Source organism: Acidovorax sp. Root219, from assembly GCF_001428665.1.
Taxonomy (GTDB): domain Bacteria; phylum Pseudomonadota; class Gammaproteobacteria; order Burkholderiales; family Burkholderiaceae_C; genus Acidovorax.
In genome coordinates this window covers 91,244-197,444 of the sequence record NZ_LMIJ01000014.1, presented here as the reverse complement: position 1 = coordinate 197,444, position 106,201 = coordinate 91,244, and the positions used below count along the sequence as shown (strand labels likewise).

Below are 106,201 nucleotides of genomic sequence, written 5' to 3'. Positions count from 1 at the left end.
GCGCCAGGGCAAGGCGCAAACCGCAGCGATAGCCGTAGCTATCGCGAGGATTTGCAACGCGGCCCTGGCGTGAAAGACGCGGTTTTATTGGCATTTACTTGCGGGACAGGACGCTAGAGACAACCAACACACAACAGGAGACAAACCCCATGCCATCCATTCCATCCCGTGCACGGATCATGCCCCGCACCGCATGGCCCGCTGTCGTGCTGCTGCCCGTCGCGCTGGCCGCCTGCGGCGGCAGCGACGGGCCCATGTGGCCCCCGGCCAATGGCGCCTACTCGGCCGCCTGTACCGGCCTGGTGGCCAGTGCCAAGCTGGCGGGCACCACGCTGGCCACCAGCTATGTGGCGCCCGACAGCAAACGCCCCGGCGGAGCCGCCACCGGCGCCTTTCTGCCCGGCCATTGCGTGGTCACGGGCAGCATCAATCCGCGCGTCGGCGTGGATGGCAAGAACTACGCCATCGGCTTCCAACTGAGCCTGCCGGACAACTGGAATGGCCGTTTCCTGTTCGTGGGGGGCGGCGGCAACGATGGCGTTCTGCGCGATACCTCGCTGAGCTCCAGCATCTCGGGCGGCACGCCGTCGCCACTGGGGCAGGGCTTCGCGGTGGTGTCCACCGACGGCGGCCACATCGGCACCACCGCCAGCTTCGGCGCCGACCCGCAGGCGCGCATCGACCATGCGTACAACTCCTACGACAAGACGGCTGTATCGGCCAAGTCGCTGATCGCCACGCACTATGGCCGCAAGCCGGATCGCTCGTATTTTTCGGGCTGCTCTGGCGGCGGGCGCCAGGGCATGGTGTTCTCGCAGCGCTTTCCGGATTACTTCGACGCCATCACGGCCGGCGCGCCGGCCATGCGCGTATCCAGCGGCGCCACGGTGGCGGCGATGTGGAACACCATTGCCTTCAACGCCATAGCCTCGCAGGACGCTTCGGGCAACCGCATCCTGTCACAGGCCTTCAGCAACGCCGACCTGAACCTGGTAGCCAATGCGGTCAAATCGTCTTGCGACGCCGCCGACGGTGTGGCCGACGGCATGGTGAACAACACCAAGGCCTGCCAGTTCAAACCGGCCGTGCTGCAGTGCAGCGGTGCCAAGGGGGCGGATTGCCTCTCGGCGGGGCAGGTGGATGCGCTCGCCAAGGTCTTCACCGGGCCGCGCAACTCGGCCGGCCAGGCGCTGTACGCCGGCCAGCCCTGGGATCCGGGCCTGGCGGCCCCCGGCTGGCGCGCCTGGACGCTGGGCAGCTCCACCACCGCCACGCCGGACGCGCGCTACATCACGCTGATGGTGGACGCGCTGATCAACGAGTTTTTCACCCCGCCGGACCTCAGCTTCAACCCGCTGGCCTTCAACTTCGACACCGACCCGGCGCGCATGGCCGCCTACTCGGCGATCTATGACACCTATGCCGACGACAAGCTCACGGCCTTCCGCCAGCGCGGCGGCAAGCTGCTGCTGATCCACGGCATGTCCGACCCCATCTTCTCGGCCAAGGACACGGTGGACTATTACGAGCGGCTGGCGGCCAACAACGGCGGCATGGCCAGCACCCAGGGCTTTGCGCGGACCTTCCTGGTGCCGGGCATGAACCACTGCTCGGGCGGCCCGGCCACGGACAGCTTCGACTCGATACAGACCATGGTGGACTGGGTGGAGAAGGGCGTGGCGCCCGACACGATCGCGGCCCGGGCGCTGCCTACGCAGGCCGACTACCCGAACCGCACGCGGCCACTGTGCCCCTATCCCCAATTCGCCAAGTACAAAGGGACGGGCAGTGTGGAGGATGCCGGCAGTTTCGTCTGCTCCGTTCAATAGTGAACTGGTGGCGACTGCCCGCGCCTATTTCCTGGGGGCGGGCAGTTGCAGTTGTGCTTCCTTGGCCACACGCACGCAGTCCTGCATGTGCTGCTCGCCCAGGTAGCGCAGCGTGGCGTAGCCGATGGCCGCTGACACCGCCTGACCGGCCAGGGGGACGTATTTGGCCAACTGCTTGGTGGTCAGGCGCAGCCCCACGGTCTGCGTGGCGCGTATCACCAGTTCACGGGTGATGAGCTTGCCGATCAGCACCGAGCCGACCAGGCCCACGGCCTTTTGCACTTTTTCGCGCTTTTCGGGGTCGAGCTGGTCGAGTTGTTGGGCCGACAGGCCGAACTCCGAACTGATCTGCGGCAGCAGGCGCGAGAGCAGGGCGGCGTCCACCGCCCAGTCCAGGCCCGGCACGGGCACGGTGCTGGCAGCGGCCGCCACCAGCGCGCGCCGGTGTAGCAGGCGCCGGCTGCGCTGCACGGCAGCGGCCAGGGCGGGGTCGTCAGCGGCCATGGTCTGGGCAGTGGGCATCGGTCAGGTCCTGAAAAAGTGCTGGCTCTGATCTGGGGCCGCCGCGGCCCAGGGCAAGAGGCCAGCGCTCAGCTCTTGCCCTTGATCAGGCTGTAGATGAACAGCAGCACCATGGCGCCTACGATGGACGCGATCCATCCGGCTGCGTCGCCTTGCTGGTACCAGCCCATGGCCACGCCCACATAGCTGGCCAGGAAGGAGCCCGCCACGCCCAGCAGGGCCGTCATGATCCAGCCCATGGAGTCGTTTCCGGGTTTGATGGCGCGCGCGATGAAGCCCACGACAAGTCCAATCAACAGCGTTCCTATCAGTGAGAACATGGTTTGTCGCTTTGTATGCAGGTGAAAGAATGGCCCGACTGTAGCTGCACCACGGATGCCCGTCTGTCGGACGGGATGCCTTGGCCCGAGTTGGTGCCACATTGTTCACAATGCCGGGGCGCCATGTAGGACTTTTCTCACAGGCTGGCGCGCGTAGCGCTGATGACGGCCGGGACAGCAAGTGCCTAAAGTCATGGACATGCCCAGCACCGCCAGAAAGAGGCCCGCCATGCGTCCATTGATCCCTCCCATTTCTCCCACTTCCCTCATGGTTGCCATCGCGCTCGTGGTCGGGGTGTTTTGTGCCTCCACAACCACTGCGCACGCCCAGGGCGATGAGGCATCGCTGCAGCGTGGTGCCGTGGCGGACATGACGCCGCAGCAGCGATACAACACGGCCATCAGCGAGGCGGGTGGCGGAATGAAGGTCGCGCTGGAGGAGTGCCGAACCCTGGCCGCTGCCGAGCGGCGCCCGTGCGAGGCGCAGGCCCGGGCACGCTACCAAGCGGACATGGCGGCTGCCAAGGAGTTCCTGCGCAACCCGAATGCACGGCCGGTGAACGTGATGGGCGGCCCCATTCGCAGCACGGAATCCACCTATGTGGTCAAGCCATGACCCAACGCAAAAGCGCGCCGAGGCGCGCTTTTTTCGTAGCCACTGACGCGGTTTACTTTGCGGCAGGTGCGCTGGTTTCGACCGCGCTGGCTTCGGGAGTGACGCGGCGCGCCCCATCGAAGCGACGCTGCCAATACGAAATACGCATGTCTTCGACCCGGATTTCCGATCCACTGCGAGGAGAGTGAATGAATTTGCCATCACCCACGTAAATGCCTACATGGCTGAACGCACGGCGCATGGTGTTGAAGAACACCAGATCGCCGGGCTGCAGTTCCTTTTTGTCGATCACTGTGGTGGTGGCGGCCTGCTGGTCTGCGCGGCGGGGAAGCAAAAGGCCCACCGTCTGCTCGTACATGGCGCGCACGAAACCGCTGCAATCAAAGCCAGTCTCGGCACTGTTGCCGCCACGCTTGTAGCGGACGCCCAGGAAGCCCATGGCATTGCCCACCAGATCGGACGCCTTGTCCGCCACCGTGTGGGCCTTGTCGGCCACGGTGTGCTGCATGTCCTTGAGCTGGGACAGGAGCCCCTTGTCCATCAGTATTCGCTCCATGTCATCCGCTTGACCGGTGGATGGTGCAGCCTGTGCGCTGACAGCGCAAGCCATGAGGAGGGTGCAAAACCATTTGGACATGGGGGCGAAGGGTACCACGCTAAATTGCCCGTTTTGTGAGGGAAGTCACGTATGCCTGCATGTGTGTGCTGGACTTGCCCCCTCCATTCCCTTATACCCATGGGTTGCATGGAACCCAGGTCCACCAAGGTTGACATGTATCTGACATCGAAATGCCGCATTTCTGCGCGCGCCGTGGAGTTTCTTGCTCTTTTTTCCGTAGCATCCGCAAGCGTGGGGAGCGTCCATGCCCAGGCGACCTCAGCGCCCGCCAAGGCTGTCACCTTGGCGTCAGTCGCCACCGGTCTGGTGAACCCGTGGGCCGTGGCGTTTCTGCCTGAAGGCCGCTTTCTGGTCACTGAACGGCCTGGCCGTATGCGGGTGGTGGAGGCCAATGGCCAGCTCGGCCCGGCGCTGGCGGGCCTGCCGAGCATTGCCGCAGGAGGGCAGGGCGGCCTGCTCGACGTGGTGACCGACACCGACTTTGCGAAGAACCGCCGCATCTTCTTTTGCTATTCGGAGCCCGGCGCCGCAGGCAACTCGGACAACAGCACGGCGCTGGCGCGTGCCACCCTGGCCCCGGACAACCGCTCGCTGCAGGACGTGAAGGTCATCTTCAGCCAGAAGCCCAAGGTGGCGAGCAACCTGCACTTTGGCTGCCGCATCGTGCAGGCGGGTGACGGCAACCTGTTTTTGGCCCTGGGCGAGCGTTACCACCGCAAGGACGATGCGCAAAAGCTCGACAATCACCACGGCAAGATCGTGCGCATCACGGCCGATGGCGCCGCGCCGACCGACAACCCGTTTCGCGAGCGCGCAGGCGCCTTGCCCGAGATCTGGAGCTACGGCCACCGCAATGCCCAGGGGGCCACACTGGCGCCTGATGGCAAGCTCTGGATGCACGAGCATGGCCCCCAGGGCGGCGACGAGATCAACCTGCCCCAGCCGGGCCGCAACTATGGATGGCCGGTGATCACCTATGGCGAGAACTACGGCGGCGGCAAGGTGGGCGAGGGCACGGCCAAGGCCGGCATGGAGCAGCCGCTGCACTACTGGGTCCCCTCCATCGCGCCGTCGGGCATGGCCTTCCTGACCAGCGACCGCTATGGCGCCGCCTGGCGCGGCAGCCTGTTCGTGGGCTCGCTCAAGTTCGGCACGCTGCACCGGCTCGACGTGGCAGGCGGCAAGGTGCAGCGCGAGGAGAAGCTGCTGCAGGGCAACAACGAGCGCATCCGTGATGTGCGCCAGGGGCCCGATGGCTGGCTCTACCTGCTGACCGACAGCCCGCAGGGGCGCCTGCTGCGGCTGGCACCGGCACCCTGAAGGCGCTTGGAGAGCGCCGGGGCTGCGACAATGGGGGATTCCTACTGAAATCCCCGGTACACGCCATGCTGCTCGACGCCTCCGAATCCCAACTCGTCCTGGTGGATTACCAGGAACGCCTGATGCCCGCCATTGCCGAAGGCGCCGCCGTGCTGGCCAATGCCCGCCGCCTTGCGCAGATCGCGCAGCTGCTGGAGGTGCCGGTCTGGGGTACCGAGCAGAACCCCTCGCGCCTGGGACCCAATGACCCGGCGCTGCGCGCGCTGTGCGCCAAGACCCTGGCCAAGATGCACTTCAGCGCCGCCGAAGAAGGCCTGGGCGAATGGCTGCGCCCCCCCGCCAAGGCCCAGCAGGGCGGCAATGCACGCAGCCTGCCCAAGCACCTGCAAAAGCCTGCCCAGCAGGCACCCGAGCGCGGCACCATCGTCATCGCCGGCTGCGAGGCCCATGTCTGCCTGCTGCAGACCGCGTTGGACCTGATCGAGGACGAGTTCGAGGTCTGGGTCGTGACCGACGCCTGCGGCTCGCGCACCGACCGCAACCGCGACGCCGCCTTCGACCGCCTGGCCGGCGCGGGCGCCGAACTGGTGACCACCGAGATGGTGGCTTTCGAATGGCTGGGAACTTGCGAGCACCCTGACTTCAAGGACGTGCTGGCGCTGATCAAGTAAGCGAGGCGCTGGCAGGCACATGTTCACCTTTGGCCGCGCCCATGAGGTCCAGCATGCGGTGCGTTTCGTCGGGTCCCCTGAAAAAGCAGTCCTGCTGGTGGCGGTGATCGAAGCTGTCCATGACCTGCTGGAAGGGCATGACTCCGAGGTGGTGGTGCTGGGTTGCCTGCGCACCGCCTTGGTCGAGGGCCAGTCGGGGACCTGGGAGTCTGCCGGCGGCTGGTTGCGCAAGCTGGGCACCGACTATCCCGCCACACAGGCCTTGTGGACCGAGCTTGCCGCGCATCGCAGCGCGACGGTACGCTTTCGCGTGGCTTGCCATGTGGAGGATCTTGCGGAGCCTCAGCGGTCCGAAATCTCGCGCCTGCTGCTCCAGGACCCCAGCAAGCGGGTGCGCGAGCGCTTGGAAGGGAAGACGCCCTGAAGATCGGCGGGTCTGTGCGTCAGCTTGCAGCAAGCCCATCATGAATAATTATGAATTCAGAAATGCGCTCCCAGCCGAGGAGTGCAGACGAGATGCAGGAGACACCGCATGACGCGCTACGCAGATTTCTACCGCCACTCCCTCGAGCAGCCTGATGCCTTCTGGGCCGAGCAGGCCACCCTCATCGACTGGCAGACCCCGCCCCAGCAGATCTGCGACTACAGCAACCCGCCTTTTGCGCGGTGGTATGTGGGCGGCACCACCAACCTGTGCCACAACGCGGTGGACCGGCACCTGGCCGCGCGGGCCGACCAACCGGCGCTGGTGGCCATCTCCACCGAGACGGACAGCGAGCGCAGCTACAGCTTTGCCGAGTTGCATGCCGAGGTGCAGCGCATGGCGGCCGTGCTGCGGGCCCTGGGCGTGAAGAAGGGCGACCGCGTGCTGATCTACATGCCCATGATCGCCGAGGCGGCGTTTGCCATGCTGGCCTGTGCGCGCATCGGGGCGCTGCATTCGGTGGTGTTTGGCGGCTTCGCATCGGGCTCGCTGGCTTCGCGCATCGAGGACGCCGAGCCCGTGGCCGTGGTCAGCGCCGATGCTGGTTCACGCGGCGGCAAGGTCGTGCCCTACAAGCCGCTGCTCGATGAGGCCATCGTCCAGTCGCGCCACAAGCCGGCCGCGGTGCTCATGGTCAACCGGGGCCTGGCACCCATGCAGCTGCACCCCGGCCGCGACCATGACTGGGCCGCTCTGCGGGCGCAGCACCTGAACGCCGTAGTGCCCTGCGAGTGGGTGGAATCCATCCACCCGAGCTACACCCTGTACACCAGCGGCACCACCGGCAAGCCCAAGGGCGTGCAGCGTGACACGGGTGGCTATGCGGTGGCCCTGGCTGCCAGCATGAAGCACATCTTCGACGCCAAGCCCGGCGACACCTACTTCGCCACCAGCGACATCGGCTGGGTGGTGGGCCACAGCTACATTGTCTACGGGCCGCTGATCGCGGGCATGACCACCATCATGTACGAAGGCCTGCCGACCCGGCCCGACGCGGGGGTGTGGTGGAGCATCGTCGAGAAGTACCAGGTCACCCACATGTTCTCGGCCCCCACGGCCGTGCGCGTGCTCAAGAAGCAGGACGCGAGCTGGCTGCGCAAGTACGACGTATCGAGCCTCAAGGCCCTGTGGCTGGCCGGCGAGCCGCTGGACGAGCCCACCGCCCAGTGGATCAGCGATGCGCTGCGCGTGCCCATCATCGACAACTACTGGCAGACCGAGACCGGCTGGCCCATCCTCACGCTGGCCAATGGCATCGAGCAGCAGACCACGCGCTTCGGCAGCCCGGGCAAGGCCATGTACGGCTATGCCGTGAAGCTGATCGACGAATCCACGGGGGAGGAACTGACTGGTGCCAACCAGAAGGGCGTGGTCGCCATCGAGGGGCCTCTGCCGCCCGGCTGCATGCAGACGGTGTGGCGCGACGACGAGCGCTTCGTCAACACCTACTGGAAGAGCATCCCCGGCAAGCTGATCTACAGCACCTTCGACTGGGGCATCCGCGATGCCGATGGCTACCACTTCATCCTGGGCCGCACCGACGACGTCATCAACGTCGCCGGCCACCGCCTGGGCACGCGCGAGATCGAGGAGAGCATCGCCTCACACCCCAACATCGCCGAGGTGGCGGTGGTGGGCGTGGCCGATGCGCTCAAGGGCCAGGTGGCCATGGCCTTCGCGGTGGCGCGCGATGCCAGCGGGCTTGACGACTCGGCGGCGCGCCTGAAGCTCGAGGGCGAGGTCATGCAGCGCGTGGACCAGCAATTGGGCGCCGTGGCCCGGCCCTCGCGCGTGCACTTCGTGACCGTGCTGCCCAAGACGCGCAGCGGCAAGCTGCTGCGCCGCGCCCTGCAGGCCGTGGCCGAGCGGCGCGACCCGGGCGACCTGACCACCATGGAAGACCCGGCAGCGCTGCAGCAGGTGCGGGAACTGGTGGGATAGCGCGGAGCGCTTTCTTCAGAGCCGGTGGACCTTGCCACCGGTGCCGCGCACGCTGGCCCCGATGAGGGCCTGCATCTCGGGCGACAGGTCGGCCACCGGCAGGGTACTGAACTGGGCCGGAGAGAAGAGCAGCAGCCAGACGCGCTCGAACTGCCAGACCTCCTTCACGCTGGACCAGGGCAAGGTGGCCAGGCCCGCAGCCGAGGCGAGCGTGAAGCTGTGCTCGTCCGCCCGCAGCGTGGCCTCTGGCGTGCCGCCCATGTCGCGCAGCTTGCCCATGGCATTGCGGTAGTGCACCACATAGACGGTGGCGCACATCAGCAGGCTGATGGCCACCGCCGCCCCGGTCACGCCGATCTGCCACGACCGGTCGCCGCGCGCCACCAACACCCCGAACCAGATAGCCAGCGCCGCGCTGACCAGCAGCGTGCGCCGGCCCGTCGAGCGGCGCCAGAAGCAGATGACGGCGTGGCGCACCAGGTCGGGGTGGTAGTGCAGGGTGGTTTCCAGGGGCATGGCAATCAAGGCATGGCGAAATGGCTGCAGTGTGCCATCTGCTGCAGGCCGTGCTTAGCCGCCCTAGTGCCGCTGCCGCTGCCATCCCGCCGGCGTCTGCCACTGGGCGGCCCAGTCCACGAACTGCTCCATGGCCATGGGCCGCGCGATGCAGTAGCCCTGGGCCTGGGCGCAGCCCAGTTGCTGCAGCATCTGGCCCTGCTCGATGGTTTCCACCCCCTCGGCGATCACGCGGTAGCCGAAGGAGCGGGCCAGGCCGATCACGCCCTGCACGATGGCCAGGTCGCCGGGGTCGCCCATCATGCCGTGCACGAAGCTCTGGTCGATCTTGAGCGTGTCCATGGGCAGGCGGCGCAGGTAGGTCAGCGACGAATAGCCGGTGCCGAAGTCGTCGAGCGACACGGTGACGCCCAGCTCGCGCAGTTGCGTCAGCGTGGCGGCCACGGCGCTGATGTCGTAGAGCGCGGCACTCTCGGTGATCTCGATCTCCACCTGGCGCGGGTCGATGTCCGAATGCTCGGCCAGCATGTGCGCCATCCAGCCGGCAAAGCCGGGGTGCTGCAGGTGCAGGGCCGAGATGTTGATGCTCAGGGGCAGGGCCAGGCCATGGCCGTTCAAACGCCGCAGAAGGTCCAGGGCTGCCCCGACCACCCATTGGCCAAAGCCGATCTCGAGCTCGGTGCCTTCCAGCAACGGCAGAAAGGCACCGGGCGGCAGCAGGCCGCGTTCGGGGTGCTGCCAGCGGGCCAGGGCCTCGGCGCCCACGATGGCGCCGCTGCGCATGTCCACCTTGGGCTGCAGGTGCAGGATGAACTGTGCCCCCGCGATGGCGTCCTGCAGGTGCTTGCCCTGCTCGCGCTGCGCCACCAGGGCCCGCTCCTGCGCCGCATCGAACTGGTGGAAGCGGTTGCGCCCGGCCTGCTTGGCCGCATACATGGCCTGGTCGGCATGGCGCAGCAGGGTGTCGGCGTCGGCCTCGTCCAGCGGGTACACGGTGTAGCCGATGCTGGCGGTGACGACCACCCGCTCGGTATCGAGCGCGTAGGGAGCGGAGATGTTCTCCATCACCCGGCCCAGCATGCGCTCGCACTCGGCGGTGTCGGCCAGGTCGGGCAACAGCATCACGAATTCGTCGCCGCCCAGGCGGGCCACGCTGTCACCGGGGCGCAGGGCGCGCGAGAGCCGGCCCGCCACCATCACCAGCAGGCGGTCGCCCGCGCCATGGCCCAGGCGGTCGTTCACGGGCTTGAAACCGTCGAGGTCCAGGTAGCCCACCCCGAGCTGGGTGCCATGTTCGCGCGCCTGGTCCAGGCACTCCTGCAGCCTGCGCGCCAGCAGCACGCGGTTGGGCAGACCGGTGAGGGCGTCGAAGTGCGCCAGCTTGTGAAGAAGCACCTCCTGCTCGCGCTGGGGGGTCACGTCGAGCGCCACGCCCAGCATGCGCAGGGGCTGACCGTCGGCGTCGAAGCTCACGATCTTGCCCAGGTTGCGCATCCAGCGCGTGCCCTCGTGGGGGGCGGGTACTTTCCAGGTGGCATCGAAGGGCGTGGCCGGCCGTGCCGCGTGGCGCGCCACTTCGGCCGTGATGCGGTCGATGTCGTCCGCCGCCACCGCGCTGGTCCAGCGTACCGAAGTCTGCGCGATGGGGCCCGGCGTTCTGCCCTGCATGGTGGCCCAGCGGCTGTCACCGGTGATGGTGCCGCGCGCCATGTCCCAGTCCCACAGGCCCAGGGAAGCTGCGGAGATGGTGAGCGACAGCAGCTCCTCGCGCTCGCGGATCTGCTCTTCGTACCGCTTGCGGTCGGTGATGTCATGCACCGAGAACAGCCAGCAGGGTTCGCCGTCGAAATCGATGGCGCGCATGGACTGCAGCACGGTCAGCCGGGTGTTGGGCCGGCCATGCAGGGTCACCTCATGGCTGGCCTGTGGGCCCTTCTGTTCGAAGGCCTGCATCAGCTGTCGCCGGTCCTCTGCCGTGAAGATGCCCAGTTGTACGGCAGTCTGGCCCACGGCCTCCTCGCGTGGTATGCCCAGCAGGGCCTCCCAGGCCGGGTTCACGTCCAGGTACTGCCCATCGCTGCGGCGCGACAGGCCCATGGGAAAGGGCATGAGCTGAAAGATGCGCGAGAACCGCTCCTCGGACTGGCGCAGGCGCTCGTTGGCGCGCTTGGCTTCGTCGATGTCCTGCATCACCCCGCGCACGCGGGTGACACGGCCGTTTTCGACGACAGGCTCGCCGCGGGCGCGCACCCAGACCAACCGGCCATCGGTATGGTGCACTTCCAGCTCCATGCTCCACTCGGCGCGCTCGAGGATGCTGGCGCGAAAGTGGTTGCGCAGCGTCTCGCGGTAGGCGGGTGCCACCATGCGGTCGATGTAGTCGCTCGGCAGGGGCGAGCCGGGGGGCATGCCGTGGATGTCGAAGCACACGTCCGACCAATAGACCAGGCCCCGGCCGCGCACGTCCTCCCAGGCGCCCAGGCGTGCCAGCCGGCCGGCCTGCTGCAGGAGCCCGTTGAGTGCGCGCAACTCGTCGCTGGTGCGTTGGGCTTCGGTCATGTCGTGGAAAACGAAGACAAAACAGTCTTCCCCATCCACAAGCACGGACCGTGCCGACATCAGCCCCGGAATGCGCACTCCGCCCCGCTGCGCCACCAGGGGCAGCCGGTCCACCTGGCCGTGGCGCTGGAAGGCGTCCAGCAGGCGCTTGCGCTCCTCGTCGGTAGCCCAGATCCTGAGCTCGGTCGAGGTGCGGCCCAGCACCTGGTCATGCGGGACGCCCAGCAGCTCGCAGAACGCGGGATTCACGTCGATATAGCGGCCATCCGAGACACGGCTGATGCCCGCCGCATCGGGCAGCGTCTGGTAGAAGGAGGTGTATTTGGCCTCCGAGTCACGCAGCGCCTGCTGCGCTTCGCGGTTCGCGGAGATGTCCACGTCCATGCCGATCATGCGCAGTGGCCTGCCTTTGGCATCGCGCAGCGCCACCATGCCGCGCGACATCAGCCAGCGCCAGCGTCCGGCGGTATCGCGCACGCGGAACTCGGCTTCGTAGGACTCCTCCAGCCCATCCATGGCACGGGCCAGCCGGGCGGCGTTGCGCTCCCTGTCCACCGGGTGGCGCAGGTCGTACCAGCGTTGCCACAGGTCTGGCGCCGCGCGAACGTCGTCGGTGATGCCGAAGAGGTCGTAGAAACCCTCTTCGCAGCGGAACTGGCGCGTGTCCACGTCCCACTCCCAGCGGCCACCATTGAGGGATTCAAGGGCCATGCGCAACTGCTGCTCGCGCTGGCCGAGGGCGTGCAGGGCCGACTGCGTGGTCACCAGCGACTGGGCCTTGCTGATCAGCAGCAGCCGGCAGGCGCCCAGTACCACGATGCCGACGCCATGGTTCCAGGGCAGATTGGTCCACCAGTCCACCGTGGCAGGGCCGGGAGAGGGAATGCCCGCCAGCGCCAGCATGAACCCGCTGACCACGGGCAGTGTCAGTGCGAGGCCCAGCAGTTCGCGCCAGCTGCTGCGCCCGCTGCGCAGCGCCAGTTGCCGCCACAAGGCCCCAGTGGCCCAGGCGCCGGCCAGCACCCAGGCGCCGATGAGCGAAGGCGAGCCCTGTATCCAGGTCCCTGCCAGCAGCGCCAGGCCTGCGGTGAGTGCGGTTGCCCGGGCGCCAAAGCACAGGGCCACGAAGGCCGTGGCCGTCGGGTAGACCACCATGCCCGGGCCCAGCGCCTGAAAATTGAGCATGCCCAGCATGGCCGCCGAGACGAGGCCGCCGGCCACGCCCGCCAGCCATTCGGTGCGCCGCGAAGGGGCCAGCACCTCCATGGGCGGCAGCAGGGCCAGCGCCAGAACGGCCAGCAGCAGGAGCAGGCTGCCCGCCAGCAGGGTGTTATGCGCCATGGTGCCCGCGGCCCGGTGTGTTTGCACGCAGGCTTGCGCCCGCCGCCTTGTGGGTGGCGTCAGGCTTGCACGGCAATCCCGTGGCATGTGAAAGCGTGCCGAAAACCGACGCAACAAAGACCATGCATCGAGTTTAGGGCCGTTCCGGGGCCTCCAAGGCGGGGCCGCGCGTCCTGACAAGCCCGGTTGACAACAGCGTGCCGGTGACGATCACGAGTGCGCAGCCCACCGTCCACACGGTGATGCGCTCCTCAAGGAACAGGGCACCGTAGAGCAGGGCGAACACCGGGGTCAGGAATGTCACCGCCAGAGCCCGGCTCGGACCGGCATGGGCGATCAGCCGAAAATACAGGATGTAGGCAATGCCTGTGCACAGCACGGCGATGGCGACGATGGCGCCCCAGGCGCGGGGTCCCGGCATCTGCGCAGGCCAGAACCAGACGGTGGGCAGAGCCAGCCCGAGGGCTGCGCCCAACTGGCTTCCCGTGGCGGTGGCCAATGGGGGAATGCCGACCAGGCGCGTGCGCGCAAAGCTGGCCGCCAGCCCATAGAACGCCGACGCCAGCAGGCAGGCGCCGATAGCCCACAGCGCCTGGTCGGTCTTGAAGCCTGTGCCCGCAGGGGCCTTCCAGGCCAGCAGGGCGACCCCGAGAAATCCCAGTGCCAGCCCGACCCAGCGCAGGCGGCCGATGCGGTCGCCCAGCCACAGCCAGGCGATCAGCGCACCAAACAGGGGCACGGTGGCATTCAGGATGGAACTGAGCCCGGTGGCGATGTGCAGCACCGCCCAGGAGAACAGCGCGAAGGGAATGGCCGAGTTGATGATGCCGGCCACCACGATGGGCCGCCAGTGGCGGCGCAAGGCGGGCCAATGGCCTTGGCGCAGCATGATGGGCCACAGGAAGACGGTGGCCAGGGTCACGCGCAGCCCGGCCGTGGGCAGAGGCCCGAATTCCGAGGCGCCCATGCGCATGAACAGAAAGGACGCGCCCCAGAGCGAGGCCAGCAGCACGAACTCGCCGATCCAGGCGGAGACGGGTTTGGATCCGCAATCGCTCATGCCGCCAGCGGGCGCGCGCCCTCGATGGCCAGCAGGGCGCCCTTGCGGTCCAGGCCGCCGGCATAGCCGGTCAGGCTGCCGTCGGCGCCCAGCACCCGGTGGCAGGGCACGATGACGCTCACGGGATTGCGCCCGACGGCGGCGCCCACGGCCCGCACCGCGCGCGGGCGGCCCAGGTCCTGGCTCAGGGTGCCATAGGTGGTGGTGGCGCCGAAGCCGATGGCCAACAGGGCGCGCCATACCTCCTGCTGGAACGGTGTGCCGCCCGACAGGTCCAGCGGCAGGTCGAAGCCCCCGCGCTTGCCGTGCAGAAACTGCTGCAGCTGCGAGGCGGCTTCCTGCATCAGGGCATGGCCCGGCGCTTCGGGCCAGGCGCCTGGCCCGTCCAGCAAGGCGGTGGGCTGGTGCCGCTGGCCGTCGAACCACAGGCCGACCAGGCCCTGGGGAGAGGCCGCCAGGCGCACCAGGCCGAGCGGAGAAGGGGTGCTCGATTGCACCGTGGCAGGATGGAATTGCATGGGAGGGGCTGATTCAGAGGGGTTTTTGCGCGGCAGCGCCGGGCAGGGGTAGCTCCGCCCAGGCGCGCAGCACGGCATAGCTGCGCCACGGGCGCCAGGCGTTGGACGCCTCGGTGGCGGCGCGGGCCGGATTCTTCTGGCCCTGCACGCCCAGGGCCTTGTGCAGTGCCACGTCGCCCGCCGGAAAGGCATCGGGCCAGCGCAGCACGCGCATGGCGATGTACTGCGCGGTCCAGTCGCCGATGCCGGGCAGGGCGCACAGCGCCGCTGTCGTGGCGGCCACATCGGCACCGGCATGCACGGCCAGGGCCCCGCTGTCCACCGCCTGCGCCAACGCCACGATGGCCGCTTGGCGCTGGCGCACGATGCCCATCTGGCCGAGCACGTCGCCCTCGGCCCGCGCCAGCACGGAGGGTGGAGGAAACAGCCGGCCCAGCTCGGGCCAGGGCGTGGCAATCGGCTCGCCCAGCCGCTCCACCAGCCGCTGGCCCAGCGTGCGGGCGGCGGCCACGGTGATCTGCTGGCCGAGCACGGCGCGCACGGCCAGCTCGAAGCCATCGAAGGCCCCGGGCACACGCAGGCCGTCGCCGTCGGGGAAGCGCCCGTGCAGCACCGCGTTGATGGCGCTGGGCTCGGCATCCAGGTCCAGCATGGCACGCACCCGGGCGATCACCACCGGCAGCACCGGGTACAGGCTGTCGCTGGTCTGCAGCAGCACCTGGTGGCGGGTGGTGTCGAAGCGGGCGCTGAGCCAGCCGGTGGCTTCCAGCCCGCCGGTCACGGCGGGGGACAGGCGCACCGTGCGGCGCAGGGCCGGGGCGCCTTCGCCCTCCTGCTGCACCCATTCAACCCCCAGAAAGCGACGGCGCTCGAAGAAAGCCAGCAACGCCGCCACATCGAGCGGCGGGCGGTAGGCCAGGCGCAGCGTGCCGGTGCTGCCCGCACCTTCCACGCTGCCGCTCTTGCGCAACTGGGTGGGGTTGAGCCCGTAGTGCTCTGCAAACGCGGTGTTGAAGCGGCGCACGCTGCCAAAGCCGCTGGACAGCGCCACCTGGGTGATGGGCAGGGGGGTATCGGTCAGCAACTGCTTGGCCGTGAGCAGGCGCCGCGTCTGCAGGTACTGTAACGGGGAGACGCTCAGGGCCGCCTCGAAGATGCGGCGCAGGTGTCGGTCGCTCACGCCCAGGCGCTCGGCCAGCCGGGCGACGGTGGCCCCCTGGGTGTTGTCCCGTGCCCAGCCCTCGGGAGCGTCGAGCAGGCGCACGGCCTGCTGCACCAGAATGCCCGAGGCGTCCTGCACCGACCAGGCCAGGGACTGCGGCGCCATCTCGGGCCGGCAGCGCAGGCAGGGTCGAAAACCCGCGCTTTCGGCCTGGGCTGCCATGGCAAAGAAGCGGCAGTTCTCGCGCCGGGGCGTGCGCACCGAGCAGACCGGGCGGCAGTAGATGCCGGTGGACGTCACGCCTGTGAAAAAGCGCCCGTCGAAGCGGGCATCGCGGGTCTGCAGAGCCAGGTAGCGGCCCTCGTCCTCCACCGCTGGAGCGGCAGCGGTGGGCGACGGGCCGAGGGGGTTGAGAGGGGTGGGCATGGCTGGAATGATAGGCCCCGCCTACAAGCAGTCTGGCCGTTTTCGGACATGTGCCTCCAAGCGCTCTGGTCTACCGTTGAGGGGCATCCCCGGCGCAGCATGGGGTGCCCCCTACAATCCAGCGCACCGTTCCAACGCTCACAGCAAAGGCCCCCCACGTGCAACCCACGCCTGCCATTTTCAAAGCCTATGACATCCGCGGCATCGTGCCGTCGACCCTGAACGAAGAAGTCGCTCTGGGCCTGGGCCGCGCCTTTGGCACGGCAGCCCGCGCCGAAGGCCAGACGGCTGTGGCCGTGGGCCGCGACGGCCGCCTGTCCGGCCCGGCCATGTCGGCTGCGCTGATCCAGGGGCTGGTGGAGGCGGGCATTGAAGTGATCGACGTGGGCATGGTCACCACGCCCCTCTTGTATTTCGCGGCCAGCACACTGTGCGCCAGCGGCATCCAGGTAACCGGCAGCCACAACCCGCGCGACTACAACGGCTTCAAGATGGTGCTCAACGGCCGCGCCATCTATGGCGAGGAGATCCAGTCCCTGCGCCGCACCATGGAAGAAGAGAGTTGGCAGCTTGCGCCCGGTGGCAGCGTGCGCCATGTGGACGTGCTGCCCGCCTACCGCGAGCGCATCATCGGCGATGTGAAGCTGGCCCGCCCCCTGAAGATCGTGGTCGACTGCGGCAACGGCATTGCTGGCGCCACCGCCCCGGGCATCTTCCGCGCCCTGGGCTGCGAGGTGATCGAGCTGTTTTCCGAGGTGGACGGCAATTTCCCCAACCACCACCCCGACCCGAGCAAGCCCGAGAACCTTCGCGACCTGATCGCCGCGCTGCAGGGCAGCGATGCCGAGCTGGGCCTGGCCTTCGACGGCGACGGCGACCGCCTGGGCATCGTCACACGCGACGGCGTCAACATCTTCCCCGACCGGCAGATGATGCTGTTTGCCCAGGACGTGCTCTCGCGCGTGCCCGGTGGCAACATCCTGTTCGACGTGAAATGCACCCAGCGCCTGGCGCCGGCGATTGCCGCCGCGGGCGGCGTGCCGGTGATGTTCAAGACCGGCCACTCCCTGATCAAGGCGCGCATGAAGGAGCTCGACTCGCCCCTGGGCGGCGAGATGAGCGGCCACATCTTCTTCAAGGAGCGCTGGTACGGCTTTGACGACGGCACCTACGCCGGCTGCCGCCTGCTCGAGATACTGAGCCGCCATGCCGACCCGAGCGCCGTGCTCAATGCACTGCCCACGAGCTTCTCGACCCCTGAGCTCAACGTGGCCTGCGCCGAGGGCGAGCCGCACCGCCTGACGGCCGAGCTGCAGGCCCTGGCGGCCGGCAGCTTCAGTGAACCTGCCAAGGTCAACACCATCGACGGCCTGCGCGTGGACTGGCCGGACGGCTTTGGCCTGATCCGCGCCAGCAACACCACGCCGGTGCTGGTGCTGCGCTTCGAGGGCCATACCGAGGAGGCGCTGGCGCGCATCGAGGCGGCCATGCTGGCGCTGCTCCACCGGGTCAAGCCCGACGCGAAGCTGGGCGCGGCTGCCCACTGATTTCCAGGCCCGATCCCATTTTTGCGAACGCGTTCTCCTTGACCACCCCCATGCCTTCCTTGCTGTGCATCGCCGCAGCGCAGTCGATTTCCGCTCCCGGTGAAGTACGGGCCAATGTGCAGGGGCACCTGTCCATGGTGCACGAAGCAGCCCGCCATGGCGTGCAGCTGCTGGTGTTTCCCGAGCTGTCGCTCACCGGCTATGAGCCTGCGCTGGTGGCCGGCTTGGTGCTGTATGCGGACGATGCCTTGCTCGCACCCCTGCGCGACGCCGCCCGCGCCGCCGGCATGGCGCTGGTGGTGGGCGCGCCCGTGGCCCCGGTGGTGGCGGGGGACAAGCCGGCCATCGGCGCCTGGGTGTTCGGGGCCGATGGCAGCGCTGCCCTGTACCGCAAGCGCTACCTGCACCCTGGCGAAGAGCAGTTTGCCAGTGCGGGCAGCGAAGATGTCCACCTGCGCACGCTCGCGGGCCAGCCCACGGCGCTGGCCGTGTGTGCCGACACCACGCACCCTGAACATGCCCTGGCGGCACGCCATGGCGGGGCGGCCCTGTATGCCTGCGGCTCGGTGATCTCCGAGGGCGGGTACGCCAGGGATTCCAGCCAGTTGCAGGGCTACGCGGCCGACCTGGGCCTGGCCGTGCTCATGGCCAACCATGGCGCGCCCACCGGGGGCTACACCTGCGCTGGCCGCAGCGCCTTCTGGGCGCCGGGGGGCGAGGCCGTCGTGGCCGCACCGGGGGCAGGGGCCTGCCTGGTCATCGCCTCCCGCCAGGGCCTGGCATGGCAAGGCCGCGTGGTCGACGTCGTCGCGCAATGAGACCCCGCATGACCACCGCACGCGCCCTGTATTCCATGGTCACCTGGGCGGCCCAGCCGTTGCTGCGCCGCAAGCTGCGCCGCCGCGCCGCTGCCGAGCCCGGCTATGCCGTGGCCGTGGGCGAGCGCTTTGGCCGCTACCCGCAGCCCATCGACAGCCTGGTGCTGCACAGCAGCACCGACCCGCTGGGCCAGTTCGTCTGGATCCATGCCGTGTCGCTGGGCGAGACGCGCGCAGCGGCCATTTTGCTGACCGAGTTGCGTGCCCAACTGCCCGGCATGCGCCTGCTGCTCACCCACGGCACGGCCACCGGCCGTGCCGAGGGGGAAAAGCTGCTGCAGGCGGGCGACGTGCAGGTGTGGCAGCCTTGGGACACTCAGGGGGCCGTGCTGCGCTTTTTGCGCCAGTTCCGCCCGGCCATCGGCATCCTGATGGAGACCGAGGTCTGGCCCAACCTCGTGGCCGCCTGCCGGCAGCGCGGTGTGCCGCTGGTGCTGGCCAATGCCCGCTTCAACGAACACTCGCTGCGCAAGGCCCGGCGCGTGTCCCCGCTGGCGCGCCCGGCCTATGCGGCGCTGACCGCCGTGTACGCCCAGACCGAGGACGACGCCGAGCGCCTGCACGCCATCGGCGCGCAGGTGCATGGGGTGTTCGGCAACCTCAAGTTCGACGTGGTGCCCGATGCGGCGCAGTTGGAGCTGGGCCGCGCCTGGCGCGTGCAGGCCCTGCGCCCGGTGGCCATGCTGGCCAGCAGCCGCGAAGGCGAAGAGGCGCTGTGGCTGGACGCGGTGCGCGCCTGGATCACCTCGCGCGCAGATGCGGCGCAACCCGTGCAATGGCTGGTCGTGCCCCGGCATCCGCAGCGCTTCGATGAAGTGCAGCAGTTGCTCCAGGGCGCCGGCCTCACGGTGTCGCGGCGCAGCACCTGGAGCCTGCAACCCGAACCGGCGGACGTGTGGCTGGGCGACTCGCTGGGCGAGATGTCCCTGTACTACGGCATGGCCGACGTGGCGTTGCTGGGCGGCAGCTTCGCCCCCCTGGGCGGACAGAACCTGATCGAGGCCGCCGCCTGCGGCTGCCCCGTGGTGCTTGGCCCGCACACCTTCAATTTTGCGGAGGCCGCCGAACTGGCCTGCGCCGCCGGGGCGGCGCAGCGCGTGCCCGACCTCCAGGCCGGGGTGGCGCAGGCCATGCAACTGGCGCGCGACCCCGCGCAACAGGCCGCTGCCAGCGAGCGCGCGGCCCGCTTTGCGCGCCAGCACCGGGGCGCCGCCCGCGCCACGGTGCGGGAGTTGCTGCAACTGGTGCGCCAGCGCACGGTGGGACGGCACGAAGAAGACGTCGATGCCTGAGCCGCAGCCGTCTCCGCCGCACATCCGCACGGCGGTGGCGGCCGACGCGCCGGCCATCGCTGGCTTGATGGGGCAATTGGGCTACGAGGCCAATGAGGCGCTGATCGTCCGCAAGCTCGCGATCCTCGTCGCGAATGGCTGTGACAGCGTGCTGCTGGCCGAGGTCGATGGCTGTGTGGCCGGCGTCATCAGCCTGCACGTGATGGAGCTTTTCCACGCCGAAGGCCGCATCGGCCGCATCACCTCGCTGGTGGTCGATGCCGGGCACCGGGGCCGCGGGGTAGGGGAGGCACTGGTCGCCGCAGCCGACCGCTCCTTCACCGGACAGGGCTGCGTGCGCGCCGAAGTGACCAGCGGCGACCACCGGCCTGCAGCGCATGCCTTCTATGCGGCGCAGGGCTACGCGCCGGATGAGCGGCGCTTTCTCAAACGCTATGCCGGCTTGAGCGCCCAGGAATCTGGCTGACCTTGCCTGGGGCTGCGCAAAGTAAAGGCCTTGATTGCCTTACGTCCCCACCACGCCTCCATCCGCCTTGCGGATCACCACCGTGGCCGAACGCGGGCGCCCAGCGGGGCGCTGGTCAGGCCAATTCGAGAACTTGCGCGGCTCGCTGGGGTCGCTGCGCTCGCTCGGGCTCTCGCCAGGGTGCTGGATGTTGATGAACATGGTCTTGCCATCGGGCGTCATCGTCGCGCCGGTGATCTCGCAACCCGAGGGGCCGACCAGGAAGCGGCGGATCTCGCCCGTGCGCGGATCGGCCGCCAGCATGGCATTGTTGCCCATGCGCGAAAGGTCTCCCTTGCCCATGGCCGAGGTGGACATGTCCGTCTGCACCCAGAGCACGCCGCGGCCGTCGACCCACAAGCCATCGGGGCAGGCGAGCATATCGCCCTTGACACTGCCCTTGGCATCTGCGCGTTCGTTCGCCGGATCGCCGGCCAGGATGAAATGGTCCCACTGGAAGCGGGCGCCATCGAAGTCGCCGGCTTCCTTCCAGCGGATGATGTTGCCCATGCTGTTGTTGGCACGCGGGTTGGCTGCATCGACGCCAGGCTGGCCTGCCGTGCCACGGCTGCTGTTGTTGGTCAGCGTGCAGTAGACGGCGCCGTCCTTGCCCACGGCAATCCACTCGGGGCGGTCCATTTTTGTGGCGCCCAGCAGGTCGCTGGCCTGGCGCGTCTTGACCATCACCTCGCCGGCATCGGCAAAACCATTGGCGGCGGTGAGCGGGCCCTGGCCATGGGTGAGGGCGATCCACTGACCACTGCCATCGGCGTTGAACCGGGCGACGTACAGCGTGCCGTGGTCGAGCAGGTCGGCGTTTTCACGCGCGCCGCCCTTGCGGATCGCGTCCCGGCTTACGAACTTGTAGATGTACTCGAAGCGCGAGTCTTCGCCCGAATAGACCACGGCACGGCCGTCCCGGGTCACGGCAACCGTGGCGCCTTCGTGCGCGGCGCGGCCCAGCGCCGTGCGCTTGACCGGGGTGGAGCTGGCGTTGAACGGGTCGATCTCCACGATCCAGCCGAAGCGGTTGGGTTCGTTGGGGTTCTTGGTGGCGTCGAAACGTGCATCGTGCTCGGCCCAGCGGTAGCCGGCGGGCTCGCCCTTGCGCAGGCCCCAGCGGGTGTCGTGGGCATTGGGCGCGTCCGGGCCCTTGAAGTAGTTGATGAAGTTCTCTTCGCAGGTCAGGTAGGTGCCCCAGGGCGTGATGCCGCTGGCGCAGTTGTTCAGCGTGCCCAAGGGTTGTCGGCCGGCGGGATCGGCTGCGGTGCGCAGCAGGGCGTGGCCGGCGGCCGGGCCGCCAAATGCCATGGGCGTGCGCGCGGTGATGCGGCGGGCCCAGGGCGAGGGGCGCACGATATCCCACTGGCCATCGGCCTTCTGCTCCACCTCGATGACCGAGACGCCGTGCGCGGCCTGGGCCTTGCGCACCTTCTCGGCCGTCCAGGTCTTCATGCCGTCGGCGTGCAGCAGGCCGTCGTCGGTGTACTCGTGGTTCATCACCAAGAGGCCCTGGCGGCTGCCTTCCTGCGAATAGAAATGGATGCCGTCGTGGTGCATGCCGAGCTGCGCTTCCTGCTCGGCGGCGGTGTTGGAGCCGTCTTCCTTGAAGGCCGGGTTTTCGCCCGACAGGCCCACGGGATCGCCCCAGGGCGCAATGATCTGGGCCACATAGCCCTCGGGCACGACGATGCGGTCGGCCGTGCCGATGGGCACGCTCTTGAAGCCCAGCAGCGGGCCGCTGGCGATGCCGGCACCCGTGGCACAGCCGGGCAGCGACACGGCGGCCAGCGGCGCCAGCAGGCCGCCGACGGCCGAGGCCAGGCCACCGCCCAGCACGGTGCGCCGGCGCAGCGCCGACACCTCGTGGATGCTGGGGTTGCCCGAGCGGTTGCTGTCTTCCATCGTGGCGAAGTCCTTGGCCATGAGAATCTTTCGGTGGGGGAGGGGGATTGTTTTTGTCGGTCAGGGGACAATGCCGCAGCAAGGGCCCCGATGCTCTGGCTGCAATGGAACAAGGCCACGCCAAGCGCCCTGGCGCCAGCAGCTTAGGGTGCGAAGATGGCGGTTTGATGACAGGCACACGACCTGGCCCGATCACCGAGAAAAGAAAGCATGGAAGTCGAATTCAAATTCACCATCCCGGCCAGGCGCCTGGCCGCCGTGAAGGCAGCGGCCCGCAGGGGGACGTCCAGCGGCATCCGGCTGGAGGCGCGCTATTTCGATACCGCCGACAAGGCACTGTCATCGCGCGGTATTGCGCTGCGCCTGCGCAACGAGGGCGGGCAGTGGGTGCAGACCGTCAAGGCCACGGGCGATGGCCCGCTGGACCGGGAGGAGCACAACGTCAGCGTTGATGGCGCCACGCCGCTGGCGCGCCCGGCGCTGCATGCCGGCACCAAGGCGGGTGAGCGTCTGCGCGATGCCCTGGACAACGCGCAGGCCCCCCTGGTGGAGACCTACCGCACCGAGATCGACCGCGTCACGCGCGACCTGGCCTTTCGGGGCGGTGTGGTCGAACTGGCGTTCGACCTCGGCCGCATCGTGGCCCATGGCGGCACGGCGCAGGAAAAGCAGGCACCGGTGTGCGAGCTGGAACTGGAGCTCAAGGAGGGGCCGGTGGCGGGCCTGGTCGAAGTGGCCACGCAGTGGGCGGCCCAACATGGCCTGGTGCTGAACACGGTGTCCAAGGCCGAGCGCGGCGAGCGGCTCATGGCCGCGCAATGGGCCAGGCCCGCGGCCAAGGCCCGGCCCATGGCCGCCGGCAGCCGTAAAAAGCAGTTTCTCAAAGGGCCGAACCTGCAGCGCGTCGCCCTGGCCAACTGCCTGGCGCAAATCCTGGCCAATGCCAGCGAGATCGTGGAAGGCTCGGCCGGCGAAGAGCATGTGCACCAGTTGCGCATCGGCATCCGCCGCCTGCGCACGGCGTTGCGCGAGCTCGATGCCCTGGCCCCGGGCCGCTTCGATCCCGCCTGGGAGCCACCGCTGGTCGACGTGTTCCGCCGCCTGGGCCAGCTGCGCGACCGGGAGCAGGCGCTGGACACCATTGGCGCCGAACTGCGCGAGGCGGGGGCGCCGAAATCGGCAGCCCGGCCTGCGGGTGCCAAGGCATCGCCCCTCACCATTGTCAGCACGCCTGCCTTCCAGGCGGTGCTGATCGGCCTGATGGGCTTCACGGCCCAGGCCCCTGCGGCCGAGGGCGACGGCGAACTGGGGGCGGCCAAGGCCCGCAGGTACCTGGACAAGCGCCTGCAGGCGCTGCGCGCCAAGGTCCACCGGGATGCGCGCCGCTTCGAATCCCTGTCGGTCGAGGCGCAGCACCGCGTGCGCAAGCGCTTGAAGCGCCTGCGCTTCCTGGCCGAGTTCGTCGCGCCGGCACTCGAGGGTGGAGCGGACGATTTTCTGGCCCGCCTGCAGCCGGCCCTGTCTGCACTGGGCCGGCTCAACGACGAGCAGGTGGCCAGCGAGCTCTACCGCAGCATGGCAACCAAGGACCCCAAGGCCTGGTTCGGCGTGGGCTGGCTCGCGGCGCGGCGCGAGCAGTCCGTCAAGGCCACGAAAAAGGCCCTCTCCCGGATGGGAGAGGGCCCGCGCTTTCGCAAGCTCTGAGAGGCTGAGAATCTTTCGTCCATGCCCGCCTTGCACGCCAAAACACCCCGGTTCGTCGAAAGCAAATGCTCGCCATAGCCCGCGCTATGGCTGTGCTTTGCGCCTAGATCCAGGGCGTTTTGACGCGCCATTCGGACACGGCCAAAAAACTCCCAGCCTCTGAGCCCTTTGTCAGGGTGTGAGCAGGGCGTTGATGGCCTGCACGTCTTCGATGGTGAGCGTGCCGGCCGCCTGGCGCAGCTTGAGCATGCCCAGCAGCACGTTGTAGCGGGCCTGTGCCAGGTCGCGCTTGGTCTGGAACAGCTGGCTCTGTGCATTGAGCACGTCGATGTTGATGCGCACACCCACCTGGTAGCCCAGCTTGTTGGCATCCAGCGCGCTTTGGCTCGATGCCTCGGCGGCCTGCAGGGCCTGCACCTGGCCCTGGCCCGACTGCACGCCGAAGAAGGCGGCACGGGTGGCCTGGGCCACGTTGCGGCGCGTGGTCTCCAGGTCGGCACTGGCCTTCTCTTCGAGGGCCAGGGTTTCCTTGACGCGGTTTTGCACCGAGAAGCCCGCAAACAGCGGCAGGTTGAAGGCCACCCCCAGGCTGGCGTTGTTGGTGCGGCTGTTGATGCCCGGCGCGGTGATGGTGCCGGTGGGGTTGCGCTGGATGTTGTAGCCGGCCTGCAGGTCCACCGTGGGCAGGTGGCCGGTTTCGGCCTTCTTGGTCTCCAGGCGCGCGATGTCCAGCGCAATCGCGGCCTGGCGCACGCCGGGCTGCAGTTCGCGGGCGGTGTACACCCAGGTGATCACGTTGTCGGGCTGCACCGGGGGCAGTTGCAAGGGCAGTGCCAGGGGCTTGGGCTGGGTGCCCGTGATGCCCACCAGTTGGTCCAGCGCCAGCTTCTTCACGCGCAGGTCGTTCTCGGCCGCGATTTCCTGGGCGATCACCAGGTCGTAGCGGGCCTGGGCTTCGCGCGAGTCGGTCACGGTAGAGGTGCCGACCTCGAAGTTGCGCTTGGCCGAGGCCAGTTGCTCGGATACGGCGGCCTTTTGCGCCTGCACGAAGGTCAGCGTGTCCTGCGCGGCCAGCACGTCGAAATAGGCCTGGCTTACGCGCACCAGCAGGTCCTGGCTGGCGGCGTCGAGCTGGGCCTGGGCCACGTCCACGCCGCGCTGGGCCTGTTCCAGGTTGATGCGGTTGGCCGGGCGGTACAGGGGTTGCGAGGCATTCACGCCCAGGGTCTGGGTGGTGGCGGTGCGCTCGATGGGCGGGCGGCTCACATCGGTGTTGGCGCGCGAGACACCCGCCGACAGGCCGGCGCTGGGCAACAGGCCGGCGCGGGCCTGGTCGGCGCGGCGGGCCGAGGCATCGAGCTGCAGCCGGGCCGACTGCCAGGCCGTGTCATAGGTGCGCGCAGACTCCAACAGCTCCGTCAGGCTCTGGGCCTGTGCGGGTGCGCACAAGGCAGCGCCCAGCGCCAGTGACAGGGGAAGTAGCCGGAACGATGTCATGGATGCCTTTCAGGAGTAGCTGCATGTCGGGGATGGGACGAAAGAGACCGGGAACCTTCAATAGCGGGGCACGGCCGGGTCGTTCTCATGCGACCAGGCGTCGATGCCACCACTGATGTTGGCCAGCCGCTCGAAACCCTGTTGCTCCAGGAACGCCGCCACGCGCAGGCTGCGTGCGCCGTGGTGGCACAGGCAGGCGATGGGCGTGCCCGCATCGCGGGCGGCATCGAGTTCGGCCAGGCGGCCCGTGAGCTGCCCCATGGGGATGGCCACCAGCTCGAAGCCTTCAGCGCGCACGCTGGCCGTCTGCAGTTCCCAGGCCTCGCGCACATCCAGCACCACGGGCCGGCTGCCAGCGGGGGCGGTGGCGAACCAGGCGGCGAGTTGGGCGGGGCGGATGTGCTCGATCATGCAAAAAAATCCAGAGAAGGCAGGTCAGAAAGTGAAGCCGGAGGGTTCAGGGAAGCCCACCAGGCGCGGCGCGATGGTGTCCCAGGGCGACGTGGTCTCGAAACGGTCGCCGGTGCGGCGGGTCAGGGTGAAACGCATCACGGGATCGTTGCCCACGATGGCGCCCAGGCGGCCACCGTCGCGCAGGTGCGAGAGCAGGGCCGCAGGCACTTCGGCCACGGAGCCGCTGAGCACGATCACATCAAACGGGCCATCGGTCGTGCCGTTGGCACCATCGGCCAGGCGGACTTCGGCGTTCTGCACACCGGCGCTGAGCAGGTTTTCGCGGGCCATTTCGGCCAGCTCGGGCACGATCTCGATCGACACCACCTGCTGCGCGCGGGCGGCCAGCAGCGCAGCCATGTAGCCCGAGCCGGAGCCGATTTCGAGCACGCGGTCGGTGGGCTTGATCGCCAGGTCCTGCAGGATGCGGGCTTCCACGCGGGGCTGCAGCATGCTGTGGCCCAGGCGCACGGCGTCTTCGGCATCGCTGCCCAGGAGCGGCACCTCGATGTCCATGAAGGCCAGGCTGCGGTAGGCCGGCGGCACGAATTCCTCGCGGCGCACCACGGCCAGCAGTTCCAGGATGTCGAAGTCGAGCACGTTCCAGGGGCGGATCTGCTGCTCGATCATGTTGTAGCGGGCCTGGGCGACAGGGTCGCTGATGTTGGCAGACGTGTTCAGTGGCATGTTCATGGAAGTTCTCCGTGGGGCGGGTGTCAGGACAAACCCTCGATTTTACGGGCCTCGGGCGCCTTCTGGCCGCGACCCATGCGCGCCAGGGCCCAGCGCGCCAGATCGTCCATGTAGCAATACACCACCGGCACCACCACCAGGGTCAGCAGCGAGGAGGTGATGACCCCCCCGATCACGGCCTGGCCCATGGGGGCGCGCTGCTCGGAACCCTCCGACAAAGCAAAGGCCAGCGGCACCATACCGAAGATCATGGCCAGCGTGGTCATGAGGATGGGGCGCAGGCGCACGCGGGCGGCCAGCAGCAGGGCATCGGCCCGCGGCAGGCCGGGCACGGTGGCGCCGGTGTCGTCGGTGTGCTCCTCGCGGGCGCGGATGGCAAAGTCCACCAGCAAAATGGCGTTCTTGGTCACCAGGCCCATGAGCATCACCACGCCGATGATGGAGAACATCGACAGCGTGGAGCGGAACATCATCAGCGCCAGCACCACGCCGATCAAGGTGAGCGGCAGCGAGGTCATGAGCGCCAGCGGCTGCAAGAAGCTGCGGAACTGGCTGGCCAGGATCATGTAGATGAAGACGATGGCCAGCACCAGCGCCGAGATGGCGTAGCCAAAGGATTCGGCCATGTTCTTGGTGGACCCGCCGAACTGGTAGCGGTAGCCGGGCGGAAAGTTCACGCTTTCCAGCGCGGTCTTGATGTCCGCTGATACCTCGCCGGCCGAGCGCTGCGACACGTTGGCATTGATGGCCACCTCGCGCGTCAGGTCGCGGCGGTTGATCTGGTTGGCGCCGGTCGACTCGGTCACGCTGGCCACCTGGTTCAGGCGCACGATGCGCGTCGTTCCGTCGGCGGCGCTCATGGCGAAGGGCAGGCGCTCCAGGTCCTGCGGGGCGATGCGGGCTTCGGGCGCCAGGCGCACGTTCACGTCGTAGGTCTGGTCGTCGGGCGCGCGCCAGTTGCCCACCGTGGTGCCGGCCACCAGGGTGCGCAGCGATGCCGCCATCTGCGCCACCGACAGGCCCAGGTCCGAGGCCACGTCGCGCTTGATATCGAGGGCGATCACCGGCTTGTTGGGCTTGGCGCTGGTGTCGAGGTCCACCAGGCCGGGGATTCCGCGGATCTTCGCGGTCACGGTGGCTGTCAGGCGTTCGAGCTCCTGCAGGTCCGGGCCCTGCAGCGAGAACTCCACCTGCTTTTGTCCGCCCACGGCGTCGAGCAGGCCCACGTGCGTGACGGTGATGCCGGGCACGGTCTTCAGGCGCTCGCGCAGCACGTCGGACATCGCGTCCACGCTGCGGCTGCGGTCCTTGCGGTCCACCAGGCGCACGTAGATGTTGGCGTAGATCTTGCCCTGGGCGTTGCCGGTGTTGATGGTGGACAGCGTGTAGCGCACCTCGGGTAGCTCGTGCAGGATGGCCTCCACCTGGGCCGCCTTGGCCTCGGTGGCTTCGAGCGACGAGCCCACAGGGGTGTAGAAATTGATCGACGTCTCGGAAAAATCCGCCTTGGGCACGAACTCGGTGCCCAAGAGCGGCACCATGAAGATGCTCAGCACGAAGATGGCCAGGGCAATCGCCATGGTGGTCAGCTTGTGCACCAGGGCCCAGCGCAGGATGTGCTGGTAGCCCTCGGCCAGGGCGTCGGTGGCGCGGTCGAACCAGCCCGTGACGCGGCCGATGGTCTTGTCGTAGAAGGTGACGGGCCCCGTCTTCTGGCCATGGCTGTGGATGCTCGGGTCGTGCCAGATGCTCGACAGCATGGGGTCGAGCGTGAAGCTGACGAACATCGAAATCATCACCGCAGCCACGATGGTGATGCCGAACTCGTGGAAGAACTTGCCGATGATGCCGCCCATGAAGCCGATGGGCATGAACACCGCCACGATGGACAAGGTGGTGGCCAGCACCGCCAGGCCGATCTCCTGCGTGCCGTCCATGGCCGCGTAGTAGGCGGACTTGCCCATCTGCACGTGGCGCACGATGTTCTCGCGCACCACGATGGCATCGTCGATCAACAGGCCCACGCACAGGCTCAGCGCCATCAGCGTGATCATGTTGATGGTGAAGCCGAACATGTTCATGAACAGAAAGGTGCCGATCAGCGCAATGGGCAGAGTGAGGCCCGTGATCACCGTGGAGCGCCAGGAGTTCAGGAACAAAAAGACGATCAGCACCGTGAGGATGGCACCCTCGATCAGCGTCTGGCGCACGTTGTTCACCGCAACGCGGATGGGGCGCGCGCTGTCGCCAATGGTTTCGAGGCGCACGCCGGGCGGCAGCTGGTTGCGCAGCTCGACCACGGCCGCGTTCAGGCCGTCCACCACCTCGATGGTGTTCTCGCCCTGCGACTTCTGCACGGACAAGAGCAGCGTGCGCTGGCCGTTGTACAGCGCCAGACTATCGACCTCTTGCGCGCCGTCGTTGACGCGGGCCACCTGGTCCAGGCGCACGGGGGCGCCGTTCTTGCGCGCCACGATGATGCGGCCGAAGTCCTCGGGCCGCTGCATGCGTGCGTCGATCTGCACCACGCGCTCCTGCGCCAGCGAGCGGATGGCGCCCACGGGCAGGTCCTGGTTCTCGTTGCGCACGGCACTGGCCACCTGGTCGGGCGTGACGCCGAAGGCCTCGAGCGCCTGCGGGTTCAGGTAGATGTTGATCTCGCGCTTGGTGGCGCCCACCAGGTTCACGGCGCCCACGCCGCGCACGTTCTCCAGGCGCTTTTTCAGGATCTGCTCGGCCCAGGTGGTCAATTCGACGGCGCTGCGCGCAGGGGCACCGTCTTGTGCATCGGGCAGCACGGCCAGCGACCACACGGCGCGGCTGGCGGGGTCAAAGCGCAGCACGCGCGGCTCCTTGACCTCGGTGCGCAGCAGGGGGCGCACCGTGGCCACCTTCTCGCGCACATCCTCGGCGGCCTTGCGGCCATCGATGTGCAGTTGGAACTCGATGATGACGACGGCCGTGCCTTCATAGCTGCGCGAGGTCAGGGCATTGATGCCGGCAATCGAGTTGACGCCTTCCTCGATCTTCTTGGTGACCTCGCTCTCGACGATCTCGGGCGATGCGCCGGGGTAGTCCACCGTGACCACCACCACCGGAAAATCGATGTTGGGGAACTGGTCGACCTTCAGGCGCTGGTACGAAAACAGGCCCAGCACCACGATGGCGAGCATCACCATGGTGGCGAACACCGGGTTCTTGAGGCTGACCTTGGTGAACCACATGGCGGGTCAGGGCGCGGTGCGCGATGCAGGGGCCGCCGCGGAAGCCGCTGCCGAGGGCGCTGCAGCCGTGGTGACGGCCGTGCCTTCGCGCAGCTGGCCCATGCGGCCGGAGACCACCACCGTGCCTTCGGGCGCACCCTCGATGGCGACCAGGGTCTGGCCGTCGACCACGGCGCGCGCGCCGGTCTTGACCGGCAGGTAGGCCACCTTGCCACCCTGTACCGCTTGTATATAGGGCGCGGGCTTGTCGGTGCGCACCGCATCGAGTGGCACGGTCAGCACGTCGGCGCGGCCGGTGTCGAGCAGGCCCTGCACGAACAGGCCCTGGCGCAGCGCGGGTGCGCCGCGGTTCTGCGCGATGGCCAGGTATACCGGCACCGTGCGGCTGCCGGCCTGGGCGCTGGGGTTGATGCGGGCCACCGTGGCCACCACGGGCTCGGTGCTGCCTTCGATCTGCAACTGGGCCTTCTGGCCCACGCGCACGGCCAGCGAGTCGGCCGGGCTCAGCAGGGCTTCGAGCTCCAGGCGCGACAGATCGACCACTTCCAGCACGCGGCCGTCGATGGGCATGCGCTCGCCGGGCTGGGCCAGGCGCTGTGACACCTGGCCGCTGATGGGGCTGCGCAGCACCGTGTCGTCCAGCGATTTTTTTGCCACATCGGCGGCGGCCAGAGCCGCACGGTAGGTGGATTGGGCCGATTCGAGGCTGGCCTGCGAGGTGACGAGGGCCGTGGCCGAGATGAAGCCCTGGTTCACCAGGGCCTGGTTGTTGGCGACCGTGCGCTGGTTGATGTCGACCTGCGCCTTGGCCGCGTCGGCCTGCTGCTGCGCCTGGCGCAGGCGGGCCTGGGATTCGGTGGCCTCGATGCGGGCCAGCACCTGGCCGGCGCGCACGCTGTCGCCTTCGCGCACTGTGAGGCCCTGCAGTTCACCCGCCACCCGCGCCTTGACCATGGCCGATTCGGTGGCGCGCAGCGAGCCGGACACCGGCACGCCCAGCACCAGGCTCCTGCGCAGTACGCCCACCAGTTCGCTGGTGGCCAGTTGCAAGGGCGCCTCGGCGCGCTGGGTGGCCGCTTGGGCCAGGGCTTTCTGCTGTGCCTGGCGTGCGGCCATGGCGCGCCACGCGCCCCCGCCCACCAGCACGACAACGGCGGCCGCAGCCAGCCAGGGAATCCAGCGTTTCATGGGTCAGGCCGCAGAAGAAGAGGGAGGAGGGGACGCGGGGGCCGGGGCGAAAGGCCCCGCTTCCGGGCGGGCGCACAGGCCGTACAGCACGTTGTCCACCTGCGCATCGATGAACTTCTCGGGCCCGAGCTCCAGCGCATCGGGCATGCAGGCTCCCATGGAGTGCTTCCACAGCATCAGGAAGATCATGGGTGCCATCACCACGTGCACGGCGTAGTCGAGGTTCACGCAGCGGAATTCGCCACGGTCCATGCCGCGGCGCAGGATGCGGCGCACCAGGTCCTGGCCGGGCTGGATCACTTCCTGCTGGTAGAAGAGGGTGATCTCGGGGAAATTCTGCGATTCGCTGAACATCAGCTTGGTGATGCCCGAGGCCTTGGTGGCGCCGATGCGCTCCCACCAGACCTGGTAGCAGTGGCGCAGCAGCTCGCCGGTCGTGCCCTCGAAGGCTTCGAGCTCGTGGCTCCATTCCTCGAAGCGGCCCACGATGTTCTGGCGCACCACGGCCTTGAACAGCTCTTCCTTGCTGGGGAAGTAGAGGAACAGCGTGCCCTTGGACACCCCGGCACGCGCGGCCACGTCGTCCACCCGGGTGGCGGCAAAGCCTTTCTCGACGAACAGGTCGAGCGCAGCCTCCAGCAGTTCGCCGGGGCGCGCTTCCTTGCGGCGCTCACGCTTGGTACCGGCAGAAGGGGTGGTGGGGACAGTGCTCAAGAGACTTTCTAGTTAATGACTGACTGGTTAGTAATATAGCAACTGCGCCTGCGCCAGTCAATTGATCGGTGGGCGAACGAGACAAAAGACCGAGCGCTGTTGCCTTCTGGGGTAAACCCTGGGAGCGACGCATGCGTTACCCCCAATCGCTGTGGCGAACGCCGCGACGAGGTGCTCCACGGCGGTGCATGGTGCCTCTCCAGGCCCCGAACAGGTGCGCGATCATGCTCCAAAAATGGGAGCGCCTTGCAGCCAGTCGCTCTCGGGGACAAATGTCCTTAAAACAGGACCAAATAGCCTCAAATGTCTCATTGACAGGACATTAAGGATGTTTGACGATGGGCCCATGTCGCCGAAGCTGCCACTGCCCAAGTACCACCAGATCTACCTGGTGCTGCGCGAGCAATTGCAGGAAGGCTGTTTTGCTGCGGGCCTGCCGGGCGAGCTGGCGCTGATGCAGCAGTTCTCCGTGGCGCGCGTGACGGTGCGCCGCGCGCTGGAGCTGCTTCAGGGCGAGGGCCTGATCTCCCGCCAGCCCGGCAGGGGCACCCGGCCCGTGCCCCAGCCCGACGCAGGGCAGGGCGGCCAGGAGAGCCACCCCCACAGCAACCGCGCCCAGCTCACCGGCCTGCTCGAAAACCTGGTCAGCATGGGCCTGCGCACGTCCGTCAAGGTGCTCGACGTGGAGACGGTCACGGCATCCCGCGCGGTGGCCGGGGCCTTGCAGATCACCGTCGGTGATTCGGTGCAGAAGGCGGTGCGGGTGCGCAGCACGCGGGAAGGCCCGCTGTCGCACATCACCACCTATGTGCCGGCCGACATCGCCCGCCAGTTCGGCCGCCGCGAACTCGCGCGCAAGCCCATTCTGGTGCTGCTGGAGGAATCCGGCGTGAAGGTCGGTCGCGCCCACCAGACCATTTCCGCCAGGCTGGCCGATGCCGTGGTGGCCCGCCACCTCGATGTGTCGGTGGGCTCCGCTCTGCTGGCCGTGCGGCGCCTGATCTACGACGACCAGGAGCGGCCCGTGCAGTGGCTGCACGGCCTGTACCGGCCAGACCGCTATGAATACGAAATGCAGCTGTCCCGCGTGGGCAGCATCGATGCCAAGGTCTGGGTCAGCAAAGAGCTGTCGGCCCAGTTCCACTGATTTCAACGACCCCCCTTCGACCATCCCCCAAGGAGAACGCCCATGAGCAACCGCCGCTATTTCCTATCCCAGTCGGCCGCCGCCGCATCGGCCCTGGCCTTCCCCCTGGTGGGCGGCGCACAGGCCAAGGCAGTCAAGGTGGGGGTGCTGCACCCCGTGACGGGCGCGCTGGCCTACTCGGGCCAGCAATGCCGCGAAGGCGCGATGATGGCCATCGAGGACATCAACAAGGCCGGCGGCATCAAGTCCCTGGGCGGCGCCAAGCTTGAGGCTCTGCTGGGCGATGCGCAGTCCCAGCCCCAGGCCGGCGCGGCCGAGGTGGAGAAAATGAACGAGGCCGGCGTGTCCGCCGTGGTGGGGGCGTTTGCCTCGGCCATCTGCCTGGCGACCACGCAGGCGGCCGCCAAGTACAACCTGCCGCACATCGTGGACGTGGGCGTGGCCGACCAGATCGTGGAGCGCGGGCTGAAGAACACCTTCCGCTTCGGCCCCGGCTACAAGAAATGCGCCGAAACCGCCGTGGCCAACCTGCACGTGCTCAACACGGCGGCCGGCAAGCCGGCCAAGACGGTGATGATCATCCACGAGGAGTCGCTGTTCGGCTCGGGCACGGCCCAGTTGCTGGCGCGCGAGCTACCCGGCTACGGCTACGAGGTCAAGGAGGTCGTCAAGCACGCCAACCCCACGCGCGACTTCAACAACATCGTGCTGCGCATGAAGGCGATCAACCCCGACATCGTGATCCCCGCCAATTACTACAACGAGTACGCGCTGCTGGTGCGCACCATGCAGCAGCAAAAGGTCACGCCCAAGGCCATCTATTCGGTGCTGGGCGGCGCCGCGTCGAGCTACAAGTTCGTCAAGGAGTTTCCGGACGCGGCCAACGGCATCATCGACTGCAACCACTGGTTCAACCCCAAGGACAAGCGGGCGCAGGACCTCAAGAAGCGCGTGGAGGCCAAGGGCCTGTTCTTCAGCTACGAGCTGTTCATGACCTACACGTCCATGTGGCTGCTGGCCGATGCGCTGGAGCGTGCCAAATCGGTGGACCGCGCCGCCATCATCGACGCGCTGGAGAAGAGCACCTTCGCTGACCACATCATGCCGTACGGCGCCACGAAGTTCGTGGCCGGGCAGAACCAGGGCGCCCAGCCGCTCATGACCCAGGTGCTGAACAAGGACATCAAGGTCATCATCCCGCGCGACTACCGCGAAGCGGACCCGCTCTTTCCGCTGAAGGCCTGAGCGGCTGACAACTCCCACTTTTGCGGCCATGCACAGGTCTGCACGGCGCCAGAACCCTCTGGTGCCAGGCCGCGCCTTTGCCTGACTGCCGCACACACCACCCATGTTCGAGCTCAGCATCCTCTTCCCCTCGGTCCTCAACGGCCTGACGACCGGCGCGGTCTACGCACTGATCGCGCTGGGCCTCACGCTGATCTACGGCGTGCTGCACATCATCAACTTCGCGCATGGCGCGTCGCTGATGCTGGCGCTGTACGCCGTCTACCTGCTCAAGCAGCACTGGGGGATCGATCCCTACCTGGCGCTGCCCATCCTCGTGCCCGGCATGTTCGCCCTGGGCTATGTGCTGCAGCGCGTGGTCATCAATCGCGCCAGCCACGGCAAGGACGAGAACATCCTGCTGGTCACCCTGGGCATCTCCATCGTCATGGAGAACCTGGCGCTGCTGTTCTTCAAGTCCGACACGCGCACCATCGAGACCGCCTACACCCTGACCACCGTGGCCATCGGCCCGGCCATGATCGCGCTGCCCAAGCTGGTGTCGTTCGCCGGGGCGCTGGTGGTCTCGGGCCTGCTGCTGTGGATCGTGGGGCGCACCGACCTGGGCCGGGCCATCCGCGCCGTGGCGCGCGAAAAGCACGGCGCCAAGCTCATGGGCATCCATGTAGACCATGTCTACGCCATGAGCTTTGGCATCGGCCTGGCCTGCCTGGGGGCCGCCGCGTGTTTTCTGCTGCCGGCCTACTACGTCAATCCGCAGGTGGGCAGCGGCTTCGTGCTGGTGGCCTTCACCATCGTCGTGCTCGGCGGCATGGGCAGCTTCACCGGCGCGCTGGTGGGCGGGCTGCTGATCGGGGTGGTGGAGTCGCTCGGGGGGCTGTTCCTGGGTGAATCGCTGGGGCAGATCGGCATCTTCGCCATCTTCATCGCCGTCTTGCTGTTTCGCCCGCAGGGCCTTTTTGGAGCCAGGCAGTGAACAAGCAACTCTGGGCCATCGGCCTCTTCGCACTCGCCATCGCGGCCCTCACGGGCTGGTCCGACTCGGGCGTGCTGCTCAACTTCGTGATGATGGCGCTGTATGCGGCCTTGCTGGCGCAGGCCTGGAACATCCTGGGCGGTTTCGGCGGGCAGTTCTCGTTCGGCCATGCGCTGTTCTTCGGCACGGGCGCCTATATCCAGGCCATTGCACAGATGCAGGGCGGCATCAATGCCTGGCTGGCGCTGCCCATGGCGGTGGCCGGCAGCGCGCTGGTGGGGCTTTTCGTGGGCGGGCTGTCGTTCCGCTACGGGCTCAAGGGCTCGTACTTCGCGCTGGTCACGCTGGCGTTTGCCGAGGTGTTCCGCATACTGGCGCTGTCGGTGCCGTTCACCGGCGCGGGCGTGGGGTTGATGCTGCCGCTAAGGGAGTCGCTCGCGAACATGCAGTTCGGCTCGCGCAAGGGCTATGTGTTCCTCATCCTGGCGCTGGTCACCCTGGCGCTGCTGGTGAGCTGGTGGCTGCGCAACTCGCGCTTCGGCGCCTGGCTGCAGGCCGTGCGCGACAACGAGGACGCGGCGCGCGCCATCGGCGTCAACCCGTTCACCGTGAAGATGGGCGCCATCGCCCTGTCGGGCGGCTTCATGGGCGCGGCCGGCGCGTTCTACGTGCAGGTGTTCCAGTACATCGACCCGGGCATTGCCTATGGGTCGGTGACCTCGGTGGAGGCGCTGGTGGCGGCCATCGTGGGCGGCATCGGCACCGTCTGGGGCCCGGTGCTCGGCGCGCTGGTGCTGCATGTGCTGGCCGACCTCACGCGCAACCTGTTCGGCCAGTTGCCGGGGATCAACATGGTGATCTATGGCACGGTGCTGGTGCTCATCGTCATGTTCCTGCCGCGCGGCATCGCGGGCCTGGGCCAGTCGGTGGTGGACCTGTGGAAACGCTCGGGAGGCCGCCATGGCCAATGAGCTGCTGACCCTCAAAGGGCTGGGCAAGTCGTTCGGCGGCCTCAAGGCGGTGCAGAACGTCAGCCTCACGGTGCCCGAAGGCTCACTGACCGCGCTGATCGGACCCAACGGCGCTGGCAAGACCACGCTGTTCGCGCTGATGACCGGTTTCGTGAAGCCCGACTCGGGCACGGTGCAGTTTGCCGGGCGCGACATCACTGGCCAGGCGCCGCACCTCAACGCCCGCCTGGGCATGGCGCGCACCTTCCAGATCGTGCAGCCCTTTGCGGCGCAGACCGTGCGCGAGAACATCGCCGTGGGCGCCCACCTGCACGAGGCGCGCCGTGCGGCCGCCCTGGCGCTGGCCACCGAGGTGGCGGCGCGCGTGGGCCTGTCGGCCCAGCTCGACAAGCCTGCATCCGACCTCACGGTGGCCGGGCGCAAGCGGCTGGAATTGGCGCGCGCGCTGGCCACCCGGCCGCGCCTGTTGCTGCTCGACGAGGTGCTGGCCGGCCTCAACCCCCAGGAGATTGCCGAAATGATTCCCGTGGTGCGCGGCATTGCAGAGGGCGGTGTGACGGTGCTGATGATCGAGCACGTGATGCAGGCCGTGATGAACCTGGCCGAGCACGTGTGGGTGCTGGCCCAGGGCCAGTTGATCGCCGAGGGCAACCCCGCCACGGTGACGTCCGACGAGCGCGTGATCGAGGCCTACCTGGGCCACGGCACGGCGGCGCGCCTGCGTGCCGCTGCCGCGAAGGAGGCCGCATGAGCACGGCACCGCTGCTCGATATTGCCGGCCTGCGCGGCGGCTATGGCCGCGTGGAGGTGCTGCGCGGGGTGGACCTGCAGGTGAACCCCGGCGAGACCGTGGCCCTGCTGGGGAGCAACGGCGCGGGCAAGTCCACGCTGAACAGCGTGGTCTGCGGCATCTACCCGGCCTGGGGCGGGCGCGTGGCCTTCGGTGGCGCCGACCTGAGCGGGGCCCACTACACGGCGGTCGTCAAGGCCGGGCTGATCCAGGTGCCCGAGGGGCGCAAGATCTTCCCCAACCTGAACGTGCTCGAAAACCTGTCGCTGGGCAGCTTCTCGCGCGCCCGCGAGCGCCGGGCCGAGAACATCGACAAGGTGTTCGCGACCTTCCCGCGCCTGAAGGAGCGCACCACCCAGCTGGCCGGCACCATGAGCGGCGGCGAGCAGCAGATGCTGGCGATTGGCCGCGGCCTGATGGCCGAGCCGCGCCTCTTGATCCTGGACGAACCCTCGCTCGGCCTGTCGCCCCTGCTGGTCGAAGAGATGTTCGGCCTGATCCGCCAGCTGCGCTCCACGGGTCTGGCCGTGCTGCTGGTGGAGCAGAACGTGGGCCAGTCGCTGGAGATCGCCGACCGCGCCTATGTGATGGAGAACGGGAGCATCCGGTTTTCGGGCGCCCCCGACGAACTGCTGCGCAGCGACGAACTGCGCCGGGCCTACCTGGGCCTTTGAGAAGGAGACAACCACATGACCGTTCCCCGCCGAAAACTGCTGCTGGCCTTGCCGGCGGCCCTGTCCATGGGCCATGTGCTGGCCCAGAACGCGCCCATCCGCATCCTCGTGGGCGCGCCTGCGGGCGGCTCCACCGACACCCTGGCGCGCAACCTGGCCAGCGAGATGGGGCGCCAGCTTGGCCGCACCGTGGTGGTGGAGAACCGCCCTGGCGCGGGTGGCAACATCGCGGCCGATGCCGTGGCCAAGGCCGCGCCCGATGGCAATACGCTGCTCATGAGCTTCACGAGCCACGCCATCAACGCCAGCCTCTACCCCTCACTGCCGTTCGATCCGATCAAGGATTTCACCCCGCTCACCTGCGTGGCCACCTCGCCCTCGATCCTGGTGGCCAATCCCTCGGTGCCGGCCAAGGACGTGCGCGAGCTGATCGCGCTGGCCAAGGCGCGGCCAGGCAAGCTCAACTTCGCCATCGGTGCTGTGGGCTCCTCGCTGCACCTGGCGGGCGATGCGTTCAAGATGCAGTCGGGCGCGTACATCGTCAACATTCCCTACCGGGGCACGGCGCCGGCACTGCAGGACGTGTTGGCAGGGCAGGTCGAGCTGATGTTTGCCGCTGTGGGCAACGCCCAGGCGCAAGTGCGGGCGGGCAAACTGCGTGCGCTCGGCGTCACCAGCGCCAAGCGGCTGCCGGCCTTTCCGGACGTGCCAGCCATCGCAGAGGTACTGCCAGGTTACGAATCAAGTGCGTGGTTTGGCCTGTTCGGCCCTGGCCAGATGAACCCCGAGCTGGCCAAGCGCCTGAGCGACGCAGCCCGCCAGGCCATCGCCACGCCCGAGGTGAAAAAGCGCCTGGAGACCGAGGGCGCCGTGCCCGTGGGCAACAGCCCCGAGGAATTCGCCCGCTTCGTGCAGGCCGAGATCCCGCGCTGGGCCAAGGTCGTGCGTTTTGCCGGAGCCAAGCCCGAATGAGCTCCGCACCCAGCACCCTGGCACAGAAGCTGGTGGCCCGCGCGAGCGGGCGCACCGGCCTGGCGCCGGGTGACATCGTCAACTGCCGGGTGGACCTGGCCATGTTCCATGACTCGTCCGGCCCCCGGCGCCTCAAACCCATGCTCGACGAGCTGGGCGCCACCATCTGGGACAAGTCGCGCGTGGTGCTGGTCATGGACCACTACCTGCCCGAGCGCGACGAGGAGTCGCGCCGCATCGTGCGCATCGCGCGTGACTGGGCGCGTGAGCAGGCATTGCCCCACGTGTACGACGGCCAGGGCATCTGCCACGTGGTGGTGCCGCAGCACGGCCACATCCGCCCCGGCATGTTCTGCGTGGGGGGCGATTCGCATTCGCCCACGGGTGGGGCCTTCGGTGCCTACATGTTCGGCATCGGCAGCACCGAGATGCTGGGCGTGGTGGTCACCGGCGAGATCTGGCTGCGCGTGCCGCACACGCTGCAGATGCATTGGAGTGGAAAGCTCGCCGCTGGCGTGACCGCCAAGGACATGATGCTGCACATGATCGGCCGCTTCGGCATGAATGGCGGCCAGTACCAGGCAGTGGAGTTCGCTGGCCCGGCCGTTCAGGCCCTGTCGATGCAGGAGCGCATGACGCTCTCGAACATGAGCGCCGAGCTGGGCGCCCAGGCCGGCCTGATCGCACCCGACGCGACCACGCGCGACTGGCTGGCCGCCCACGGCGTGCCAGAGGCCGACCTGCAAGGCCTGGACGCCTGGGCGACCGACCTCGGCGCGCCGCTCACCCGCCATGATTTCGACGCCGGCACCCTGGCCCCCCAGGTGGCCGCGCCCCACAGCCCCGCCAATACCGCCGCAGTGGGCCAGCATGCGGGCACGCGCATCGACGTGGCCTACATCGGCGCCTGCACGGGCGCCAAGCTCGACGACCTGCGCGCCGCAGCCAGTGTGCTGCGCGGCCAGCGCGTGGCCAGCGGCGTGCGCCTGATGGTGGCACCCGCCAGCCAGCAGGACCAGGCCGCCGCCCGCGCCGAAGGCGTGCTGCAGGTGCTGGAGGACGCGGGCGCCGAGCTGTTCCCGACCACCTGCGGCGCCTGCGCCGGCTATGGCGATAGCGTGGGCGATGGGACCACCGTGATTTCCAGCACGGCGCGCAATTTCAAGGGGCGCATGGGCTCGGCGACGGCCCAGGTGTACCTGGCCTCGCCCTACACCGTGGCCGCCTCGGCCCTCAAGGGCCGCATTGCCGACCCGCGCGAGGTGCTGGCATGAACGCCGCACTGCACAGGGTCTGGAAGCTCGGTGCCGACATCGACACCGACGTGCTGGCCCCCGGCCACGCGATGAAGCATGGCATCGATGTGCTGGCGCGGCACTGCCTGGAATCGGTGCGGCCGGACTTCGTGGGCGGGGCAGGGAAGGGCGACGTGATCGTGGCCGGCCCCAATTTCGGCATCGGATCCTCGCGCGAACAGGCCGCTGCGGTGCTGGTGCGGCTCGGCGTCGTGGCGGTCATCGCGCCATCGTTCAGCGGCCTGTACTTTCGCAACGCCTTCAACCTGGGCCTGCTGCTGCTGACCTGCCCGCAGGCAGACCAGGTGGGCGAAGGCGAGCAGATCGCCCTCGACTGGCAGGCCCCTGCGGTGATCACCGCGGATGGCACGCGCCTGGCGTGCGATCCGATTCCCCCGTTTCTCATGGACATGGTGCGCGCTGGCGGCTTGATGAACCAGCTGCGCACCCGATTTGGCAAGGAGGCCATCAATGGCTGAAAACACCACCACCACAGCAACGTCGATGGACCCGGTCACGCTGGCCGTGCTGCGCGGGCGGCTCGAGCAGATCGCCGACGAGATGGACGCCACGCTGTACCGCAGCGCGTTCAACCCCATCATCGCCGAGGCGCACGATGCCTGCCACGGCCTCTACGATGCCATGAGCGGCGACACGCTGGTGCAGGGCAAGTCGGGCCTGCCGGTGTTCGTGGGGGCCATGGCCTTCGCGGTGCGCGCGGCCATGCGCATCGCCGCCGGGCGCGGCGGCATGGCACAAGGCGATACCTGGCTGTTCAACGACCCTTACGAGGGCGGCACGCACGCCAACGACTTCAAGCTGGTGCGGCCCTTCTTTCGCGATGGCAGGCTGTACTGCTTTCTCGCCTCGGCCGCGCACTGGCACGATGTGGGCGGCAACGTGCCCGGCAACTACAACCCGGCTGCCACCGAATGCTGGCAGGAGGCGGTGCAGATACCGCCGGTGCGCATCGTGCGCGGCGGCGCGCTCGATGAGGACGTGCTGGCCATCCTGAAAGCCAACACCCGCCTGCCCGACAGCCTGTGGGGTGACCTCAATGGCCAGCTCTCGGCCCTGGACCTGGGCGAGCGGCGCCTGCACGACCTGCTCGACCAGTACAGCGACAGCGTGGTACTGCAGGCCATGGGCGAGCTGCGCACGCGCGCTGTCAGGCTCATGCGCTCGCACATCGCGGCACTGCCCGATGGACGCTACAGCTTCAGCGACATGCTGGACAACGACGGGGTGAAGGACGAGGCGCTGACCATTGCCCTGGACATGACCGTGCAGGGCGACCGGCTCACGCTCGACTTCTCGCGCACCTCGCCCCAGTGCGCCGGGCCGGTGAACATCTCGCGTGCCACGGCCATCGCGGCCTGCTATGTGGCGCTCAAGCACCTGTTTCCGGATGTGCCGGCCAATGCCGGCGTGCTCGACGCGGTGGATTTCGTGCTGCCCGACGGCCTGGTGATCAGCGCGGCGCGCCCGCGCCCGGTGGGCGGCTACACCGAGACCATTTTGCGCATGATCGACGTGATCTTCAGCGCCACGGCCCTGGCCGCGCCCGAGCGCGCCATGGCCCAGGCCTACGGCACCATCAATGCCCTGTCCATCGCCGGGCACCGCACCGATGCCGCGCGCAAGGGTCAGCGCTGGGTGATGTTCAGCTTCTTCGGTGGCGGCCATGGCGGGCATTCGGACGGCGATGGCATGAGCCACGGCAACGCGCCCATCTCCACGGCGACCATTCCACCGCTGGAGATCCTGGAGGCGGCGTACCCCGTGCGCTTCACGCAATGGGCGCTGCGCCCGGGCTCGGGCGGCGACGGGCAGCACCGGGGCGGCCTGGGTGCCATCTACGAGATCGAGCTGCTGGAGCAGGACGCCGAGGTCTTCATCTTCGGCGAGCGCGGCAAGGCTGCGCCCCAGGGCATTGCCGGGGGCGCGGAGGCTGCCATGAACGTCTTCAGCTACGAGAACGCGGGCGAGTGGAAGACGCCGCCCATGCACTCCAAGATGATCGGCATCCAACTGAAAAAGGGCGAGCGCGTGCGCCTGGAGACGCCCGGTGGCGGGGGCTACGGCATTCCGGCGGCACGGTCAGCCGCAGCGCGCCAGAGCGACGAAGCGATGGGTTATGTGGTGGCGGACAACAGCGCAGCAGCAGTGAAAGGCGCAGCATGAGCGGCAAGGCTTCCTTTGTGGTGGGGGTGGACGTGGGTGGCACCTTCACCGATCTGTTCGTGCTCGACGAGGCCGACGGCAGTGCGCGCATCGTCAAGGTGCCCTCCACAAGGGGCGAGGAGGCGCGCGGCTTCATGAACGGGGTGGCCCGCGTGGCGGATTCGGCGGCGGCCATCGCCACCATCGTGCATGGCACCACGGTGGGCACCAATGCGCTGCTGGAGCGCAAGGTGGCGCGCACCGGCATCATCACCACGCGCGGCTTTCGCGACGTGCTGGAGATGCGCCGGCGCGACCGCCCGCAGACCTGGGGCCTGCGCGGCAGTTTCGAGCCCATCGTGCCGCGCCACCTGCGCCTGGAGGTGGACGAGCGCGTGCTGGCCGACGGCACGGTGCACACGCCGGTGGACCTGGACCAGGTGAAAGCCCAGGCCCAGGCATTGCTGGACGCGGGCTGCGAAGCGGTCTGCGTGTTCTTCATCAACACCTATGCCAACCCGGCCAACGAGCAGGCCGCCGTGGCCGCCGTGCGCAGCCTCTGGCCCAACCCGCATGTGACGGCGGCCAGCGAGGTGCTGCCCGAGATCCGCGAGTTCGAGCGCTGCTCCACCGCCACGCTCAACGCCGCCTTGCAGCCCGTGGTGGGCAGCTACCTGGAGCGGCTGGAGGGCGACCTGCGCGCCCAGGGCTTCGCGGGCGAGTTGCTCATTGTGCAGAGCAACGGCGGCGTCATGTCGCGCCAGACCGCCTGCGACGTGCCGGTGCGCACGGCGCTGTCGGGCCCGGCGGCGGGGGTGATCGCCTGTGCGGCCATCGCGCGGGCGGCGGGCTTCCCGGATGCCATCACGGGTGACATGGGCGGCACCTCGTTCGACGTGTCGCTGGTGGCAGGCGGCGAGGCGGCACTGGCGGCGCAGACCTCCATCGAATTCGGCATGGTGGTGCGCTCGCCCATGATCCAGATCGAGACCATTGGCGCCGGTGGAGGCTCCATCGCCTCGGTGGATGCCAGCGGCATGCTGCAGGTGGGCCCAGAGTCGGCTGGTAGTATCCCCGGCCCCGCCTGCTACGGGCGCGGCAACACCCGGCCCACGGTGACCGATGCCAACGTGCTGCTGGGCCGCATCGCGGCCGACCGGCCGCTGGGTGGCGGGCTGCTCGCCGCCATGGATGCAGGCAAGTCCCGCGACGCCATCGAGACCCACGTGGCCCAGCCCCTGGGCCTGGAGGTGATGGCGGCGGCCGAGGCCATCCTCACCGTGGCCAATGCCAAGATGGCCGGCGCCGTGCGCGTGGTCTCCATCGAGCGCGGGCACGACCCGCGCCAGTTCGCCTACATGCCCTTCGGCGGTGGGGGCGCGCTGCATGTCTGCGCCATGATGCGCGAGGTGGGCGTGGGCACGGGCATCGTGCCGCGTTACCCCGGCGTCACCTCTGCCCTCGGCTGCGTGATGGCCGACATGCGCCATGACGCGGTGCAGACCCTGAACAAACCCCTGGCAGACCTGGACGTGGCCGACCTGCGACAGCGCGTGCAGGCCCTGTCGGCTGCCTGCCAGCAGCGGCTGGACTCGGCCGGTGTGCAGTTCGTGCAGGTGCAAGAGGTCATTGCGCTGGATATGCTCTATGCCGGGCAGACGCACACCGTGCAGGTGCCGCTCGCCACGGAGGCACTCCACCGCGAGGGCATCCAGGCGGCTTTCGAGGCCGCCTACCGCGCCGCCTTCGGCCGCGTGCTCGACGGCATCGCCGTGCGGGTGATGAACCTGCGCTACGCCCGCGTGGGTGTGCGCCCCAAGTTCGACCTCACGGTGCTGGCCCCGCAATCGACCACGCTGAACCCTTCGTTGGGCGTGCAGCGCGTGTTCCATGCCGGCCAGTGGTGGGATGCGGCGCGCCATGCGCGGCTGGAGCTGCCGGTGGGCGCCCGCATCGATGGTCCGGCCATCCTGGAACAGCCCGACACCACGGTGTGGCTGGAGCCGGGCTTTCACGCCACAGTGGATACGCTGGGCAATCTTCTGGTGCGTTCCGCATGACCGCCGCCGCAGCTCCCCTGCACACCCGGCGCGTGGCGCTGGTCATCATCGACCTGCAGAACGACTTTCTCGCGGCCGACGGGGCCTATGCGCGCGGCGGCGCGGTGAGCCCGGCTGCGCAGGCCTTGCCGGCGCGTGTGGCGCAGGTGGCCACATCCGTCAAGGCCGGGGACGGCCTGGTCGCAGGCAGCCAGTTCACGCTGTGGCCCGACGCACAGGGCGAGCCCATGGTCTCTCCCCACCTCAAGACCTTGCGGCCCTTCCTGCGGCGCGGAGACTTCGCGCCCGGCAGCCGGGGGCAGGCCCATGTGCCCGAGATCGCGCCCTGGGTGGACCTCTCGGTGTGCAAGGTGGCCTATTCGGCTTTTTTCAACACCCAGCTCGACTGGGTGCTGCGCCGCGCCGGTATCGATACCGTGGCTGTGTGCGGCATCGTCACCAACGGCGGGGTGGCCAGCACGGTGCGCGATGCCCACATGCGCGACTACCGCACCCTGGTGCTGTCGGACGGCTGCGCCGCCTTCCGCCAGGACGTGCACGACACCGCGCTGGCCGACATGGCCACCGTGGCTCAGGTGCTGGGCTGCGCAGAGTTCATGGCTGCGCTGGCGGCGGGCACGCCATGACGGGCACGCTGCCCAACATTCGCCGCGCCGACCGGATGCCCGCGGCCGCGCAGGGCAACCATGTGCCCGTGGCCATCGTTGGCGGCGGCGCCTGCGGCCTGACGGCCGCGCTGATGCTGCACGACCTGGGTGTCGAATGCGCCGTACTGGAGCGCGATGCCACGCCCACGGGCTCCTCGGCCCTGTCCTCGGGCTTCATCCCGGCACCGGCCACGCGGGTGCAGAAGGAACTGGGCATTGACGACAGCCCCGAGCGCTTTGCCGCCGACATCAGCGCCAAGGCCAAGGGCAGGGCGGCGCCGCAGCTGGTGCAGGCCTATGCCCGGGCCATCGGCCCCGCGCTCGATGCGCTGCAGCAGCGCCACGGCCTGCAGTGGCAGGTGCTAGACGGCTTTCTGTACCCCGGCCACAGCGTGCGCCGTATGCATGCGGTGCCCGAGAAGACCGGGGTGGGCCTGATGGGCCGCCTGGCCAATGCCGTCGCGGCGGCCGACATCCCCCTGGTGACCGATGCCACCGTGCGCGAGTTGTGGGCGGACGACACCGGCCTGGTGATCGGCGTGGGCTACGAGCGGCCCGGCGGCCGGCTGGAACACCTGTCGTGCGACGCGGCCATCCTGGCCTGCAACGGCTTTGGCGGCAACGCCGCCATGGTGCGCGAGTTGCTGCCCGATATGCGCGATGCCCTGTTCGCCGGCCACACGGGCAACGACGGCAGCGCCATCGCCTGGGGCCGTGCCCTCGGTGCGCGCCTGGCCGACCTGGGCGGCTACCAGGGCCATGGCTCCTGGGCCATTCCCCAGGGCGCTCTGATCTCGTGGGCGCTGATGATGGAGGGGGGCCTGCAGGTCAACGCGCTGGGCCGGCGCTTCCACGACGAGACGCAGGGCTACTCGGAGGCCTCGGTGCATGTGCTGGCGCAACCGGGTGGCGTGGCCTGGAATGTGTTCGACGCGCCCCTCCTGGCGCTGGCGCGCGGCTTTCCGGACTTCGTGGATGCCGAGGCTGCGGGCGCCGTGAAGCATTGCGACAGCGTGCAGGCCCTCGCGGCCGTGATCGGCTGTGATGAGGCCGCGCTGGCGGCCACCATCGGGGGGCAGGGCCCGTACCCGCGTCCGGAAGCCCGGCCGCTGCAGGCACCGTTCTGCGCCGTGAAGGTCACAGGAGCACTGTTCCATACCCAGGGCGGCCTAGATATCGACGCGCAATGCCGGGTACTCGACACCGCAGGCTGCCCGTTTCCCAACCTGCTGGCGGCCGGCGGCGCGGCGCGCGGCGTCTCGGGCGATGCCGTCTGGGGCTACCTCTCGGGCAACGGCCTGTTGAGCGCAGTGGCCGGCGGTTACCTGGCGGCCCATACCGCCGCACACCTGCTTCGTCCCTCCACGGGCCACATCCCATGACCACGATTTCCTTGCACGAACGGCTGCAACAGCCGCAGATCCTGCTGGCCCCTGGCGTCTACGACGCGCTGAGCGCCCTGGTGGCAGAGCAGGCGGGCTTCCAGGCGCTGTACCTCTCGGGTGCCTCCATCGCCTACACCCGGCTGGGCCGCTCCGACGTGGGCCTGACCACCTACACCGAGGTGGAGGACACCCTGGCGCGCATCACCGAGCGGGTGCGCACGCCGGTGATCGTCGATGCCGACACGGGTTTCGGCAACGCCCTGAACGTGCAGCGCACGGTGCGCGGCTTCGAGCGCGCGGGCGCCGCCATGGTGCAGATCGAGGACCAGGGTTTTCCCAAGCGCTGCGGCCACCTGGACGGCAAGAGCGTGGTGCCTGCCGCCGAAATGGTGGGCAAACTGCGCGCCGCGCTCGACGCGCGCCACCATTCCCACACCTTGGTGCTGGCACGCACCGATGCGCTGGCGGTCGAGGGCATCGAGGCTGCGTTCAACCGGGCCGAGCAGTATCTGGAGTGCGGGGTGGATGCGCTCTTCATCGAAGCCCTGCGCACCCCGGAGCAGATGGATGCGGCCTGTGAACGCTTTGCCCACCGCATTCCGCTGCTGGCCAACATGGTCGAAGGCGGCAAGACCCCGGTGCAAAGCGCGCAGGAGCTTGGGCAGCGCGGCTTTCGCATCGCCATCTTCCCGGGCGGCACGGCGCGCGCCGTGGCCCACACCCTGCGGGGCTACTACGCCAGCCTGCAGGCCCACCAGACCACGGCGCCGTTCAAGGAGCGCATGCTGGACTTCGACGGCCTGAACGCGTTGATCGGAACATCTGAGTTGATGGAACAGGGGCGAAAGTATGAATAGACAATACTCAGGTCATTGGCGACCGTCTGGTGTGCAGTCCCACAAATAAGTGGTACTGAAACCGCGTCTTTCGCACTGTGGCTGCATTGCAAATCCTCTCGATGGCATGGGCTATCCCTGCGGTTGGCGCCTTGCCATGGCACGAAATCCATCGGTTTCATTTGGGGACCTCTCAAAACCCCCGAAAATTCACATTTCGGTGTTGTAAGTCATTGATTTTTATGAGGCGCCAAATGCGGCGGGTAGGGAGAGGTGCCCATTTGTACCACCTGTTTGCGGTACAGCACGCGAGCCTCGGGCAAAATGGCAATCCGTTATTGAGCTAACGAGATTGGAAATGACGTCCACGCTGCGCTTTGAAATTCAAACAGAAGAGGTGCCCGAGAGAAATCGATTGTCGGGACCGTACGTGCTTGTGCATGTCGTACCCGTCATTGACGCAGACCCGTACATTGAAAAATTCAAGGACTATCCGTTTGAAGCCTTGGAGGTTTATGGCTTTGGACTGATCTCGGGCGAAATCTGGCCTTTCAATTGCGAGTGTGGAACCCCTGGATGTGCCCGGATCAATGAGCCCACCCTCATGACGGTGGACGGCACATCGGTTCGGTGGGAGTTCCCCGAAGAGCCATATGACTATTTGGCAAATACAAAAGACGGCCACTCCAAGCCGCGCGAATTTGTCTTTGATCGCCAGCAGTACGTGAAGGTGTTTGAAGATCTGGTCGTCGAACTCAAAGGCTTGGAGGCTCGCCACGGCAAGATCGGCATCGCTCCTGTTCCACCCAGAATTTTGTCGGTGGACCAGACCGTTGAAGTGCGGCGGAATTTTGCCGAGTTTCGGAGAATCCGCCGTGCAGCACTCGGCGACCTGGACCATGAGCACATGCTGTTTGTTGTCACCAGCGAGGATGGCCTCGAACTGACAATGCAAATCAGCGACGTCGTCTTTAAATTGACTTGGGACCATTGTCCCGAAGAACCGTATGACCTGGCCAAGGTGCAGGAAGTACTGGAGCGCCTGGGACAGCAGCTTAGGGTCACGCCCGAGTCCGTGTTAAAGCAGATGGGCATCCACGATCTCAGCGCAAGTCTCCGGGTAGCACCCACCCCAGCAGGAAGCTATGGAGAAGACGATGACGCTTCGGAAGAGAATTGGCCTGCTCCCTACTGGACCGATGCAGACTCACCCTCAGAGCACCTGGAGTTTTGGCGAGAGCTGCAAAGATCAGGAAAGGTGACGATTCGTCCACGAGGCTACTGACGGCTAAGACTTTGGCTGCGTGTCAAATGCAGCAATACTGCTTTTTGGGGATGGGTCTCGGAAGGAGATCCTGGAGGCTTTCTTCCCACGGACGACCCGACAACGCTCACGGCCGGTGCAACGACCTGGGCACCCGGGGTACTACATAGATAGCTGCTACGAGGGGTCGAGCCGAGGCGAGCTCTACCGAGGACGCCTTCGAGCGCGCCGAACGCTACCTGGAGTGCCGGGCTGACGCCCTGTTCATCCAGGCCCGGCGCGCACCGACGCTCTTCCCAACGGGCTGGGGTACGATCAACGCCCCTATTCCTTGAAGGTTGTTGCATGCACTTCACGGCTGAATTTGCCCTGCATAATTGGAGGGTTAAGCAGCAAGTCAAGAGGGGCAGGTCGCCTCCCCGTCTCACCGCGCGGAGCGGCTCACCTCTCCAAGCCCCCGGCCTTGCCGGAGATGGCCAGTCAATATGGTTTTCAGTTCTTGGCAGTTCATTCTGGTCTATCTGCCGATCGTGGTGCTCGTCTATTTCGCGATGAATCGCCGGCATTGGATCACTGCTGGAAAGGCCTGGCTTGTCATAGCGAGCCTGTTTTTCTACTCGTACTGGAACGTAAAATACCTGCCTCTGATTCTGGCGTCCATTTTTTTGAACTTCCTGGTTGGCTCACGCTTGGCAAGGTCGTATTCTCCGTCCCCCGGCGATAAGCGAAAATCGAACCGACGATTGAGCAGAAAAACCATTCTTGCCGCAGGCATTGCCGCCAATTTGCTGGTGCTGGGGTATTACAAGTACACCGACTTTCTGCTTGACAACGTCAACACCATTTTTGGCACGGCGCATGCCCTTCCCCACATCGTGCTGCCATTGGGGATCAGTTTTTTCACGTTTACGCAGATCGTGTATCTGGTGGATAGCTACCGTGGGGAAACTGCAAAATATGGCATATTGAACTACTCGCTGTTCGTGACATTTTTCCCGCACCTTATTGCGGGACCTATTGTTCACCACCAGCAAATCATGCCGCAGTTCGCTTCGCGCTGGAACCTGATGCTGAGAAAATCGAACATTCTCAAGGGGTTGTTCATTTTTGCCATCGGCCTGTTCAAAAAAGTGGTCATTGCTGACAACTTTGCAGGCTGGGCGGACGCCGGGTTCGATGGAGGCCAGAATCTCGGGTTCTTCGCCGCATGGGCAACCAGTCTGGCCTACACCTTTCAGCTGTATTTCGATTTCAGCGGGTACTGCGACATGGCCATAGGCGCTTCGTTACTGTTCAACATTTCATTGCCCATAAATTTCAATTCACCCTATAAGTCATTGAACATTCAGGACTTCTGGCGGCGCTGGCACATCACTCTCAGCAGTTTTTTGCGGGATTATCTGTACATTCCCCTGGGTGGTAACCGAGGGCTGGAATACCAGACCTACATCAATATTTTCATCACATTCGTGCTGGGTGGACTGTGGCATGGTGCGACCTGGATGTTCGTGGTATGGGGTGCCCTGCATGGAGGTGCACTCGGAGTTCACCGCCTTTGGAAGCAGTGGGGACGCCCGATGCCAACCGCCTTGGCATGGCTGTTGACTTTTGTGTTCGTGAACATGACGTGGGTTTTCTTTCGTGCGAAAACAATGGAAGACGCGGAGCGCGTGTTGCAGGGGATGGTTGATTTCCGCTCGATCCTTGGCGACTCCATTGCCTCTGCACCGACGGCTGATTTTGCGTGGGCGGGCTGGTTTTCCGATGTCTTGCTGCAATACCTCCCCGCAGGGTTGATTGGGCATCTGCCTGCATACATGGCCATTGCCTTCGCCTTTGCCATTGTTCGCCAGAAAAATTCAATCGAAATAGCAAGCGGGTCCTTGGGGAATGCCAAGCTTGTTTATGGCGGAATTATTTTCTCCATTGCAATGTACGCCATGCTTGCAACCACGAGTTCGGTGTTCTTGTACTTCAATTTCTAATAATAAAAAATCACGATGAAACATCGGGAAAGCGTTTTCTTGATCGCCCTGTTGGCAAGTCTGCTGATAGTGCCGGCGGTCAACATTTCTTGCGTACGCAATTTTGAATCGATCAAGTGGGAGAAGTCTTTTTTCTACAACATGGATTTCGCATCGAGCTTTGCGGCGAAATGGCTGTATCCATTGGGAATCAGCATCAATCCCAAGAGCGTCGTCATCGGCTATGACGGCTGGCTTTTCCTGGGCGATTCATTCCAGGCCACGCTGTCGGCTGCCCGCCACCCGCCTTTGGCGGAAGATGTGCAACTGACAAAGCAGATTGGTGTGGCCGCTGCTGCCTGGGATGCATATTTCGCAAGCAAGGGGGTGCAACTCTTCAGGGTCATGATCGGCCCCAACAAGGGAAGCATTTACCCCGAGCATTTGCCACGCTGGGCTCAGCCAGTATCACCCAATGCCACGGATGCCCTGTTTGCTGAAACGGGCAACGTTCTCTATGTCGACCTTCGTGCGCCTTTGCTGGAAGCCAAGGCACATCAGACGGCTGATTTTTACTACAAGCTGGATACCCATTGGAACAATCTTGGCTCTGCGATGGGATTTCGCGCCTTTGCGCAGCAGGTTGGTTCCGTGGTGCCAGAGCTGCGTTGGCCACCCAGTGAAGCGTATGCATTGACATCCAGGCAGGAAACCAAGGGCGGGGACCTGGCCAAATTTCTTCGGCTGCCGACACAGCTTTCCGATACCCGATTGGCCATTGGCGCGTCCGAGTTTTCTTTGCAAACCACCCGGATCGACTTCGACACCCAGAAAGTCCTGCACACGGGCGGGCACCTGACCACGATACCGCCGATCAAGCCGGTCCTTGTCCACACAAGCAATGCCTTGAACAGCAAGAAGGTGCTGTGGCTCAGAGATTCATTTGGGGACTCGATGTCGCTGATGATGGAGGGAACATTCAGTGACGTGCTGCAATTGCATTGGCATGAGGCCATCAAACCCGGTGGGCGCCTTGTTCAATTGGTCGACAGCTGGAAGCCGGACTACGTGTTTTTCACGGTGGTGGAAAGAGATGCGAGAAGCGGATGGTTTACGGTTCCTCCGCCTGTGGTGGAGTCGCACGAGGGCAGCTCGAAAAAAGCCCACGCCCGCTGAAGCAATGGCCCCGCCCGCACTGCGGCACCCCAGGCCGCGTACCATGCCATGAAACTACGTCATTGCATGGAGACCGACATGGCAGAGAACCTGCAAACCATCACCCTGGGCGGCGGCTGCTTCTGGTGCACCGAGGCGGTGTTCGACCGCGTGCGCGGCATCACCGACGTGGAAAGCGGCTACACCAATGGCCAGACCATCCAGCCCACCTACGAGCAGATCTGCCAGGGCGACACCGGCCATGCCGAGGTGGTGCGCCTGACCTTCGATGCCGACGAGATCAGCCTCGAAGAGATCCTGGAGATCTTCTTCCACACCCACGACCCGACCACGCTCAACCGCCAGGGCAATGATGTGGGCACCCAGTACCGCAGCGGTATTTACTACGAAGATCCGGCCCACGGCGAATTGGCCGACGCCATGGTGCGCCAGATGTCGCAGGACAAGCTGTTCGGCGCGCCCATCACCACCGAGGTGAAGCCCCTGGCCAACTACAGCACGGCCGAGGACTACCACCAGGATTACTTTGCCAAGCACCCGGGGCAGGGCTACTGTGCCATGGTGGTGGGCCCCAAGGTGGACAAGTTCCGCAAGACTTTCCGCAAGTACCTCAAGGAGGACTGACGGTACCCGCCCCGGGCGCTACCCGCACGCGCACCACGCCGCCCAGCAGCCCACCCATGGCCCGTTGCAGCCGGGAGGCGGGCGGCTCGACAGCAGGGTGCGCATGATGTCCTGCGCACTGATGATTTCCGGGGGCGCAAAGCCGCAGTCCGCGAGCATTGCCTGCAGTTCGCTGTCATCCAGGAAGCAATGCCAGGGCTCGCCCATGCGGCGAAAGCGGCGTGCCATCAGACCCAGGGTCAGCCGCCGGCCAAGCTCCTTCGGTGCAGGGCGCCGCACGTAGTCGAAAACGAGCACGCTGCCCGGCGCCATCTGCGTGCCGATGCGTTCCAGCGTGGCCCGTACGGCCGAGGGGGCCAGGTACATGCTGACGCCCAGCCAGGCAAACACGGTGCGTTCGTGCGGGTCCAGACCCTGGGCTACCAGGTGCTGCATCAAGTCCTGGCGCTCGAAGTCCACCGGCACATGGGTCGCCCCTGGCCTCATCCACAGGCCGGCGCAGGCGGCCAACTGCTGCTTCCAGGCCTGGGTGGCCGGGTGGTCGACCTCAAACACCCGGGCGAGCCCCTTGGGCCAGCCCCTGCGCAAGGCGAACGTATCCAGGCCCGCGCCCAGCACCACGTACTGCGTGGCCCCGGCGGCCACCGCCTCGCGCAGGGTGTCTTCGGCGATGCGGCTGCGGGCGGCCAGGGCACCGCGCATGGCTTCGGAGAAGCTGCCCCGGTCGCTCAGGTGCCCACCGGGTCCGTGGTCGATGGCCCATTGGCGCACCGCTACCCCCAGCTCCGGCCCCAGGATCTCCAGGGCCAGCGGGTCGGCGAACACTTCACCCCCGTCCAGCAACTGGTGCCGGGCGCGGGCAATGCCGCACAGCAAGGCCGTGCGGCTGGGCTGGGCCGAGGCCAGAAGGGGCTGCAGGGCAGGGGAGATGGAGGATAGGTTGTGGGCCATGGAGGCGATTCTGAAAGGTCCGCGCCCGGCCGTCTTGAACGATTTCGCCAAGCGCACCCCGGGCGCTTGCTTGGCGAACCCGTTTACGATGTGGGGTGTGCGCCTGCGATTCCAGCTCCCCTTTGCCACCGTCGCCCTGCCGCCCCTTGCGCTGGCGGGTTGCATCCGTGCCTACCTCATCAAGGACACCACGGGCGGCAAGCACCTGCAGGAGGCACCGCGCCTGAACCGCTACCCGGCATCGGTCTACTGCGGCGTGGCCTGGTTTCTGCAGGGCAGCTCCGAGCGCATCGATCCCGAAGGCGGTGCACCCCAGCCCCTGGCCTCCACGCTGTTGCTGGGACCGCAGACCCGTCCCTGGGCCACGCGCAATCCCGGGCCGGTGCGCACCTTCGGGGTGGTGTTCCAGCCCCATGCCTTCCACCAGCTCACCGGCCTGCCCATCAGCGCACTGGTGGATGGCCTGCTGCCCGCCCAGGAGGTGCTGCCGGCGCCATGGCGTGCGCTGTGCGATGCCGTGAGGCATGCGCAGGACGATGCCGCCCGGATGGCACTGATCGAAGACATGGTGGCCACCCATTGGCGCAGCAGCGATGGCGCGCAGGCTGCCGATGGTGCCGACGGTGCCCCTGGCACCCGCTGGATGCGTGCGCTGCAGGCCCATGCAGCGGCCAGCGGGCTGGGCGGCAGCCTGCGCAGCCTGGAGCGCCATGCCCGCGCCTGGGCAGGCCAGCCCGTGCGCCGCCTGGCCTGGCTGTCGCGCGCCGAATCGACCTTGCTGCAGGCACGCACCGACAGCGAGCACAGCGGCCAGGTGCCGCGCTGGCAGGACGTGGCCTCCGGCGCCGGCTATGCGGACCAGTCGCACCTGTGCCGCGAGACACAGCGCGTCACCGGCCACAGCCCGGGCGAACTGGCGCGCGGCGTGGACACGGACGACAGCTACTGGTTCTATCGACTCTGGTCTTGACCGCAGGGTTCGTCCGGAAATGGCCGGTGACCGGCATGCAGCATGCATAATGCAAATCGATTGCGTTACCAGGCCTGCGCCGGTCAGCCATTCCTTTCATGCCCACGATTCGCTCCCCTCTTTCTGTTGTCGCCGCCACGCCAAGCGCCTGGACCCTGCCCGCCGGCATGCGGGCCACGCGCGCCACGCGGGCGCTGGCGCAACTGTTCGAGGCGCGGCCCGACGCCGCACTGTCCGAAGCCGAGGTGGAATCTGCTCTGGCAGCAGCCGGTGCACCGGTCAACAAGGTCACCGTCTACCGCATGCTCGACCGCTTTGCCGCCGCCGGCCTGCTGCAGCGGCAGGTGGATGCCGCCCGCGTCACGCGCTTTGCGCTGGCGCCGCAGGGGGGGGAGGGCGCTGTTCCCCGCTTCGAGTGCGGTGATTGCCACCGCCAGTTTCGCCTGGCACAGGGCTCGGCGCGCGTGCAAAGCGCCTTGAAGCAGGTGCTGCAGGCGCTGGCCACGGCCGGGCACGAAAGCCTGGCGGTGGAGATTGCCGTGCGGGGCCGCTGCGCCGGGTGCGCGCATCCGGCCGAGGGGGCCGCCGCATGATCCGCACACGGGGCCTTTCGTACGCCTATGCCGCAGGCAGCGAAGCACTGCGCTTTCCCGACGTGGACCTGCGCCAGGGTGGCACCTTGCTGCTGCGCGGGCGCTCGGGCACGGGCAAGTCGACCTGGCTGGCTCTCATGGCTGGGTTGCGCTCGCCTGCGGGCGGCGACCTGTTCGTGGCCAGCACCCAGTTGGGCACGCAGCGCGGCGCCGAGATCGATGCCTGGCGCGCGCGCAGCGTCGGCTTTTTGCCGCAGAAGCTGCACCTGAGCAGCGCGCTCACGGTGGCCGACAACCTGGCCCTGGTGTACTTTGCGGCCGGCCTGCCGCGCGACGATGCGGCCATCAACCGCGCGCTGGCCCAGGTGGGTGTGGCCGAGCTGGCCGCGCGCCGGCCGCACCAGCTCTCGGGCGGGCAAGCGCAGCGCGTGGCGCTGGCGCGGGCCGTGCTGCTCACGCCCCAGATCCTGCTGGCGGACGAACCGACGGCCAGCCTCGATGACGAGGCCGCCGCCGATGCCCTGGCACTGCTGCAGGCCAGCGCCACCGCTTGCGATGCCAGCCTGGTGATCGCCACGCACGACCAGCGCGTGGTGCAGGCCCTGGCGGCCACGCCAGGTCTGCAGCAGCTCGACCTGAACTCCATGCGTGCCGACTGACGTCTACCGACCCGATGGCCAAGCTTCTCTCCCTTTCCTGGCGCTACCTGTGGGCGCGCCCGCTGGCCGCCGTGCTCAACCTGCTGGTGCTCACGCTCGGCCTGGCGGCCATTACCCTGGTGCTGCTGGTGGCCACGCAGCTCGACCGCGCCTTCGAGCGCGACCTGGACGGCATCGACCTCGTGGTGGGGGCCAAGGGCAGCCCGCTGCAGCTCATCCTTGCGGGGGTGTTCCATATCGATGTGCCCACCGGCAACATCCCGCTGCAGGAGGTGCAGGCCCTGCAGAAGAACCCGCTGGTGGCGCAGGTGATCCCGCTGAGCCTGGGCGACAGTTACCAGGGCTTTCGCATCGTGGGCACCACGCCCGACTACCTGGCGCTCTATGGCGCCACTCTGGCCGAGGGCCAGCCCTGGCAGCAGCCCATGGATGCGGTGCTGGGCGCCACGGTGGCGCGCGGCATCGTGGGCGCAGCGCATGCAGGCGCGCCCTTGGTCGGCGCCACCTTCATCGGCAGCCATGGCCTGGGCGGGGGAGGGCATGCCCATGGCGAGCACCCGTACCGCGTGGCCGGCGTGCTGGCTGCCTGCAGCTGCGTGCTCGACCGGCTCATCCTCACCTCCACCGAGTCCGTCTGGATGGTGCACGAGACCGCCACCGCCACCGAGCCCGAGGACCTGGCGGTGCTCAAGGAGGAGCGCGAGGTGACCGTGGCCCTGCTGCGCTACCGCACGCCCATGGCCGCCGTCACGCTGCCGCGCCAGATCAATGCCGACACGTCGATGCAGGCGGCCGCTCCCGCCATCGAGGTCACCCGCCTGCTGCGCCTGCTGGGCGTGGGGGCCGATGTGCTGCGCGCCTTTGGCGGCGTGCTGCTGGCCGTGGCCGCGCTCAGCGTGTTCATCGCCCTGTGGAATGCCGTGCGCGAGCGCCGCACCGACCTGGCCATGCTGCGCATGCTGGGCGCGCCCCCGGGCCGCGTCGCCGGCCTGGTGCTGTGCGAGGCGCTGTGGCTGGCCGCCATGGCGACGGCCCTGGGCCTGCTGCTGGGCCATGGCCTGGTGCAGGTGCTGGGCTGGGTGCTGCAGGCGCAGGGCCTGTTGCCCGTGAGCGGCCTGGTGTGGCTGCCAGCCGAGGCGGGCGTGCCGCTGATCGCCGTGCTCGTGGCCGCCTTTGCGGCGCTGCTGCCCGCCATGCAGGCCTACCGCACCGAAGTGGCCGATCTCTTGAGTCAACCCTGATTACCAACTGCTCCCGAAAGGATTTCCATGAAAAAGCTGCTCACCGCCCTGGCCCTGGCCCCCTTGCTGCTGGCTGGCGCCCTGGCGCACGCCCAGGGCGCGCACTCGGATCAGGAAACCAAGGCCGACATCCAGCGCCACCGCGCCATGGCGGCCGCGCACGAGGCCGCAGCCAAGTGCCTGGAATCGGGCAAGGGCCATGACCAGTGCCAGAAGGAACTCCAGGTCGCTTGCAAAGGTCTAGGTATCGGTAAATTTTGCGGCATGCGCCACGTGCACTGACCCATTGCACGCCACGCCCGCGCATCTGTAAGAAAATACGCCAGCCCTGTCACCAAGGACTTTCCATGCACCGCCACCCTCTCTCGTCCCGTTCCTTGCCAGCCCAGTCTGCCGCACTGGTGCTGGCCTGCGCCCTGGCGGGGGTGGGCAGCGCCCATGCCGAAAGCAAGCCTGCGGCGACGGCCGGCGCGCCCTACAACACGCCTGTGCTCAGTTCGCCCATGCCGGGCACGGCGCCCACGGGCTCCGGCGCGGGCTACCACAGCCCCAACAGCCCGATTGCGCCACTGCCCCAGCGCACCGACGTGGTGCCATGGTCGTTGCTCAGTGACCTGACCAAGAAGACCACCAAGGACGGCATCCTGCCCGTGTTCAACGCCCAGCAGCAGGGCATGGACAAGACGGTGCAGCGCATCCAGGGCTTCATGATGCCGCTGGATGCCAAGGCCACGCAGACGCACTTCCTGCTCACCTCCGTGCCGCTGACATGCTCGTTCTGCATTCCGGGCGGGCCCGAGAGCATGGTCGAAGTGAAGGCCAAGACGCCCGTGCGCTACTCGCTCGAACCCGTGGTGGTCGAGGGCCGGTTCACGGTGCTGCAGAACGATCCTTACGGCCTGTACTACCGCGTGGTCGAAGCCGTGCCGGTGAAGTAAGCAGACCATCCTTGTCGTGACCCACCCGCGCATCCAGCCGACTGCCCTTGCAGCCTTTGCCACTCGCCCCTGGCGGCGGCAGGGTGGGCGCGCGTGGGCGGCCCATGCGGCGCTGGTATGGCTGGTGCTGGCGCTGGCCTGGGTGCCCACCATCGGTCGCCTGCACCAGATCGCCCATGCCCAGCCACTGGCGCAGATCCATGCCGGCCATGGCGCGCTGGCCGTGGTGGAGCATGCGTCCGTCCATGCACCGGGCATGCTCGGCGGCTTCCTGTCCAGCCACAGCCTGGTGGACTGCCTCTTGCTCGACCAGCTCGCGCTGGGCGATACCTTGCACAGCGCCGCACCGGCGCTGCTGCCCAGCTTGCCGGCCCTGGCGCCGGTGGCCACGCACGCCGAGCGCGTGCTGGCGCGCCATGTCGCGCTGTTCCAGGCGCGCGGGCCGCCCGCCTTGCGGGGCTGAAGACTCTGCCTTTGCCATCCCTGCCGCACTGCGCAGGGGCTGGCGGGTGCATCCGGCCCCCTTCCCCCTGATCTCCCTGATCCCCTAGCGGCAGCTGCCTTGAATCCAGGCGGCTCAGCCGTGCGTCCCCTTTTTTCTCCATGCCTGCCTAGCAGCATGAATGCGCGCACCTGCGCCTGGCCTTTGCCTACGAACACCATGACGACACCACAACGCCACTTCACCCCTCGCCGTACTGCCCTGCATCCCACCTTGCATCCCGTGGCCCTGGCCGCCATGCTGGCGATCTCGTCGGGCGGCAGCTTCGCCCAGACGGCTCCCCCCGCAGCGCCCGGCGCCGCAACCAACGCATCCACCCTGCCTTCCGTCACGGTGTCTGCCAGCGGCCTGCAACTGGGCGCCGGCGAAATGACCACGCCGGTGAGCGTGCTCGAAGGCGACGAACTCGTGCGCCGCCGCGAGGCCACGCTGGGCGAAACCCTCAACAGCGAGCCGGGCATCACCAGCAGCCACTTCGGCGCGGGCGCGAGCCGCCCCATCATCCGTGGCATGGACGGCCCGCGCGTGAAGGTGCTGTCCGATGGTGCCGAGCTGCACGACGCCTCCACCATCAGCCCCGACCACGCCGTGGTGTCGGAGCCCTTGCTGGCCACGCAGATCGAAGTGCTGCGCGGTCCTTCGGCCCTGGTGTATGGCAATGGCGCCGTGGGCGGCGTGGTCAACGTGCTCGATGGCAAGATCCCCACCGCCATTCCGCAAAAGGGCTATGAAGGCAGCGCCGAGCTGCGCGCCAACACCGGTGCGCGCGAGGGGGCAGGGGCCTTCTCGCTGACCGGCGGCGCCGGCAATCTGGCCGTGCACGTGGAAGGCGTTTCTCGCGATGCCGGCGACTACCGCGTGGGCAAGGGCTGGGCGCCCAATGGCGAGCCGGCCAAGAAGGTGCTGGGCAGCTTCAATCGCACCGACACGGGCAGCGTAGGCCTGTCCTGGGTGGGCGACCGGGGCTACCTGGGCGCCGCGTACACGCGCCAGACCGCACGCTACGGCCTGCCCGGCCACAACCACAGCTTCGAGGGCTGCCACACCCATGGCGACCACCTGCACTGCGGCGAGCATGGCGACGACGATGGGCATGACCATGACCACGGCGCCGAGGCCGGCGACGTGCCGGTGGTGGACCTGCGCAGCGAGCGCTTCGACGTGCGCGGCGAGCTGCGCAACCCGTTTGCCGGCTTCTCGGCCCTGCGCCTGCGCGCGGGCGTGACCGACTACGTGCACGACGAGGTGGAGGACGGTGCCATCAGCACCACCTTCAAGAACAAGGCCTACGACACCCGCCTTGAGCTGCAGCACGAGCCGATTGCCGGCTTCAAGGGCGTGTTCGGCCTGCAGACATCGCAGCGCAAGTTCAGCGCCGAGGGGGAGGAGGCCTACGTGCAGCCCACCACCACGCGCAAGACCGGCCTGTTCGTGCTCGAGGAATACCGCCTGGGCGACTGGCGCTTCGAAGGCGCGCTGCGCCATGACCGCCAGACGGCCGAGGCAGAGACTTCGGGCATCGAGCGCAGCCACAACGGCACCTCGGCATCGCTGGGCGCCGTGTGGCAGTTCACGCCCGGCTACCAACTGGGCACGTCGCTCACCCGCGCCAGCCGCGCACCGTCGGCCGAAGAGCTGTACGCCAACGGCCTGCACATGGCCACCAGCACCTACGAGCGCGGCAATGCCGACCTGCGCTCCGAAACCTCGCAGAACATCGACCTGAGCCTGCGCAAGACCAGCGGCGACACCACCTTCGGCGTGAGCGTGTTCCGCAACCGCATCAGCAACTACATCTACGGCCGCACGCTCGACGAGGTGGACGGCCTGCAGCTGCTGCAATACGCCCAGGCCGACGCCACCTTCACCGGCATCGAAGGCCAGGTGCGCCAGCGCCTCACGCGCAACCTGGGCGTCACGCTGTTCGGCGACACGGTACGTGCCCGCCTGGCCGGCGGCGGCTTGCTGCCGCGCATTCCTGCCACCCGCGCCGGTGTGCGGCTCGATGCCAACTGGAACGCCTGGGACGGCCAGGTCGAATGGGTGCAGGTGGCGCGCCAGAACCGCGTGGCCGAGTTCGAGTCGGCCACGCCCGGCTACGGCATGCTCAACCTGGGCGTGAGCTACAGCGGCAAGGTCAACGGCGAGACGCCCTGGCAGGTCTACCTCAAGGCCAACAACCTGACGGACCGCCTGGCCTATGCCCACACCTCGTTCATCAAGAACGCGGCACCGCTGATGGGCCGCAACCTGACGCTGGGGGTCAAGGTCGCGTTCTGATGCCTGGGCCGGCCGCAGGGCCGGCCCAACGGCCCAGGGTTTACACGAAACGTATATGTTTCGTATAATTCTGCCCATGGGTATCGTCAAAATTTCAGACCAAATGCATGAGAACCTGCGCATTGCCAGCAATGCGCTGTCTCGTTCCATCAATTCACAGGCCGAGCACTGGATGCGCGTGGGCATGCTCGCCGAGCTGCACCCCGAGCTCAGCCACAGCCAGATCTGCCAGATGCTGATCCGCGCCGAACAGTCCGGCGGGTTCGATCTGGCCGTGCTGGCCCAGGCCTTGCCGTCTGCCGATGGTGGCAGCAAGCCCAGCGTTCAGGTAAGGCGGGTGCAGTGATGGGAGCCAGGCCTCCCCAGGTGATCATCAAGACGCCCGCCGAGATTGCCCAGTCGCGCATTGCCGCCCAGTTGGCGGCCCGGGTGCTGCAGATGATAGGCCCGTACGTGCAGCCCGGTGTCTCCACCGAAGCGCTGGACGACCGCTGCCGCGAATTCATCGTGCACGAGCTGCAGGCCATACCGGCCAACATCGGCTACCACGGCTTCACCAAGACGGTGTGCACCTCCGTCAACCATGTCGTCTGCCATGGCGTGCCGGCGGCCGACAAGGTGCTCAAGAAGGGCGACATCATCAACATCGATGTCGCCGTCATCAAGGATGGCTGGTTCGGCGACACCAGCCGCATGTACTACGTGGGTGAGCCCAACCGCCTGGCGCGGCGCCTGGTGGAGACCACCTACGAAGCCATGTGCGCCGGCATCCGCCAGGTACGCCCTGGCGCAACGTTGGGCGACGTGGGCCATGCCATCCAGAGCGTGGCCGAGCGCGAACGCTTCAGCGTGGTGCGCGACTACTGCGGCCATGGCATCGGGCAGATCTACCATGAGGACCTGCAGGTGCTGCACTACGGCCAGCGTGGCCAGGGCATCGTGCTGGAAGAGGGCATGGTCTTCACCATCGAGCCCATGATCAACGTCGGCAAGCGCGACACCCGCGAGCTGCCCGACGGCTGGACCGTGGTCACACGCGACCACTCCCTCTCGGCCCAGTGGGAGCACATGGTGGCCGTGACGGCCGATGGTTTCGAGGTGCTGACGGCCTGGCCCGAAGGCACGGGGAGCTATCCGGCGATTGCCTGAAAAGGGCAACTGCCGGGCGGGCACGCTCAGAGCGACTGCGCCTGGTCGGCGATCAATTCCCGCAGCCACTGCTGCGCGGGATGCGCATCGCCGCGCCGATGCCAGACCAGGTGGAAGGCGATGGGCTGCAGCGCCACCGGCGGCGCAAATATCGCCAGTTGCTGGTGTCCGGCCGAGTGCAGCGCCACGCGTCTGAGCAGTGTGGCCGCCATGTCCGTGCGCGCCACCAGCGCTGGCACCGCAAACAGCTGCGGCAGGGTGACGGCGAGGTGGCGGCGCCTGCCGAGCTGCGCCAGCGCCTGGTCGACCAGGCCATGGCGGTCCCCCTCGGGTGACACCAGCACGTGGGACAACGCCAGGTAGGTCTCCAGGTCCATGCCATGGCACGCCTGCGGATGGCCGCGCCGCACGATGGTCACGAACTCGTCCTGCAGGATGGGGCGGGTGAGGATGCGCCCGTCATGCTGGGTCGGAGGCACGCCTACGGCCGCATCGATGCTGCCTGCATCGAGCAGGTCCACCGCGCTGTCGCGGCCGCGCACGGCATGCACGTTCAACGACGCACCGGGCGCCTGCAGGCGCAGGGCCTCTACCAGGGCTGGAAGCAACACCATGGCGGGGTAGTCGTACAGGCCCAGGTTGAAGGTGAAGGAGGCGGTGGCCGGGTCGAACTGCGGCCGGGGCACCACAGCCGCTTGGATCTGCCGCAGCGCCTGCGCAATAGGCTCGGCCAGGTCCCGGGCACGCTGGGTGGGCAGCAGGCCGTCGGCGCTGCGCAGGAACAGCGGATCGGCGAACAAGTTGCGCAGGCGCGAGAGGGCGGCGCTCATGGCCGGCTGGCTCACGCCCACGCGCACGGCGGCGCGGGTCACGTTGCGCTCGTCCATCAGCGCGTCAAACGCGGCCAGCAGGTTCAGGTCGACGCCATAAAAATTCATAAATCAGATATTTATTTATATCGTCCATTTGTTGGACGGATTTTAGGGGCGTCCACAGAATCGCGTTATCCCTTGTGCAACCCCTTTTTCAAAGGACGACCGATGACCGAAACCCTCCCCCATGCCGAGCAGCTGCGCCAGGAGCGCCTTGCCGTGGAGACGCTGTACCGTGCCTTCAGCGACAAGAACCCCGATCTCATGGACCAGGCCGTGACGCCGGACTGGGACGACATTCCCCTGGCCCCCGGCCAGGGCCCCGGACCCGGCGGGCTCAAGCCAGTCATCGCGGGCTTCATCGAAGCCCTGCCGGACGTGCAGATCACCATCCATGATCTGCTGCAGCTCCCGGGCCGTGTGGCTGTGCGGGCCGAGATCACGGGCACGCACCGCGGTGCACTGTTCGGCATTGCGGCCACGGGCAAGCGGCTGACCATTCCCATTCATGAATTCCATGAGCTGCGCGATAGCCGCATCAGCCGCACCTGGCATCTGGAAGACTGGTTCGGGGCTTTCTTGCAGATGGGCAGCTTTCCGCCGCCGTCCGAAGGGGCCCAGCCCTCCGTCAAGGAGGCCGCATGAAAGCCCTGCGCATCCACGGCTTCGGCGGGCAGGACCAGGCCGTGCTGGAAGAGGCCGCGCTGCGTTCACCGGTCGACGCCCAGGTCGCCGTGCGGGTTGAGGCCGCCAGCATCAACCCGCTGGACCTCAAGATCCTGGCCGGCCATATGCAATCCGTGTTTCCGGTGGCGCTGCCTTACACCCTGGGCACCGATTTCGCAGGCGTGGTGGAGGCAGTCGGCCCGCTGGCCAGCAGGTTCCGCCTCGGGGACCGGGTGGTGGGCCGACTGGAACCCACTAAGGGTGGCGCCCTGGCGCAGGCCGCGCTGGTGCCGGAGCAGGCGCTCTGCCTGCTGCCCGCCAGCATGGCCTGGGAGCAGGCGGCAGCCTTGCCCACCGCGGCGGGCACCGCGTGGCTGGCGCTGTTTGGCGTGGGCCGGCTGCAGGCCGGGCAGCGCGTGCTGGTGCATGCCGCAGCAGGGGGTGTGGGCAGCTTCGCCGTGCAACTGGCGCGGCAGGCAAGGGCCTATGTGGTCGCCACGGCATCGGCCCGCAACCAAGAGCTGGTGTCCTGGCTGGGCGCGCATGAGGTGATTGACTACCAGGCGGGCGACTTCGCTGCGCAGGCGCATGGGCTGGACCTGGTAATCGACACAGTAGGCGGCCTTGCCACCGAGCGCTCCTGGCCTCTCATCCGCCCTGGAGGTGCCCTGGTGTCGCTGGTGGACCATGCCATCGCAGATCAGGGTGCGGTGCGCGGTGCGTTCGCCTTCTTCAAGCACGATGCATCGGTGCTGGACCGCATCGTCGAGCGCTTTGGCGCTGGACGGTTGCAGGTGGTGCTGGACACGGTCCATTCCCTGGATGGCGCGCATGCCGCCATCGACAAAGTGGCGACCGGTCATGCACGAGGCAAGGTGATCGTGCGGACGTCCCATTGAAGGACGAGGCAAGGGCAGGGCATTGCCGCACCCTTGTCTACCGCTTGCCCTGCATCGCCTCGAACTGCTCCACCGGCATGGGCCGCGCAAACGCAAACCCCTGCAGCACATCGCACCCGGCGCCCACCAGGTAGTCGATCTGCGCCTGGGTCTCCACGCCTTCGGCCGTGACGGCCAGGCCCAGGCCGTGCGAGAGGGCGATGATGGCCTTGACGATCATCCGGCTGTGCTCCTGCTCGGGCAGGTCGCGGATGAAGCTGCGGTCGATCTTGAGCCGCTTCATCGGCAGGCGCCGCAGGTAGGCCAGCGACGAGTAGCCGGTGCCGAAGTCGTCGATGGCCAGGTGCACGCCCAGCTGGCTCAGGCGGTGCAGCGTGCTGACGCAGGCGTCCATGTTCTCCATGAGCACGGTCTCGGTCAGCTCGATCTCCAGCAGGTGGGCCGGCAGGCCTTCCTCGCGCAGGATGTCCATCACGCGCTCCAGGAACTGCGGGTCGTTAAGCTGCCGCGCCGAGACGTTGACCGCCACGCGCAAGGGGTCCTGGCCCTGCGCCTGCCATCGCGCAGCGTCCCGGCATGCCGTGCGCACCACCCAGTAGCCCAGGTGCACGATCAGGCCGCATTCTTCCGCGACCATCACTGCCTCCAGCGGCGGGATATTTCCCAGCCTGTCATGCGACCAGCGCAAGAGCGCCTCGGCACCGATCATCTTCTGGTCCCCGGCCGAAAACACCGGCTGGTAGTGCAGGGCCAGGCCTTGCCCGTCCTCCAGCACCTGGCGCAGCGCTTTCTCGATGGCATGCCGGCGCACGGCAGCGAGGTTCATGGACGCGTCGAAGCGCTCGCAGCGGTTCTTGCCGAGGTCCTTGGCGCGGTACATTGCCGTATCGGCGCTGCTGATGAGGCTGTCCCGGTCCGGCGCGTCTCCCGGGTAGGTGGCGATGCCTGCGCTGCAGGTCACCATCACCTCCTGGTCCGACTCGACAAAGCCTTTCTCGAACACGGCGACGATCCTGCCCGCGTAGCTGCCAAGGGCTGCCTCGTCCATGTCCAGCCGCAGGATGACCGAGAATTCGTCGCCCCCCATGCGGCAGATGTCATCCCCCGCCCGCACCACCGACTGCAGGCGCTGCGCCACCTGGCGCAGCAGGCCATCTCCGGCGGCATGGCCGAAGGTGTCGTTCAAGGCCTTGAAATTGTCCAGGTCGATGTAGACCAGCGCCAGCTTGCTCCCCAGGGTCGACGCCCGGGCGATTTCATGCGCCAGCCGTTCGTTGAAGAAGTGCCGGTTGCCGACCCCCGTGACCGCATCCTGGTGGGCCAGCACCTGCAGGCGGTTTTCCGCCTCGCCGACCGCCGCGCGGCTGCGCAGTACCAGCGCGGTGGCCAGCGCCATGGTGCCCCCGGCGATCAGCAGTGCGCCGCCGAAGCGGATGACCAGGTGGGTGTAGACCTCGGCCATCGACTTGCGCAGGTAGATGCTGCCCGAGCTTTTGCCCCTGAACTTCACCGGTTTGGCCATCTCCAGCAGGTACAGGCTCTGGTACTCGAAGTCCCCGTTGCCGCCACCCGGCAGCGTGCCGGGCGCCACCTGGTCGCCATCGCGCTGGTACGAGGCGAGGAGGACGCCCTGCGCATCGTAGATGCCGGCCATCAGCACCATGGGCGAGGCCCTGAGTGCGCCCAGCATCTCTTCGGTGGTGTGTGCATCGCGGAACATCACGGCCGTGGAGACGTTGTCGGCCACGATGGCCGCTTCCACCCGGCTGTCTGCGAGCATGGCCTTGCGGCTGCTCCAGTAGTCGAAGGCCGTGAGGGCCAGGACCATGGTCAACAGGGCCAGTCCGGTGGCCAGCAGCCCGGTTGCCACCACGCGCGATGACAGCTGCGCTGAGTCGGTGGTGGCCGGGCTGTCGAAATTCATCGGGCCCCCCTGGACAGTCGCAGCAGGCGTGAGCTGACCGACAGGCCCGCCTTGCCGATCGCCTCGGCATTGATGTCGAAGACGATGCGGTCGCCCTCCCGGTGCAGGGTAATCATGATCTCCGCCGGGGCGGTGGCCGGGTCGTCGGCAATGGTCAGCACCGCCGTCTTGCCGGGCATGGCGCGCAAGGCACGCAGGGCGCGGTCCGTGTCCGCGCCATGCAGGACCAGCACGCGGCAGTCGTCGAGCTCGTTGGCCTCCCACAGCCGGATGCGGATGGGGTTGTCCTTGCGCGCGGGCCGCCCCTCCAGCGCCAGCAGGGTGCGCTTCAGGGGGCTGAAGGGGGACACGCAGATGGTCCAGTCGCTGCCCGCGCGGCCGTCCCCCTGGGGCCATTCGATGAACTGGATGAAGTTGAAGACATAGGCCGCCTTCATCTCGTTTTCGCCGACCTTCTCCTGTGCACGGCCCCAGGGGCAGCACGCAAGCACGCACAGGCCCGCCAAAAGGGCTTTGTGCAGGCGGTACACGTGCAGCATGGCCTAGAACGCGTAGGTGAGCTTGAGGCGCCAGGTTCTGCCGTCCTGCGCCATCGAGTCCCCGCGGATCTCGAAGGACGCCGGGTCGGCAAACCGCTTGTCGAACAGGTTGTACACCCCGAGGGCGACGTCGGTGCCCGCCAGCCGCGTGGTGTAGGTCAGGTTGGCCACCGCGTGGGCGGGCAGGCGCGATGCCAGCGTGCTGCGCGCGCCGATGGCGATGGCCTCCACCCCGTAGCGCCCTCGGGCCCAGGGGGCAGCGTCGGCGCCGCCGATGGCGCTGGACCAGTGCGCCTTCAGCAGGTGCCGGGGCGAATTGGCCAGTGTTTCGCGGGTGACGGCATCGCGCGCCCGCTGCCAGCTGTAGGCCACGCGAAACCGGGCATCGGGCCCCAGGCGCCTCTCGATTTCTGCCTCCATCCCGTACACGCCGGCACTGTGGGCGTCGCTGAACATGAGCCGGTCGGCCTGCAGCGCATCGCCGATGGCCAGCAGGTGCGACACGCGCGACTTGAACACCGTGACCAGTGCCCGCGTGGCACCCGAGGGGGCGTGCTCCAGCACCAGCTCCGTGGTGCGCACGCGCTCCGAGCGCAGGCTGGCCGTGCCCACCACCCCGCCAGGGGTTTCCACGCGGTAGTCGCGCTCATAGGCATTGGGGGGCCGGTAGGCCGTGCCATACAGCAGTTTGAGGGCCGTGGCGGGCCCCACCAGGTACACCAGGCCCAGGCGCGGGTGCAGGCTGCCCTTGCTGTCCGAGTGCTTGCCCCAGCGCAGCCCGGCGTGCAGCACCAGGTCGGAGCGCAGCGCCACTTCGTCCTGCAGGTAGATGCCCATGACATCGCCGCTGCTGCTCTTGTCCAGGTACTGCGCTGCGGGCGCCAGGTCCATGTTGCGCTGGGTGATGTCCAAGTCGCGCCGGTAGTCCACGCCCCAGGAGATCTTGTGCCGCTGCAGCGCCGTGCTGACCCATTGCAGTTCCGAGCCCACCCACCGGCCACGGCCAAGGTCCCGGTTGGCGGTGACGGGCGGGTAGTCGTAGACATAGTCGCCCACATACCGGTACTGGCCGCCATGGATGCGCGCCGTGAAATGCAGGGCCGGGCTCCACAGGCCTGCGTACTCCGCAGAGACGCGCGTGCTGGAGTCGGCCACGCGCGAGCGCGGGTCATTGAATACCTGCGAGAAGGCGGCCGTGGGCAGGCCCTTCACGCGTTCGCCATGCGACAGTGAGAGTGTCACGCCCCCGCGCCGCACCTTGGCAAACAAGGTGGTGCTGCGGTCGTAGTCCAGCCCTTGCGCGATCCCGTGGTTCTGCTGGGGCGTATCGTAGGTGGGGTAGTAGAGGTCATCGCCCCGGGTGGTGGAGCGCGATGCGGACAGCAGCCAGTCGCCACCGTGTTCGTCCACCGTGCCCAGCGTCCAGCGCAGCTTGGCGTGGCCGTGGCTGCCCAGCTCGGTGCTGACCTGCGCGCCCTTGAACTGCCGGCCCTCGCGCGTGATGATGTTGAGCACGCCGAAAAAGGCATTCGCGCCATACACGGCCGCACTGGGGCCGGGCACGAACTCGACGCGTTCGATCAGGTCGACGTCGATGGGGAAATCCGTGCCCACCGGCGCCTGGTCGTACAGGTTGTCATTGAACCGGACCCCGTCGACCAGCAGCAGCACCCGGGTGTTGTAGTCCCCGGGCGTGGAAAAGCCGCGCATGCCCAGGTAGTGGTAGGACCGGTCGTAGGACACATACAGCCCGCGCATGCTGGCCAAAATCTCGGCCAGGTTGCGGTACCCGAAGGTGCGGATGTCTTCGGAGGTCACCACACTGACCGCCGCGGGGGCCTCCAGAGCGCTCTGCAGGTAGCGGCTCGCGGTGCGGACCTCCATCTGCATCAGTTGCTCCAGCGGCAACTGGGCGACATCGGCCTGGGCGTGTGCCCTGGGCACCAGGCAAGCGGCCATGCAGATCCCGAGGGCAAGCCGGCTGCTTCCTGCATGGAGGGCTGTGTTGGTCATGGCATCCCTATCGAGTGGCATGTCTTGCAACGGCCACCAACGCGCATCAGATGGCGGTAACAACTGCTTGCATGCTACTCCTCTGGTGGTCGCTGAGGCCCGTGTTTACCTTAGTTCAAGATCACTGGCTCCTGAACTTTTTCAATAAAAATATACGCAATGCGTTTATTTGAAAACGCATTGCGTATAATTTATGGCCATGAACAGCCAACAAGACTTCCTGCGCGACGCCATGCGCCGCCTCAACCTGACGCGCGACGCGTTTTCCGACCGGCTGGGCGTGCGCCGACGGGCCCTGGACACCTGGCTGCTGCCAGCCGACTCGGGCGAGGCGCGCAGCATGCCGGAGATGGTGGAAAAGTTCGTCTCCGAAATCCTCGCGCACGAGGCGCGAGACACCGGGGCCGGGCCGGGCAGGGCGCCCGCAGCCAAGCCGCTGGCCCAGCGCATCGCGGCCGAAGGCCGGCCGCACCTGCTCTCGGTGGCCCAGTTCGACCGCGGCAGCCTGGAGGAACTGTTCCAGGTCGCCGACCTGATGCAGCCCATCGCCCGGCGTCAGAAGGTCTCGCGGGTGCTGGAAGGGGCTGTGCTGGGCAGCCTGTTCTTCGAGGCCAGCACGCGCACCCGGGTGAGCTTTGGCGCGGCGTTCTGCCGTCTGGGCGGCACGGTTTGCGACACGACGGGCTTCACCTTCTCGTCCATGGCCAAGGGCGAGTCGATCTACGACACCAGCCGGGTGATGGCCGGTTATGTGGATGCGCTGGTGGTGCGCCACCCCGAGCAGGGGGCGGTGGCCGAGTTCGCGCGCGCCACCAACATCCCGGTGATCAACGCGGGCGACGGCCCGGGCGAGCACCCGAGCCAGGCCATCCTGGACCTGTACACCATCCAGCGCGAGTTCTCGCGCCTGGGCAAGCTGGTCGACGGCACGCATGTGGCCCTGGTCGGCGACCTCAAGTACGGGCGCACGGTGCACTCGCTGATCCGCCTGCTGGCGCTGTACAAGGGGCTCAAGTTCAGCCTGGTGGCCCCGCCCTCGCTGGAGATGCCAGCCTACTTGCTGGAGCTGGTGGCGCGCAACGGCCATGTGATCGAGCAGACGGCCTCGCTGGAGGAGGGGCTGCGCGGTGCCGACGTGGTCTATGCCACGCGCATCCAGAAGGAGCGCTTCGTGGGCGAAGCCATTGAGGGCTACACGCCCGAATTCCAGGTGCGCAAGGCGTTGGTGGACGCGCTGTGCAAGCCCGACACCATCCTCATGCACCCGCTGCCGCGCGATGGCCGCCCCGGTGCCAACGACCTGTCCACCGACCTCAACCACGACCCGCGCCTGGCCATCTTCCGCCAGACGGACAACGGCATCCCCATCCGCATGGCCTTGTTCGCGGTGCTGATGGGGGTGGAGAACCAGGTGGCGCGCAGCATGCGCGATGCCGGCTGGCGCTCGCCCTCCCATGTGGGGCCCGATGACGCAGTGTTCGACGGGCTGGACTGAGGGAAAACCCTTGCAGGTACTACACTCGCAGGCTCCTCTCCCGCGCGCCGCTGCCCTGTGAACTCCCCCGTCTTCGCCTCCCTGATCCCCGTCGTCCTGTTCATCGCCATCGGCTTCCTGTCGGGCAACCGGGGCTGGATCAGGGCGGGGTCGGTCAAGGACCTCTCTAACCTGGTGTTCATGGTGCTCACCCCAGCGCTGCTATTCCGAACCATGAGTTCGGTGCACCTGGGCGATGTGGACTTTGCGCCCATCGCTGCCTACTTCGCGGCGGCGGGCCTGGTGTTCGGCGGCACCATGGCGCTGCTGGGCTTCACCAGCCTGGCAGCGGCCCGGGCGCTGGCCAACATGTTCAGCAACACGGTGATGATCGGCGTGCCGCTGGTGGGCCTGGTGTTTGGCGAGGCGGGCCTGGTCACGCTGTTCACCCTGATCTCGCTGCACGCGCTGATCCTGCTGACCGCGGCCACCGTGGTGTTCGAGCTGGCCGCGGCGCGCGAGCGCGCGGGTACGCCAGGGCATGAGGGCCGCTCCATGCTGCGCACGGTGCTCATGGCGGTGCGCAACGGCATCATCCACCCCATCCCCATGCCCATCATCGTGGGCCTGCTGTATGCGCAGACTGGGCTGCCGATCCCGCTGGTGATCGACAAGCCGCTGGAACTGCTGGGCCAGGCCCTGGGGCCGCTGGCGCTGCTGCTGGTGGGGGTGACGCTGGCCTTCACCACGGTGGGCACGCATTTCCGCGCGGCCATGCGCATCGCGCTGGTCAAGTGCCTGGTGCACCCTGTGGCCATGGCCGCAGTGGGCTGGGCCATGGGCCTCAAAGGCATGCCGCTGGCCGTGATGATCGTGGCCGCGTCGCTGCCCGTGGGGGCCAACGTGTTCCTGTTCTCGCAGCGCTACGAAGTGGCGCAGGACGAGGTGACGGCCAGCGTGGCAGTATCGACCGCACTGGCACTGATCACCATGCCGGTGGTGATCATCTTGGTGACCCGTTTTCTGGTTTAGGGCGCCAGCCGCTCGCGCACCCAGTCGGCACCGTCAAGCCGGTAGCGCAGCCGGTCGTGCAGGCGGCTCTTGCGGCCCTGCCAGAACTCCCACTGCTCGGGCTTGAGGCGGTAGCCGCCCCAGTGCGGCGGGCGCGGGGGCTTGAGCAGGAACTGCGCGCCATACTTGGCGGCGTTGGCCACCAGCACGCTGCGGCCCGGGATCACCTGGCTTTGGGGGCTAGCCCACGCACCGATGCGCGAGTCGAGCGGGCGGCTGGCGAAGTAAGCGTCGCTTTCCTCGTCGCTGACCTTTTCCACCACGCCCTCGATGCGCACCACGCGCTCGAGCTCCACCCAGTGGAACTGCAGCGCCGCAAATGGGTTGCCCGCGATCTGGCGGCCCTTGCGGCTGTCGTAGTTGGTGAACCAGACGATGCCGCGCTCGTCGAATCCCTTGATGAGCACGATGCGCGTGCTGGGGCGCAGGTCGCCGCCCACGGTGGCCAGGGTCATGGCATTGGGCTCGGGTACCTGCGCGGAAATGGCTTCCTTGAGCCATTGATCAAACTGCTGCAGGGGTGCAGCATGCGAGGCGTCTTCGTTGAGTTCGGCGCGCTCGTAGCTCTTGCGCAGATCGGCGATGGAGGTGGTCATGGCCACGATTGTGCATCCCCACCAGACGGGCCGCGCGGTGCTGGTTGTTGGCGAATAAAAATTCGCTTATATTGGCGAGGCGATGAAACCCAAAGACGATGAAAAGCAGCGCGCCATTGCGCAGGCCACCTTCGACCTGGTCGGCCAGACGGGCCTGAGCGGACTCACCATGGCGCAGATCGCGCGGGCGGCGGGCATTGCCACGAGCACGCTGTACGTCTACTACCCGTCCAAGGACGAGCTCATCAGCCAGCTCTACCAGGACGCCAAGACCGTCACCGCCGCGCGCATCATGGAGGGCGTGGTGCCCGGCCTGCCGTACCGCGCCCGGGTGCGCCGCATCTGGGGCAACCTGCTGCGCCACCGGCTGGACCAGCATGCCGAAGTGGTGTTCCAGGAGCAGTACTACAACTCGCCCTGGTTCACCGAGGGCAACCGCGAGTTCTCCACCCGCCTCATGGCCGGCTTTTTCGCGCTGATGCAGGAGGGCCAGCAGCAGGAGATCCTCAAGGCCGTGCCGGTGCCGCTGCTCACGGCCAGCCTGATCGGCTCGGTGCGCGAAACCGCCGGCCTGATACGCACCGGTGTCCTGCCCGACGACGAGGCCCTGCACCAGACCGCCTTCAGCCTGTGCTGGGATGCGCTCAAAGCATAAGCCGCCGATTTGCGCTTTAATCGAATAAATATTCTCTTAAAAATGCCGCGATTTCAACTGCACCTGCTGCGCCCTGACCGACGGCGATGGCGCCGCTGACCTGTCGGCCTGACATATCACCGCTTTACCGTTCTACCTGCTTTCCCTCAAAAATATCCCCCACGGAGAACCCACGATGCCCACCCTCAACATCAATGGCAAAGAAACGGCTGTAGATGCCGATGAATCCACCCCCATCCTCTGGGCCCTGCGCGACACGCTGGGCATGACCGGCACCAAGTTCGGCTGCGGCGCTGCGCTGTGCGGCGCCTGCACCGTGCACCTGAACGGGGCGCCGATCCGCTCGTGCATCACGCCCATCTCGGCGGCGGCGGGCCAGAAGATCACCACCATCGAGGCCATCGCGTCCAGCGACAAGGTGGGCAAGGCCGTGCATGCCGCCTGGGTCAAGCACGACGTGGCGCAATGCGGCTACTGCCAGAGCGGCCAGATCATGAGCGCCACGGCCTTGCTCAAGGGCAAGAAGAAGCCGAGCGACGCCGACATCGACACCGCCATGGCCGGCAACGTCTGCCGCTGTGGTACCTACGTGCGCATCCGCGCGGCCATCCACGATGCCGCCCGCACCCTGGCCTGAAGGAGAACCACACCATGCATTTCGACCCCGTGGCCGTACAGGCCCACATGCCCAAGCACCTTCTGGCCCTGATGGAGAAGGCGCAGAGCGCCGATGAATCCACCGGCCCCGGTTTTTCAGAAGGCCTGGCGCGCCGCACCTTCCTCAAGGTGACGGCGGCCTCCGGCTTTGCGCTGGGCGCGTTCCCACTGGCGGCTGTGGCGCAGGGCGCCGCCGCGCCGGCCGCCGGCCTCAAGCCCTTCGAGCAGCCCTCGGCCTTCGTGCGCATCGAGCCCGATGGCACGGTCACCGTCACCATCAACCGGCTGGACTTCGGCCAGGGCGTGCAGACCGGCCTGCCCATGATCCTGGCCGAGGAGCTCGACGCCGACTGGTCCAAGGTGCGCAGCACGCACGGCGATGCCAACGTGGCCTATGCCGACCCGGCCTACGGCATGCACCTCACGGGCGGCTCCAACTCGATCAAGAACTCCTACACCCAGTACCGCGAACTCGGTGCCCGCACCCGCGCCATGCTGGTGTCGGCTGCTGCAGCGCAGTGGGGCGTGGACGCCTCGGCCCTGCGCACGCAGAACGGCTTTGTCGTGGGCCCCGGCGGCAAGAAGCTCGGCTATGGCGAGCTGGCCGAAGCCGCCATGAAGCTGCCCGTGCCCGAGAAGGTCACGCTGAAGGACCCCAAGCAGTTCCGCCTGATTGGCCAACCCACGGGGCGGCTCGACGCCAAGGCCAAGTCCAGCGGCCTGCAGGACTATGGCATCGATGTGCGCCTGCCCGGCATGCTGACCGCCGTGGTGGCGCGCCCGCCGGTGTTTGCGGCCAAGCTCAAGTCGCTGGACGACTCGGCCGCCAAGGCCGTCAAGGGGGTGAAGGCCGTGCTGCGCGTGCCTACTGACCGGGGCGGCGAAGGTGTGGCGGTGATCGCCGATGGCTACTGGGCGGCCAAGCAGGGCCGCGATGCGCTCAAGGTGGAATGGGACACCAGCGCCGTGGAAAAGCCCGACACCACCGCGCTGCTGGCCAGCTACCGCGAGCTTGCGGCCAAGCCCGGCCTGGTCGCCATGCAGGCCGACACGGCCCCGCTGGCCGGCGCGGCGCACAAGATCAGCGCCGAGTACGTCTTCCCCTACCTGGCGCATGCGCCCATGGAGCCGCTGAACTGCACCGTGCTGCTGAGCGGCGACAAGGCCGAGCTGTGGATGGGCACGCAGATGCCGGGCACGGATGCGCTGGCCGCCGCCAGGGTGCTGGGCCTGCAACCGCAGAACATCAAGGTCCACACGCAGATGGCCGGGGGCGGCTTTGGCCGCCGCGCCATTCCCACCAGCGACTATGTGGTGGAGGCCTGCGGCGTGGCCAAGGCCGCGCTGAGCGCGGGCCTCACGGCGGCGGTGCGCACGCTCTGGAGCCGCGAGGACGACATCAAGGGCGGCTACTACCGCCCCATGCACGTGCACCGCGCCGAGATCGGCTTTGACGCGCAGGGCAACATCCTCGCCTGGGACCATGTGATCGTGGGCCAGTCCATCGTCAAGGGCACGCCTTTCGAGGCCTTTATGGTCAAGAACGGCATCGACGCCACCGCCATCGAAGGCATGAAGGAGCCCTATGATGTGCCCATGAAGCTCTCGGTGCACCACCCGCAGGTCAATGTGCCGGTGCTGTGGTGGCGCAGCGTGGGCTCTACCCACACCGCCTATGCCATGGAGACGCTGATCGATGAGGTCGCCCGCACCACCAAGCAAGACCCCGTGGCCTACCGCATGCGCCTGATGGGCGACAAGCACCCGCGCCACAAGGCGGCGCTGCAACTGGCCGTGGCCCAGTCGGGCTACGGCAAGAAGAAGCTGCCTGCGGGCCGCGCCTGGGGCGTGGCGGTGCACGAGTCGTTCGAATCCGTGGTGGCCTATGTGGTCGAGGCCTCGGTGAAGGACGGCACGCCCAAGCTGCACCGCATCACCGCCGGGGTGCACTGCAACCTGGTGGTCAACCCCAAGAGCGTGGAGGCCCAGGTGCAGGGCGGGGCGCTGATGGGCCTGTCGATGTGCCTGCCCGGTGGCGCCATCACCCTCAAGGACGGCGTGGTGGAGCAAAGCAATTTCGGCGACTTCGCGGTGCCGCGCATCACCGACATGCCCCAGGTGGCCGTGCACATCGTGCCCAGTGCCGACCCACCCAAGGGCATGGGCGAGCCCGGCCTGCCACCGCTGGCGCCGGCGTTTGCCAACGCCATTGCGCAGCTCACCGGCAAGACGCCGCGCGAGCTGCCCTTCAAGCTGGCGTGATGGTTGTTGTTCCGGACCCGCTGCCGTCCCCCGTGGTGCTGGTCCTGGCCTCGGGCCGGGGCGAGCGCTTTGCCGCATCGGGTGGGTCCGTGCACAAGCTGAGCGCATTGCTGCGTGGCGTGCCCGTGCTGGAGCACACGCTGGCCGCCGTGCGCGAGAGCGGCTTGCCCTGGCACCTGGAAGACGCCGGCCACCCGGGCATGGGGGATTCGATTGCGGCGGCGGTGCGGGCCACGGCCACTGCACCCGGCTGGCTGGTGCTGCCGGCGGATCTGCCCCTGGTGCGGCCAGAAACCCTGCGCGGCATGGTGGGTGCGCTGTACGGGTGCGCGGTGGCCGTGCCGGTGCACCGTGGCGAGCGCGGCCACCCGGTGGCTTTTTCAGCGCTGTGCCTGCCTGGCCTGCTGGCCCTGGCGGGCGAGCAGGGCGCCGCCAGCGTGGTGCGCGAGCAGGCGCAGCAGGGCAGGTTGCGCCTGGTGGAGGTGCATGATGAAGGCACGGTGACCGATGTGGACACCGTGCAGGATCTGGCCCGCGCCGAGCAGATCCTGGCGGGCAGACTTACTTCGCCGTGATCACCGCGCACGCCAGCCGCGGGCCGGCATTGCCGGTGGGCTGGGTGGTGTAGTCGTCGGGGTCGCGGTGCACGATCAGGCCCTTGCCGACGATGTCGTTGGCGGTGCTGCCCACGCGGATGGAGCGCGACTCGAAGCTGATCTTGGCCACGCCACCGGCGTCGGCCTTCAGGCTGGGCAGGTCGCCCGTGTGGTGCTCGGCGCCGCCGTGGTTGCCGTGCGGCTTGCCACCGGGGTTGAAGTGGCCGCCGGCGCTCATGCCGTCGCCACTGGAGCAGTCGCCTTTTTCATGGATGTGGAAGCCATGCTCGGCATTCGGCTTGAGGCCACGCACCTCGCCCATTACCTTGACCGTTTCGCCCGTCTGAGTGAAGGTCACCATACCGGTGGTGGTGTTGCCACGCGTGGCTTCGAGCTTGCCGGTGGCGCTGGGGCCGGAGGACGAAAAGGCGGCGCAACCCGCCAGGGATGCGACAGCGAGGGCAAGCGATGCAATGCGAAGACTGTTCATGGCAATGGACTCCAGAAGACAAGAAAAAAAGACGCACCGCCCTGGCGCGTTGGGCGTGGTGAACGTGGTGAAGGCTGCGAACGATTCGCACCTTCCAAGTGCGCCACTATGCCTGCTTTTTGTCGGTAAGCGAAAGTAATCTTCCCAGCGAGCGGTCGTGGATGCCCATGCGGCGCAACTCGTCGTAGGTGGCCTGGGCGTAATCGCGCGTGGTGCCGAACTTGCCACAGGCCTGCTCAAAGATGCGGCAGTATTCCTGGTCGGGCAACTCGCCCGTGTGGTTGGGGCTTTTGCGCGACAGGGTGAAGGCCAGCGCCTGCACGCTGCCATGGGGCGTATGGCAGGTGAGCCAGCGCGGGTCATACACGCCGGTCATCATCTCGCGTTGCCACAGGTTGATCAGCACCTGGCGCGCATGCGCCTTGTCCACGCGGAACACCATGCCCCGGCAACTGCCGCCCGAGAGCATGCCGAACACCAGGCCCGGGCACTCGGGCGTGCCACGGTTGATGCGGCTCCACATCTTCAATGCGCGGTGCCAGCCATGCACGCGCGCAGCACGGCGCTCGGAAAAGTCGAAATCGGGGCGCCAGATCAGGGAGCCGTAGCCGAACACCCACAGGTCCTTGTGGCCACCCCACTCGTGCAGGGCCCGCTCCAGCATGGGAGCGGGATCGCGCAGCGGTGCGGGAAGACTCGTCATGCCATCACTCTACAATGAAGAAGGTGCCCAAGCCTGGCACCCGAAACATCCATCACGCACATAGATATACATACATACAGGGAGACCCCATGTCCGGTAGTTCCGACAACGACAGCCAAGAACGTTTTGCCCTCGGTTTTTTGTTCATCCTGATCGCTCTGGTCATCTCCACCGCGGTCGGCACCGTGGTGGTCAAGCGCCTGGGCGCCGCGTCTGCCAGCAAGGCAGCGCCTGCGTCCACCACCGCCCTTGCAAACAACGCGCCAGCCGCCCCGGCCGCTGACATGGCTGCCCCTGCTGCGGCTGCTGCGGCTGCTGCAGCAGACGCCGCCAGCGTGCGCGTGGACAACGGCGTGGTGAAGTTCTACTTCGCCAGCGCCAAGGCCGAGCTGGCCGCAGGCGCCAACGAAGCCCTGGCTGACGTGGTGAAAGGCGTGGCCGAAGGCAAGAAGGCTGTGGTTTCTGGCTTCCACGACGCCACGGGCGACGCCGCCGCCAATGCCGAGTTGGCCAAGCAGCGCGCCTACGCGGTGCGCGACGCGCTCAAGGGCCTGGGCGTGGCCGAAGACAAGATCGAGCTGAAGAAGCCTGAGGAAACTACTGCGGGTGGCAGCAATGCGGAGGCGCGGCGGGTGGAAGTGGTGCTGGCTGCGATCTGATCACTCGGACAAGCCCTGTGTTCCGGCGCGAGGCTCCATGTCTGCGTGCCACACGCCATCGGCGATGATGTTGCGCTATGCCAGCCCGGGCTGGAACGCTCAGGTGCTTGAAAAGACCAGCTCCTCAGACCCGCCGGTAGCGGCATGCCAAAAAACGCTCAGGCGCAGCGGGCCCTTGCGGTTGCCCGCCTTGTAACTCTGCGGACTGGTTTGCATCTGGCGGAACAATTCCTTGAGGTAGTCCATGTGTAAATGCCCGCCGTCGATGGGCTGTGGCGTGATCAGTTCGATTTCCAAGGTTCCATTGAAGCTCTTGTCCTGGGTGAAGCCGCTGTTCATGAGACCCGGGGCCACCTTGTTCACCAGGCTCGCCAGGTGGTGGGCGGCGTGCCGGGTGGCCACCTCTGCATCAACGGAGCCGATCTTCAAGCGGTATCCGTGGGAACCATCGACTGCCATGGTCTGGCTGATGTTCAAGGTCTGCAAACTCTCTTCCGCGAAAATCTCTTGGCCGAAAGATGTACCGGCGGGTATGGACAACAGTGCCCCACATCCCCATTGGTGGTAATCGTCGGGACTCAAGAAAACCAGGCTTCGGCCGCCTACCACCTGGAGGTGTACAGGGTTGCCCAGCCAGAATTTCCATTGGGAGGGCAGGCTTACCGAGCTGACCACGGTGCCATCGGGCAGATAGCTGTTGAGAAAATTGGCGCCGCAAGACGCTGCATACAGCGCTTGGTCGTTGTGCCAGAACAGCAGTGTGCCCTTGAACTTGTCTGGGTCGAAAACGGCAATTTTCTCTGCAATTGACAGATCATCCGAAGCGGCTTTGAAAATGCCTGATTTGTCTGCGAAGAAAACCCCATCGAGGGTTTGAACAATGGAAACGATATATCCGCTGGGTCGCTCTACACGAGGCCCCAACTCGCCCCGGCTCAGAGAAAAAGGCACGAGGAATGCTGCGCCATTTTCACCGCCCACGCTGAGATGGATGGTTTCGCCGATTTTGAACAAGCTGAGCGCATTTTCCGGACGGTTGCCGTCGCTGACAGCATTGCACTCGCATACTTTAATGCCTTGGTGGTCGTATACCGACCATCCATGTCGGCCTTCTTCAAAGAAGAAACCGCCAGCGTGATTCAAACTCCGCACTCTGGCATTGTTGAATTCCAGGTAACGCTTTTCCAGGTAGTTGTACGCGATGAATTTGCCTGTTTCGTTCTCTTCGAGAAGAAGCCATCCCTCCGCGAAGCTGATCAGAGAGCAGTCGGTGAAATGGTTCGCTTCATGGTTGTGCGAGACCTCGAAATTGAATCCGATACCGTCCTTGCCGTTGTGAGCCTGTTTCAAAACGGCGCCGTCGGCAGCTACCCAAGGGTCTACCACTCTGTCGGTAGAGTGGCCGATGCTCAGGGCGCCGTTCTCTACCTTGTTGACCAACCCGGATCGAAAATAGAGCGCCTTGTTACTGGAAAAGACGCCGTTTGCGAAATTGAGGGTTGGGTAGATCATGGTTTAACTTTGAAATGGGTTCGGTGGCTGTGCTGTCTACGTAACCCGGTGCGTAGCGTTCTTCACCCCAGTGTGGTCGCAGGCCTGTGAGATTTCGCGCGGGGTAAGAAGGTGCTGTCCACCAGCAGCCTAGCCCCATGGTATGCAAAGCATAGGTTCACGGCTGGACAAATTGTCCAGTGGCCGGTGCATATGCCTATATGTAACAAAATCGCATACAGATTTTCGCCGTGGGCGAGTGCCGCATCGACTTTGCCGAATCGTGCCGCGTAGAGGTTGGACCTGCGTTCCGGCGTGCAGAGGCATGAACGCAAATGCCCGGCATCGCCGGGCAACTTTCGTGGGGGGCAGGCACTCAGCGCAATCCCGTGCCACCCGTATCGTTCTTGCGCTCAATCAGCTCAATCTTGTACCCATCAGGATCCGTCACAAACGCGATCACCGTGCTACCGCCTTTGACCGGCCCCGCCTCGCGCGTCACATTGCCGCCCGCCGCCTTGATCTTGTCGCAGGCCGCATACGCATCCGGCACGCCCAGCGCGATATGGCCATAGGCCGTACCGAGGTCGTAGCTCTCGGTGCCCCAGTTGTAGGTCAGCTCGATCTCGGCCTGGCCGGGGTTGCCGCCGTCGAAGCCGAGGAAGGCCAGCGAGTACTTGTACTCGGGGTTTTCGGACTGGCGCAGCAGCTGCATGCCCAGCACCTGGGTGTAGAAATCAATCGAGCGTTGAAGGTTGCCAACGCGGAGCATCGTGTGGAGGAATCTCATGCCCTCGATTGTGCCGGTAGATCGAAAACCAGGCAGGTGGTGGTGGCGTGGGCGTACAGGGTGCCGTCGGGTCCCACCAGGCGCGCCTCGGCCGTGGCCAACTGGCGCCCGCAGTGGATCACACGGCCTTCGGCGCGCACGCGCTGCACCTTGGGGGTGATGGCCTTGACCAGGTTCACGCCCAGTTCGGCCGTGGTGTAGCCGCGGCCGGGCAGCATGCGGGTGTGCACCGCGCAGCCCAGGGCCGAGTCGAGCAGGGTTGCGAACCAGCCGCCGTGCACGGTGCCCATGGGGTTCAGGTGCTCCACGCCCGGGGTGCCCTGGAAGATGGCCACGCCCGCGCTGACCTCCACCAGGCGAAAGTCCAGGGTGCGGGCGATGGGAGGGTAGGGCAGCTCGCCGCGCAGCATGGCCTGCATCATCTGCAGGCCGTCGAGGCCCGCCACCTGGTCGGGCCGGGACACGCCGGGGCCCACGCCGCCATCCATGCGGGCCATCACCTCTTGCTCCAGGGCAAGCCATTGTTCGAGTTGGTTGTGTTGTGTCATGGGTCTTCGTTCAGTTGAAGTGTTGTATATGCAATTATTGCAGATACAATCGAATCCATGCAAGCCGAAATCACCCTTCCTTCACCCGCTGCGGCGCGTCCGCAGGGCTGTACCAACTTCAAGCTGCGCCAGCTGTTGCGCCGGGTCGGGCAGCATTACGACGCCGAGATGGCGAAGTGCGGCCTCAAGACCACGCAGTACTCGCTGCTGTCGCATGTGCTCAAGCTCGGCCCCATCCGCCCCGGCGACCTGGCGGCGGAGATGAAGATGGATGCCTCCACCCTCACACGCAACCTGCGCCCGCTGGTGGATGCCGGCTGGGTGACCCTGCAGGCCGGCGCCGATGGCCGCAGCCGCCTGGTGCACATCACCGATGCGGGCCGTGACAAGCGCGCCGAAGCCCAGCATTGCTGGAAGGTGGCGCAGTTGTCGCTCAACGACCTGTTGGGCGTGGAACGTGTGATGGCGCTGCACACCCTGGCAGATGAGTGCCTTGAACTGCTGTCCCCCATCTCGGAGCTCGACCATGGCGAATGAACAGACCTTTTCCGCGCCAGCTTCCCCAAAGCCTGCCGTCCCACCCATCGCCATCTGGCTGGTGCTTCTGGCCGCCGCAGGCGCCTTTGCACTCACCATGGGCACGCGCCAGACCATGGGTTTGTTCCTCTCTTCCCTGAACACGTCCACGGGCCTGGGCGTGGGCAGCATCAGCCTAGCGTTTGCCTTTGGCCAGCTGTGGTGGGGCCTCACGCAGCCGTTTGCGGGCGCGGTGGCCGACCGCATCGGCACCGGGCGCGTGATCTTTCTGGGGGTGGTGCTGGTGGCCCTGGGCACGTTCATCACCCCGCTGATGACGACGACGGCTGGGCTGATCTTTGCCATTGGCGTGCTGGCGGCGGGTGGTGCCGGCATGGCTGGCCCTTCGGTGCTGATGGCCGCCAGCACCCGGCTGGTGCCCGCCAACAAGCGCGGCTTGGCCACCGGCATCGTCAACGCGGGCGGCTCGTTCGGCCAGTTCGCCATGGCGCCGATTGCCATTGGCCTGACGGCCGCGGTGGGTTGGGCCAGTGCCATGCAGTGGCTGGGCGTGCTGGTGCTGCTGGCGCTGCCGGCGGTCTTCGTGCTCAAGGGCAACTCGAAGGCACTGGCGGCGCAGGCCGCAGCGGCATCGGGCGTGAAGGCGCTGACGGCGCGCGAAGCCATTGCCCAGGCGCTGGGCACGCGCAGCTACCTGTACCTGTCGGCGGGCTTTCTGGTGTGCGGTTTTCACGTGGCCTTTCTGGCAACGCATCTGCCCGGTGTGGTGGCCGCCTGCGGTCTGCCACCCGAGGTGGGCGGCTGGTCGCTGGCGATGATCGGCCTGTTCAACATCATCGGCAGCCTGGCCATGGGCTGGGCCGTGGGCCGCTGGCGCATGAAGTCGCTGCTGTCGCTGCTGTACGCCACGCGCGGCCTGGCGGTGCTGATCTTTCTGTTCGCACCCAAGACCACGGCCGTGATGCTGATCTTTGCCGCAGTGATGGGCGTGACCTTTCTGTCCACCGTGCCGCCCACGGCCGGGCTGGTGGCCAAGATGTTCGGCACGGCCAACATGGCCATGCTGTTCGGCGTGGTGATGCTGTCGCACCAGATCGGCGGCTTCTTCGGCGCCTACCTGGGCGGCAGCGTGTTCCAGGCCACGGGCAGCTACGACTGGGTCTGGTACATCGACATCGCGCTGGCCCTGGGTGCTGCGCTGGTGAACCTGCCGATCCGCGAGGCGCCGCTCAAGCGCCTGGTCCCCGCCGCCGCCTGATACCCCGATCCCGTTTGCAAAGAGCCTGTTGACCATGACCGATACCATTGCTGCAACGCAGCCCCTGTACCTTGAAGACATGACCGTGGGCCGGCGCTTCACCAGCGGCGAGCACGCGATGGACGCCGAGCAGATCGTCAGCTTTGCAAGGCAGTTCGACCCGCAGCCCTTCCATCTGGACGATGCCGCCGCCAAGGGCACGCTGTTCGGCGAGACCCTGAACCAGCATGGTGACGTGCTGCAGGTCTCGACCGTTCGCATCGTCGTGCCGCGCAAGCCCGGGGCTGCGCCATGAGCGCCGCCGCCTCCGCAGACGCGATGAACCCGCGCACCCGCATGCTGCTGGAGGCACCCATCGCCTCCACGCTGCTGCGCATGGCGGCCCCGAATGTGCTGGTGATGCTGGCCCAGGCCGGCGTGGGGCTGATCGAGACCTATTTCGTCGGCAGGCTCGGCACCGATGCGCTGGCCGGCATGGCGCTGGTGTTCCCTGTGGTGATGCTGATGCAGATGATGTCGGCCGGCGCCATTGGCGGCGGTGTGGCGGCGGCCATTGCGCGGGCGCTGGGTGCGCGCCGGCGCGAGGACGCGGATGCGCTGGTGCTGCATGCGCTGGTCATCGGGCTGGTGTTTTCGCTCGTGTTCACCCTGGCCGTGGTGGGGGGCGGGCGCTGGCTCTACACCCGCATGGGCGGGGCCGGGGGCGCGCTGGAGGCGGCGCTCATCTATTCGAACTGGGTGTTTGCCGGCGCGGTCTGCGTCTGGGTGTTCAACACCCTGGCGGCCATCATCCGCGGCACGGGCAACATGGCCGTGCCGGCCTATGTCACGGTGTGGGGCGCGCTGGTGCTCATCCCCCTGTCGCCGCTGCTGATCTTTGGCTGGGGCCCGTTGCCGGGCCTGGGCATTGCGGGCGGTGCCATCGCCCTCATGGCCTATTACGTGCTGGGCAGTGCCGTGCTGGCCTGGTACCTGTGGTCGCCGCGCAGCCTGCTGCGGCCCGCGTTCAAGGGGCTGCAACTGCGCTGGGCGCTGTTCGTGGACATTCTGCGCGTGGGCCTGGTGGGGGCGGTCTCCACCGTGGCGACCAATGTGGCCATCGGCGTCACCACGGCGCTGGTGGGCGGCTTCGGCACAGCGGCCATTGCCGGCTACGGCACGGCATCGCGGCTCGAATACCTGATGGTGCCTCTGGTGTTCGGCTTTGGTGCGCCGCTGGTGGCCATGGTGGGCACCTGCATCGGCGCGGGCCAGCGCGAGCGCGCCCTGCGCGCCACCTGGATCGGCGCCGCCATGGCGTTCGGCATGACCGAGGCCATCGGCCTGTGGGCCGCGTTTTTTCCCGCCACCTGGCTGTCGCTGTTCGCCAGCGACCCGGCCATGATCGCCGCAGGCAGCCAGTACCTGCGCACGGTGGGCCCGGTGTATGGCTTTTTCGGCCTGGGCTTGGTGCTGTACTTCGCCTCGCAGGGGGCCGGGCGCCTGTTCTGGCCGGTGGCCGGCAACCTGGCCCGGCTGGTGATCGCCGTGGTGGGCGGCTGGCTGGCGCTGCGATGGGACGGCGGCCTGGCCGGCGTGTTTGCCGCCCAGGGTGTGGCCCTGGTGGTCTACGGCATCGTGATCGGCTGGGCGATTGCCGGCGGCGCCTGGTTTGGCCGTGTGGGCTGGCCAAGCAGCCCGGCTGGGCTGCTCAGGCGGGTGCAGCAGGCCTGATGGTCAGACCGGGACGGTGTAGTTGAGGGTCATGCGGCCGCCGTCGACCGTGACGATTTCGCCCGTGACGTAGCTGGCTGCATCGCTGGCCAGCCAGGCCACCACGTCGGCGATTTCGGCCGGGTCGCCCAGGCGCTTCATCGGCGTGCGCGACATGATCTTGGCCTTGGCCTCGTCGCTGGTGAGCACGGCCTTGGCGGCCAGCTCGGTGGCGATGGTGCCGGGCGCAACCGCATTCACGCGCACGTTCTTGTCGGCCAGGGCCAGCGCCATCACGCGCGTGAGCTGGTTGATGCCGCCCTTGCTCACGTTGTAGCTGGAGATGCTGGGGATGGTGAGCACGCCGTTGACCGAGCTCATGTTGACGATGGAGCCGCCGCCCGAAGCCACCATGGCCCGCGCCACGGCCTGGCCGACCAGGAACGAGCCCTTGAGGTTGACGCGCAGCACGGCGTCGAAGTCTTCCTCGGTCACTTCGAGGAAATCCGCCGCGCGGAAGATGCCGGCGTTGTTCACCAGCACGTCGATACGGCCATGGGCCTGCAGCGTGCGCGCCACGAGGGCATCCACTGCGGCCTTGTCGCCCACGTCGCAGCGCACGTAGAGCGCACCGAGTTCCTGGGCCAGGGCCGTGCCCCGGGCATCGTCGACATCGGCGATCACCGTGTGTGCGCCTTCGCGGGCAAAGCGCCGCACGCAGGCCTCGCCAATGCCCTGCGCGCTCCCGGTGACGATGCAGACACGGCCCTGGTGGCCGAAGTGGACGGTGGAAGAGGCGATGGGGGAGGGCGCAGTAGGCAATGTCATGCCCGGGATGGTAGCGGTTTGCCTGGCGCGCGGTGGCACTGGCCTACCGGCGTGTTCGCACGCGCCGCTGGGCCTTGGGGGTGACGACCGTGCCGGCCCCCTTGGCGCCGGCCTGTTTCGCGCGGCTGCGCGGCAAGGGTTTGAAGCGGGCGCGCTCCTTGTTAGCCCGGTGGCCGCGCCACAGCCAGGCAAGTGCCAGCATGAGCACCAACGCCCAGGCGGTCACCATCCTGGGGTTGCCGCCCAGCCAGGACACCAAAAAATCGACATACTCCATGGGGCACAAGCTATCACAGCGCGAATTCCCGTCCCATGGGTGTAAACAATCATCAACAAACTGCCCGGTACGCGGGGTTTTGTTGAAACCGTTGGATACACTGCGTTCATGAGCGACCTGACGGCCACCACGACCGAAGCGCCTTCGCACACCAAGGCCTTGCTGCAGCTGTGCAAGCGCCTGGAGCGGGCGTGGAGCCTGCCCGATATCCTGGATGCGGTGTATCCGGTGGCGGAGCAGGTGCTGGGCTACCCCCATTGCTGGCTGGGCGTGTACGGGCTGAAGCCGGGGTTCGTATCGATCCTGCTGCATTCGAGCCAGATCAACGACCCGGCCCTCGCCCGGGCCATCGACACCACGGAGATACCCATCGCAGGCGACAGCATGGTCCAGGAGATCATTGCTGCGGACCATGTGGTGGTGGTGGTCGACGCACGCACCGACCCGCGCACCAACAAGGAGATCGTGGCGGCGCTGGACAACCGCACCATCATCAATGTGCCGCTGATCATGGCGGAGCAGCGGCTGGGTGCCGTGGGCATGGGCACCTATGGCGATGCGGAAGGCGTGCGCCCGCCCTTGCCCTGGCACATCGACTTCATGCAGGCCATGGCGGCCCATGTGGCGGTGGCCATGGACCGCGTGCGCTTCATGCAGGCGCGCAAGGAGGCCGAAGACGCGCTCTACCATGAGAAGGAGCGCCTGCAGGTCACGCTGCACTCGATTGGCGATGCGGTGATCTCGACCAATGCTCAGGGGCACCTGCTCTATATCAACCCGGCGGCAGAGGTGTTGACGGGCTGGAGCCTGACCGCCGCCGTGGGCAAGCCCTACGGCGAGGTGTTCCGTCTGCTCGCTGCGGATGGATCGACGCAGCCGGCGCCCGACATGGTGGCCAGCACCATTGCGACAGCGCAGGCCCAGCGCCATCCGGAACTGCATTTGCAGACCCTGCACGGTGGCCGGGTGCTGGTGGAGGCGACGGTGTCGCCCATCAAGGATGCGGATGGCGAAGTGCAGGGCGCGGTGCTGGTGTTCCGCGATGTGACCGAGCAGCGCCGCCTGAGCCGCGAGATGGCCTACCAGGCGACCCACGACGAGCTCACGGGGCTGGGCAACCGGCGCGCGTTCGAGCAGGCCCTGGCCCTTGCTGTGGAGCGCACGCGCGGCCATGCGCTGCAGCATGTGGTGTGCTACCTGGATCTGGACGAGTTCAAGGTCGTGAACGACACCTGTGGCCACGCGGCAGGCGATGCCATGCTGCGCGAGATCGCCCAGCTGTTTGCCGGCCTGCTGGCCGAGGACGACCTGCTGTGCCGCATCGGCGGGGATGAATTCGGCATCCTGCTGGCCGGCCACAGCGTGGCCGCCGCGCTGCAGGTGGCCGAGCGGCTGCAGCAGCGCCTGGCCGGCTACCACTTCGTGTGGCTGGAGCAGCGCTTTGGCGTCGGCGTCAGCATCGGCATGGTGGCGCTGGACGCGCAGACCGAAAGCGTGGGTGCCCTGCTGCAGGCCGCAGACAGCGCCTGCTACGTGGCCAAGGACGCAGGGCGCAGCCGCATCCACGTGTACGCCATCGATGACCCGGCGCTGGCGCAGCGCTATGGCGTCATGGAGTGGGTGAGCCGCATCGAGCATGCCCTGCTGCACGACCATTTCGAGCTGTTTGCGCAGCCCATCGTGCCGCTGCAGAGCGGTAATTCACAGGGATTGCACTGCGAAATCCTGCTGCGCATCCGCAGCGAGCAGGGCGAGCTGGTGCTGCCGGGCCTGTTCATGCCGGCCGCCGAGCGCTACCACCTGGCCGCCCGGGTGGACCGCTGGGTCGTCACCCATGCGCTGCGCTGGGTGGTCGCGCAGCAAAGCCGCATCGGACAGTGCTCGATCAACCTGTCGGGCCAGTCGCTGGGGGATGCGGCCTTCACGGCCTTTGTGCTGCAGGCGCTGGGGAACCCCGAGGTGCCGTGCTCCAAGCTGTGCTTTGAGATCACCGAGACGGCGGCCATCAGCAATCTGCAGACGGCCAGCCACTTCATCGAGACCCTGCGCGGGCGCGGCTGCAAGATCTCGCTCGATGATTTTGGCAGCGGCCTGTCCTCGTTTGCCTACCTGCGCAACCTGCCGGTGGATGTGCTCAAGATCGACGGCCAGTTCGTCAGGGACATCGACCGCGACCCGGTGAGCCTGGCCATGGTCAAATCGATCCACGAGATCGGCTGCCTGATGGGCAAGCGCACCGTGGCCGAGTTTGTCGAAAGCCAGGCCCTGGTGGCCATACTGAAGGACATTGGCGTGCACTATGCGCAGGGTTACGCTGTCGGCTACCCTGTGCCCCTGGCGCAGGTGCTCGAAGGGCACCAGGGCGTTGCTTCTCACCCGCCCGTGCCGTGATGAAAAATCTCTTGTGAAAGGCTGCTACACCATGGCACCAGGATCGCAGGCACGCGTGTTGCATGCGGCTGCAACGTAACCGGAGCCATTGAGGATGCGTGCCTTCCAGTTGTCTCTGCGGACTGCCATTGCGGTGCCTTTTGCGGCACTGTTCGCGGCCACGGTCGTCCTGCAGGCGGTCACGCAGCACCGGCAGATCAGCCAGCTGATCGACCAGGAGAGTGTGCGCGTGCTGGCAGCCCTCACCACCAACTCTCGCGCGCGCCTGGCGGAGTTTCTGGAAACCCCGTTCCTGATCCAGAACACGGTAGCCGACGCCATCAGCCGCCATGGCCTGTACCAGGAGGGGAATCTGCGCCCCGTGTACACCCATCTGCGGGGCGTCTTCTCCGACCTGTATGCCGGGCAGCAGCAGATCAGCCTGCTGAGCTTCGGGAGCAGGGCGGGGGAGTACACCGGCATCCGCCGGGAGCCCGGTGAGGGGTTTCGCCTGATCCTCAAGGATGCCACGACGAACGGCATGATGAATGTGTACGAGGACGATACGCTGCGCAAGGTGGCGGCGGCCTTTCCCAACTACGACCCGCGTGTGCGGCCCTGGTATGCACCGGTGGCGGGGTCGGGCCAGTCGCGCTGGTCGCCCATCTACACCACGGCGGGCGAACGGGGCGACATCACCATCTCGGCCGCGACGCCGGTGGTGGCCGATGGTAGCCTGCTGGGCGTCATGGAGGCCGATGTGCGGCTGGACAGTCTGAACCGCTTTCTGCGCGAGGAGCCGTTGCGCGGGCAGGGGCAGATTTTCATCGTCGATGCGCAGGGCCTGATCGTGGCCCATTCGGAACCGGGTTCCGTGCTCAGCGACCGCCGCAATGCCGCAGGCCAGCGCGAGCGCCTGCGCATCTCGGAAAGCACGAGTGCCCAGATCCGCACGGCCGAGGGCTATTTGCGCGAGGTGCCGGCGGCGGACGGCGCAAGCTTTCACTTCGAGCACCTGGACGCACGCTATTTCGGGCGCGTCACTTCCTATGCGGACCCCCGTGGCATCGACTGGCGCATCGTGGTGCTGCTGCCCGAGTCCGAGCTGCTCGGAGATTCGCGCAGTGCAGGCCAGGGGGCGCTGCTGGCCGCTGGCGCCATTGCCATCATTGGCCTGCTGCTTGGCCTGTGGGTGATCCAGTGGGCGGCGCGGCCCATTCTCAGGACGGCCGAGGCCGCCAACCGGATCGCGCGTGGCGACTGGGACACGGACATCGCTGCCAGCAGTCCCCTGCGGGAGACCACGGTCCTCGTGCTCGCCTTCAATGAGATGGCCCACCGGCTGCAGCGCTCGTTCCAGCAGATGCAGGAACTGCTCACCCACGACAGCCTCACGCTGTTGCTCACGCGCCGGGGCTTGCTGGAACAGGTCCAGTGGACGGAACCCAAACGCGCCGTGCTCAGCCTCGTGGGGCTGAACGCCTTCCGCGCCATCAACGATAGCGTGGGCTACGGCACGGGTGACCGGCTGCTGCAGGCAGTCGCCAACCGGCTGCGGGGGCATTTTCCCGCGCCGGTGCTGCTGGCCCGCGTGGGCGGGGACGAGTTCGCCCTTCTGAGCCTGGTGGAGGAGGAGGGGGACCAGACCGCAGAGCGGTTCGGCAAGGCCGTGCTGGGCCTGTTTGCCACACCGTTCTCGGCCGGGGCCGACGAGGTCATGGTGTACGCATCGGTGGGGCTGGTGGCGGGGCACCTGCGTGGCGAAGGACTGCCGGAATGGCTGCGCAACGGCAGCATCGCCCTGGGTGAGGCCAAGCGCCATGGCCAGAGCCAGTGGATGGTGTTCGAACCCGGCATGGCAGACCAGGCGATGGAGCGCACCCGGCTGGCGTCCGAACTGCGGCAGGCGCTGGACAAGGACCAGTTCCTCGTGCACTACCAGCCCGTGATCGACCTCGCCACGGGCCGCGTCACCGGTGCCGAGGCCTTGCTGCGCTGGCGCAGCCCCACGCGCGGCATGGTGCCGCCCGGCGTGTTCATCACCATGGCCGAGGAAAGCGATCTGATACTGGCGCTGGGCGACTGGGTCATGCTGCGCGCCACCCGGGACATTGCGCAGCAATTGCCGCAACTGCCCGAAGACTTCGGTCTGCATGTCAATGTCTCGGCCCGCCAGCTGATCCAGTCGGATTTCGTCGAGCAGGTGCAGCGCACCCTGGAGGCCAGTGGCCTGCCAGCACGGCACCTGACGCTGGAGCTCACCGAATCCGTGCTGATCGAAGGCGACGCCGTGACCCACCAGCAGCTCTCGCGCCTGCGTGCCCTGGGGCTGAAGATCGCCATCGACGACTTTGGCACCGGCTACTCATCGCTGGCGTACCTGAGCCGCTTGCCGTTCGATTGCCTGAAAATCGACCAGACCTTCGTGCGCGACCTGGTCGAGTCGTCCCAGAATGCCGCCATCGTCACGGCCGTACTGCACATGGCCAAGGGATTCGGCGTGACGGTCGTGGCCGAGGGAGTCGAGACCGAGGCCCAGGCCCGGCGCCTGCTGCAGCTGGGCTGCGCCAGCGCCCAGGGCTACTGGTTTGGCCGCCCGGCGCCGCTGGAGCAGATGAACCTGGCCCAGCGCAGTCTGGACGGCGCGGGCCTGGGGCTGAAGTGAGCCAGCGTAAGGGCGCAGCAGCCCAAAGCAGAAGCAGGACGCTGGTAGGAATGGGTTGTGGGGCGCAGCATCTGTGACTAGATACGATGTATAAGTCATTATCTCGCCTCCATGGCGGAATAATCTTCATCGTACTTTAAAAAATGGAGCGATGGTGACTTGCTCACATAATCAAAGGCTCCAAAGACATGTTTACCATGACGCGGTGACAGCACGTCATTGGTAAATGCTGCACCACGCGGCATTCGACCAGGTCGAACCATCGCCGCTTTGCTGGATGAAGCACGGGGCACGCTACCAGGTGGACGGGTGGACATGGGGCGCTGCCCCATACCCCGGGGCGTGCCGCCTCTCACGGTGGCTCGCTGGAGCGCTTTCAGACTAAACTTATCACTAGCCATTTCAGTTCCTGGTTAACTGGTTTTGGTAAGGGGTGCCAGCTGTTCGCGCAGCGAAGCACCCCGATTTATTTCAAGGCAGAGCAGGGGGGCCACAGATGGGCAAGAGGTGCCAATTGGTGGTCATGCCTGCTATGCGCTTTGCGCCCTCATCTGCTGATCGGGGTTTGCATAAACGGGGTACTGGGCCGTCCAGCTCGCCGGCATGTCGGCCGACCAGGAATCCAGCCAGGCGGCCGCATCGAGGTTGCCGGCCTGGCGCTCAACCAGGGCCGCAAAGGCCCTGGCCAGGTCCAGACGGAACGTCTGGGCATCAACCGAGCCGCAGGCTCGGTGATGCCAGGTGACTGCCTTGAAGGCTGTTTTGGCTGCGTCCTGGACCTTGGCGGTGCCCAGACCCTGCCAGGCAGGTGCAACGGCCTGCAGCCCGGAGCGCTTGCGCTCGCTGTGGGCCTTCTGATGTTCAGCGTGCTTGGGACTGTTCCAGGCGGTCATGCGGCCTCCCATCGGGCGTCGTTTGAAGAGCGGTTTTTCCGTTCCACAGGGCTTGCCGGTGTGCTAGTTTTAGGACTAGACGGACGTGTTACAGGCATGTCCGTCTGCTGCGCAACAATTAAGCAGTTTTTCTCAGTGGTGAGACTAGGATGAGGTGTTACAGGCGACCTCATCCCTGCGGAGGTGCCAGCAGCGGGTGCATCGCTGCGCGCCTGCGGTGCTCGCTCAGCACCCGCAGCACGCCCCAAAGCCAGGTGCAAATCGTGTTGAAGCACTGCAGCCATGTCGGCCCGGCGGATCAACAAGGACCACCAATTGCTGTCCGTGCCCACAAAAGACCGTCCTTCAGGCGACCAGAGCTTGCCGCCATGAAAGCACCAGCCAGCCCAGCCAGGCCCAGGCAGCTCCATCCGGTTGAGCAGCCGCAGCAGCCGATAGGTGGCATAGGGGATGTCGTGCTTGCCCGACGCCCAGTTATGCAAAGTGCGCTCGGTGACGTGAAGAAGCTTCGCGCAGCCGGCCAGATCCAGGCCCAGGTTGCGGTACATGGACCGGAAGGACTGGGCAAGCTGGGCGCGGGTGTCGGGGTCGTGGCGACGGTGGCCCTGACGATACCTAACTAGATACGATGTATATTATGTTAAATAAAATACGGGCCAAACACGGTGGCTGCATCGGCACCTTGCCAAGGGCGGGAAAACAACCTGCACCACTCGCCCCTTCTATACTGGCTGAGGTTGGAAGTTCAATCCTCATTGAGAACCGTATGGCACCAGAACTCACCGAACCAGGTCAGCAACTTGTCTCCAGGCTGGCTTCGCGCACGGGTTTCAGCCCCGAGGCAGTCACGCAGTTGCTGATGGCCCTGCTGCGAGGCAACGGCGCCATGGCGCAGTTTTCGCATCCCGAGTTCGGCGGCAGCGGCCAGTGGGCGCGCGGTGGCATGGTCATGCTCGGCGACATGTTCAACAACGAATTGAAGGCACGCGTGGATGGGTTGGCCAACGAACTGGCCAGTGCCATCGCCACGGCCCCTGGGCTCGTGCAAACGGGCAGTTTTCAGGCGCAATCCCAGGGTGACGGTGCGGCCGCGTTCGTCCATTCATCTGCGTTTTTCGTTTCCGATCCGCGGGCCCAGTGGTATCCGGCAGAATTGGGGACGCCGAGCAGCAGTGGCTCTCAGAACAGCACCCGCTACGCATACTTCGCTGACCAACGCCGCCTTGCGGTGGATGCCGGCGGCGACGTGTCGCTGTATGACACGCTGGACCATCGGATCAGCGGCTTCGGCCAGCAGCATGGTGGCAACTCTGCGCTGACCTTTACCAGCCAGCACGGAACCGTGAACCTCTCGGCCCTGCCCTTGGCCCGCAAGGTTGGTCTGGCGCAGGCTCCGATGGCTGCGTCCAGTGAGGCGCCCCGCGCAGGCGGCGCGTCCCATGGCGCGCAGGCTTCCATCTTCGAATCCATCGCGCAGCTTTCAGCGCTCAAGGACAAAGGCATCCTCACCGAGGCGGAATTCGCAGCCAAGAAGGCGGAGCTGCTCGCGCGAATTTGAGCTGGTGCCCAAGGGCTCGCTGGGTGTAGGGCCGTCCTAACTTCTTTTCCTTCTGGCCCGAGTTGGTGGTGGCGCAGTCCCCACGGCGGCACCCGTCGGCAACCGGTCCCGCAGTTCGTTGAGCAGTGCGAACACGTCGTTGCTGCGTTCATCGAATTTCGCCTGCAAACCCTTCACCTCGTCGCGGGCGGATTGCAGTTCCTGGGACAGGCCCGCTTTATCGATCTGAAGGGCGCCCACATGGGTGTCGAGCTCGCGGGCTCGGTCCATGGCATCGGCCAGGGCCTTGGCGGCCTTCTTGCCGTCGGCCTCCAGCTGCAGCGCCAGCCGCTTGGACTCCTGGCGGGCCCGGTCGACCTCGGCATTGAGCCTGCGCTCCTGGGCCTGGGCACGCTCTTCGAGCCGCGAGCGCTCGGCCTGGTGTTCTGCCTCCTTGGCCTCGTGGCGCCGCCGCTGTGCATCCGCCTCCTGCCGCAGTTGCGCGCCCTCGGAACGCGTGGCTTCCAGTAGCTGTTGGCTGGTCTGCAGTTGCTGCTGCAGCTCCTGGGCCTGGCGCGCCAGCTCGGCGATCTGGGCATCCCGGGCCTGCATGGCCACGGCATAGGCCTCATTGCGGTCGTCCAGGCGTTGCTGTTCCCGGGCCAACGCCTCCTGCGCATGGCGCAGTGATTCAGCCTCGGCCTCCAGCGCGGTGCGGGCCTGTGCAAACTGCTCGGCCGCCCTTTCGTCGGCCTGCTGCAGCGCCCTTCCCCACAAGGTCTTTGCCGCCCGGATGACGGGCCCCGGCAGCGGGGTCTCGGCATCTGTCGGCCCGTTGGCCGAGTCAGCGGGGTCAACTGGCGCCTGCAGCCGTCCGGCCAGCGAGCCAAACCACCCATCGATCATGGGGCCCACCGTATTCGGCGAGCCCCGGCCCAGTTGCAGGCGCACCCGCTCGATGGTCGGGCGCTCCCCCAGGGCGAGCACGGCGTCCGCAGCGGCCCACACCTCTTCCATCTGAACGCCGCGCGGGCCCCTCACACTTTTCGCTTGCATCGCCCGACTCCACTTCTTGAAATTACCCACGATAATAGATGGTTATCGTGGGTAAATTGCCATATTCATAGTAAACAATACATCATATGTACGATAAATGCAAAATTTGGTCTGAAAGATCGTGAATGCGCTTGCCAGCCCTCAAAACGCATGCCGCGCTCGAGCCCGGCGTGCTCTCGGATATGACCGCGCTTGCCGTCGATCAGCTGATGCGCGAGGGGGAGTCTGCGAACACCCTGGCCAGCTACCGATCTGCCCTGCGCTACTGGGCCGCCTGGTTCAACGTGCGCTATGGCCTGCCGATCACGCTTCCGCTGCCGCCGAGCGCGGTGCTTCAGTTCATTGTTGACCATGCCCAACGGACGACTGCCGAGGGGCTGGCCCACGAGCTGCCGCAGGCCATCGACGCGATGCTCGTCAAAGCAGGTTTCAAAGGCAAGTTGGGGCCCATGGCGCTCAGCACCCTGGTCCACCGTGTGTCGGTGCTGTCCAAGGCCCACCAGGTGCGGGACATGAAGAACCCCTGCCAGGACGCCCAGGTGCGTGAACTGCTGTCGAAGACCCGCCGCGCCTATGCCAAGCGGGGGGCCTTGCCCCAGAAAAAGAATGCACTGACCAAGGATCCGCTGATGGCGATCCTGGCTACCTGCGATGCCACCACCCTCAAAGGGCTGCGCGATCGCGCCCTGCTGCTGTTTGCCTTTGCCAGCGGTGGTCGGCGGCGCTCGGAGGTCGCGTCGGCGCAAATCAGGCACCTGCGGCAAAGCGGGCCTGCCGCGTTCGTCTACACCCTCGCCCACTCCAAGACCAACCAGACCGGTTCAGACCGGCCGGAGAACCACAAACCCATCCAGGGGATGGCGGGCGAGGCTTTGCAGGCATGGTTGGCGGCCACGGGCATCACCGAGGGGGCCATTTTCAGGCGCGTGCGAAAAGGCGGCAGGCTCGGTGAGGCGCTGTCGGCCGCCGCCGTGCGCGACATCGTTCAGGAGCGTTCCCGGGCGGCCGGGCTGCCCGATGTGTTTTCAGCGCACTCGCTTCGATCCGGGTTCGTGACCGAGGCCGCCACCCAGAAAGTCCCCATGGCCGACACGATGGCCATGACGGGCCACCGGAGCGTGGCAAGCCTGCTGGGGTATTTCCGGGTTTCGGACGCCAGCCAGGCGGCGAGGCTGCTGGAAGAAGAAGACCCCCAGGCTTGATGCGGGCGACGACCAGCGCTACGGAAGATCCTGCGCGCGTGCGCCCAGGCGCAGGCTGGCGCAGAAGGCCGAGAACTCGCCCGTGTCGTCGATGGGCGGGTCTTGCAATTGCACGAAGAGATCGGGTGCGAGCGGCACCAGCGTGACATCGGAACCACCCGAGCCGGCATAGATTTCGGTGTAGTTCTTGGTGCGTGTTCGCCCCCAGAACATGCGCACGACGGTTTCGCCCTTCCACGCGGGCTTGCCGCAAAAGTCGGCGGCTGTCGCGGGCTGGTCGCCGGCCTGTGCATTCGGCACCATCCAGCGGCCATCCTCTGCAAGCGTGAACGAGTCCAGCAGCGCAGTGCCCCCAGGCCGTGTGCGCGCCACCTGCACGCTTGGCGACGCGGGTCCGGTATCGACCATCCAGTCGCACACCTTGTAGGGTGGCTGGCCGCCCTCCTCCTTGCCCTTGCATTCGCCGCGCGGCGCAGGTTCGGGCCGGATCTTGGCGATGTAGAACGCACAGGCGCGGCCATCGCGCTCATCTGCGAAGCGCTTGGGCCGGGTGATCCTGTAGCCGGTCGGCAGATCGAATTCAAGCCCGCAGGCCGCGACGTGGACGGTGGCAACTGGCTCGGCCTGGGCGCAAGAATGGAAGGAGACGCAGGCCAGCATTGCGGAGAATGCCAGGGTGGTGCGCGTGGGGCCCATCATGCGGTCTCCTGGCGGCCATCGACGAGTTGCCGCAGCAGCGCAGCCCGGAAATCCGCACTGAAGTGCCACTGCCCCTCGGTCTGCACCAGCTCGCCGGTGCCCACGCGCGCCTGGAACCAGTCCTCCACGAAGCCCGGTGCCCAGCCACCGGTACCAAAATGCGCGCCGCCCACCATCGCGATGACACCTGGGTAGGACTGCATGAACCCTTCCATCGACCGCACCGGCCGGCCATGGCTGAGCAGCAGGAACTGCGCGGCATACAGCAGGTGCGAGTTCGCGTCCGCATGCAGCGCGAAATAGCCCTTGTCCTCCACGACGGCCTCGGCCAGGCGGCGGATGGCCGCGGGCATGCGCGGGTCGGGCCACTGGTCGCAGAGCTTTTGCAGCCGCGTGTGGAAAGGCGCGCTGCGGACATGCGCCAGCGCGTCGTTCTTCACCTCCTCGGGGTCGTCCTCGTACTCGGACTCATGCACGAGGCCGCGCACGAAGGTTTCGAAATCCGGTGCGAGCGGCGTGATGCAGTAGTCGCTTTCCTGGTCGACATGCACCACGGCGGGCTCGCCGGACGGCCCGCAAGCCCGGTAGTCGAGCGCGATCATGTCGTGGCCGGCCGAGGGGCAGTCGCCGAAATACACGCCGATGTCCGGGTAGTCCCACTCTTCGATCTTGAAGCGGCTGCCCAGGCCGCCGCACAGGCTCCACTGCTGTGCGAAGCCAATGCCCTTGAAGGCGCTGATCGCCACATGGTCCTCGGCCCAGGAGGTTGGCGTTTGAGTGGGAAAGCACCCACGGGCGGGAATGCCGCCGTTCTGCGACTGCATGAGTGCGATGTAGCTGGCCGGGAGCCGGTAGCCCAATTGCGCCTCTACGGCGGCAATGGTCTCTGGCGTGGGCGGTGGCTCCACATACTCCTTGCGCGCATAGTCGCTGTCTTCCCAGAAGCCGGGCAGATCGAAGCCCGAAAACGGCGTTGCCCTGGTGGTATTCATGCGCCCTCCCCCTCTTCCCCTTGCGCGGCACGCGCCTTGTCGAGCAAAAATTCGATGCACAGGCGCACGGCCCGTGTCTGGTGGCGGTTGGGCATGTACAAGAGGTGCATGCGGGTGCCGAAGATGCTCAGGCGGTAGTCGTCCAGCGTGCTCAGCACCTCGCCGGACTCGATGGCGTCCTTCACCACGTAGTCGGGCACCAGGCCCACGCCCAGGCCCGCCAGAATGCCCTGGCGCAGAAACGGAAAATGCTCCGAGATCAGCGTGGGCTCCAGCAACAGCTCCTGGCGCTCTTCGCCCTGGTAGGCACTCAGGCGCAGTTGGCGGCCCGTCACGCCAGCGGTGATGAGCGGCGCGCTGCGCAGCTCCAGCAGTGTCTGGGGCAGGCCGTGCTCCTGGGCAAAGGCGCGCGAGGCGCAGGCGATGTAGCGCACGGTGCCCAGGCTGCGTGCCACCAGGGACAGCGGCGGCTCCTGGATCACGCGGATGGCGATGTCCACCTCGTCGCGCAAGTTGTCGGCGCGGTTCTCGAACAGCACGTCCAGCACGATGCCCGGGTACAGGCGCTTGAACTCGATCAGCCAGTCGCTCATCACGATCTGCCCGTAGCCGCTGGGCACGCTGATGCCCACGCGCCCCTGCAGGCCCTGCCCCAGGGTGGCAATGGTCTCGCGCGCAGCCAGCATCTCGTTCTGGATGCTGCGGCCGTGCTCGTACAGGCGCATCCCCACTTCGGTGGGCTCCACACGGCGGGTGGTGCGCCGCACCAGTTGCACCCCTACCGACTTTTCGAGCTGGGTCAGGTGGTAGCTGACATTGGCGCGGGACACCTTGAGCTTGCGCGCGGCCTGGCTCAGGTTGCCGCAGTCAATGATTTCGACCAGCAAGGCCAGAGAGTGTGAATCCATGCACCGATTGTCTTAAATGTTTTGACAGTCTGTCAATTCCAGCGGGGATTGTTATAAATCATTGTCACCGCAAGAATCCCGGTTTGCTGTTCAAGCCCCCAATGGAGACATGCGCGTGATCCTTCAATCCCCGGCTTCCGTCGTTCGTTCAACCCTGCAGGACGGCGTGCAGCTCGTCAGCATCCACAACCCACCCGTCAACGCCCTGGGCGCTGCGGTGCGCCAGGGGCTGATGGCGGCGATCGCCCAGGCCGAGGCCGATGCACATGTCAAGGCGGTGCTGATCGTGGGCGACGGCCGGGCCTTCATTGCCGGGGCCGACATCCGCGAGTTCGGCAAGCCGCCCGTGGCGCCTGCCCTGCCCGAGGTCTGCCAGCGCATCGAATCCTGCAGCAAGCCGGTGGTGGCCGCCATCCATGGTGCGGCACTGGGCGGGGGGCTGGAAGTGGCCCTGTCGGCCCACTACCGCCTGGCGCTGCCCAGCGCCCAACTGGGCCTGCCCGAGGTGTTGCTGGGGCTGCTGCCCGGCTCCGGCGGCACGCAGCGGGCGCCCCGCCTCATGGGGGTGAAGGCGGCGACCGAGCTCATGCTCAGCGGCAAGCACCTCAATGCCCAGGCGGCCCTGGCCGCAGGCCTGGTGGACGTGGTGGTCGAGGGCGATGATCCCGTCGCCGCCGGGCTGGCCTATGTGCGCGAGCTGCTGGCACGCCAGGCACCGGTGCGCCCCACCAGCGCCCAGGCCGGGCGCCTGGCCGACAAGGCCGCCGCCCAGGCAGAACTCGATGTGCTTCGGGCAGACACCGCCAAGGCCGCTCGCGGCCTGTTCTCGCCGCTGAAGATCATCGACTGCGTGCAGGCCGCGCTGGACCTGCCTTTTGACCAAGGCATGCAGTTCGAGCGCGCCCAGTTCCTCGCCTGCCTGGAAAGCCCGCAGCGCGCCGGCCTGATCCACGCCTTCTTTGCCGAGCGCGAGGTCGCCAAGGTGCCCGAGGCCAAGGCCGCGGTGCCGCGCCCCATCACCTCCATTGCCGTGATCGGCGGGGGCACCATGGGCGCCGGCATCACCGTCTCGGCGCTGGACGCCGGCCTGCCCGTGACCATGATCGAGCGTGACGCGGAATCGATCGCGCGCGGCCGAGCCCATGTGGAAAAGGTCTACGACGCCCTGGTCGCCAAGGGCCGCATGGCCCCCGAGGCCAAGGCCGCCACCATGGCGCGCTACACCGGCAGCACCCGCTACGAGGACATCGGCAGCGCGGACCTGGTGATCGAGGCCGTGTTCGAGGACATCGAGGTCAAGAAGGCCGTGTTCCGGGAGCTCGACCGCGGGTGCAAGCCCGGCGCCGTGCTGGCCACCAACACCTCCTACCTCGACATCGACGCCATTGCGGCGGCCACCGCCCGCCCCCAGGACGTGATCGGCCTGCACTTCTTCAGCCCCGCCAACATCATGAAGCTGCTGGAGATCGTGGTGCCCGCCCGGGTCAGCGCCGACGTGGTTGCCACCGCTTTCGAGCTGGCCAAGCGGCTCAAAAAAGTGCCGGTGCGTGCCGGCGTGTGCGACGGCTTCATCGGCAACCGCATCCTGGCCGTGTACAAGCAGGCGGCCGACTACCTCATGGAAGACGGTGCCAGCCCGTACGAGATCGACGCGGCCGTGCGCGGCTTCGGCTACCCCATGGGCCCCTTCCAGGTGACCGACCTGGCCGGTGGCGACATTGGCTGGGCCACGCGCAAGCGCCGCGCCGCCACGCGCGACCCGAAGGCGCGCTACGTGGAGATTGCCGACCGCATCTGCGAGCGCGGCTGGTTTGGCCAGAAGACCGGCCGGGGCTTCTACCTCTACCCCGAGGGTGCCCGTGTCGGCCAGCCCGATCCCGAGGTGCAGGCCATTGTCGATGCCGAGCGCGCCAGGAAGGGCGTGGTGCCGCGCCCGTTCAGCGCCGACGAGATCATGCGCCGCTACATGGCCGCCATGGTCAACGAAGGCGCCAAGGTGGTGGCCGAGGGCATCGCCCTGCGCCCGCTGGATGTGGACGTGACCTTTCTGTCCGGCTACGGTTTTCCGCGCTTTCGTGGCGGCCCCATGAAGTGGGCGGACATGCAGGGCCTGGACAAAGTGCTCGCCGACATCCGCGAATTCGCCCAGGACGACCCCTTGTTCTGGAAGCCTGCTGCCCTGCTCGAACAGCTCGTGGCCGAGGGCCGCAATTTCGACAGTCTGAACCAACCCGCCTGAGAGCTGCTAACAAAACTCTTCTGGCGTCGTTGCTGTGCCTTGTCGTACTAACGTACTGCCTGCGGCCCAGCGCCTAGCCAGAACCGCTACGCTGAGTTTTGTCAGCCGCTCGAAGTCACCACCAAATTAACAGAGACAGGAGACATACCCCATGCGCGAAGCCGTCATCGTATCCACCGCCCGCACCCCGCTGGCCAAGTCGCACCGCGGCGAATTCAATGCCACGCCGGCCGCCCAGCTGGCCGCGTTCTCCCTCACGGCGGCCGTCGAGCGCGCGGGCGTGGACCCCGCCATGTTCGAGGACTTCATCCTGGGCTGCGGCAACCCCGATGGCTTCCAGGGCCGCAACCTGGGCCGCCAGACCGTGCTGCGCGCCGGGCTGCCGCTGTCGGTGGCGGGCACCACGGTCACGCGCTTTTGCGCCTCGGGCCTGCAGTCCATCGCCATTGCTGCGGGCCGCATCGTGGCCGAAGGCGTGCCGGCGATGCTTGCCGGCGGGGTGGAAACCATCTCGGGCATGCGCCCGGGCAACAACCTGCCCACCGACATGGACCCCTGGCTGGTGGAGCACAAGCCGGCCCTGTACATGGCCATGATCGACACCGCCGACGTGGTGGCCCAGCGCTACGGTATCTCGCGCGAGGACCAGGACGCCTTCTCGCTGCAAAGCCAGCAGCGCACGGCGGCGGCGCAGGCGGCTGGCCTGTTCGACGGTGAAATCATCCCCTGCGCCACGCGCATGGCCGAAAAGAACAAGGACACCGGTGAAGTCACGTACCGCGAGGTGGTGGCCACGCGCGACACCTGCAACCGCCCCGGCACCACGCTTGAAGGCCTGCTGGCGCTCGAACCCGTCAAGGGCCCCGGCCAGTTCGTCACGGCCGGCAATGCCTCGCAGCTCTCGGACGGTTCGTCGGCCTGCGTGCTGATGGAGGCCAAGGAAGCGGAGCGTTTGGGCCTGCAGCCGTTGGGCGCGTTTCGCGGCATGGCCGTGGCCGGGTGCGAACCCGACGAAATGGGGATCGGCCCGGTGTTCGCGGTGCCCAAGCTGCTGGCGCGCCATGGTCTCACGGTCGAGGACATCGGCCTGTGGGAGCTCAACGAGGCCTTCGCCTCGCAGGCGCTGTATTGCCAGCGCCGGCTGGGCATTCCCATGGAGCGGCTGAACGTCAACGGCGGCGCCATCTCTATCGGCCACCCTTTCGGCATGACGGGCGCGCGGCTGGCCGGCCACATCCTGCTCGAAGGCAGGCGCCGCAAGGCCAAATGGGGCGTGGTGACCATGTGCATCGCCGGTGGCATGGGCGCCGCAGGCCTGTTTGAAATATTCTGAAGCAAGGCACGACATGGATCTCCAATTCACCCCTGAAGAGCAGGCCTTCCGCGCAGAAGTGCAGGCCTTTCTGAAAGACCAGCTGCCCGCCGCCCTGGCGCACAAGGTCAAGGCCGGGCAGCGCCTGACCAAGGCCGACCAGGAGGAGTGGCACGCCATCCTCAACGCGCGCGGCTGGCTGGCCAACCACTGGCCCGCGCAGTACGGCGGCCCCGGCTGGGGCGCGGTGCAGAAGTTCATCTTCGACACCGAGTGCGCTGTCGCGGGTGGGCCGCGTATCGTGCCGTTCGGGCTCAACATGCTGGGCCCGGTGCTGATCAAGTACGGCAACGAGGCACAAAAGCAGTACTGGCTGCCGCGCATCCTGAACGGCGCCGACTGGTGGTGCCAGGGTTATTCGGAGCCCGGCGCGGGCTCGGACCTGGCCTCGGTCAAGACCACGGCCGTGCGCGGATCGGATGGTGATGGCGAGCACTACATCGTCAACGGCCAGAAGACCTGGACGACCCAGGGCCAGCATGCCAACATGATCTTCTGCCTGGTGCGCACCGACCGCGAGGCCAAGGCCCAGGCAGCCATCAGCTTTCTGCTGGTGGACATGGACACCCCGGGCGTGGAGGTGCGCCCCATCCGCACACTCGACGGCGACAGCGAGGTCAACGAGGTGTTCTTCACCGATGTGCGCGTGCCCGCCGAGAATCTGGTGGGTGAGGAGAACAAGGGCTGGACCTATGCCAAGTACCTGCTCACCTATGAGCGCACCGGCATCGCCGGCGTGGGCTTCTCGGTCGCTGCACTCGAAAAGCTCAAGGTCATTGCCGCCAAGGTGCAGCGCAATGGCCGCCCGCTGGCCCAGGACCCACAGTTCGCCACCCGCATGGCCAAAGTCGAGATCGACCTTGAGAACATGAAGACCACCAACCTGCGCGTGATCGCCGCCGTAGCCGGCGGCGGCGTGCCGGGGGCCGAGAGCTCCATGCTCAAGATCCGCGGCACCGAGATCCGCCAGGAGATCCTGTCGCTGATCCGCCGCGCCATGGGCCCCCATGCCCTGCCCTACATCGAGGAAGCGCAGTACCAGGACATGGCCGACGCATCCGCAGGCCCCGCCGAGGCGGCCACGGTGGCGGCGAACTACTTCAACTACCGCAAGCTGTCGATCTTCGGCGGCTCCAATGAAATCCAGAAGAACATCATCTCCAAGATGATCCTGGGCCTGTGAGGCTGATGCGATGAACTTTGAACACACCGAAGACCGCCGCATGCTGGCGGACACGCTGGGCCGCTTCGTGGCCGGGCAGTGCCCCATGGAGACCCGCAACGCCATTGCCTATGGCAGCACCGGCATGTCGCCGGCCCTCTGGGGCCAGTTTGCCGAGCTGGGCGCCATCGGCGCCCTCTTCCCCGAGGCCGATGGGGGCTTTGGCGGTGCTGGCTTCGATATCGCCGTGGTCTTCGAGGCCCTGGGCCGTGGCTTGGTGGTGGAGCCCTTCCTGGGCGCCCTGCTGGTCGGGCGCGCCCTGGCGGCGGCCGGTACGGCAGCACAGAAGGAGCGCATTGCCAGCCTGATCGACGGCAGCACCGTGGCCGCGCTGGCGCACGATGAGCCCGGCAGCCACTACGAACTGGAGCGCGTCGCCACGCAGGCCGTGCGCAACGCCCAGGGCTGGGCACTCTCGGGCGCCAAGGCCGTGGTGCTGCAGGGTGGAGAGGCGCAGCTGCTGCTGGTATCGGCCCGCACTGCGGGCGCGGTGGACAGCGAGGACGGCATTTCGCTGTTCCTCGTGCCCGCCGATGTACCCGGCGTGGTGCGCCGCGGCTACGGCCGCATCGACGGCGGGGGCGCGGCCGACATCACGTTCGAGCAGGTGCAATTGGGCGCCGACGCCCTGCTGGGCGCCGAGGGCCAGGGCTTTGCCACGCTGGAGCTGGCCGTGGGCTGGGGCGTCATGGCACTGTGCGCCGAAGCGCTGGGCGCCATGGAAGTGGCCAAGAAGGACACGCTCGAATACCTGCAGACGCGCAAGCAGTTCGGCGTGCCGATCGGCAGCTTCCAGGCACTGCAGCACCGCATGGCCGACCTGCTGCTGGAGGTCGAACAGGCACGCTCGGCCGTGATCAACGCCGCTGCGGCCATGGACGCCGAGCGGGTGGCGCGTGAGCGGGCGCTGTCGGCCGCCAAGTTCACTATCGGCCGCATCGGCACCCTGGTGTCCGAAGAGAGCATCCAGATGCACGGCGGCATCGGCATGACCTGGGAGCTGCCTCTGTCGCACTATGCCAAGCGGCTGGTGATGATCGACCACCAGCTGGGCGATGAAGACCACCACCTGGCGCGCTACATGGCGCTGGGCTGATACCGGGCCAGAATTTTTCCGGGACACCCAAGGAGACTGAACCATGACCAACCAACAACCGTCCCAGGAAATCGACCTGCCCCTCGAAGGGGTGCGCGTGCTGGACCTGTCGCGCGTCTTTGCCGGGCCGCTGTGCGGCCAGGTGCTGGCCGACTTCGGCGCAGAAGTCATCAAGGTCGAGCACCCGGGCCGCGGCGACGACACGCGCGACTGGGGCATGCGCATCGGCAAGACCGAGACCACCTACTACAACAGCATGAACCGCAACAAGCGGTCGATCACGCTGGACCTGCAAAGCCCGGAGGGCCTGCAGATCGTGCACGACCTGCTGCCGCAGTGTGACGTGGTGATCCACAACTTCAAGACCGGCGGCGCCGAGAAGCTGGGCCTGGGCTACGAACAGCTCAAGACCATCCGGCCCGACCTCATCTACTGCGCCGTGGCCGGCTACGACGCGAGCGGCCCCGAGGCCAAACGCCCCGGCTACGACCTGGTGATCCAGGGCGAGGCCGGCCTCATGGCGCTGAACGGCGAAGCCGAGCAGCCGCCCCTGAAGTTCGGCGTGGCGGTGGTGGACCTGGTGACCGGCATGCATGCGGCCCAGGCCGTGCTGGCCGCCCTGTTCCGCCGCGAGCGCACGGGCAAGGGCCGGCTCATCGAGATGGCGCTGTACGACTGCGGCATCATGGTCACGGGCTACTACGGGCTCGATGCACTGCAGTTGGGCCGGGACCCCGCGCGCTACGGCAACGCACACCCTTCCATCGTGCCCTACGGCATGTTCGAGGCGGCGGACGGCCCGCTGATCATCGCGGTGGGCAACAACGCGCAGTTCGACAAGTTCTGCCGCCAGGTCATCGGGCGGCCGGACATCGTCGAAGACCCGCGCTTTGCCACCAATGTGGAGCGCGCCAAGAACCGCCCCGCACTGGTGCCGCTGCTCAACGCCATGATCCACTCGTTCAAGCGCGACGTGCTGATCGAGCGCATGACGGTGGCCGGCATCCCTTGCGGCAGGGTTGCAGGCCTGCACGAGGCCTTGACCAGCGAGCGCACGCGCGCGAGCGGCCTGGTGCACGACATGCCCCACCCCGTGACGGGCACGACGCCGGTGTTCGCACCGCCCTACCGCCTGGACGGGCAGCGCCTGCCCTTGCGCAATGCCCCGCCCACGCTGGGCGAAGGCACGCGCGAGGTGCTGCACCGGCTGCTTGCCCTGAACGACGAGCAATTGCAGCAGTTGCAGCAGCGCGGCGTGCTGACCTTGCCCGAAGCCTGAGATGAACACCCCCTGAGTCGCTTCGCGCCTTCCCCCTCTCTCGTATTGCTGCGCAATACGGGAGGGGGACGCCCCCAGTGCGGCGGGGCGGCCCTTGCACGGGGGCGCTGGCCTGGGGCGCGCCAGTTTCCACCCACCGACATCCACAACACCGAGACAAGACCATGACAACGCATTTGAATCGCCGCACCGCTTTGCAGGGCCTGGCCGCACTGGGCAGCGCGGGCCTGCTGGGCACCAGCCTGGCCCAGAGCACCAAGGACGCCTGGCCCGCCAGCCTCATCAAGCTGATCGTGCCCTTCCCCGCGGGCGGCCCCACCGACACGGCCTCTCGCATCGTCGGGCAGAAGCTGGCCGAGCGCCTCAAGCAGGCCGTGGTGGTGGAAAACCGCCCCGGGGCCTCAGGCTCGATCGCTGCGCTGCAGGTGATGAAGGCCGAACCCGATGGCTACACGCTGATGATGCTGGCCACCCCCACCCTGCTGGCGCCCCACCTGTACAAGAAGGCGGGCTACGACACGGTGAAGGATTTCGCCCCCGTGGCCACAGTGTACGACCTGCCCATCGTCGTGGTGGTCAACCCCACGCAGCTGCCGGACGTGACCGACCTGCGCAAGCTCATCGCCAACGCCAAGGCGCAGAAGAACCCGCTCAACTACACCAGCTCCGGCGCGGGCAGCTTCGGCCACCTGAGCATGGAGCTGCTCAAGCAGATGGGCGGCTTCGACATGCAGCACGTGCCCTACAAGGGCGGCGTGCCGGCCATCACCGACACCATCGGCGGCCAGGTGCCGGTGATGTATGCCGACCTGGTAGCCGCCCTGCCCCACATCAAGGCCGGCAAGCTGCGCGCCATCGCCGTGGGGTCGCCCCAGCGCGTGGCCATGCTGCCCGACGTGCCGACCATCGCCGAGCAGGGCTTCAAGGGCTATGACGCGGTGTCCTGGGGCGGGCTGCTGGCGCCTGCGGGCACGCCCAAGGCCGTGGTGGATCGCATCGCCGGCGAGGTCCGGCAGATCCTGGCCGAGAAGGAAACCCAGGAGAAGCTGCTGCACGCGGGAGCCATTGCCCGCTTCCAGGACCCCGCGCAGATGGGCCAGCACCTGCAGCAGGACTATGCCAAGTGGGGCCAGCTGATCCGCGACAAGTCCATCGCCTCGGAGTGACACGGCCATGAAGACACGCATCACCGAACTTTTCGGCATACAGCACCCGATCATCCAGGGCGGCATGCACCATGTGGGCCTGGCCGAGCTGGCGTCGGCGGTCTCCAATGCGGGCGGGCTGGGCATGATCACGGGGCTGACACAGCGCACACCCGAGCTGCTGGCCCGCGAGATCGCGCGCTGCCGCGAAATGACCGCCAAGCCTTTCGGCGTGAACCTCACCTTTCTGCCCTCGGTCAACCCGCCCGACTACCCGGGCTATGTGAAGGCCATCATTGACGGCGGCGTGAAAGTGGTTGAGACCGCAGGCAACAACCCGCAGAAATGGCTGCCGGCGCTCAAGGAGGCCGGCATCAAGGTCATCCACAAGTGCACCTCGGTGCGCCGCCCAGGCCATCGGCTGCGATGCGATCAGCGTGGACGGCTTTGAGTGCGGCGGCCACCCGGGCGAGGACGATGTGCCCAACTTCATCCTGCTGCCGCGGGCCGCCGAAGAACTGACCATCCCCTTCGTTGCATCGGGCGGCATGGCCGACGGCCGCTCGCTCGTGGCCGCGCTGGCGCTGGGCGCCGAGGGCATGAACATGGGCACGCGCTTCATCGCCACGCAAGAGGCGCCGGTGCACGAGAACGTCAAGCGCGCCATAGTCGCGGCCAGCGAGCTCGATACGCGCATGGTCATGCGCCCGCTGCGCAACACCGAGCGGGTGCTGAGCAACGCGGCCGTGGAGCGGCTGCTGCAAAAAGAACGCGAGCTGGGCGCCGCCATCACCTTCGAAGACATCCTGCCCGAGGTGGCTGGCGTCTACCCGCGCATCATGCAAAGCGGCGAGATGGATGCCGGCGCCTGGTCCTGCGGCATGGTCGCCGGCCTGATCCACGACGTACCGACGGTGCAGCAGCTGATCGACCGGACCATGGCCGAGGCCCACGCCCTGATCCACGAACGCCTGGCGGGCCTCGCCCGCTGAGCTTTCCACCTACTCCAGAAAGAATTCCATGAAAGCAATCGTCGCTGTCAAGCGCGTGGTG

General features: G+C 67.1%; 96 protein-coding genes and 1 pseudogene. 63 read left to right on the top strand and 34 right to left on the bottom strand.

The window, feature by feature from the left end:
* The first annotated feature begins 149 nt into the window (after positions 1–149).
* Positions 150–1,829 (top strand): tannase/feruloyl esterase family alpha/beta hydrolase, encoded by a 1,680-nt coding sequence (locus tag ASE28_RS16815; RefSeq protein WP_057267608.1) that lies wholly within the window; start codon positions 150–152, stop codon positions 1,827–1,829.
* Positions 1,830–1,853: 24 nt separating this feature from the next.
* On the opposite strand, the gene ASE28_RS16810 is transcribed toward ASE28_RS16815, so the two are convergent.
* Positions 1,854–2,351, bottom strand: coding sequence for a hypothetical protein (locus ASE28_RS16810; RefSeq protein WP_057267607.1), 498 nt, complete (start codon positions 2,349–2,351; stop codon positions 1,854–1,856).
* Positions 2,352–2,419: 68 nt separating this feature from the next.
* The gene (locus ASE28_RS16805) at positions 2,420–2,671 is read right to left on the bottom strand and encodes a GlsB/YeaQ/YmgE family stress response membrane protein (protein WP_057203051.1); all 252 of its coding nucleotides are present in this window, start codon (positions 2,669–2,671) and stop codon (positions 2,420–2,422) included.
* Positions 2,672–2,900: 229 nt separating this feature from the next.
* Between ASE28_RS16805 and ASE28_RS16800 the strand changes: the two genes are divergently transcribed.
* The gene (locus tag ASE28_RS16800) at positions 2,901–3,287 is read left to right on the top strand and encodes a hypothetical protein (protein ID WP_057267856.1); all 387 of its coding nucleotides are present in this window, start codon (positions 2,901–2,903) and stop codon (positions 3,285–3,287) included.
* A gap of 52 nt (positions 3,288–3,339) precedes the next feature.
* Here the strand turns inward: ASE28_RS16800 and ASE28_RS16795 are convergent, their stop codons facing one another.
* Positions 3,340–3,924: a C40 family peptidase gene (locus ASE28_RS16795; protein WP_057203257.1), complete on the bottom strand. Its 585-nt coding sequence runs from the start codon at positions 3,922–3,924 to the stop codon at positions 3,340–3,342.
* Between the two features lie 135 nt (positions 3,925–4,059).
* On the opposite strand from ASE28_RS16795, the gene ASE28_RS16790 reads away from it, so the two are divergent.
* From ASE28_RS16790 to ASE28_RS16775, 4 genes are all read left to right on the top strand, one after another.
* Positions 4,060–5,226, top strand: coding sequence for a PQQ-dependent sugar dehydrogenase (locus ASE28_RS16790; RefSeq protein WP_235516150.1), 1,167 nt, complete (start codon positions 4,060–4,062; stop codon positions 5,224–5,226).
* Positions 5,227–5,291: 65 nt separating this feature from the next.
* Positions 5,292–5,897: an isochorismatase family protein gene (locus ASE28_RS16785; protein WP_057267605.1), complete on the top strand. Its 606-nt coding sequence runs from the start codon at positions 5,292–5,294 to the stop codon at positions 5,895–5,897.
* 19 nt (positions 5,898–5,916) lie between these two features.
* Positions 5,917–6,321, top strand: coding sequence for a hypothetical protein (locus ASE28_RS16780; RefSeq protein ID WP_057203048.1), 405 nt, complete (start codon positions 5,917–5,919; stop codon positions 6,319–6,321).
* An 81-nt stretch (positions 6,322–6,402) separates the two neighbouring features.
* Positions 6,403–8,322 carry a propionate--CoA ligase gene (locus tag ASE28_RS16775; protein WP_255357685.1) on the top strand — a complete coding sequence of 640 codons (1,920 nt, stop codon included), beginning with the start codon at positions 6,403–6,405 and terminating at the stop codon, positions 8,320–8,322.
* 15 nt (positions 8,323–8,337) lie between these two features.
* On the opposite strand, the gene ASE28_RS16770 is transcribed toward ASE28_RS16775, so the two are convergent.
* The 5 genes from ASE28_RS16770 to ASE28_RS16750 all read right to left on the bottom strand — a co-directional run bounded on the left by ASE28_RS16770 (position 8,338) and on the right by ASE28_RS16750 (position 15,904).
* Positions 8,338–8,838: a YcxB family protein gene (locus ASE28_RS16770; RefSeq protein WP_157422008.1), complete on the bottom strand. Its 501-nt coding sequence runs from the start codon at positions 8,836–8,838 to the stop codon at positions 8,338–8,340.
* Positions 8,839–8,901: 63 nt separating this feature from the next.
* A complete protein-coding gene (locus ASE28_RS16765; protein WP_057267603.1) occupies positions 8,902–12,738 on the bottom strand; it encodes an EAL domain-containing protein in 3,837 nt (1,278 codons plus the stop codon).
* A gap of 133 nt (positions 12,739–12,871) precedes the next feature.
* Positions 12,872–13,798: a DMT family transporter gene (locus ASE28_RS16760; RefSeq protein WP_057267602.1), complete on the bottom strand. Its 927-nt coding sequence runs from the start codon at positions 13,796–13,798 to the stop codon at positions 12,872–12,874.
* The gene (locus ASE28_RS16755) at positions 13,795–14,316 is read right to left on the bottom strand and encodes a methylated-DNA--[protein]-cysteine S-methyltransferase (protein ID WP_057267601.1); all 522 of its coding nucleotides are present in this window, start codon (positions 14,314–14,316) and stop codon (positions 13,795–13,797) included. The genes ASE28_RS16760 and ASE28_RS16755 overlap by 4 nt, the downstream gene beginning before the upstream one ends.
* Before the next feature lie 13 nt (positions 14,317–14,329).
* Positions 14,330–15,904, bottom strand: a complete 1,575-nt coding sequence (locus tag ASE28_RS16750) for a DNA-3-methyladenine glycosylase 2 family protein (protein ID WP_057267600.1) — start codon at positions 15,902–15,904, stop codon at positions 14,330–14,332.
* 158 nt (positions 15,905–16,062) lie between these two features.
* Here ASE28_RS16750 and ASE28_RS16745 point away from each other — a divergent pair, with 158 nt between their 5' ends.
* Genes ASE28_RS16745 through ASE28_RS16730 form a run of 4 tightly spaced genes read left to right on the top strand, consistent with a single transcriptional unit; the run spans position 16,063 to position 20,087 of the window.
* A complete protein-coding gene (locus ASE28_RS16745; protein WP_057267599.1) occupies positions 16,063–17,451 on the top strand; it encodes a phosphomannomutase/phosphoglucomutase in 1,389 nt (462 codons plus the stop codon).
* Between the two features lie 50 nt (positions 17,452–17,501).
* On the top strand, positions 17,502–18,269 hold the full coding sequence (locus tag ASE28_RS16740; RefSeq protein WP_200963959.1) for a carbon-nitrogen hydrolase family protein: 768 nt from the start codon (positions 17,502–17,504) through the stop codon (positions 18,267–18,269).
* An 8-nt stretch (positions 18,270–18,277) separates the two neighbouring features.
* Entirely contained in the window at positions 18,278–19,621 is a 1,344-nt protein-coding gene (locus tag ASE28_RS16735) for a 3-deoxy-D-manno-octulosonic acid transferase (protein WP_057267598.1), read from the top strand.
* On the top strand, positions 19,614–20,087 hold the full coding sequence (locus ASE28_RS16730) for a GNAT family N-acetyltransferase (RefSeq protein ID WP_057267597.1): 474 nt from the start codon (positions 19,614–19,616) through the stop codon (positions 20,085–20,087). The genes ASE28_RS16735 and ASE28_RS16730 overlap by 8 nt, the downstream gene beginning before the upstream one ends.
* A gap of 39 nt (positions 20,088–20,126) precedes the next feature.
* On the opposite strand, the gene ASE28_RS16725 is transcribed toward ASE28_RS16730, so the two are convergent.
* On the bottom strand, positions 20,127–22,052 hold the full coding sequence (locus ASE28_RS16725; protein ID WP_057267596.1) for a PhoX family phosphatase: 1,926 nt from the start codon (positions 22,050–22,052) through the stop codon (positions 20,127–20,129).
* 189 nt (positions 22,053–22,241) lie between these two features.
* Between ASE28_RS16725 and ASE28_RS16720 the strand changes: the two genes are divergently transcribed.
* Positions 22,242–23,735: a CYTH and CHAD domain-containing protein gene (locus ASE28_RS16720; RefSeq protein WP_057267595.1), complete on the top strand. Its 1,494-nt coding sequence runs from the start codon at positions 22,242–22,244 to the stop codon at positions 23,733–23,735.
* Between the two features lie 171 nt (positions 23,736–23,906).
* Here ASE28_RS16720 and ASE28_RS16715 read toward each other — a convergent pair whose 3' ends face one another.
* Genes ASE28_RS16715 through ASE28_RS16690 form a run of 6 tightly spaced genes read right to left on the bottom strand, consistent with a single transcriptional unit; the run spans position 23,907 to position 31,504 of the window.
* Positions 23,907–25,232 carry a TolC family outer membrane protein gene (locus ASE28_RS16715; RefSeq protein WP_057267594.1) on the bottom strand — a complete coding sequence of 442 codons (1,326 nt, stop codon included), beginning with the start codon at positions 25,230–25,232 and terminating at the stop codon, positions 23,907–23,909.
* 57 nt (positions 25,233–25,289) lie between these two features.
* Positions 25,290–25,643, bottom strand: a complete 354-nt coding sequence (locus ASE28_RS16710; protein ID WP_057203035.1) for a rhodanese-like domain-containing protein — start codon at positions 25,641–25,643, stop codon at positions 25,290–25,292.
* A gap of 24 nt (positions 25,644–25,667) precedes the next feature.
* A complete protein-coding gene (locus ASE28_RS16705; RefSeq protein ID WP_057203034.1) occupies positions 25,668–26,378 on the bottom strand; it encodes a protein-L-isoaspartate O-methyltransferase in 711 nt (236 codons plus the stop codon).
* 23 nt (positions 26,379–26,401) lie between these two features.
* Positions 26,402–29,602, bottom strand: a complete 3,201-nt coding sequence (locus ASE28_RS16700; RefSeq protein WP_057267593.1) for an efflux RND transporter permease subunit — start codon at positions 29,600–29,602, stop codon at positions 26,402–26,404.
* Between the two features lie 6 nt (positions 29,603–29,608).
* Positions 29,609–30,790 carry an efflux RND transporter periplasmic adaptor subunit gene (locus ASE28_RS16695; protein ID WP_057267592.1) on the bottom strand — a complete coding sequence of 394 codons (1,182 nt, stop codon included), beginning with the start codon at positions 30,788–30,790 and terminating at the stop codon, positions 29,609–29,611.
* Positions 30,791–30,793: 3 nt separating this feature from the next.
* On the bottom strand, positions 30,794–31,504 hold the full coding sequence (locus tag ASE28_RS16690) for a TetR/AcrR family transcriptional regulator (protein WP_057267591.1): 711 nt from the start codon (positions 31,502–31,504) through the stop codon (positions 30,794–30,796).
* 346 nt (positions 31,505–31,850) lie between these two features.
* Between ASE28_RS16690 and ASE28_RS16685 the strand changes: the two genes are divergently transcribed.
* The 18 genes from ASE28_RS16685 (at position 31,851) to msrA (ending at position 51,693) form a co-directional block, all read left to right on the top strand.
* Entirely contained in the window at positions 31,851–32,651 is an 801-nt protein-coding gene (locus ASE28_RS16685) for a GntR family transcriptional regulator (protein WP_057203254.1), read from the top strand.
* Positions 32,652–32,693: 42 nt separating this feature from the next.
* Positions 32,694–33,896, top strand: coding sequence for an ABC transporter substrate-binding protein (locus tag ASE28_RS16680; protein ID WP_057267590.1), 1,203 nt, complete (start codon positions 32,694–32,696; stop codon positions 33,894–33,896).
* A gap of 103 nt (positions 33,897–33,999) precedes the next feature.
* On the top strand, positions 34,000–34,872 hold the full coding sequence (locus ASE28_RS16675) for a branched-chain amino acid ABC transporter permease (RefSeq protein ID WP_057203029.1): 873 nt from the start codon (positions 34,000–34,002) through the stop codon (positions 34,870–34,872).
* Entirely contained in the window at positions 34,869–35,843 is a 975-nt protein-coding gene (locus ASE28_RS16670; protein WP_057267589.1) for a branched-chain amino acid ABC transporter permease, read from the top strand. Before ASE28_RS16675 ends, ASE28_RS16670 begins: the two co-directional genes overlap by 4 nt.
* Entirely contained in the window at positions 35,833–36,594 is a 762-nt protein-coding gene (locus tag ASE28_RS16665) for an ABC transporter ATP-binding protein (protein WP_057267588.1), read from the top strand. Before ASE28_RS16670 ends, ASE28_RS16665 begins: the two co-directional genes overlap by 11 nt.
* Positions 36,591–37,307: an ABC transporter ATP-binding protein gene (locus ASE28_RS16660; RefSeq protein WP_057267587.1), complete on the top strand. Its 717-nt coding sequence runs from the start codon at positions 36,591–36,593 to the stop codon at positions 37,305–37,307. The genes ASE28_RS16665 and ASE28_RS16660 overlap by 4 nt, the downstream gene beginning before the upstream one ends.
* Before the next feature lie 15 nt (positions 37,308–37,322).
* Positions 37,323–38,279, top strand: coding sequence for a tripartite tricarboxylate transporter substrate binding protein (locus tag ASE28_RS16655; RefSeq protein WP_057267586.1), 957 nt, complete (start codon positions 37,323–37,325; stop codon positions 38,277–38,279).
* Positions 38,276–39,553: a 3-isopropylmalate dehydratase large subunit gene (locus tag ASE28_RS16650; RefSeq protein WP_057267585.1), complete on the top strand. Its 1,278-nt coding sequence runs from the start codon at positions 38,276–38,278 to the stop codon at positions 39,551–39,553. Before ASE28_RS16655 ends, ASE28_RS16650 begins: the two co-directional genes overlap by 4 nt.
* A complete protein-coding gene (locus ASE28_RS16645; protein WP_057267584.1) occupies positions 39,550–40,053 on the top strand; it encodes a 3-isopropylmalate dehydratase in 504 nt (167 codons plus the stop codon). Before ASE28_RS16650 ends, ASE28_RS16645 begins: the two co-directional genes overlap by 4 nt.
* Complete coding sequence (locus ASE28_RS16640; RefSeq protein ID WP_200963958.1) at positions 40,046–41,758, top strand: hydantoinase B/oxoprolinase family protein; 1,713 nt, start codon at positions 40,046–40,048, stop codon at positions 41,756–41,758. Before ASE28_RS16645 ends, ASE28_RS16640 begins: the two co-directional genes overlap by 8 nt.
* Positions 41,755–43,797, top strand: a complete 2,043-nt coding sequence (locus ASE28_RS16635; protein WP_057267583.1) for a hydantoinase/oxoprolinase family protein — start codon at positions 41,755–41,757, stop codon at positions 43,795–43,797. Before ASE28_RS16640 ends, ASE28_RS16635 begins: the two co-directional genes overlap by 4 nt.
* Entirely contained in the window at positions 43,794–44,423 is a 630-nt protein-coding gene (locus ASE28_RS16630; protein WP_057267582.1) for a cysteine hydrolase family protein, read from the top strand. Before ASE28_RS16635 ends, ASE28_RS16630 begins: the two co-directional genes overlap by 4 nt.
* On the top strand, positions 44,420–45,826 hold the full coding sequence (locus tag ASE28_RS16625; protein ID WP_057267581.1) for an FAD-dependent oxidoreductase: 1,407 nt from the start codon (positions 44,420–44,422) through the stop codon (positions 45,824–45,826). The genes ASE28_RS16630 and ASE28_RS16625 overlap by 4 nt, the downstream gene beginning before the upstream one ends.
* On the top strand, positions 45,823–46,686 hold the full coding sequence (locus tag ASE28_RS16620; RefSeq protein ID WP_057267580.1) for an oxaloacetate decarboxylase: 864 nt from the start codon (positions 45,823–45,825) through the stop codon (positions 46,684–46,686). The genes ASE28_RS16625 and ASE28_RS16620 overlap by 4 nt, the downstream gene beginning before the upstream one ends.
* Before the next feature lie 337 nt (positions 46,687–47,023).
* Positions 47,024–47,950 (top strand): hypothetical protein, encoded by a 927-nt coding sequence (locus tag ASE28_RS16615; RefSeq protein ID WP_157422007.1) that lies wholly within the window; start codon positions 47,024–47,026, stop codon positions 47,948–47,950.
* A 464-nt stretch (positions 47,951–48,414) separates the two neighbouring features.
* Positions 48,415–49,914: an MBOAT family protein gene (locus tag ASE28_RS16610; protein ID WP_057267578.1), complete on the top strand. Its 1,500-nt coding sequence runs from the start codon at positions 48,415–48,417 to the stop codon at positions 49,912–49,914.
* Positions 49,915–49,929: 15 nt separating this feature from the next.
* The gene (locus ASE28_RS16605; RefSeq protein ID WP_057267577.1) at positions 49,930–51,069 is read left to right on the top strand and encodes a hypothetical protein; all 1,140 of its coding nucleotides are present in this window, start codon (positions 49,930–49,932) and stop codon (positions 51,067–51,069) included.
* A 78-nt stretch (positions 51,070–51,147) separates the two neighbouring features.
* Positions 51,148–51,693, top strand: a complete 546-nt coding sequence (gene msrA / locus ASE28_RS16600; protein WP_157422006.1) for a peptide-methionine (S)-S-oxide reductase MsrA — start codon at positions 51,148–51,150, stop codon at positions 51,691–51,693.
* Positions 51,694–51,711: 18 nt separating this feature from the next.
* Here msrA and ASE28_RS16595 read toward each other — a convergent pair whose 3' ends face one another.
* Positions 51,712–52,644, bottom strand: a complete 933-nt coding sequence (locus ASE28_RS16595; RefSeq protein ID WP_057267575.1) for an SAM-dependent methyltransferase — start codon at positions 52,642–52,644, stop codon at positions 51,712–51,714.
* A 97-nt stretch (positions 52,645–52,741) separates the two neighbouring features.
* Here ASE28_RS16595 and ASE28_RS16590 point away from each other — a divergent pair, with 97 nt between their 5' ends.
* The 10 genes from ASE28_RS16590 (at position 52,742) to map (ending at position 60,976) form a co-directional block, all read left to right on the top strand.
* On the top strand, positions 52,742–53,614 hold the full coding sequence (locus ASE28_RS16590) for a DUF6597 domain-containing transcriptional factor (RefSeq protein WP_157422005.1): 873 nt from the start codon (positions 52,742–52,744) through the stop codon (positions 53,612–53,614).
* A gap of 167 nt (positions 53,615–53,781) precedes the next feature.
* Entirely contained in the window at positions 53,782–54,207 is a 426-nt protein-coding gene (locus tag ASE28_RS16585; protein WP_057267573.1) for a transcriptional repressor, read from the top strand.
* A complete protein-coding gene (locus tag ASE28_RS16580; RefSeq protein ID WP_057267853.1) occupies positions 54,204–54,866 on the top strand; it encodes an ATP-binding cassette domain-containing protein in 663 nt (220 codons plus the stop codon). Before ASE28_RS16585 ends, ASE28_RS16580 begins: the two co-directional genes overlap by 4 nt.
* A gap of 14 nt (positions 54,867–54,880) precedes the next feature.
* Positions 54,881–56,107 carry an ABC transporter permease gene (locus tag ASE28_RS16575; RefSeq protein ID WP_057267572.1) on the top strand — a complete coding sequence of 409 codons (1,227 nt, stop codon included), beginning with the start codon at positions 54,881–54,883 and terminating at the stop codon, positions 56,105–56,107.
* Positions 56,108–56,134: 27 nt separating this feature from the next.
* Positions 56,135–56,389, top strand: a complete 255-nt coding sequence (locus ASE28_RS16570; protein WP_057203011.1) for a hypothetical protein — start codon at positions 56,135–56,137, stop codon at positions 56,387–56,389.
* Positions 56,390–56,454: 65 nt separating this feature from the next.
* Positions 56,455–57,045 carry a DUF3299 domain-containing protein gene (locus tag ASE28_RS16565; RefSeq protein ID WP_057203010.1) on the top strand — a complete coding sequence of 197 codons (591 nt, stop codon included), beginning with the start codon at positions 56,455–56,457 and terminating at the stop codon, positions 57,043–57,045.
* 16 nt (positions 57,046–57,061) lie between these two features.
* A complete protein-coding gene (locus ASE28_RS16560) occupies positions 57,062–57,508 on the top strand; it encodes a hypothetical protein (RefSeq protein WP_200963957.1) in 447 nt (148 codons plus the stop codon).
* A 198-nt stretch (positions 57,509–57,706) separates the two neighbouring features.
* Positions 57,707–59,827: a TonB-dependent receptor domain-containing protein gene (locus ASE28_RS16555; RefSeq protein ID WP_057267851.1), complete on the top strand. Its 2,121-nt coding sequence runs from the start codon at positions 57,707–57,709 to the stop codon at positions 59,825–59,827.
* 76 nt (positions 59,828–59,903) lie between these two features.
* Positions 59,904–60,173 (top strand): ParD-like family protein, encoded by a 270-nt coding sequence (locus ASE28_RS16550; protein WP_057203009.1) that lies wholly within the window; start codon positions 59,904–59,906, stop codon positions 60,171–60,173.
* Entirely contained in the window at positions 60,173–60,976 is an 804-nt protein-coding gene (gene map / locus ASE28_RS16545) for a type I methionyl aminopeptidase (protein ID WP_057267571.1), read from the top strand. The genes ASE28_RS16550 and map overlap by 1 nt, the downstream gene beginning before the upstream one ends.
* Before the next feature lie 26 nt (positions 60,977–61,002).
* Here the strand turns inward: map and ASE28_RS16540 are convergent, their stop codons facing one another.
* A complete protein-coding gene (locus ASE28_RS16540) occupies positions 61,003–61,914 on the bottom strand; it encodes a LysR family transcriptional regulator (RefSeq protein ID WP_057267570.1) in 912 nt (303 codons plus the stop codon).
* Between the two features lie 102 nt (positions 61,915–62,016).
* Between ASE28_RS16540 and ASE28_RS16535 the strand changes: the two genes are divergently transcribed.
* A complete protein-coding gene (locus tag ASE28_RS16535) occupies positions 62,017–62,493 on the top strand; it encodes an ester cyclase (protein ID WP_057267569.1) in 477 nt (158 codons plus the stop codon).
* Positions 62,490–63,413, top strand: coding sequence for an NADP-dependent oxidoreductase (locus ASE28_RS16530; RefSeq protein ID WP_057267568.1), 924 nt, complete (start codon positions 62,490–62,492; stop codon positions 63,411–63,413). The genes ASE28_RS16535 and ASE28_RS16530 overlap by 4 nt, the downstream gene beginning before the upstream one ends.
* A 37-nt stretch (positions 63,414–63,450) precedes the next feature.
* Here the strand turns inward: ASE28_RS16530 and ASE28_RS16525 are convergent, their stop codons facing one another.
* Genes ASE28_RS16525 through ASE28_RS16515 form a run of 3 tightly spaced genes read right to left on the bottom strand, consistent with a single transcriptional unit; the run spans position 63,451 to position 67,889 of the window.
* A complete protein-coding gene (locus ASE28_RS16525) occupies positions 63,451–65,337 on the bottom strand; it encodes a bifunctional diguanylate cyclase/phosphodiesterase (protein ID WP_057267567.1) in 1,887 nt (628 codons plus the stop codon).
* The gene (locus ASE28_RS16520) at positions 65,334–65,876 is read right to left on the bottom strand and encodes a YfiR family protein (RefSeq protein ID WP_057203006.1); all 543 of its coding nucleotides are present in this window, start codon (positions 65,874–65,876) and stop codon (positions 65,334–65,336) included. The genes ASE28_RS16525 and ASE28_RS16520 overlap by 4 nt, the downstream gene beginning before the upstream one ends.
* Before the next feature lie 3 nt (positions 65,877–65,879).
* Entirely contained in the window at positions 65,880–67,889 is a 2,010-nt protein-coding gene (locus ASE28_RS16515) for a TonB-dependent siderophore receptor (protein ID WP_235516149.1), read from the bottom strand.
* A gap of 199 nt (positions 67,890–68,088) precedes the next feature.
* Between ASE28_RS16515 and ASE28_RS16510 the strand changes: the two genes are divergently transcribed.
* Positions 68,089–69,384 (top strand): aspartate carbamoyltransferase, encoded by a 1,296-nt coding sequence (locus ASE28_RS16510; RefSeq protein WP_057267849.1) that lies wholly within the window; start codon positions 68,089–68,091, stop codon positions 69,382–69,384.
* A gap of 57 nt (positions 69,385–69,441) precedes the next feature.
* Entirely contained in the window at positions 69,442–70,395 is a 954-nt protein-coding gene (locus ASE28_RS16505; RefSeq protein WP_057267566.1) for an AEC family transporter, read from the top strand.
* On the opposite strand, the gene pdxH is transcribed toward ASE28_RS16505, so the two are convergent.
* Positions 70,392–71,030, bottom strand: a complete 639-nt coding sequence (gene pdxH / locus ASE28_RS16500; RefSeq protein ID WP_057267565.1) for a pyridoxamine 5'-phosphate oxidase — start codon at positions 71,028–71,030, stop codon at positions 70,392–70,394. The genes ASE28_RS16505 and pdxH overlap by 4 nt on opposite strands.
* 82 nt (positions 71,031–71,112) lie before the next feature.
* On the opposite strand from pdxH, the gene ASE28_RS16495 reads away from it, so the two are divergent.
* The 4 genes from ASE28_RS16495 (at position 71,113) to ASE28_RS16480 (ending at position 75,179) form a co-directional block, all read left to right on the top strand.
* Positions 71,113–71,685, top strand: coding sequence for a TetR/AcrR family transcriptional regulator (locus ASE28_RS16495; RefSeq protein ID WP_057267564.1), 573 nt, complete (start codon positions 71,113–71,115; stop codon positions 71,683–71,685).
* Between the two features lie 175 nt (positions 71,686–71,860).
* Positions 71,861–72,322, top strand: a complete 462-nt coding sequence (locus ASE28_RS16490; RefSeq protein WP_057203001.1) for a (2Fe-2S)-binding protein — start codon at positions 71,861–71,863, stop codon at positions 72,320–72,322.
* Positions 72,323–72,336: 14 nt separating this feature from the next.
* On the top strand, positions 72,337–74,604 hold the full coding sequence (locus tag ASE28_RS16485; RefSeq protein WP_057267563.1) for a xanthine dehydrogenase family protein molybdopterin-binding subunit: 2,268 nt from the start codon (positions 72,337–72,339) through the stop codon (positions 74,602–74,604).
* Positions 74,604–75,179, top strand: coding sequence for an NTP transferase domain-containing protein (locus ASE28_RS16480; RefSeq protein WP_057267562.1), 576 nt, complete (start codon positions 74,604–74,606; stop codon positions 75,177–75,179). Before ASE28_RS16485 ends, ASE28_RS16480 begins: the two co-directional genes overlap by 1 nt.
* Here the strand turns inward: ASE28_RS16480 and ASE28_RS16475 are convergent.
* Positions 75,166–75,690, bottom strand: coding sequence for a superoxide dismutase family protein (locus tag ASE28_RS16475; RefSeq protein WP_057267561.1), 525 nt, complete (start codon positions 75,688–75,690; stop codon positions 75,166–75,168). The genes ASE28_RS16480 and ASE28_RS16475 overlap by 14 nt on opposite strands.
* 106 nt (positions 75,691–75,796) lie before the next feature.
* On the bottom strand, positions 75,797–76,393 hold the full coding sequence (locus ASE28_RS16470; protein WP_057202997.1) for a gamma-glutamylcyclotransferase: 597 nt from the start codon (positions 76,391–76,393) through the stop codon (positions 75,797–75,799).
* Between the two features lie 89 nt (positions 76,394–76,482).
* Between ASE28_RS16470 and ASE28_RS16465 the strand changes: the two genes are divergently transcribed.
* Positions 76,483–77,052: an OmpA family protein gene (locus tag ASE28_RS16465; RefSeq protein ID WP_057267560.1), complete on the top strand. Its 570-nt coding sequence runs from the start codon at positions 76,483–76,485 to the stop codon at positions 77,050–77,052.
* A gap of 99 nt (positions 77,053–77,151) precedes the next feature.
* Here the strand turns inward: ASE28_RS16465 and ASE28_RS16460 are convergent, their stop codons facing one another.
* The 3 genes from ASE28_RS16460 to ASE28_RS16450 all read right to left on the bottom strand — a co-directional run bounded on the left by ASE28_RS16460 (position 77,152) and on the right by ASE28_RS16450 (position 79,881).
* Positions 77,152–78,564, bottom strand: a complete 1,413-nt coding sequence (locus ASE28_RS16460) for a hypothetical protein (protein WP_057267559.1) — start codon at positions 78,562–78,564, stop codon at positions 77,152–77,154.
* A 355-nt stretch (positions 78,565–78,919) separates the two neighbouring features.
* Positions 78,920–79,333, bottom strand: a complete 414-nt coding sequence (gloA, locus tag ASE28_RS16455; RefSeq protein WP_057267558.1) for a lactoylglutathione lyase — start codon at positions 79,331–79,333, stop codon at positions 78,920–78,922.
* A complete protein-coding gene (locus tag ASE28_RS16450) occupies positions 79,330–79,881 on the bottom strand; it encodes a PaaI family thioesterase (RefSeq protein WP_157422004.1) in 552 nt (183 codons plus the stop codon). The genes gloA and ASE28_RS16450 overlap by 4 nt, the downstream gene beginning before the upstream one ends.
* A 57-nt stretch (positions 79,882–79,938) precedes the next feature.
* Here ASE28_RS16450 and ASE28_RS16445 point away from each other — a divergent pair, with 57 nt between their 5' ends.
* The 4 genes from ASE28_RS16445 to ASE28_RS16430 are packed head-to-tail and all read left to right on the top strand — an operon-like array spanning position 79,939 to position 83,389.
* Complete coding sequence (locus ASE28_RS16445) at positions 79,939–80,418, top strand: MarR family winged helix-turn-helix transcriptional regulator (RefSeq protein WP_057202993.1); 480 nt, start codon at positions 79,939–79,941, stop codon at positions 80,416–80,418.
* Positions 80,408–81,676, top strand: a complete 1,269-nt coding sequence (locus ASE28_RS16440; RefSeq protein ID WP_057267557.1) for an MFS transporter — start codon at positions 80,408–80,410, stop codon at positions 81,674–81,676. Before ASE28_RS16445 ends, ASE28_RS16440 begins: the two co-directional genes overlap by 11 nt.
* Before the next feature lie 34 nt (positions 81,677–81,710).
* Entirely contained in the window at positions 81,711–81,971 is a 261-nt protein-coding gene (locus ASE28_RS16435; RefSeq protein ID WP_057267556.1) for a MaoC/PaaZ C-terminal domain-containing protein, read from the top strand.
* Positions 81,968–83,389, top strand: a complete 1,422-nt coding sequence (locus ASE28_RS16430; RefSeq protein WP_057267555.1) for an MATE family efflux transporter — start codon at positions 81,968–81,970, stop codon at positions 83,387–83,389. Before ASE28_RS16435 ends, ASE28_RS16430 begins: the two co-directional genes overlap by 4 nt.
* A gap of 3 nt (positions 83,390–83,392) precedes the next feature.
* Here the strand turns inward: ASE28_RS16430 and ASE28_RS16425 are convergent, their stop codons facing one another.
* A complete protein-coding gene (locus ASE28_RS16425) occupies positions 83,393–84,196 on the bottom strand; it encodes an SDR family NAD(P)-dependent oxidoreductase (RefSeq protein ID WP_057267554.1) in 804 nt (267 codons plus the stop codon).
* A gap of 43 nt (positions 84,197–84,239) precedes the next feature.
* A complete protein-coding gene (locus ASE28_RS16420) occupies positions 84,240–84,473 on the bottom strand; it encodes a hypothetical protein (RefSeq protein WP_057202988.1) in 234 nt (77 codons plus the stop codon).
* A gap of 108 nt (positions 84,474–84,581) precedes the next feature.
* On the opposite strand from ASE28_RS16420, the gene ASE28_RS16415 reads away from it, so the two are divergent.
* A complete protein-coding gene (locus tag ASE28_RS16415) occupies positions 84,582–86,864 on the top strand; it encodes an EAL domain-containing protein (RefSeq protein WP_082608102.1) in 2,283 nt (760 codons plus the stop codon).
* A 133-nt stretch (positions 86,865–86,997) separates the two neighbouring features.
* Positions 86,998–89,508 carry an EAL domain-containing protein gene (locus tag ASE28_RS16410; protein ID WP_369818201.1) on the top strand — a complete coding sequence of 837 codons (2,511 nt, stop codon included), beginning with the start codon at positions 86,998–87,000 and terminating at the stop codon, positions 89,506–89,508.
* Between the two features lie 530 nt (positions 89,509–90,038).
* On the opposite strand, the gene ASE28_RS16405 is transcribed toward ASE28_RS16410, so the two are convergent.
* Together ASE28_RS16405 and ASE28_RS32085 are read right to left on the bottom strand one after the other, a co-directional pair.
* Complete coding sequence (locus ASE28_RS16405) at positions 90,039–90,401, bottom strand: hypothetical protein (RefSeq protein ID WP_057267552.1); 363 nt, start codon at positions 90,399–90,401, stop codon at positions 90,039–90,041.
* Complete coding sequence (locus ASE28_RS32085; RefSeq protein WP_157422003.1) at positions 90,398–90,949, bottom strand: VC1465 family Xer recombination activation factor; 552 nt, start codon at positions 90,947–90,949, stop codon at positions 90,398–90,400. The genes ASE28_RS16405 and ASE28_RS32085 overlap by 4 nt, the downstream gene beginning before the upstream one ends.
* A 218-nt stretch (positions 90,950–91,167) precedes the next feature.
* Between ASE28_RS32085 and ASE28_RS16400 the strand changes: the two genes are divergently transcribed.
* Positions 91,168–91,959: an SHOCT domain-containing protein gene (locus ASE28_RS16400; protein ID WP_057267551.1), complete on the top strand. Its 792-nt coding sequence runs from the start codon at positions 91,168–91,170 to the stop codon at positions 91,957–91,959.
* A 36-nt stretch (positions 91,960–91,995) separates the two neighbouring features.
* On the opposite strand, the gene ASE28_RS16395 is transcribed toward ASE28_RS16400, so the two are convergent.
* Positions 91,996–92,994 carry a DNA-binding protein gene (locus ASE28_RS16395; RefSeq protein ID WP_057267550.1) on the bottom strand — a complete coding sequence of 333 codons (999 nt, stop codon included), beginning with the start codon at positions 92,992–92,994 and terminating at the stop codon, positions 91,996–91,998.
* Between the two features lie 125 nt (positions 92,995–93,119).
* On the opposite strand from ASE28_RS16395, the gene ASE28_RS16390 reads away from it, so the two are divergent.
* Positions 93,120–94,196 carry a site-specific integrase gene (locus ASE28_RS16390; protein ID WP_057267549.1) on the top strand — a complete coding sequence of 359 codons (1,077 nt, stop codon included), beginning with the start codon at positions 93,120–93,122 and terminating at the stop codon, positions 94,194–94,196.
* Positions 94,197–94,214: 18 nt separating this feature from the next.
* On the opposite strand, the gene ASE28_RS16385 is transcribed toward ASE28_RS16390, so the two are convergent.
* Genes ASE28_RS16385 through ASE28_RS16375 form a run of 3 tightly spaced genes read right to left on the bottom strand, consistent with a single transcriptional unit; the run spans position 94,215 to position 96,795 of the window.
* Complete coding sequence (locus ASE28_RS16385; RefSeq protein WP_157422002.1) at positions 94,215–94,895, bottom strand: hypothetical protein; 681 nt, start codon at positions 94,893–94,895, stop codon at positions 94,215–94,217.
* Positions 94,892–95,887, bottom strand: coding sequence for an SMI1/KNR4 family protein (locus ASE28_RS16380; RefSeq protein ID WP_057267547.1), 996 nt, complete (start codon positions 95,885–95,887; stop codon positions 94,892–94,894). The genes ASE28_RS16385 and ASE28_RS16380 overlap by 4 nt, the downstream gene beginning before the upstream one ends.
* Positions 95,884–96,795: a LysR family transcriptional regulator gene (locus ASE28_RS16375; protein WP_057267546.1), complete on the bottom strand. Its 912-nt coding sequence runs from the start codon at positions 96,793–96,795 to the stop codon at positions 95,884–95,886. Before ASE28_RS16375 ends, ASE28_RS16380 begins: the two co-directional genes overlap by 4 nt.
* Positions 96,796–96,910: 115 nt before the next feature.
* On the opposite strand from ASE28_RS16375, the gene ASE28_RS16370 reads away from it, so the two are divergent.
* From ASE28_RS16370 to ASE28_RS16340, 7 genes and pseudogenes are all read left to right on the top strand, one after another.
* A complete protein-coding gene (locus ASE28_RS16370; protein ID WP_200963956.1) occupies positions 96,911–99,034 on the top strand; it encodes a 3-hydroxyacyl-CoA dehydrogenase NAD-binding domain-containing protein in 2,124 nt (707 codons plus the stop codon).
* A 151-nt stretch (positions 99,035–99,185) separates the two neighbouring features.
* Positions 99,186–100,367, top strand: a complete 1,182-nt coding sequence (locus ASE28_RS16365) for an acetyl-CoA C-acyltransferase (RefSeq protein WP_057267544.1) — start codon at positions 99,186–99,188, stop codon at positions 100,365–100,367.
* 13 nt (positions 100,368–100,380) lie between these two features.
* Positions 100,381–101,589: an acyl-CoA dehydrogenase family protein gene (locus ASE28_RS16360; RefSeq protein ID WP_057267543.1), complete on the top strand. Its 1,209-nt coding sequence runs from the start codon at positions 100,381–100,383 to the stop codon at positions 101,587–101,589.
* A gap of 10 nt (positions 101,590–101,599) precedes the next feature.
* The gene (locus ASE28_RS16355; protein WP_057267542.1) at positions 101,600–102,724 is read left to right on the top strand and encodes an acyl-CoA dehydrogenase family protein; all 1,125 of its coding nucleotides are present in this window, start codon (positions 101,600–101,602) and stop codon (positions 102,722–102,724) included.
* Between the two features lie 43 nt (positions 102,725–102,767).
* Complete coding sequence (locus ASE28_RS16350; protein ID WP_057202977.1) at positions 102,768–104,003, top strand: CaiB/BaiF CoA-transferase family protein; 1,236 nt, start codon at positions 102,768–102,770, stop codon at positions 104,001–104,003.
* 164 nt (positions 104,004–104,167) lie between these two features.
* Complete coding sequence (locus ASE28_RS16345) at positions 104,168–105,169, top strand: tripartite tricarboxylate transporter substrate binding protein (protein WP_057267541.1); 1,002 nt, start codon at positions 104,168–104,170, stop codon at positions 105,167–105,169.
* 7 nt (positions 105,170–105,176) lie between these two features.
* Positions 105,177–106,140: pseudogene (locus ASE28_RS16340) on the top strand (NAD(P)H-dependent flavin oxidoreductase).
* Positions 106,141–106,201: the final 61 nt, after the last annotated feature.

Bases quoted from the DNA above. Each gene is read 5' to 3' on its own strand.
- ASE28_RS16815 (WP_057267608.1), top strand. From the start codon at position 150: ATGCCATCCATTCCATCCCGTGCACGGATCATGCCCCGCACCGCATGG.
- ASE28_RS16810 (WP_057267607.1), bottom strand. From the start codon at position 2,351: ATGCCCACTGCCCAGACCATGGCCGCTGACGACCCCGCCCTGGCCGCT.
- ASE28_RS16805 (WP_057203051.1), bottom strand. From the start codon at position 2,671: ATGTTCTCACTGATAGGAACGCTGTTGATTGGACTTGTCGTGGGCTTC.
- ASE28_RS16800 (WP_057267856.1), top strand. From the start codon at position 2,901: ATGCGTCCATTGATCCCTCCCATTTCTCCCACTTCCCTCATGGTTGCC.
- ASE28_RS16795 (WP_057203257.1), bottom strand. From the start codon at position 3,924: ATGTCCAAATGGTTTTGCACCCTCCTCATGGCTTGCGCTGTCAGCGCA.
- ASE28_RS16790 (WP_235516150.1), top strand. From the start codon at position 4,060: ATGTATCTGACATCGAAATGCCGCATTTCTGCGCGCGCCGTGGAGTTT.
- ASE28_RS16785 (WP_057267605.1), top strand. From the start codon at position 5,292: ATGCTGCTCGACGCCTCCGAATCCCAACTCGTCCTGGTGGATTACCAG.
- ASE28_RS16780 (WP_057203048.1), top strand. From the start codon at position 5,917: ATGTTCACCTTTGGCCGCGCCCATGAGGTCCAGCATGCGGTGCGTTTC.
- ASE28_RS16770 (WP_157422008.1), bottom strand. From the start codon at position 8,838: ATGCCCCTGGAAACCACCCTGCACTACCACCCCGACCTGGTGCGCCAC.
- ASE28_RS16765 (WP_057267603.1), bottom strand. From the start codon at position 12,738: ATGGCGCATAACACCCTGCTGGCGGGCAGCCTGCTCCTGCTGCTGGCC.
- ASE28_RS16760 (WP_057267602.1), bottom strand. From the start codon at position 13,798: ATGAGCGATTGCGGATCCAAACCCGTCTCCGCCTGGATCGGCGAGTTC.
- ASE28_RS16755 (WP_057267601.1), bottom strand. From the start codon at position 14,316: ATGCAATTCCATCCTGCCACGGTGCAATCGAGCACCCCTTCTCCGCTC.
- ASE28_RS16750 (WP_057267600.1), bottom strand. From the start codon at position 15,904: ATGCCCACCCCTCTCAACCCCCTCGGCCCGTCGCCCACCGCTGCCGCT.
- ASE28_RS16740 (WP_200963959.1), top strand. From the start codon at position 17,502: ATGCCTTCCTTGCTGTGCATCGCCGCAGCGCAGTCGATTTCCGCTCCC.
- ASE28_RS16735 (WP_057267598.1), top strand. From the start codon at position 18,278: ATGACCACCGCACGCGCCCTGTATTCCATGGTCACCTGGGCGGCCCAG.
- ASE28_RS16730 (WP_057267597.1), top strand. From the start codon at position 19,614: ATGCCTGAGCCGCAGCCGTCTCCGCCGCACATCCGCACGGCGGTGGCG.
- ASE28_RS16725 (WP_057267596.1), bottom strand. From the start codon at position 22,052: ATGGCCAAGGACTTCGCCACGATGGAAGACAGCAACCGCTCGGGCAAC.
- ASE28_RS16720 (WP_057267595.1), top strand. From the start codon at position 22,242: ATGGAAGTCGAATTCAAATTCACCATCCCGGCCAGGCGCCTGGCCGCC.
- ASE28_RS16715 (WP_057267594.1), bottom strand. From the start codon at position 25,232: ATGACATCGTTCCGGCTACTTCCCCTGTCACTGGCGCTGGGCGCTGCC.
- ASE28_RS16710 (WP_057203035.1), bottom strand. From the start codon at position 25,643: ATGATCGAGCACATCCGCCCCGCCCAACTCGCCGCCTGGTTCGCCACC.
- ASE28_RS16705 (WP_057203034.1), bottom strand. From the start codon at position 26,378: ATGAACATGCCACTGAACACGTCTGCCAACATCAGCGACCCTGTCGCC.
- ASE28_RS16700 (WP_057267593.1), bottom strand. From the start codon at position 29,602: ATGTGGTTCACCAAGGTCAGCCTCAAGAACCCGGTGTTCGCCACCATG.
- ASE28_RS16695 (WP_057267592.1), bottom strand. From the start codon at position 30,790: ATGAAACGCTGGATTCCCTGGCTGGCTGCGGCCGCCGTTGTCGTGCTG.
- ASE28_RS16685 (WP_057203254.1), top strand. From the start codon at position 31,851: ATGTCGCCGAAGCTGCCACTGCCCAAGTACCACCAGATCTACCTGGTG.
- ASE28_RS16680 (WP_057267590.1), top strand. From the start codon at position 32,694: ATGAGCAACCGCCGCTATTTCCTATCCCAGTCGGCCGCCGCCGCATCG.
- ASE28_RS16675 (WP_057203029.1), top strand. From the start codon at position 34,000: ATGTTCGAGCTCAGCATCCTCTTCCCCTCGGTCCTCAACGGCCTGACG.
- ASE28_RS16665 (WP_057267588.1), top strand. From the start codon at position 35,833: ATGGCCAATGAGCTGCTGACCCTCAAAGGGCTGGGCAAGTCGTTCGGC.
- ASE28_RS16660 (WP_057267587.1), top strand. From the start codon at position 36,591: ATGAGCACGGCACCGCTGCTCGATATTGCCGGCCTGCGCGGCGGCTAT.
- ASE28_RS16655 (WP_057267586.1), top strand. From the start codon at position 37,323: ATGACCGTTCCCCGCCGAAAACTGCTGCTGGCCTTGCCGGCGGCCCTG.
- ASE28_RS16650 (WP_057267585.1), top strand. From the start codon at position 38,276: ATGAGCTCCGCACCCAGCACCCTGGCACAGAAGCTGGTGGCCCGCGCG.
- ASE28_RS16645 (WP_057267584.1), top strand. From the start codon at position 39,550: ATGAACGCCGCACTGCACAGGGTCTGGAAGCTCGGTGCCGACATCGAC.
- ASE28_RS16640 (WP_200963958.1), top strand. From the start codon at position 40,046: ATGGCTGAAAACACCACCACCACAGCAACGTCGATGGACCCGGTCACG.
- ASE28_RS16635 (WP_057267583.1), top strand. From the start codon at position 41,755: ATGAGCGGCAAGGCTTCCTTTGTGGTGGGGGTGGACGTGGGTGGCACC.
- ASE28_RS16630 (WP_057267582.1), top strand. From the start codon at position 43,794: ATGACCGCCGCCGCAGCTCCCCTGCACACCCGGCGCGTGGCGCTGGTC.
- ASE28_RS16625 (WP_057267581.1), top strand. From the start codon at position 44,420: ATGACGGGCACGCTGCCCAACATTCGCCGCGCCGACCGGATGCCCGCG.
- ASE28_RS16620 (WP_057267580.1), top strand. From the start codon at position 45,823: ATGACCACGATTTCCTTGCACGAACGGCTGCAACAGCCGCAGATCCTG.
- ASE28_RS16615 (WP_157422007.1), top strand. From the start codon at position 47,024: ATGACGTCCACGCTGCGCTTTGAAATTCAAACAGAAGAGGTGCCCGAG.
- ASE28_RS16610 (WP_057267578.1), top strand. From the start codon at position 48,415: ATGGTTTTCAGTTCTTGGCAGTTCATTCTGGTCTATCTGCCGATCGTG.
- ASE28_RS16605 (WP_057267577.1), top strand. From the start codon at position 49,930: ATGAAACATCGGGAAAGCGTTTTCTTGATCGCCCTGTTGGCAAGTCTG.
- msrA (WP_157422006.1), top strand. From the start codon at position 51,148: ATGGCAGAGAACCTGCAAACCATCACCCTGGGCGGCGGCTGCTTCTGG.
- ASE28_RS16595 (WP_057267575.1), bottom strand. From the start codon at position 52,644: ATGGCCCACAACCTATCCTCCATCTCCCCTGCCCTGCAGCCCCTTCTG.
- ASE28_RS16585 (WP_057267573.1), top strand. From the start codon at position 53,782: ATGCGGGCCACGCGCGCCACGCGGGCGCTGGCGCAACTGTTCGAGGCG.
- ASE28_RS16580 (WP_057267853.1), top strand. From the start codon at position 54,204: ATGATCCGCACACGGGGCCTTTCGTACGCCTATGCCGCAGGCAGCGAA.
- ASE28_RS16575 (WP_057267572.1), top strand. From the start codon at position 54,881: ATGGCCAAGCTTCTCTCCCTTTCCTGGCGCTACCTGTGGGCGCGCCCG.
- ASE28_RS16570 (WP_057203011.1), top strand. From the start codon at position 56,135: ATGAAAAAGCTGCTCACCGCCCTGGCCCTGGCCCCCTTGCTGCTGGCT.
- ASE28_RS16565 (WP_057203010.1), top strand. From the start codon at position 56,455: ATGCACCGCCACCCTCTCTCGTCCCGTTCCTTGCCAGCCCAGTCTGCC.
- ASE28_RS16555 (WP_057267851.1), top strand. From the start codon at position 57,707: ATGACGACACCACAACGCCACTTCACCCCTCGCCGTACTGCCCTGCAT.
- ASE28_RS16550 (WP_057203009.1), top strand. From the start codon at position 59,904: ATGGGTATCGTCAAAATTTCAGACCAAATGCATGAGAACCTGCGCATT.
- map (WP_057267571.1), top strand. From the start codon at position 60,173: ATGGGAGCCAGGCCTCCCCAGGTGATCATCAAGACGCCCGCCGAGATT.
- ASE28_RS16540 (WP_057267570.1), bottom strand. From the start codon at position 61,914: ATGAATTTTTATGGCGTCGACCTGAACCTGCTGGCCGCGTTTGACGCG.
- ASE28_RS16535 (WP_057267569.1), top strand. From the start codon at position 62,017: ATGACCGAAACCCTCCCCCATGCCGAGCAGCTGCGCCAGGAGCGCCTT.
- ASE28_RS16530 (WP_057267568.1), top strand. From the start codon at position 62,490: ATGAAAGCCCTGCGCATCCACGGCTTCGGCGGGCAGGACCAGGCCGTG.
- ASE28_RS16525 (WP_057267567.1), bottom strand. From the start codon at position 65,337: ATGAATTTCGACAGCCCGGCCACCACCGACTCAGCGCAGCTGTCATCG.
- ASE28_RS16520 (WP_057203006.1), bottom strand. From the start codon at position 65,876: ATGCTGCACGTGTACCGCCTGCACAAAGCCCTTTTGGCGGGCCTGTGC.
- ASE28_RS16515 (WP_235516149.1), bottom strand. From the start codon at position 67,889: ATGACCAACACAGCCCTCCATGCAGGAAGCAGCCGGCTTGCCCTCGGG.
- ASE28_RS16510 (WP_057267849.1), top strand. From the start codon at position 68,089: ATGAACAGCCAACAAGACTTCCTGCGCGACGCCATGCGCCGCCTCAAC.
- pdxH (WP_057267565.1), bottom strand. From the start codon at position 71,030: ATGACCACCTCCATCGCCGATCTGCGCAAGAGCTACGAGCGCGCCGAA.
- ASE28_RS16495 (WP_057267564.1), top strand. From the start codon at position 71,113: ATGAAACCCAAAGACGATGAAAAGCAGCGCGCCATTGCGCAGGCCACC.
- ASE28_RS16490 (WP_057203001.1), top strand. From the start codon at position 71,861: ATGCCCACCCTCAACATCAATGGCAAAGAAACGGCTGTAGATGCCGAT.
- ASE28_RS16485 (WP_057267563.1), top strand. From the start codon at position 72,337: ATGCATTTCGACCCCGTGGCCGTACAGGCCCACATGCCCAAGCACCTT.
- ASE28_RS16480 (WP_057267562.1), top strand. From the start codon at position 74,604: ATGGTTGTTGTTCCGGACCCGCTGCCGTCCCCCGTGGTGCTGGTCCTG.
- ASE28_RS16475 (WP_057267561.1), bottom strand. From the start codon at position 75,690: ATGAACAGTCTTCGCATTGCATCGCTTGCCCTCGCTGTCGCATCCCTG.
- ASE28_RS16470 (WP_057202997.1), bottom strand. From the start codon at position 76,393: ATGACGAGTCTTCCCGCACCGCTGCGCGATCCCGCTCCCATGCTGGAG.
- ASE28_RS16465 (WP_057267560.1), top strand. From the start codon at position 76,483: ATGTCCGGTAGTTCCGACAACGACAGCCAAGAACGTTTTGCCCTCGGT.
- ASE28_RS16460 (WP_057267559.1), bottom strand. From the start codon at position 78,564: ATGATCTACCCAACCCTCAATTTCGCAAACGGCGTCTTTTCCAGTAAC.
- gloA (WP_057267558.1), bottom strand. From the start codon at position 79,333: ATGAGATTCCTCCACACGATGCTCCGCGTTGGCAACCTTCAACGCTCG.
- ASE28_RS16450 (WP_157422004.1), bottom strand. From the start codon at position 79,881: ATGACACAACACAACCAACTCGAACAATGGCTTGCCCTGGAGCAAGAG.
- ASE28_RS16445 (WP_057202993.1), top strand. From the start codon at position 79,939: ATGCAAGCCGAAATCACCCTTCCTTCACCCGCTGCGGCGCGTCCGCAG.
- ASE28_RS16440 (WP_057267557.1), top strand. From the start codon at position 80,408: ATGGCGAATGAACAGACCTTTTCCGCGCCAGCTTCCCCAAAGCCTGCC.
- ASE28_RS16435 (WP_057267556.1), top strand. From the start codon at position 81,711: ATGACCGATACCATTGCTGCAACGCAGCCCCTGTACCTTGAAGACATG.
- ASE28_RS16430 (WP_057267555.1), top strand. From the start codon at position 81,968: ATGAGCGCCGCCGCCTCCGCAGACGCGATGAACCCGCGCACCCGCATG.
- ASE28_RS16425 (WP_057267554.1), bottom strand. From the start codon at position 84,196: ATGACATTGCCTACTGCGCCCTCCCCCATCGCCTCTTCCACCGTCCAC.
- ASE28_RS16420 (WP_057202988.1), bottom strand. From the start codon at position 84,473: ATGGAGTATGTCGATTTTTTGGTGTCCTGGCTGGGCGGCAACCCCAGG.
- ASE28_RS16415 (WP_082608102.1), top strand. From the start codon at position 84,582: ATGAGCGACCTGACGGCCACCACGACCGAAGCGCCTTCGCACACCAAG.
- ASE28_RS16405 (WP_057267552.1), bottom strand. From the start codon at position 90,401: ATGACCGCCTGGAACAGTCCCAAGCACGCTGAACATCAGAAGGCCCAC.
- ASE28_RS32085 (WP_157422003.1), bottom strand. From the start codon at position 90,949: ATGTACCGCAACCTGGGCCTGGATCTGGCCGGCTGCGCGAAGCTTCTT.
- ASE28_RS16400 (WP_057267551.1), top strand. From the start codon at position 91,168: ATGGCACCAGAACTCACCGAACCAGGTCAGCAACTTGTCTCCAGGCTG.
- ASE28_RS16395 (WP_057267550.1), bottom strand. From the start codon at position 92,994: ATGCAAGCGAAAAGTGTGAGGGGCCCGCGCGGCGTTCAGATGGAAGAG.
- ASE28_RS16390 (WP_057267549.1), top strand. From the start codon at position 93,120: ATGCGCTTGCCAGCCCTCAAAACGCATGCCGCGCTCGAGCCCGGCGTG.
- ASE28_RS16385 (WP_157422002.1), bottom strand. From the start codon at position 94,895: ATGATGGGCCCCACGCGCACCACCCTGGCATTCTCCGCAATGCTGGCC.
- ASE28_RS16380 (WP_057267547.1), bottom strand. From the start codon at position 95,887: ATGAATACCACCAGGGCAACGCCGTTTTCGGGCTTCGATCTGCCCGGC.
- ASE28_RS16375 (WP_057267546.1), bottom strand. From the start codon at position 96,795: ATGGATTCACACTCTCTGGCCTTGCTGGTCGAAATCATTGACTGCGGC.
- ASE28_RS16365 (WP_057267544.1), top strand. From the start codon at position 99,186: ATGCGCGAAGCCGTCATCGTATCCACCGCCCGCACCCCGCTGGCCAAG.
- ASE28_RS16360 (WP_057267543.1), top strand. From the start codon at position 100,381: ATGGATCTCCAATTCACCCCTGAAGAGCAGGCCTTCCGCGCAGAAGTG.
- ASE28_RS16355 (WP_057267542.1), top strand. From the start codon at position 101,600: ATGAACTTTGAACACACCGAAGACCGCCGCATGCTGGCGGACACGCTG.
- ASE28_RS16350 (WP_057202977.1), top strand. From the start codon at position 102,768: ATGACCAACCAACAACCGTCCCAGGAAATCGACCTGCCCCTCGAAGGG.
- ASE28_RS16345 (WP_057267541.1), top strand. From the start codon at position 104,168: ATGACAACGCATTTGAATCGCCGCACCGCTTTGCAGGGCCTGGCCGCA.